Raw genomic sequence first — 115,343 nt, 5'->3', positions numbered from 1 at the left:
GGAACAATTAGTGATGTTTTAGACAATGTTCCATCAGTAACTATTGATCCGGAAGGAAATATTGCGTTGAGAGGTAATGAAAACGTAAAAATATTAATTGACGGAAAACCATCGGGACTTGCCGGAATTAATATTGCTGATGCTTTAAAATTATTGCCTGCTGATTCTGTTGATAAAATAGAAGTGATTACCAATCCATCAGCACGTTATGATGCAGAAGGTGGCGGAGGTATTATCAATATTGTATTGAAAAAAGGAAAAGCTAATGGTGTAAACGGATCAGTTGTATTAACAGCGGGTGACCCTAAAAATTATATGGCAAACGCTAGTATCAACAAAAAGACAGATACTTTTAATTTGTTTTCAAACTTTGGATACAATTACAGAAATTCACCAGGAAATTCATCAACAGATTCTCGTTATTTAAATGATGACAATTCCACCAAAAGCTATAGCGAAGAAAGAAGAAAAAACCACAGACTAAATGATGGTTATAATGCTAATTTTGGTTTAGATTGGTCATTATCAAAATCGTTAACCTGGACAAACTCAGTAACCTTTGCTGAAAGCACAGGAAAAAACCCTGATGATGTTTACATTACCTATTATGATGCTGATCATAATTTTGACTATACTAAAAATCGTTTCAATGACGGAATTAGTGATAATTTCAGAATTGAATATGCTACTAATTTCACTAAAGAGTTTAAAAAAGAAGGTCACAAATTAACGGTTGACATGGCTTTTTCTCAAAACCGTGAAGACGATAGCTCTACTATTACCGATCAAAATTTAGGTGACATTTCATCGCTTTATTACGAAAGAACGCTAAACAACAATAACCAAAACCGTAATTTATTCCAAACAGATTATGTATTGCCTATTGGCGAAAATGGACGTTTCGAAGCCGGATATAGAGGTTCATTCCAAAGAAATTTAACTGATTTTGTTATCGAATCGGAAGATAACGGAAGTTGGATTCGCAATGATTTATATTCTAACCTATTAGAATACAACGAAAATATCAATGCACTTTATATGCAATATGGTAATAAATACAAGAAATTTTCTTATTTCTTAGGCGTGCGTTTTGAAGATAGCGATATTGATGTTAACTCAATTACATCAAATAATTATAACAAGAAAAAATACAACAACTTCTTCCCTACTGGTACTTTAGGTTACGAGTTTAGCGAAACAAGTTCAATGACTTTAAGTTATAGTAAACGTATTAACAGACCTAGAGGACGTTTCTTAAATCCGTTTTCATCTTATTCAAGTAACATCAATATTTTTCAAGGAAATCCTGATTTAAACCCTTCTTATACTAATGTTTTTGATTTAGGATATTTAAAAAGATGGAATAAAGTAACATTAAACACTTCAGCTTATGTTAATCTTACAGATGATTCTTTTCAATTTGTAAGAAGAGAATCCGGAAATTTTGTAAATGGTGTTCCGGTTATTGTTAGTACTCCCATTAACTTAGCTAAAGAGTACCGCGGAGGTTTTGAATTTAATGTTAGCTACAATCCTTTTAAGTGGTGGAGATTGAATTCTAACTTCAATCTGTTTAGAAATGAAACTCAAGGAGAATACAGCTATGTGGATTATCAAAATAATGTAGTAGTTCAAAATTTAGATAATGTAGCTACAACTTGGTTTACACGTTTAAGCTCTAAAATAACGTTACCTTATAAAATTGACTGGCAAACCAATGCTACTTATAATGCTCCTGAGAAAACAGCTCAAGGAAAACGTTTATCAATGACATCAATCAACTTAGCTTTTAGTAAAGATATTTTAAAAGACAAAGGAACTTTATCTTTTAATGTAAGTGATTTATTGAATAGTCGTAAAAGAAGAATGAATACGTATTTACCGGGAAGTGTTGATTCCTATTCAGAATTTCAGTGGAGACAAAGACAAATTAACTTTTCATTTACTTACCGTTTCAATATGAAAAAAGAAAGAGATCAAAGAAGAGATGAAAATGGTGGTAGTGAAGGAGAGTTCATGGGATAATTTGATATAATAATAACTCATAAAAAAAGTCCTGATTTAAATCAGGACTTTTTTATTGTAAGTAAAGATAAAATCTATTATCCTTCACTGTTTTGTCTTTTCTCTTTTCTTTCTTTGATGAATTCTTTAATAGCTCCACCAATCCAGTAAGGAACAAATGATGCTAAAAAAATCATTAACCAAAAACCTATCGTTAAGATAGTTAAGAAAAGTAAAAAACCTAAATACTGTTGAAATTCAAACATGTTTTCCGGAATTTTATGAATTCAAGCTCAAAGATAGCATTTTTAGCATTATCCTAACAAACTTTATGCTATAAAAATTCTAACTTTATAGAAAAAAGAAAAAATGTACAGAATAGAAAAAGACACGTTGGGCGAAGTAAAAGTTCCTACCGATAAACTTTGGGGCGCACAAACCGAACGTTCTCGAAATAATTTTAAAATTGGAGCTCCGGCTTCTATGCCTCACGAGATCATTGACGCTTTTGCATATCTCAAAAAAGCAGCGGCTTATACGAATACAGAATTAGGTGTTCTCCCTGAAAATAAACGCAATTTAATTGCTCAGGTTGCCGACGAAATTTTAGAAGGAAAACTAAATGAACACTTTCCTTTGGTAATCTGGCAAACGGGTTCCGGTACACAATCTAATATGAATGTGAATGAAGTAATTGCGCATAGAGCTCAACAAATTTCCGGTAAAGATTTTACAGAAGAACCTGTTTTAAAAGCAAATGATGATGTCAATAAATCACAATCATCAAATGATACTTTTCCAACAGCCATGCACATTGCAGCAAGCATTCAGTTAATCCAACATACTATTCCGGCAATTGAAACACTGCAAAAAGCTTTGGACACAAAAGCAAACGAATTTAAAGACGTTATCAAAATCGGTCGTACCCATTTAATGGACGCTACTCCCCTAACCTTGGGACAAGAATTTTCGGGTTATGCCCAATTATTGGAAAACGGATTAAAATCGCTCAAACAATCATTAGACCCGCTTTCGGAATTAGCTTTAGGCGGAACGGCTGTCGGTACCGGTTTAAATACACCTGAAGGTTATGATGTTTTGGTAGCTCAATACATTTCAAAATTCACCGGAATTTCATTTCAAACTGCACCCAATAAGTTCGAAGCACTTTCGGCACATAATGCCATTGTACAAAGTCATGCCGCTTTAAAACAATTGGCCGTTTCCTTAAATAAAATTGCTAATGACATTCGTTTACTAGCTTCCGGACCACGTTCGGGGATTGGAGAGATCTTAATTCCGGAAAACGAACCGGGTTCGTCTATTATGCCGGGAAAAGTCAATCCCACACAAAGTGAAGCTCTAACTATGGTCGCGACTCAGGTTATGGGAAATGACGTTGCCATTACCATTGGCGCTACGCAAGGACATTATGAATTAAATGTTTTTAAACCATTACTTATTGCTAATTTCTTGCAATCGGCACGTTTGTTGGGCGACGCTTGTATTTCTTTTACCGAACATTGCGTAAATGAAATTGAACCGAATTATAAACGAATTGACGAGTTATTGAAAAATTCGTTAATGTTAGTTACTGCTTTAAATACAAAAATTGGCTATTATAAAGCTGCCGAAATAGCGCAAACGGCGCATCAAAACGGCACTACTTTAAAAGAAGAAGCCATTCGTTTAGGATATGTTTCTGCTGAAGATTTTGATGAATGGGTAGATCCTAAAAAAATGGTTTGATAATTTTTTTCATCTGTAAAAGAGAAGGAATTCCATTTGAGATTTCTTCTCTTTTTTATGATTTGGATTCGTTTGATTGTCCAATTTTAGCAATGATATCATTCATCATGTCTATCTGAACTTTTTGAATTTCTAACATCGATTGTTCTTGATGTAAAATTAAATGATCTATTTTTTCGTGTAACATTCTGATTTCCAATTCTGATTTTAGATTAATCATGTAATCATTCTTAGCCCTTTCCCGATCTTTTTCTTCCTGACGATTTTGACTCATCATAATTACCGGAGCTTGTAACGCTGCAATACATGACAAAATCAAATTCAACAAGATAAACGGATACGGATCAAAACCTTTGTTGACTAAAAAAAGAACATTTATAATTATCCAAAGTGATAAAAAAACGGCAAACGAAATAATAAACGTCCAACTTCCGCCAAACTCTGCGACTTTATCGGCAACACGTTGACCCAAAGTATACGCATTTTTTTCGTCAATCATTTTGGTAAGACTCTTTTTATGTTTCATAGAGTCCAATACTACTTTCTCTAAACCAGACAATTCTCCTTCCTCATTTAAAAGTAGAGAACTAATATATTTCTCTCGAAAATAGTTCAATTCAGAAACCGATAACACACTATTTTTAGCGAATTCAGGATTCTCTTTTAGAATTAAATCCAAAATTGGTTTACGAATTGATCTTCCATAAACTTTTTCGGTAATCGGAAATTCTTTGTGTGAAATAGAACTAATGAAATTTTCTTTTTTTGACATCTTTCTTTGAAATTAGAACCAACGTTTCTTTTTAAAATAAAAAATCATTCCCATAACTAAAGCTGCCATGATTGTTAATACTACATAATATCCATATCGTGTATCAAGTTCAGGCATGTTATGAAAATTCATCCCATATAAACCAACAATAAATGTCAAAGGTAAAAATATAGACGATATAACGGTCAACGTTTTCATTACTTCATTCATTTTGTGATTTTGAGTCGTGTAATAAAAATTACTGGCACTATCTAATGAACTCATATCGTATTCAATTTGGTCCAAAAGTTCGATTGTTTTTTGATGTAATCGGCTAAAGAATACAAAATTAGTTTCCTGAATACTACTGAATTCATCGTCTTCTCTAATGGTTTTTATCGTAAACAAAGCTTCTTTCAACGGAATTAAAGAACGTTTTAAGAAATGAAAAACTTCTCTTAACTGCTCAATTTCTTCTATTATAACCGGATCATCTGATGTCTTAGATTGCTGTTGCAGATCTTCAATTTTTTCTTCTTTTTTTTCAATAGTAATATAGAAATTCTCAATTACAGCATCAAGCAACAAAAATAGTAAATAATCGACTTTCTTTTTGCGTACCACACCAGTATTGGTTCTCAAGCGTTCTCGTATATGTGTAAAAAAATCACCTCTTTTTTCCTGAAAAGATACTACCAACCCATCTTGAATCAAAAAACTGATTTGCTCAATAGAAATACTCTCATTTTCAGCAGTTGGTAAAATAGATTTAATACTAAAAAATAAAGATTCGTCCAACTCATCTAAACGAGTTCCTCGCGTAATATTCAGAATATCAGAAACAATAATACTGTTGACTTGCAAGTAATCGGTTAGTTCTTTGATCCCTTCCAAGTTTGTTAAACCATGTAGATTTAGCCAATTGCATTGTTCAGGATTCTTAAACTTAATAAAATCATTTACCGAAATATTTTGATATTCTACAATTGCATCTTCATTATAAACAAACAATTGCATTTCTGTTTGTTTGTCGGTATAAATTCCGTTGTATTCCAATGGCTGAAAATTAACTTTTCGCCCCTTTTTGTACTTTATTTTTCTCAAAATCCTAATTTTTACCCATAAAGATAGGAGTTTTTAAAATTCGGGCTTACTTTTACCTAAAATATTTTCATATGCAAACTATCATCATAAACATACAAGAACTATTACAAGTAAGAGAAACTTCTGTTTCTTTTCTATCGGGAAATGAAATGAAAGAACTACCAAAAATTGATAACGCTTTTCTAGTTATTGAAAATGATGTTATTATCGATTTTGGTTCAATGGAAAGCTGTCCACCTTTAGAAAACAAAGAAGTTATTGATGCGAATGGTTGTGTGGTTTTGCCGACTTGGGTAGACAGTCACACGCATTTGGTTTATGCCGGAAACCGCATTTGGGAATTTGTAGATCGCATTAACGGATTGTCATACGAAGAAATAGCGAACAGAGGCGGTGGAATTTTAAATTCCGCTAAGCGATTAAATGAAACTTCGGAAGATGAAATTTATGAACAATCTAAAAAACGTTTAGAAGAAGTCATAAAATTAGGAACAGGAGCCATAGAAATTAAATCAGGCTATGGTTTAACTGTTGAAGGCGAATTAAAAATGCTTCGTGTGATTAAACGTTTAAAGGAAAATTATGATTTGCCTATAAAAGCAACTTTCCTAGGAGCTCATGCTTTTCCTGCCGAATACAAAACCGATCATAAAGGATATATTGAGGTCATCATCAACGAAATGTTGCCTAAAATAGCCGAAGAAGGTTTGGCAGACTACAACGATGCTTTTTTAGAAACCGGTTATTTTTCAGTGGAGGAAACTGTTCAAATTATGGAAGCCGGAAAGAAATATGGTTTAACACCTAAAATTCATGTGAACCAATTTACCGCTATTGAAGGCATAAAAGCGTGTGTTGAAAATGGTGCTTTGAGCGTGGATCATTTGGAAATTGTAACCGACGAAGATATTGCTGTTTTAAAAGAAAGTAAAACCATGCCGGTGGCTTTGCCAAGCTGTTCATACTTCATTAGTATTCCGTATACTCCAGCTCGCAAAATGATAGATGCCGGTTTACCACTTGCTCTAGCCTCTGATTATAATCCGGGAACAACACCATCGGGTAATATGAATTTTGTAGTGGCTACCGCTTGTATCAAAATGAAAATGACTCCTGAAGAAGCTATCAACGCGGCTACTATTAACGCTGCTTATGCAATGGGTATAGAAAATGAAGTAGGAAGCATTACCAAAGGAAAAAAAGCCAACCTAATTATTACCAAACCTATTGTTTCTTTTTATCAGATTCCTTACGAATTCGGTTCTGTTCTAATTGATAAAGTTTTAATTAGTGGAAAAGCAATATAAAAAGGAAAAGGGAGCTTATAAATAAGCTCCCTTTTCCTTTTTATATTATAAACAATTATCTTAAACTGAATGATGTTTTAGAAACATTAGTTCCTTTTTCATCAAATACATTTACAAAGTAAGTTCCTGCTTGAAAATCGTCTCCAGAAACTTCTTCATTTACCTGAACTGTTTTATTTTCAAATTTTACTTTAGTTACAAACGTATAGGTTAATGTTTTATCTCCCATTGGTATCGTTTGTTTTTCTCCTAAAATATTATTTTTACTATCAATGATTTGAACATAATATGTTCTGTCTCCTGACTTAGCAATTTGGTTTTCAGCAATTACAAAACTTACTTTTAATTTATTGGCTCTGCTTGCTTTATCTGTTTCTACTTGTTTTCCGGAACTTTTTTCTTTAACTGCTAATACATTTAAATTCAATACCGCAAGTTTTGATCCTTTTTCAACGGTTTGAGAAAGTCCTTCATTTTGCATTAACAAAGTATCACTATACTTTCTTGAGGCATCTAATTCTGTTTTAGTACTGTCTAAACTTGAAGTTAAAGCTACATTTTGTTCTTTTAACAATTTGTTTTCAGCTACTAAGTTGTCCATTTCCCTTTTTAAACGAAAATATTCATTCTTGTAACGAGAAACATCACCATTAGACTTTTCTATTTTAGCTAACAATTCCTCCATTTTAGCTTTTTGTTCTTTCGCATCTTCTTCCAACCCATTTTTTTCTTTAGACATTACTTCAAGCTCGGCAATTTTAGCTTTTAGATCATTTGTAATAGAATCTTTTTCCGTTAATACTTCTGTTTTTTCTTTTTTCAATCCTGAAATATCAGAACTTAACTTAAAAATGTATCCTACACTGGCTAATAATAACAGTAATAAAGTTAAAAAGACAGCTTTCAACTTTGAAGTATTAGGCTTGTTTTCCATAGAGATAAGGTTTTAAAATTGATTAGATAAAAACAAATCTACAATTTATTAAGTATTTTATCAATTTATTAGGTAACTAATTTTAAAGTATTAATTTTGATTATAGAATTACCCGTAAAAAGTAATGGAAAATATCAAATTATTATCCGCTAATCAGCTAGTCAAAATCACCAATCATAGAAGCGGTGAAATTAAATTTGGTGAGAAAGTAGAAATTGTCCCTGAAAGTACCGACATACTGAAATACATACAAAATTCACCGGCAAAATTTGTACTTCTGGGTTTACCGGAAGACATTGGGGTTAAAGCTAATTTTGGTCGTGCCGGCACTGCTTCGGCTTATGAAAATGCCTTAAAAAGTTTGGTTAACATTCAACACAATAAATTTTGTAAAGGAAATGAATTGCTGATTCTCGGTGCTCTTGATTTTGAAAATGAAATGCAGGAAGCAAAAGAACTATCGGTTCATAATAAGGACGATAAAAAGCGCCTATTTCAACTGGTTGAAAAAATTGACAAGGAAGTTTCGCATACCATTCATCAAATCATTGGAACAGGAAAAATTCCTATCATTATTGGTGGCGGACATAATAATGCATACGGTAACATAAAAGGATTAGCTTTAGCTAAAGGAAAACCGGTAAATGCCGTGAATTTTGATGCGCATACTGATTTTAGAATTTTAGAAGGACGTCATTCCGGAAATGGTTTTAGTTATGCTTTTGAAGATGGTTTTTTGAAGAACTATTTTGTTTTTGGATTACATGAAAACTTTGTTTCTAAAAGTGTTTTTAATACATTAAAAGAACTGAACGAGCGTGTTCGTTTTGTAACTTATGAAGAAGTTGAAGTGAAACGAATTAAAGATTTTGATCAGCAACTAGATGAAGCTTTGAACTTTATTAAAAACGACCCTTTTGGTATTGAATTGGATTTAGATGCGATTCCCGGAATTCCATCAAGTGCAATGACGTTAAGCGGTTTTAGCGTTCAGCAAGCTCGTGAATATGTGTATCATTTTGGTCAACATAAAAACGCCGCTTACTTACACATTTGTGAGGGAGCCCCTGATTTGGATCATAGTAACAATAGTCATTTAACCGGAAAATTAATAGCTTATTTGGTGACCGATTTTATGAAAAGTAAAATGTAAATTTTACTTCAAATACTGATGGAGTACTTTCATGAAATAATTGACTTCAAAAGGCTTAACTATTATTTCATTGATTTGAACTTCTTTTGCTTTTTCTATGATCTCATCTTTTTCAAAAGCCGTTACCGCTATAATTGGCAGTTGCATGCCTCTTTCTCGGATTAATTTTGACGTTTCAAATCCGTTAATTTGAGGCATGTTGATATCCATTAAAATAGCATCAAAATGTTCTCTTTCTAAAATATCCAATGCTGCATAACCGTCTGCTACAATGACACACTGGAATCCTTTGTTTTCCAGAAGATGTTTGGTCACTACCTGATTAATTTTATTATCTTCTACAACCAGAATATTGTATTGTTTTTTGTTTTTTGTCGTTACTTCAAGCTTTTCATCAGACCATTCTATTTCTACCACATCTTCTTTTTTTCCTTCCTGAAATGGAACTGTAAAAAGGATTTTGGTTCCTTTATTTACTTCACTTTTTAAGTTTATGGTTCCTTTGAAAAGTTCTACTAGTCGTTTTACAATGGTTAATCCTAAACCGGTTCCTTGATAATCTTCGTCTTTTCTTTCGATCTGGACGAATTTTTCAAAAACTTTTTCTTGATTTTCTTCTGAGATTCCTATTCCATTGTCTTTCACCATAAACTGAATCCACAAGTTTTGTTTTTCTTTTTCTTGCAATTCCGCTTTTATCAAAACTTTTCCGTTGTACGTAAATTTTAATGAATTACTCATTAAATTAAAGATGATTTGTGAAAGTCTTACACTATCGCCCAACAAATATTCGGGAATATTAGGATCAATTTCAATACTAATGTTGTTTTTATTTCTTCGGGCTATGGTTGCAAGTGAATTTTTGATGGTTACTAGAGTTTCTTCTAAATGGAAAACTTTATTCTCGAGTGTTACTTTGTTTTCTTCAATCTTATTTAAACTCAAAATATCATTTACTAGTGATAATAAATATTCTGCAGAGAATTTTAATGATTTTAAATGACTGCTGTTTTCCAGTTCTTTATATTCTTCTTTAATGATATCTGTAATCCCGATTACGCCATACAATGGAGTTCTAAGCTCATGTGTAATGGTAGAAATGAATTGTGATTTTACATTTGATGCTATCTCTGCTTTTTCTTTGGCTATTCTGAGTTCTTCGTTAATCTCTAGAAGCTTTTGATTTACTTTTTTGCGAAGTTTATTATTTCGAATGGTGATTAGAAGCAGAACAAAAACGAAGGTGAAGAAAAGAAATAATGCAACGATAAAAATTCGTGTATTTCGTAGTTTTTGATCTTGGATTGCCCTTTCCGATTCTATTTTGACTAGTCTTATTTGGGCTTCATTATTTTCTATTTCTTTTCCTACTACTCTAACTTGTTCAATTCGTGCTTCATTATATACTTTGTCTTCTAAAGAATCATGTTTGGATGCAAATAAATAAGCGTTTTTATAGTCTCCGATTTTATCATAAAAGTTGGCTATATTTTGATATGCTTCAACAACATTTCCTTGTAAATATTCTTCTGTATTTTGACTACAGAAATCATTAACTTTTGTAAAATATGCTTTTGCTTTAAAAAAATTATCATAGAAACTATAATATTCTCCATATAATGAATTTAAAGTAATATTGGCCTCTAAATTGCCTGAATGGTCTACAAAATCTTTTACTTCATTCAAAAAAGTGACGCCCTTATCATATTCTCCGTTGGAAAAATAGGCTGAAGTTAAATTCATTTTAGAAAATGCAATTTCCAACGGATCAGAAAATTTCTCTGATAGTTCTAACCCTTTCAGATAATGTTTGATTCCTTCTTTATTGTCTATTTTATAATAGCAATACACATTTCCTAAATTATTATATAGCCATGATTTTACAGTATCGTTTGAAGTTTTATTAGCATGAATCAACCCTTTTTTATAATATTTTATTGCTTTTTCAAGTTCTGCATATTCTGTATAGTTTAATCCGATAATATTGTATGCTTTGGCTGCATAAATATCATCATCATACTGAAGAGCCAGAACTAATACCTTATTGGCAGCATCCATAGACTTTTCTACTTTATTGTCCATGAAAGAGTCAGCAGCATCTATAAGCATCCTTTTCAATTCTTGTTTAGGAGAAATAGTTTCCTGTCCTAAAGACCAAAAAGAAATAAGTAAGTATAAAAAAACAAGAAGTTTTTTTGGAATCATTTCATCAAAAAATAGGGCTACTAAAGTAAAAAAAATCCTGATGAAATGATCAGGATTTTTGGGATAAATTATCGGATTAATTTTTTATACTTGATACGTGTTGGTGTAACCTCTTTTCCTAAGCGTTTCTTCTTATTTTCTTCATATTCAGAGAAACTACCTTCAAAGAAATACACTTGAGAATCGCCTTCAAAAGCTAAAATATGTGTACAAACACGGTCTAAGAACCAACGGTCGTGAGAAATAATAACAGCACAACCTGCAAAGTTTTCTAAACCTTCTTCTAAAGCACGAAGTGTATTGATATCTAAATCATTAGTTGGTTCATCCAAAAGCAACACGTTTCCTTCTTCTTTTAAGGTCATGGCTAAATGAAGACGGTTACGTTCTCCTCCTGATAATGTGGATACTTTTTTGTTCTGGTCACTTCCACCAAAATTAAAGCGAGACAAATAGGCTCTGGAGTTTACTTGACGTCCGCCCATCATGATTAATTCTTGTCCGTCACAGAAATTTTCATAGATTGATTTTTCTACATCAATATTAGCATGTGATTGATCTACATAAGCGATCTTAACGGTATCTCCAATAGTAAATTCTCCACCATCAGGTTTTTCCTCATTCATAATCATACGGAAGATTGTAGATTTACCGGCACCATTTGGACCAATGATTCCCACAATTCCTGCCTGAGGTAGTGTGAAGTTTAAATCTTCATATAATAGTTTGTCTCCAAAAGCTTTAGAAACATGTTTTGCTTCAATAACATTGGTTCCTAGACGAGGACCATTTGGAATATAGATCTCTAATTTTTCTTCTAATTGTTTTTGATCTTCGTTCAACAAACGGTCATAGTTTTGCAAACGCGCTTTTTGTTTGGTTTGACGACCTTTTGCTCCTTGGCGAACCCAATCCAACTCTCGTTCTAAAGTTTTTCTTCTTTTAGAAGCTGTTTTTTCTTCTTGTTCTAAACGTTTTGCTTTTTGGTCTAACCAAGATGAATAATTTCCTTTCCACGGAATGCCTTCTCCTCTGTCTAATTCTAAGATCCAACCGGCAACGTTATCTAAGAAATAACGGTCGTGCGTTACTGCGATAACAGTTCCTGAATATTGTTGCAAATGTTGCTCTAACCATAGAACCGATTCTGCATCCAAGTGGTTGGTTGGCTCGTCTAATAATAACACATCAGGTTGCTGCAACAATAAACGACATAAAGCTACACGGCGTTTTTCTCCTCCGGATAAAACATTGATTGGCGTATCAGCATCAGGAGTACGAAGCGCGTCCATAGCTACTTCTAATTTGTTATCAATTTCCCAAGCACCTGCTGCATCAATTTTATCTTGAAGTTCTGCCTGACGATCCATTAATTTTTGCATCTTATCAGCATCTTCATACACTTCAGGCAAACCAAAATCGTCATTTATTTTGTTGAATTCTTCTAAAAGAGCATAAATTTCAGCAGCACCTTCTCTAACAATTTCAATTACGGTTTTCGATTCGTCTAATTGCGGTTCCTGTTCCAAATAACCAACAGTAAAACCCGGAGCAAAAACAACGTCTCCTTGATAGTTTTTGTCTATTCCTGCAATAATTTTCAGCAAAGAAGACTTCCCGGAACCGTTAAGTCCTAAAATACCAATTTTGGCACCATAGAAGAAGCTCAAATATATATCTTTAAGCACTGTTTTATTTGTACTAGAGTAAGTTTTACTTACCCTTGACATGGAGAAAATTACTTTCTTATCGTCTGACATATGATTGATTTATTTTTTATTAATTTATTAATTTTCAGTTATTTAACTCGTTTTTAATTACTCGATTATTAGATTAAAAATTCCCACATTAATTCCCACTTATTTTTATATCTTTATCAAATAACTATTATCTATTATATTATGTCATTAAAAATAGTTTTGTCAAAAAAATCAAAAAATGATGATTTTGGTTTTCTTCAAATTCAACATATTGAAAACGGACGTAAAATTAAAAAAAGTTTGGGAATTAAAGTTGATGAATTTGATTTTAAAAAATATTGGTCGGTTGAATTTCAAAAATTCTCAACTAAATATAAAAAATCTGAAGAAATTAACGAACAAATTGACGACTTTTTATATAAGTATAAACATCATATAGATTTTAAAAGTAATGTAGACTTAAAAAAATTAAAAAATAAAAAAGAAACCGATATTTCATTTATAAAATACTTTGAAAGATTAATTGAACTTAAACTAACTGTAGGACATAAAAACTACTTAAACAATGTATTAAATAAAATGAAAAATTTTTTAAAATATACAAATAGAACAGATATTTTAATTAAAGATTTTGACAGAGAATTTTTACAATCGTTTATAGTTTATTGTATGACCGTTAAAGATCCAAAGTGCATAAATTACTCAACTATGACATCATATTTAAAAGGGATTAAGGTTGTTTATAATGATATTATAAATAATGATGTTTATTATTTTCAAGGAAATATTTTCAAGAAACTAAAATTTACCGATACTGAAAAACCCGAAAAGAAATCCTTAACTCAAGAACAATTAGATAATTTAAGTAAATTAATTAATTCTGAACATTTGAACAAAGAACAAAAATTAACTTTACAAATGTTCTTTTTTCAAATTATTTCAAACGGAATGCGTGTAAGTGATTTGCTATTTTTAAGGTGGAATAATGTAAAATCTCACTTAATAGAATACAAAATGATGAAGAATCAAAAGAGAACTATTTTCTCTATGACAAGACTACATTTTGTTATTTTAAGTGAATTATTTGACACAAAAAAGTATAACGAATTTATAAATGATGATAATTGTAAAACCCTTATAAGTAAGGAAAAAATTAAGTCTCTAAATAATTATAACTTTAAAGATTATGAAGATTTTGAGAATAGAAAATATTCATTAATTGAACTAAAAGAACTTTCAAAAAAGAATACTTTTTTGAAAAATCAATTAACTGAAACCATACAAGAAATTGAATTTAACATTAATCAAAAATTATATATGAATACGATGAAATCAATTTTAGAACATAAAATTGAAAACGGTAATCAATATATCTTTTTAGATAAATTTAGTAAAAAGTTTTCTGATTATTTTAAAAACTACGGACAAGGAAATAGGCTAAATGAAAACGAATACAATGAATACAAAATTTTAAGAAATCTATATAATTTGAGATTGAGACAAATCTATAAGATATACAACAAAGTATATAAAGTACAACAAGGCGAAAATGAGTTGTTTAATACAGATTGGAAAATCAAACTTTCTTCACACGTTTCTCGACACACCTTCACAACTTTAATGATAAAAAATAATATAAATATCTACGAAGTAAAGGATAGACTAAATCATTCAACTGTTACAACAACCGAAAACTATATAAAACAATTTGAAATTAAAGACGAACATTTTAAAGATGATATAACTCGTTTAATCGAGAACAAAATATCTTTTAATATATAAAAGAAAAAAGTAAAATGTTAAACAGAAAAATAAAAACGAAAATCAACGATTTTTTACAAAAAAAGAGAGTTGATATTCCAATAATAATAAACAACAATATTAATTACGAAACCGACTTCCATCCTATTGATATTGAAGAACTAAAAGATAAATTAAAAAAAATTAACCGAATTAAATAAACTTTTTTTGAACTTTAATATATAAGTAAAAACATCAACTAATGAACTTAAAAAAGTTTAGAAAAATAAAAGAACGATTAAAGAAATACGAAGAATTTAGACGAAATACAACCGATGTAAAAAAACGCCATATATACGATTTAAAGATTAAAATTGAGAAGATAAAAATACAAATAGAACAAAGTAATTAAGAGATGTTAAACTCTAGAATAAATTAGCATAACCTGAAATTAAATGAAAATAAAAAAACCATACTATTTAAAAATAAACGATTATTTCAATCGTAATGGTTGAATTATACAATAATGATATTAAGTAAGAATAATAATTATAAAGAAAAAAATGAGATTATATATGATATATTAAAACACTCAAATTTATTGATTAAACAATCTAAAAACCTGTATTTTATCACAATTACAAGTTTAGACAAAAAAGACCTTAAAAGTTTAAATTTTGACTTTAAAAACAAGATTTTCAACACATTAAGAAAATCTAACAAAAATAGTTATCAAAATTATATATACGTTCTTGAATTTACTGAAAAACTAAGTACTGGAAGTAGATTTTTTAAAAATCTTCACACTCATATTCATATTCTATATGATAGTGATATTGATATAAAAAAATTTAAAACTACTACGAAAAAAGTATTTAAAGATTGTAATATTGATTTAGAGAATATTACCAATAGAAATGACAAATTTTCTATTTCAAATTACCTAATAAAACAATTAAATTGTAATTATTCTATATTTACAAATGATAATTATAACTATAAGATTTCAAAAAAAAACAGTTCTTAAAAGAACTGTTTTTAAATATCTAAATAAATTCTAAAATCTGACCAATTCTTATACTTCTAAAATCATTAATTGTCAATCCATATTCAATAATTTCATCTATTGATTTATTTTTTTCAAGAAAAAATTTTAATAATTCTTTACCTGTAAAGTTTAAATTTATATTTAAATAAGTTACAGTGTAACTATCATTACCTGTTTTTAAAATTCGAATCATAAAAATTAAATTTGAGTACAATCATAAATTCCATTATCATCACTCGGGTCACTACAAGTATTAACATCACTATCAAATGTTGCGTTACTTGGGTCTATGTGAGTTACATCTAATTCATACACTCTTTTATTATCTACACTTGGATTACTTGGTAAATCAATAACTTTAGAAAAAACATTTCTATTAACAACACCATAAACTAATGATGAATTAAATGTTCCAGTAGATTGAACTTTGTAAGTTGTCCAACTATTCCATCCTGTACTACTATTAGTGGATAAAAAATAATTTCTATCTGAAACCATTTGAAAAATCATCGTATCATCAATTAAATATTGATACGGTACTCCATCTACAGATTTAGATTGTGGTGATGTGGGTTGTGTTCCGTCTACTTTCCATTCAATAAAAATTACATTATCACAAGTATAGGTATCTAAATTATAATAAACATCAAAAGTTAAATTTCCTGTTCTTGAAAATGATGTTCCTGTTTGAGTAATCGTATAATTAACCGATTTAGAACCAGTTGTAAAATTAACATTTGATTTTGTTTTTAATTGTCCGTTTATGACTTCAACAGAACCACTATCTGTTCCTGATAGAGTTACACTTAATTGACCACTTAATGAAGAATTAAATAAAGTTCCAAGTACAACATTATTACCTGTTCCTTCTTTAACATAATTATCTCCATTTGATGAAGGATTATAATCTATTTGATTAGGAACATTTGTTGTTAAATCTTGTGTTTGTGACATATCAGAACTTCCACTATCACTACTACAACTAAAGATAATTGATGAAATAACTAACATCAATGAAAGAGAAAAGATTTTTTTCATATTTAATAACGTTTTTAAAGTTTTTCAAATATAAATCTTTTTTTACAAAATAACATACAATCATATGTTATTAAAGTTTGATATAAATCCGAATTTTCCACTTTAAACAAAAATGGATAATAAAGATTTAAAAATACTTTCGGAAACTATACGAGATTTGAGAAAAGAGAAAAACTTATCTCAACGAAAATTAGGACTGAAAATTTTGAAAGACCAACAAAGTATCCATAAGTTAGAAAAGTCAAATTTCAACCCTACTTTTTTATATCTTCTTGAAATATGTCAAGGACTTGAAATTAATCTTAGTGATTTAATTTTAGAATTTGAAAGACGAAAAAACAACGATCCACAAGAACAATAAATCAACTTTTTTGTATCATTCTTATTTTGTATCATTTTAATCTTTAAAGATGAGGTTATTTGATACGTTATCCGTATCTTTATAATATAAAATATTAAATTGACACAAGATGAAAGTAGTTATATATTCCCGAGTTTCGACACAAACACAAGATAACAGAAGACAAATTGAAGAACTAAAAGAATATTCCTTAAAAAACAATTATGAATTAACTAGCATTTTTCAAGAAACAATTTCGGGTTCAAAAAATAATGAAGAAAGAAAAGAGTTAATGAATATGATAAACTTTATTAAAGAAAATAATATAAATAAAGTTCTTTGTTGGGAATTATCACGTTTAGGCAGAAACACTATAGAGGTTTTAAAGACAATTAAAATCTTAAATGACAATTGTATATCACTTTACATTAAAAATCATAATATAGAGACTTTAAATGATAATTGTGAAGTAAATCCGATGTCCCAATTCTTAATTCAGATACTAACTTCTGTTTCAGAAATGGAACGAACTCAAATTAGACAACGAATTAAATCCGGATATGATAGTTATAGAAAAAATGGTGGAATTGTTGGCAGAAAAAACGGATATAAAAAAGATAATACTACATTCTTAAATGAAAATAAAGATGTAATTAAATTACTTAACCAAGGTTTATCTATAAGAAAAGTGATGAAATTAACTGATAAAAGTTCAGGAACTGTACAGAAAGTGAAAAAGTTAATATAATTCCCACTATTAAATCAAAACTTCCCACCTCAACGAAAAAAGTAATGTTATTTAATTTAATATCAAATATTTACATTAAATAGTATTACTTTCTTATCGTCTGACATATTTATTTTTATAATTTTTAATCATTTAAAGTTACAAATATACCTTTTATTTCAACGTTTGTCAATAATAGGACTATTGTTTTAACAACGATGAAATGGTATTATTGATTGAAGTTTGTGAATCGTAACTGACGTTACTTTCTTTTGCAAATTTATTCCATTTTGAAACTGAATCTTTAACTTGTTCGATGAGGAGTTTAGGTTGTTTCATACTAAAGTTTTTTGCTAATTCTAATAAATGCTCTTCTCGCGGTGATTTACTTTCACCTGCGATCATTGTACTATGAAAACCATGTGATGAATTTGAGAAAGTTAAATCGTAAGCAGGTGCTAATTGCCAATTACCTGTACTATCCATCATAAACGAGAAATTTTTACTGTGATCATCTCTATTGTGAGCGTATAGATTAAATGCTGCAAGTTTTAAAATTTTTTCATATCCTAATACGCTTCGCTCTAATCGAAAAGTAGCGTCCATTAGATGCCCGTAATCTAAATTACTTAATCGGAAATTATCATGTAATAGACCACTTGCTGAATGTAAATGCAATTTTTTATTTTCCACTCTATCAAAACGTTTGGTGCCAAAATAATATTTACCTGATTTACTTTGAAATAATTTACAATCACTCATTTCTATTCCGGCATCTTTTGCCATTAAGTGATAAGCATATTCAATATTTGCAATATCTTTTCTGTCAAAAGAAGAAGGAAATTTAATTATCCAATGTTCATATCCTGATGGTAATTCATGGCTTCCGTAAATGATATGGTTTTTCTTTGGATTATAACCTACCATTACTTTTGGTCTAGCTCCACCCGACGAACCTCCTAATAGATACAATTCTTCAAGTATAGCAGTGGTTTCTCCTTCTAAAATCAAATTAGCTTCTGTAGCAATAGTGTCAATATCTAACTCTTGATTGATATTTTTTTCAGCTTCAAAAGTTGGTTTGTATAACAATGCTCCCATACCTGTTGTTCCTACATAAGCTAATCGGTCTAAAGGTGTTAATTGAATTAAATCGATACCTTTTGAAAGTAAGTTTCTATCTAACAACAATTTTCCCCAACCATCAGGCAAAGAATCATTAAAAACGCCAAAAAGACCTTCAAAAGGATAATTATCTGCAGATACAATAGCATCAGTTAAAGGTAATTTGAAAGGAGATATTTGTAAATCGGATGCTATAAATTCTGAAGAATATTTAAAAAATATCTTTTTATTGCTTATCACAAGTTCTCCGACGTCTTTTACTGTATCTCCAAAGTCTATAACCACCGAAAGCTTTTCTATTTTCATCTGTATTACTTATTTTGAGCTAAATAATTTTTTAACTGCGGTTAAGTCTTCGTCTCTTTTAAAAATAGTTTCAAAATCTTGTAAAGCATTTAAAAGGTAAGCAAGTTTTAACAATGATTCTAATGCTATTTGCCCCGTTCTCTCAAATCGTTTTATAGTTCCCAATGAAACTCCTGAACGCGTGGCTAATTCTGCCTGCGATAATTTCAAAGACTTTCGTAATTTTTTATGATTTTCGGCTATTTCTTTTAATATATCCGACGGTAATTTTGCTACACTATATTTGTTCATTTTTTAGCTAAAATAATAACCAAATATAGTGATTAAAAACAAAAATAGCTAATATATTAGCTATTTTTGTTTAAGATTATACTAATCTTTTAGCAAAATGTATAATGACATCATCTTATTTTTCTTTTCATATAACTAACCATGTTTGTCATTGTCTAATGCATAACATTCATTCCTCAATAAACTGTTATTAAAAGAACGATATCTTTTCATTGTCAGTAATATGTTGAACTTCTTTTATTACTTCTACTAAACTCTTCCTTTTAAAGCATTGAATACCCAAGCAATTGCAAAAAAACCTATTCCAACAGCACCAAATCCCCAACCTGCAACATCATCATATCTATAGATTGCTAAACCGATAATCAAAAGTCCCATTAATATCATGATAAAAGTTGCCCAAGCTAAAACAGTGTTTTTATTCATTCTCATTTTTTAAAACATTTTTAAATAAGTATGCAAAGATACAAAACTTTATATCTCTGTCTATCTTGGAATTGAATAGAACTCATTTTTAATGCCTTTTGAAGATATAAAAAACGCTGTTTTTTGCTTAATCTTTTGAATTATAGTTTTCCTATTTAAATTAAAATCTACTCAATTAATTTAAGAAAAAGATTATAAATTAAAACTAATAAGTTTTGAATTTATCGGAATTCTTCTAATAATTCTTTTATATATTTTACACCGAATAACGTTCTAATTAAACGTAATACAACTTGATTAGCTACTATTATAACTATCTATCACTTCTAGATCCTACTTCATCAATCTGTCTCCTAAAATCCGAAAGTATTCGTATATTTGAGTTAGCCAGTGTTAAAAAAGAGTACTCTTTAATTAACACGTTATGTCCATTCTACGTTACTTTAAAACTAAGCTTCAAAAAATGAAGAAATTAAAATTACTTAAGTTTATTACATTAACATTATTACTTCTAACAACTTTAAATTCTTGTAAAATCACAAGGTTTGTAGTTTACAATTTTGCAGATATTAACGATTATAAAAAATTCCCTGTAAGAGATATTGAAAACGGAACTACTCAATTCACATTTCCCGTTGCTGCAAAAGGTAAATTTCCAAAAGAATTAAACATAAAGGGAGAAAGTTATCCTTTTGAAGAATATTTAGAAGACAACAAAACTGTTGCATTTCTGGTCATTCAAAATGATTCCATCCAATATGAAAAATACTGGGATAACTATGATGAAACATCAATAGTTCCTTCTTTTTCAATGGCTAAGTCAATTACTTCTATTTTAATCGGGTGTGCTATTGATGATAAACTGATTCAATCCGTAAGTGAACCCGTAACAAACTATATTCCTGAACTAAAAGAAAATAGCTTTGAAAAAGTAACTATCGAACATTTGCTACAAATGACCTCGGGACTTGATTTTAATGAAAGTTATTCAAATCCTTTTGGAGATGCGGCCACTTTTTATTATGGAACAAACTTGCGAAAAGCAATTGAAAAATTGAAACTGAAAGCCGAACCTGGAAAACAATTTGAATATGTTAGTGGCAATTCACAAATTTTAGGATTAGTCTTAGAAAGAGCATTGAAAAACAAGAGTATCACATCGTATCTCGAAGAAAAAATTTGGAAACCTTTAGAAATGGAATTTGATGCAAGTTGGAGTTTAGACAGAAATAAAGACGGATTAGAAAAGACATTTTGCTGTATTAACGCAAGAGCACGAGATTATGCTAAAATCGGAAAACTTTATCTGAACAAAGGAAAATGGAACGGAAAACAAATTATTTCTGAGGATTGGGTAAAAAAATCGACTCAAAACGATGCAACAAATGGAAGCGTTTGGTATTATCAGTACCAATGGTGGCTCCCCACTCAAACGGGAGATTTTATGGCGCAAGGAATTTTAGGACAATACATTTATGTTCATCCTGAAAAGAATCTGATTATTGTAAGACTCGGAAAAAAAACAGGAAAAGCAGATTGGTGGGAAATATTAACAACTTTAGGGCAAGCATATTAAAACAAGAATAAAATGACAACATATATATCAATTCTTCGAGGAATTAATGTTAGCGGAAAAAACATTATAAAAATGGATGCCTTAAAAACATTATACCAATCATTAGAATTCGATAATATTACAACATATATACAAAGTGGAAATGTTATTTTTACAAGTTCACTTTCCGATACAACTCTTTTAGAACAAAAAATATCGGAACAAATTAAAAGCAATTATGGGTATGAAATACCTGTTATTGTTATGAAATTTGAACAACTGAAACAAATAATAGAGAATAATCCGTTTTTAGAAGATAACAGCAATAATCCCGAATGGATGCACATTACGTTTTTATCTGCTACCCCAATAATGACAACTAGTAGTGCTATAGAGGAAAAAATACAAAACGAAGAAAAATTGTCTATTGCTAAAAATGCTGTTTATTTATACTGTCCAAAAGGTTATGGACAAACCAAACTGACAAATACTTTTCTGGAATCCAAATTAAAAGTAAAAACCACAACTCGAAATTGGAAAACAACAAATGAGCTCTTAAGGCTAGTCAAAGAACTAGACAATTCAATATAAAAACAGCTCCGAAAGTACTTGCTGGAGCTGTTTTTTTAAAGTTTTATTATCTCTTTTAGAACTTCAATAATTCTAATAATACTTCTTCAAAACGCTGTTTCGGTAAATATTGGTCTTCCAATACTTTCATAAACGGAATAGCCGATTCTAAACTGCCTACTCTTTGAACCGGAGCATCTAAATACTGAAAACAATTTTCCATAACCATTGCAGAAATATCGCTGGCAATACCGCCAAATAATGTATCTTCCTGTAAAATGATACAACGGCTTGTTTTTTTAACCGAATTAAAAATAGTTTCAGTATCCAAAGGTTGCAGCGTTCTTAAATCAATTAAATCAGCTGAAATTTCAGGATGTTTAGCCAATGTTTCCAAAGCCCAGTGCACTCCTGCTCCAAAAGAAACTATCGTCACCTGATTTCCTTCTTTCAACAAACTCGCCTGACCAAAAGGCAATGTATAATAATCTTTCGGCACATCTTGGTAAACACTTCGGTATAATTGTTTATGCTCAAAAAACATAACCGGATTCGGATCATTGATCGCCGTATTCAACAAACCTTTAGCATCAAACGGAAAAGCAGGATATACCACTTTTAAACCCGGAGTTTTGGTAAACCAAGCTTCATTAGTTTGTGAATGAAAAGGTCCGGCCTGAGTTCCGCCACCGCATGGCATTCGAACCACAACATCCGATTTTTCATTCCAACGGTAATGTTGTTTGGCTAATAAATTGACAATTGGGTTAAATCCGGTAGAAACAAAATCGGCAAATTGCATTTCCACTACTGCTTTATATCCGTTGACGGACAAACCATTAGCCGCAGACACAATGACACTTTCACAAATAGGCGTATTGCGAACGCGCTCTTTACCAAAAGCATCTACAAAACCATCCGTTACTTTAAAAGCACCGCCATATTCTGCAATGTCTTGTCCCATGATAACCAGATTATCGTGAACTTCCATCGATTGGCGCAAAGCCTGAGAAACAGCATCAATTAAACGAATATTTCCTGTTTCCGGATTATACGGAATATCTTTATAATCATACGATTGGTACACATCTCCCAATTCTTCTGTTAAAGAAGCTTCTAATTCGGGTTCTGCTTGCGTAATAGCCCAATTTTCGTCTATTTCCCTTTTAATTTCAGCTGCAATTTGTTCGTCTTGCTCATCATTTAAAACTGAAGTTCTCAAAAGAAATTCTTTAAAATTTTGCACCGGATCTTTCACCGCCCACATTTCCATTAATTCCTTCGGAACATATTTAGTACCACTCGCCTCTTCGTGTCCACGCATTCTAAACGTTTTAAATTCCAATAAAACCGGACGCGGATTCTCCTGAAGTGATTGTTTTAATTCCGTAATCTTATGAAATACTTCTAAAAGATTATTTCCGTCAAGAATATGACTTTCCATACCATAACCTACTCCTCTATCGGCTAAATTCTCACAGGCATATTGTTCGTTGGTTGGCGTTGACAGACCATATCCATTATTTTCAATCACAAACAAAACCGGTAATTTCCATACAGAAGCCACATTCAATGCTTCGTGAAAATCCCCCTCAGAAGTAGCTCCTTCACCTGTAAAAACTGCGGTTACTTTGCCATTTTGATGTAATTTATTGGCCAAAGCAATTCCATCAGCCACCCCCATTTGCGGTCCCAAATGCGAAATCATTCCGATAATCTTGTATTCTTGTGTACCAAAGTGAAAACTGCGGTCACGTCCTTTAGTAAAACCATTCTTTTTGCCTTGCCATTGCGAAAACAAACGATGTAACGGGATTTCTCGAGTCGTAAAAACACCTAAGTTACGGTGCATCGGCAAAATATATTCGTCTTTATCTAAAGCGGCTGTGATTCCTACAGCTATGGCTTCCTGACCGATTCCGGAAAACCATTTAGAAACTTTTCCCTGACGAAGTAGAATCAGCATTTTTTCTTCAATCAGTCTTGGTTTTAAAACCTTTTTATATAAATCAATTAGTTGTGAATTACTTAGATCTTTTCTATCAAAGTTCATTTGTTTTGGTTTTAGTTTACCCAAAAGTATAAAAAATAACATTTTAAGCACCTTTTGTTATAATAAATATTTCAAAACACTATCTACTGCAAAAAGCATTGTTAATAACTTTGGCATTTTGATATTAAAACATTTCTATATATTTGTAAAATAAAGCTTTTAAGCCGATTTAAGTTATTAACAAAAAACAAGTAATGCAAAAAATTCCAAGTGTTGACTTGCGTGATTTCCTATCGGATGACCCGGTACGCAAACAAAAATTTGTAAATGAAATCGGAAAAGCCTACGAAGAGATCGGTTTCGTAGCATTAAAAGGTCATTTCCTAGATGACCAATTGGTTGAAGATTTATATGCTGAGGTAAAACATTTTTTTGAATTACCTGTAGACGTTAAATCACAGTATGAAATCCCTGGAATTGGTGGACAACGCGGTTATGTTTCTTTTGGAAAAGAAGCTGCTAAAGGTCGTACAACAGGTGATTTAAAAGAATTTTGGCACTTTGGCCAATACCTGCCGGAAGGTTCTAAATACTTAGCGGAGTATCCGGAAAATGTTGAGGTTATAGAATTGCCTCATTTTAATGAAGTAGGTGAAAAAGCCTATAAAATGTTGGAAAAAACAGGAATTTATGTTCTAAGAGCTTTAGCTTTGTACGTAGGTTTAGACGAATTTTATTTCGACAAATTTGTAGCGGAAGGAAACAGTATTTTAAGACCTATTCACTACCCTCCTATTACGGAAGAACCGAAAGACGCCGTTCGTGCTGCTGCTCATGGTGACATTAATTTGATCACTTTATTAATGGGGGCTCACGGTAAAGGTTTACAAGTTCAAAACCATGCCGGAGACTGGATTGATGCTATTGCACAACCGGACGAACTAATGATTAACGTGGGCGACATGTTATCGCGTCATACGAACAATAAGTTGAAATCTACCATTCACCAAGTAGTAAATCCGCCTAGAGAATTATGGGTAACTTCTCGTTACTCCATTCCGTTCTTTATGCACCCGGTAAGTGAAATGCCTTTAAATTGTTTAGAGCATTGCATTGATGACAATCATCCTAAATTATATGATGATATTACAGCCGGAGAATTTTTACACGAAAGATTAGTAGAATTAGGCCTAATCAAAAAATAATTTTTTAGTTTTAATCATAAGAAAAAAGGCATTGAGTTTTTCTTAATGCCTTTTTTCGTTTGTATCACTTCGTTTTTTAAACGAAACTGCTAACTTTGTTATAAAGCTTTTGGCTATAAAATAGTAAAAATGGATTTACAAGATCAATTAAAAAAGTTATTTCCGGAGCATCAACCTTCTGAAGAACCGGAAATTGAAGATAATACACCTCACGAATTATTCGTTCAAAAAGAACCGATGATTTGTAAATATGAAAAACGAAAAGGAAAGCCTACAACCATTATTGAAGGCTACGAAGGTGAAGAAGAAGATTTCAAGATTTTAGCTAAAGAAATCAAAACCAAACTAAGCGTTGGCGGAAGTTTTAAAGATGGAGCGATTATCATTCAAGGTGATTATCGTGATAAAATTATGAAAATTTTACAAGAAAAGGGATTTAAAACCAAACGAGTTGGCGGATAAATCAGAACAAATCAAAAACAAACTAAATAAAATAACGAACATGATTGCAGCTTCAGAATTAATTTTAAACCCTGATGGCAGTGTTTATCACATTAACTTAAAACCTGAAAATATAGCACACGATATCATTTTTGTGGGCGACCAAAACAGAGTTGAAAAAATAACCAAACATTTTGATTCTATTGAATTTACCACTCAAAAACGTGAATTTAAAACACAAACCGGAATCTATAAAGGAAAACGTTTAACGGTTATGTCAACAGGTATCGGTCCTGATAATATTGATATTGTGATGAACGAATTGGATGCTTTGGTCAACATCGATTTAGCAACCAGAACCATCAAAAAGGAACTAACTTCGTTAAATATTGTACGCGTGGGAACTTCGGGGTCTTTGCAAGCAGATATTCCTTGCGATAGCAAAGTAATGAGTTTATATGGTTTAGGTTTAGATAATATGATTCATTCCTATATTATTGACGGTATCAACGAACCTGAAATGGAAAATGCTTTTATAACGCAAACCAATTGGGATTTAAGAAAAGGACGTCCGTATGTAATTAAAGGAAGCGAAACCTTGGCAAAAAAATTTGCAAGTGACCAAATATTTCAAGGATTTACAGGAACAGCCGGTGGATTTTACGGACCGCAAGGTCGTGTGTTGCGTTTACCGATACAAGATCCCGAATTGAATCATAAAATGGATAATTTTAATTTCAACGGAATTAAAATGACCAATCTTGAAATGGAAACCGGCGCTATTTATGGTTTAGGAAAATTATTGGGTCACCAATGTTTGTCTCTGAATGCTATTATTGCCAATCGCGCTGACGGAACATTTAGCGAAGATCCATACAAAGCCGTTGATAGCTTAATTGAATATACTTTAAATAAATTGGCTGAATAAGCTAGCTATAATTGTCAAAACAGAGCGAGAAATCTCATCACAATGCGACTTCTCGTTCTTTTTTTATAAATTTCAACTCTTTTACTAGATAAGAAGGCACAATTAAAAAATTAGCAATAATTATAACTTTCGCAATACTTCTACTCCGTTAATATATTCGGAAGGACGTTGTCCTAACAACTTATAAAAAGTATTACTAAAAGTAGGCACACTATTATAACCCACAGCAATGGCAACTTCATTTATCGTCATTTTCTTTTCGATCATCAATTCAATAGCTTTCAGCATTCTTTTAATGGTAAAAAACTGAATAAACGACATACCTAAATCTTTATGAAACAAACGATGTAAGGTTCGTTCGGTAAATCCATATTTTTTGGCCAAATCAGAAAACAATATTGGATCCTGATAATTTTTTTCCAAATGCTGAATGATTTTGATCAATCGGTTATCTTTCGGAAAAGGCAAAGCCAATGGTAAATTATTCACACAAATTTCAGGTAAAATCGCTTTAATTGCTTTAGCAATGGTATAATTTCGCGTTCCTTTTTTTAAATTTCCGTTCCATCTATTGGTAAACATCATCATTTGCAACAGTAAATCCGTCAAAGGATAAATCCCTTCCGTTTTATAAAACTCTACATCACTTTTCTCCATCGGAAAATACAGATTACGCATCATTACATCTTCCGAACTGGGATGAATACTGTGTTTTACTCCATTGGGAATCCACATAAAATGGCGCGCCGGCAAAAAATAAGTCTTAGTTTCGGTCGTCACATAAACAATTCCACCTTCTGTATATAATAATTGTGCCTTTTCATGTTTATGCGTCGGAATTAAGAGCTCTCCCATTAAATCATGATGACAATATATGCTATTTTCATCTACATCTACACTCTTTGTGTAATACTTTTCTACCATACTGTCCTACCTGTCTTAAATGAATATTAATTTGTCTTATAACAATAAAGCGACGTTAATAATTCTTTATAAAATTGTAATGTATTTATTAAAACAACCAAAACCCGATTAACTATTAATAAAATATCGATTTGTTTTTTAATAAATCGACAAAAAATTAATTAAAATGACATCTCAAAGAATATTATTTAAAGAGTACGAAGATAAGATAATTTCAGCTAAAGAAGCCGCTTTTTTAATAAAAGATAAAATGACTGTTGGATCAAGCGGATTTACCAAAGCCGGAGACAGTAAAGCGGTTCTTCCTGCATTTGCCAAAAGAGCTGAAAATGAAAACGTTGCGATTACTCTAATTACAGGAGCTTCATTAGGACACACTACTGATTCTGATTTGGCTAAAAACAATGCTTTACTTAAAAGAATGCCTTTCCAAGTTGATGCCACTCTTAGAGGTAAAATCAACAACGGTGATGTATATTTCATTGACCAACATTTAAGTGAAACTTCTGAATTATTAGTAAACGGTCATTTATCTAAATTAGATCTAGCCATTATTGAAGCTACTTATGTAGACGAAAACGGAAATATTATTCCAACAACTTCAGTGGGAAATTCGGCAACATTTGCACAAATGGCTGATAAAATCATCATTGAAATCAATACTGAAATTCCAATGGCTGTTAAAGGAATTCACGATGTTCACTTACCGGAAGCTTATCCCAACAGAAAGCCTTACGAAATTACTGCAGTAGATAGTAGAATCGGTAATGAGTACATCACGATTGATCCTAAAAAAGTAATTGGTGTAGTTTTCACCGACATTACTGACAGCCCTGCCCAGATTGCCCCACCAGACGAAAAAACGATTGCAATTGCTAATCACTTGGTAAAATTCTTTGAAGACGAAGTAAAATCGGGAAGAATGACCGAGTCTTTAATGCCACTTCAAGCCGGAATCGGTAAAGTAGCTAATGCTGTTTTAACAGGATTTACTAAAGGTGATTTCAAAAATTTAATCATGTATTCTGAAGTATTACAAGACAGTACTTTTGAATTAATTGATGCCGGTAAAATGGATTTTGCTTCGGCTTCTTCTATTACCGTATCTGAAGAATGTTATAAAAACTTAATGCAAAACTTTGACAAATACAAGGACAAAATTGTGTTAAGACCTCAAAATATCAGTAATGCCGCAGAAGTCATCAGAAGATTAGGCGTTATTGCCATCAATACAGCAATTGAGTTTGACATTTACGGAAACGTAAATTCAACTCACATCGGAGGAACTAAAATGATGAATGGTATTGGTGGTTCGGGAGATTTTGCTCGTAATTCCTATTTGAGCATCTTCGTAACCCAATCGGCTTCTAAAGAAAACAATGCTATTTCTCATGTGTTACCAATGGTTTCACACACAGATCACACAGAGCACGATGTTGACATTTTAGTTACAGAACAAGGTCTAGCCGATTTACGCGGTTTAGCGCCTAGAGAACGAGCTAAAGTTATTATCGAAAATTGTGTACACCCTGATTACAAAGAAGCAATTCAGGATTATTTTACAAGAGCATGTCAAAGAGGTGGTCACACACCGCACATTTTGGAAGAAGCTTTTGATTTCCACGTTCGCTTTAGAGAAACAGGTTCTATGAAAGAAAATAGTATGGTGTCAGTTTAATCATATTTTTGATTTGTTTTTTATTTATTTTTGTAACACAGACCCTAGCATTTTATGTTAGGGTTTGTTACTTTTATCCAAATTTGAACTAAAAATGAGCAAAACAATAAAAATAGCCGGAGTTCCGGAACACTTCAACTTACCTTGGCATCTTTGTATTGAAAACGGAGAATTTGAAGATTACGGTATTGATTTACAATGGACTGATGTGCCGGAAGGTACGGGAAAAATGTACCAAATGCTTCGCGACGGAGAAACCGATATTGCCGTAATTTTAACCGAAGGTATCGTGAAAGATATTGCAGCAGGAAATCCGTCAAAAATTGTACAAGTGTATGTCAAAAGTCCACTGATTTGGGGAATTCACGTTGCAGCAACATCGCACTATCAAAAATTGGACGATTTAAAAGGAACCAAAGCCGCTATTTCTCGCTTCGGTTCGGGTTCGCATTTGATGAGTTTTGTCAATGCGGAAAACCAAGGTTGGAACACAAACGAACTTCAATTTGAAATTGTCAATACCATTGACGGTGCTGTGGAAGCCTTAACTTCCGGCAAAGCCGATTATTTTATGTGGGAACGTTTTATGACGAAACCTTTGGTTGACAATGGAACTTTCCGCAGAGTGGCCGACTGCCCTACTCCGTGGCCGTGTTTTGTAATTGCTGTTCGCAACGAAGTTTTGGAAAATGATCCGGAAATTATCGAGCAAATCTTAGACATCATCAATACGACTACCGAAGAATTTAAAATGATTCCGAGTATCGATAGAACTTTGGCTTCCAAATACAATCAAAAGTTAGAAGACATTCGGGAATGGTTGGCTCTAACCAAATGGTCTCAACAAAAATTAGATGCAAAAACATTGGAAAAAATCCAAAACCGATTGTTAACGTTAAATATTATTGAAAAAAAATTACCTTTTGAAGCGATAGCTAAATAATTACTTAATTTTATCGTTTTAAAAGCAGATGATAACCCAAAAACCCAACATTCTTACTAAAATCAAAGAAAAGCTTTCGTTACCAAAGCCATGGGATACGGTTATCATTTTTATGCTTAATATTTTAATTGCAGTTCCGGTATTTTTAATAGCGCATCAAAACCTAATTGAACTCAACTGGCCTTATAATCTGGATCGGATTTTATTATTCATCCTCATTTTAGCCACTATTCAGCTTATTCTGCAAAGCTTAAAAACGATTATCATTTTATGCATCTTTTTATATTTAATTATTTTACTTTACGGAACTGCATTTGGTGATTACGGCTTTGATCGCGTTTTTGAAGATTATCGCTATATGATTTATTCCATGAAAGAAAGTCCGAAACCGCAAGATTTGATTATTTCGAAACTACTGCCTTTCCCTAATAAGTCTAAAATCATTGACGCTGTAGATTTCACCAATCCTAAAGTGCGAAATTTTGCATTAATGGCAACCACCAAACATTTTGAACAAGACGTAAAACAATATCCTTCCGATCGTAAACTCATTCAATGTTTTGCTGTTTTTGCTGAAATTAAAAAGCGTTGGAACTACGTGAATGATCCACAAGGGCGCGAATATATTGCGTATGCTTCCGAAAGTGTACTGCATTTTTCGGGCGATTGTGACGATCATGCCATATTAATGTCGGCTTGTATTAAAGCTGTTGGCGGAACACCAAGAATTATTCACACCGGCGGACATTTGTATCCTGAAATGCTCATTGGTAACAAAAGCGACTTAGAAACCGCTATTTACCTGATTAAAAAAGTACTTTTTGTACAGGAAAGTAAAAACCAACAAATTCATTACCACATTGACGAACGAGGTCAAATTTGGATGAATTTAGATTACACGGCAACCTATCCCGGCGGTCCTTTTATGAAAGAAGAGATTTTAGGGGAATTAACTTTTTATTGATAAAAGATTGCTAATGATTCGTTTTTGGTGTAAATTCACATCAAAACATCCCATTATGGCTAGACAAAGTATTTCTTTTACAGAACCTAATGACGAATGGTTGAAAGAACAAGTTGAAAATAATGAATATGCCAGTAAAAGTGAATTGGTTAACGATTTAATTAGACAAGCTCGAAAACAACAAGCAGAGATGGATTGGATTCGTCTTAAGTTAGATAAATCCGCAAAAAAGTGGATTTACAAACGATTCTAAAACTGATATTTTAAAATTATCAAAATCTCGTTTAAATGGCTAATTACTGATTAAGTAATATTGGTCGACAGGATTTTTAAATAATGCACGTTTTTATAAAAAAAGAAATTTCAGCAGAATTGATACTATATACTCTACTTTAAAATTTATAATTCTATAGTTATTCTTTTTTTAATATCATGTAATTAGTTTCGTATATTTGAGACTCAGCATTAAGCTTGAAAAATATATATGAAAACACTTTTAGAATATATTTTTATTTGTTTTACAATATCAATCGTAGCTGGTTATTTTGCTTCGGTTGGATATTATTCACAATATAATTTTAGCATTACTTCATTTTTATCAATAGAAGATTTGACAATTGTTTTTGCAAGATGGATTTGGATAGGTTTTTTATTTGCTTTCATGATATATATGATTATTGAAGATATAGATTTAAATAAAAAATCTTGGTGGACAAAATCTTATAAAAAATTTGGTTTAACCAATTTTGGAATCATAATTATTATTTCTATTATATTCTTGATTACATTTTCTTTTTTATACAAAAAAATTAGAGAATTTTCCTTTTTACTTTTTTTATCCAGTATTTTATTTTTTGTTGCTTTTGGTATGTTACAAAGTATGAAAGAAATAATAATTAGTAATAAAGAAATTGCTAATTATTCATTTAATGATTGGATAAAAATTGTTTTCTTTACATTTCTTTTTATAATTATATTCCCATTTGGAGTTGGTATTTTTAATGCAACTTTTATATTAAAAGAAAATATTGAATTTATTATTGATGATAATAAAAAAATAAGCACAAAAGATTCGAGCAATTTAGAATATTTAGGGCAAACATCAAAATTTGTATACATATATGACTCAGAATTAAAAACAACAACAGCCTATAACTTAGATAAAATTAAAACCTTAACTTTATCTGAGCCAAATCCTGAAATATTCGAATAAGCTTAATGCTCTAGTTAATAAATTATTGTCTAGCTCGGGTAACTTTCCAAATTATGATACAAGAAATAACAACTGAAGATAAAGATAAAATAAAGAATTGGTGTGAAGAGTTTTTATGTCTAATTCCTTCTCATAAAAGTCTTCAAGGATTTTGTTTTACAATTTGTTACCCATTATCACTATATACAAATTATAAAGGTTTTAAGAATTCACTCTCTGCTGGTCAATATGATGGTAAACCCCACTATTGGATAAATCTTGATAATTATAATAATGTAATTATTGACCCTACAGTTACACAATTTGAACAATATTTAGGAAATGATAAAATTTATATTGGAAAAAAAGATTGCAATTATTATCAGGTATACGATTATTTAGATATTAGAATTAATCAAGCGAGAGATGCTTGGAAAGAAAAACTTTATGATAATAAAAATATTGAATTACTTCAAATAAATTTTAAAATAGCTCTAAAAATATTCACTGAAATAGAAGAAAAAGATTTTTCAAAAACAGGCGAATATGTAACATATATAAATGATATTAAAGAAATTACAGAAACATTAAATATTCCAAAAGATATAGTTTCCTTGAAAACAAAATTATCAAATTGGTTATTCAATAATTGTAAATATGATGAGAAAAGTATGTAAACATTCTGCGTAAAATTAAAAAATTTACCACTCAATCGGTTTCTTCCCTATTCTTTCCAAAATTTCATTTGTTTTACTAAAATGCTTATTTCCAAACCACAAACCTCTGTTAGCACTTAATGGCGAAGGATGCCCGGTTTCCAGAACAAAATGTTTGCTTCGGTCTATTTTAGCACCTTTCTTTTTGGCATAACCGCCCCAAAGCAAAAACACCACTTTTTCATTTTGCTTAGAAATAGCATCAATTACAGCATCTGTAAATGTTTCCCAACCTTTATTCTGGTGGCTTCCGGCAGAAGCTTCCCGCACTGTTAAAGTCGCATTTAAAAGTAAAACTCCTTGCGCAGCCCAACGTTCTAAATTTCCTGTTTTAGGAATCGGTTTCCCCAAATCCTGTTCAATTTCTTTAAAAATATTGATGAGTGACGGCGGAAAAGAAATACCGTCATTAACCGAAAAACACAATCCGTTAGCTTGACCTGCGCCATGATATGGATCCTGACCAATGATAACGACTTTTACATCTTGAAAAGAACAAGCGTCAAAAGCAGCAAAAATTTGATTTCCTTTGGGATAACACGTATTTTTAGTATACTCTTCTTTAACAAATTGTACTAAATTTTGAAAATAAGGCTTTTCAAATTCATTTTGTAAATACGGTTGCCAAGAGGAATTGATTTTTACTTGCATTTTTTAAATTTTTCTCAAAAATACTATTTTTAAAAATAAAACTTTCCAAACTTTGTAACTTTGCTATTTTACAACTTAGAAAATGATTTCAGTTACCGATAAAACGTTACAAGACTTAGAATTTAATACCATTTTACAGACCATTTCAGATCATTGTCATACTGAAATCGGGATGCAAAAGGCCGAAAATATAGTTCCTTTTAAAAACAAAGCGGAATTACTTGATAATTTAACGCAAACCTCTGAATATTTAGCTTCGTTTACCAATAATAACGCCATTCCGAATCACGGATTTGAAACCATTACTAACGAATTAAAATTCTTGGGAATTGAAGATAGTTTTTTAGAAGCATCCAGTTTCAAAAAAATTATTCATTTGGCCGAAACGACTATTGCTCTTATTCAGTATTTCAAAAAATTTGAAGATTATTATCCAAAATTACAAACCAAAGCGATTGAAATTGCCATTGAAAAATCTATTGTAACCGCCATTGAAAATGTTTTTGACAAATATGGCGAAATCAAAGATAATGCATCGCCCGATTTAGTTCATATCAGACGAAATATTCAAGTGGTTCGTGGCAAAATCAATCAAAGTTTCGGGTTGGCATTGTCCCAATACAATTCCGCCGGATATTTAGATGACATCAAAGAAACCGTTGTGGACAACCGACGTGTTTTGGCAGTTTTGGCTATGCATCGCAAAAAAGTAAAAGGTTCGGTAATGGGAAGTTCCAAAACCGGAAGTTTGGTTTATATTGAACCCGATGCAACGCTGCGTTTTTCGCGCGAATTGAATAGTTTATTGCAAGACGAACGCGAAGAAATTATTCGTATTTTAAAGCAATTAACGAACCAAATCAGACCTTTTAAAGAACTTTTGAGTGATTATCAGGAGTTTTTAAGTGATATTGATGTTATTGCTGCTAAAGCAAAATATGCGCACAAAATCAATGCTTTGTTGCCCAAAATAACCGATGAAAAAAGGTTGTATTTCAGAGATGCCTTCCATCCTATTTTGTGGTTGACCAATAAAGCAAAAAAGAAACCGATACATCCGCAAACTATTGAATTGCATGATGAAAGCCGAATTATTGTGATTTCGGGTCCGAATGCCGGTGGTAAAAGTATTACACTGAAAACCATTGGTTTACTGCAATTAATGTTGCAAAGTGGTATCTTGATTCCGGTTCATGAACGAAGCGAAACGTTTCTTTTCGACAGAATTTTAACAGATATTGGCGACAATCAATCTATTGAAAATCATTTAAGTACGTACAGCTATCGCTTAAAAAACATGAATTATTTCTTGAAAAAGTGTAATGCTAAAACCTTGTTCTTAATTGACGAATTTGGTACGGGTTCTGATCCTGAATTGGGTGGTGCTTTGGCAGAAACTTTTCTGGAGGAATTCTACGCTCGCGAAGCTTTTGGTATCATCACCACGCATTATACCAATTTAAAAATTTTGGCTAACGAATTGCCTTTTGCGACCAATGCGAATATGATGTTTGACGAAAAAACATTGGAACCTTTGTACAAATTGCATTTAGGTCAACCCGGAAGTTCGTTTACGTTTGAAGTAGCACAGAAAAACGGAATTCCTTTCGGATTAATTAATCGCGCTAAAAAGAAAATTGAACGCAGTAAAGTTCGTTTCGACAAAACCATTGCCACGCTGCAAAAAGAGCGTTCTAAATTGGAAAAAACTTCTCAAAATCTGAAAGAAGAAGAATCAAAAGCAAGAGAAGAAAGTCAAAAAATGGAGCAAATTAATGCGCGAATTCAAGACAAATTGGAACGCTACCAGGAATTGTACGATGCCAACCAACGCTTGATTTATTTAGGGCAACGCTTGGATGATATTTCTGAGAAATACTTTAATAATAAAGACAAAAAAACGTTGATTGGCGAGTTTTTGAAAATGGTGGAAATTGAGAATTCAAAACGTAAAAAAATTACGAAGAAAGAAAAAATCGACAAAGAAAAAATAGAAAAACAAGTCATTGCCGAAGTTCAGGTAAAAGTGGAAGAAATCCGCGAAAAGAAGAAAGAAGAAAAGCAAAAGAAAAAAGAGGAAGAACTGAACAAACCAAAAGTTACGTTGAAAGTTGGCGACAGAGTTCGCATGATCGACGGAAGATCAATAGGAACGATTGATAAAATTGAAAAGAATAAAGCCGTTGTGAATTATGGCATTTTCACGTCTAAAGTGAGTTTGGACCAATTGGAATACATTCAACCGCTTTAATTTGCGGATCTGCTCTTATGATTATTTGTTAATTTGAAACTATGGAATCATTACCAAAAGATAAAAAAATAATACTGTTTGATGGCGTTTGCAATTTATGTGATGCTTCGGTGCAATTTATCATAAAGCATGATGCTAAAGATATTTTTCGATTTGTAGCCATTCAATCAGAATTGGGACAAGAAATCATAAAATACTTAGGAATTGACACTTCTAAAACCGATTCTATTATTCTATATGAACCGGGAATCGCTTATTATTACAAAGCGGAAGCTGCTTTACGAATTGCTAAAGAACTCAAAAGTTGGCATTCTATTCTTTATGGTTTTATGTTTATTCCTGATGGAATTAAAAATTCGGTTTATGACTATATCGCTAAAAATCGCTATAAATGGTATGGTAAAAAAGAAGCTTGCATGATTCCTACTCCGGAACTCAAAGCTAAATTCTTATAGTTGAACTGATATTTGTCATTTTTTAAGTATGATTAAAGCTATACTTTTGATAAATTTCTAACCTTATCGATTTATGAAAAGTCTATTCTTACCTTTATTCAATTTTAATAACGGAGCGTTTATTATGATTGTGGTTTTTGCGCTGGTTATCTTAGGATTAGTCGGTGCTGTAATGATGATGATGAACTCTGATAAAAAGAAAAACGACCAATAAAGATTGGTCGTTTTTTATTATTTTCAGTTTAAAAAAATTATCTTTTAATTAATTTAAAGCTTTTGAAGCCATTATTTGCGTCAAAAACATTTACTATATAAACCCCGTCTGTTACATGGCTCATATCAATTTCTTTCGTTTGGGTGTTCATATTGGTTTCACCAAATACTTTTTGTCCTACAATAGTATAAATTTCAACTCCGCTAATATTAGCATCTGAAGAGAAAATAGTTAGTGCTTTATAATTTCTGTCATAAGAATATGTAAAATCACCTAAGTTAAATTGTTTAGAGGAAAGAGTTGTAGTCACAGTAACGTCATCAATGTTTAATTGATACTGATCTGTAACATCATAATGTCTAAATGCAAAATAAACGGTTTGACCTGCATATTGAGAAATGTCTAAACTTCTTGAAACGAAAACTTCTCCGGCACCACCGGTTTGTCCTATAATTTCTGTAAAAGAAGCAGGAGAACTTAAGAAATCTGTTTGTGTATTTCCTGCAGCTACATATACGGAATAATTTTCATCAGGATAATTTTCATCAATTCCTCTGGCTAACCACTCTAACGCTATATCATAAGAACTATCAAAAGAGGTCAAATCTACCGGTAAAGAAATAATCCAGTTATCTGGTGTTAACGCTGAAAAAGTATCATTATCATAAGATGCAGATGCTAAACAAGGATTCCCATCCGGATTTCCATCTAAATCTAAATCATAATCAGAAACGAACCATCCATAACCGTCTCCGTCATCATCTATAAGATCCCAACAAACATATATTTGTGCATCGTCAGAAAAATCTTCGGTATAAGGAGGTGTTATTGTGCTCGGACAAGTTACAGCTGTTGCTGTTAATTCAAACTGAAATCCTGTATCATCCCATTCGTCAGCCCATTCTATATAATATGATACTCCAGGTTCTACAGTAAAAGTAAGTGTTGAAAGATAATTATCAGCTGTATCATCATTATAGCCAATACAGGTTAAAGCTCCGCAACTTCCACTATAGACATTGAGATAGGTATCATCACTATAAACAGAACCATCATTTTGCGATAAATCAGAAGTAACAGTAACTATTCCTGAAATAGTTGAGTTGTATACAAACCAATTTGCATAAGTTGAAAACCATGTGTTTCCACATCCATCTAACAAGGTTCCGTTAACTGTTCCTACTGTATTCAATCCTACTATAGCAGTAGCAGCTGTAGAACAACTTCCTTGAGCCTCAGCCGATAAAATACTTACAATAATTAATAAGAGTGATAGTAAATTTTTTTTCATGAAAATAAAATTTAATGTTAGACTTACTAAAGTATAACATTTTTTACAATTAATTATTACTTTTTATAAAAAAAGAACAAATAATTAAAACATATCTTGATATATGTGTTTTTTTTATCACTTTTTCATGAAATAAACCTAATTCCTTCATTTTCAACTCAAATCATTTATAACTAATAATTATAAGTCTGTTTTTCTTCATTCTATCTTAAATGAAAGATTATCGAATGAAAGCATAAAAAATTAACTAAGATTATTCATTCATTTTTCTAAATAAAAACGAATCCACCAGAACCATTGCCGCCATAGCTTCCACAATAGGAACAGCTCTAGGAACTACACAAGGATCGTGTCTTCCTTTACCTTGTTGTTCAATTATTTCTCCCGTATTTGTTAGAACTTCTTGTTTTTGCAATAAAGTTGCCACAGGTTTAAAAGCGACTCTAAAGTAAATATCCATTCCGTTACTTATGCCTCCTTGTATTCCTCCCGAAAGATTTGTTTTTGTAGTTCCGTCTGGGTTGAAGGAATCATTATGGTCACTACCTTTCATTTTGGCTCCGCAAAATCCGCTTCCATATTCAAACCCTTTTACTGCATTAATTGAAAGCATCGCTTTTCCCAAATCAGCATGAAGTTTGTCAAAAACCGGCTCGCCCAAACCAATAGGTACATTCTGAATCACACAGGTAATGGTTCCTCCAACCGTATCGCCTTGTTTTTTAATTTCTTTGATGTATGCTTCCATTTTCGATGCAGCATTCTCATCAGGGCAACGTACCGGATTACTCTCTATTTTGGAAAAATCTAAATCTTGATAGGGTTTATCAATAAAAATTTCACCCACAGAAGATACAAAAGCTGTAATCTTGATGTCTGGAATAATTTGTTTAGCAATAGCACCGGCAACTACTCTGCTCACCGTTTCACGTGCAGAACTTCGTCCGCCACCTCTATAATCGCGAATTCCATATTTTTTTTCATACACATAATCGGCATGACTAGGTCTATACGTATCTTTTATATGAGAATAATCATGTGACTTCTGATTCGTATTCTGAACAATAAAGCCTATTGATGTTCCAGTAGTTTTTCCTTCAAAAATACCCGAAAGAAATTGAACTTCATCTTCTTCTTTTCTTTGAGTAACAATGGCAGACTGACCTGGCTTTCTTCTTTGCATTTCTGTTCGTATAGCCTCAAAATCCAATACTAATCCTGCCGGACAACCGTCAATAATTCCTCCTAAAGCTTCTCCGTGTGATTCCCCAAAAGTGGTAACTCTGAATAGTCTTCCAAATGTATTTCCTGCCATAAAATTTCCAAAATTGAATTTCTTCAAAGGTAAGGAATAATGGCTTCTTACCATAAATATTATCTTAACAAAAAGATTTCATAGCTAACTGTTTGATAACTTATACTTTAATTTAAGTTTAAATACGATTCTTTTCTTTGTTTAAACTGATAATTTTGAAAAAGAGAAGTGTAGAATTAGTCGTTATCTCAGATGTTCATTTAGGAACATTTGGCTGCCATGCTACAGAATTACTAGAATATTTGAATTCTATTAAACCTAAGATTCTGATCTTAAACGGAGACATTATCGATATCTGGCAATTTAGAAAATCTTATTTTCCTAAAAGTCATTTAAAAGTTGTAAAAAAGTTAATTAGTTTTTCCGGCAAAGGAACTCAAGTGTATTATATTACAGGAAATCACGATGAAATGCTGCGAAAATTTTGCGATACTCATTTAGGCAATTTTTCATTAGTTAACAAAGTAGTATTAGAACTTCACGGTAAAAAAGCTTGGTTTTTTCATGGTGATGTTTTTGATAGTTCTGTTCATACCGCTAAATGGATAGCTAAATTAGGAGGATTAGGTTACGATTACCTCATTTTAGTGAATCGTTTCATTAATTGGTGTTTACATAAAATAGGTAAAGAACCTTATTCATTATCTAAAAAAATTAAAGGAAGTGTAAAAAAAGCAGTGAAATTTATATCTGATTTCGAAACAACTGCTACAGAAATAGCTATTGACAATCAATATGATTATGTAGTTTGTGGTCATATTCACGAGCCTAAGATTATTCGAAAATCAAATAACAAAGGATCTACTTTATACTTAAATTCCGGAGATTGGATTGAGAATTTAACAGCCTTAGAATACCATCGTAAGAAGTGGAAATTGTATACCCATAAATCAACGGATAGTCAAGAAGAGGAAGACAATGACCTCTCAGAAAGTGACATTGAACTCAATCAACAATTGATTGCGAATATTATTTTTCATAAAAATAAATAAGTATATTAGCCATAAAAATATCTTATGAGGCTAAAACATTATTTATTTGCTTTACTGACTATTGGTTTTATATCATGTTCTGATGACAATGACGACTCCAACGAAAATCCAAGTACTGTTAGTGTTACATTTCCTTTAACTGATGGAAACTATTGGAATTATGACATTGATACAGATGGAACAACTAGTCGTGATTCTATTTATATCGATCACGATACTATCATCAATTCTATTACTTATAAAAAGTTAGAAACAGAAATTGTTCCTACAGGTTTTTATTCATCAAGCTTAAAAAATAACGGATTACGCTTTTCCGATAATAAATTATTATTGAGTGGTAGTTTAAGCTTTTTAGCGGGTCAAAGTTTACCTATTGGAGTGGACTTATCTGTTACTGATTTTACTATTTTAAATAATAATGTTTCAGCAGAAACAGAATTGTCTAGTAAAACAGGAACAATTACACAAGATTATAATGGATTTCCAGTTACCATGGATTATACTTTAAAAACCTTAGCTGGAAATGACTATACTTCATTAACTTTAAATGGAATAACCTATCAAAACCTTAAAAGTACCAAAGTGGTTTTAACTGCTTCTGTCTCTGTATCTATTTTAGGAACTCCAATACCTATTTTAAATCCTAGTAGCCAAAATGTTATGGTTGCTGAAATTATTTTTGCCGATGGTATAGGAGCTGTTAGTATAACAACAGATATTAATGCTACTATAGATTCTACAGCTGCTACTTCTTTGGGGTTACCTCAATCTATTACTCAACATCAAGAGGAAGCTCTAGACACCTATCATGTTAATTAGAATTCTATAAACTTTTAGAGAAATTTTATAATTCTTAATTCAAGCGATTACTATAAATTTGTACAGAATTAAAAATAGAGAAATATGAAAAAACTATTATTAAGCGCATTTATGCTAGTAGGTTTAGCTTTTAGCGCACAAGCTCAGGAGATTTCTAAGAATGCTTTAGGTTTACGTTTAGGTGACAATGACGGTTTTGGTGGAGAAATATCTTATCAAAGAGGATTAAGCTCTGAAAACCGTTTAGAATTTGACTTAGGTTGGAGAAATAGTAACCACGTTAATGCTTTCAAATTAGTAGGTTTGTACCAATGGGTTTGGAATATTGAAGGAGGTTTTAATTGGTATGCCGGAGCCGGAGCCGGAATAGGTTCTTGGAGTTGGAAATACAATAACAATAAAGACAGTGGAGCATTTTTACTCGTTGCAGGTGATATTGGTATCGAATACAATTTTGATGTTCCTTTACAATTGGCATTAGATTTCAGACCTGAATTTTATTTAGGAGGAGATTATGCCGACTACAATGATAATTTCGGTCCAGATATCGCGTTGAGTATTCGTTATAAATGGAATTAATATTTAGCAGATAAAAAAAAGAAAGCTCAATTTAATAAATTGAGCTTTCTTTTTAGAAATATATTCTACTTCTTATTTAACTTTCTCTGCTTTTTCTTTTTGACCTGTTACTTCGTAAGCCATTTTCAAAAGAGCCTTTGTATTTGCATCAGCAGCATTTAAACCGTATGCTTTTTCAAACAATGGAACCGTTTTAGCAAAAACTGCTTTGCGTTTTTCCATTAATTCATCATATTTTGCTTTATTAGCTCTATTGTTATTGATTTCGTCTACTAAAGTTTGATCATCTTTTAACAATTCATAAGCTTCATTAAAATAAACTCGAGCTGCCGAAGTTTTTAACTCAGCATCAGTAGGATTTAACTCTATTGCTTTAGTATAATATTCTTTTACTTTAGCAGTATTTTTATTATGATCAGCCAAAGAAGCTAACATTTTATAAGTATCAGGTAATTTATTTGAAACTTTTTCATCTCTCGGCTTTTCATGCGTACCCATAGCTATCATTTTAACTCTTGTATCTCTATTAGGCATTGTTTCTTCTTGTCCTGAAGCTTTATTTGTTGCATAGTATACAATTCCATTTTTTAAATAATCACTATTTAAAAACTCTTCATACAATTTCTCTGCTTTTGCATAATCTTCCCCTTGAACAGCAGTAATAGCTGCATTTTCTAAAGAATTACCTTCATTTTTTGGATCAAAAAGATATAATCCATAAAAAAAAGAAGAGGCCTCTTTATATTTTTTGTTATTATAAGCTGTATTAGCTATAGTACTCAATTGATTTTTAAATGATTGTTTTTCCTCAACTAGATCATCTGTATACACTTTTTTACCCGTTTTTGCCTCATAAGCTATTGTTTCATCAATAACTTTTCCATATTCCGTAATAAACTGCGGATTATATAATTTAGTTTGATCTTGAAGTGTTGCCTTCTCTCCTTTAGAATAAAGTTCTAAAGTAGGATACATAGTCTTGTAAAACTTAGCATAAACTAAATCATTTTCCTCTTTAGCTAATGATTCTAACGAAGTTAAAGCAGTTTTATAAGCATCTAAATCTTTATCTGAAATAATTTCTTTTCCGTAGATCTTTTTTAACGTTTTTAATTCTTCCTTTTGTGCAAAAGTAGCTACCGAGCAAAAAAAAGTCGTAGCTAAAATTAATCTTTTCATAATTAGTTTACAGTATTTAAAATTTTATTGGTTTAAAAAAGGAAGCCCAATTTTAAATTGGGCTTATCATTATTATTCTTGAGTTTCATTTGTAGTATCAGTATCTACTTCACCTTCCGGTAAGTCTTCTGATTCTTCTTCACGTAAAACTTTGGTTACTGCTGCAATTGAATCGCTTCCTTTAATATTAATTAAACGAACTCCTTGTGTTGCTCTACCCATAACACGTAAATCATCAATACGCATTCTAATCGTTAAACCTGATTTGTTGATAATCATTAAATCATCTTCATCCGTAACAGCATTAATAGAAATCAGACTACCTGTTTTATCAGTGATGTTCAAGGTTTTAACTCCTTTACCACCTCTGTTGGTAATACGGTAAACATCTTCTCCGTCATCATCTACTAATTTAGTACGTTTTCCGTATCCGTTTTCAGTAACAACAAGAAGTTGCGTTTCGTTTACATTGTCTTTATCAATAGAAACCATTCCGATTACTTCATCAGTAGCTTCGTCTGCCAAGGTAATACCTCTAACACCCGATGCTGTACGACCCATTGGACGTGTTTTTTCTTCTTCGAATCGAACTAATTTACCTGATTTAACAGCTATCAATACTTGACTGTTTCCGGTAGTTAATTTTGCTTCTAATAATTCATCATCCTCACGAACCGTAATAGCATTGATACCATTTTGACGCGGTCTTGAGTATTGCTCTAAAGGAGTCTTTTTCACAATACCTTTTTTGGTTGCCATAATTACGAAGTGATTGTTAATATATTCTTCGTCTTTCAAGTCCTGAGTACAGATGTAAGCTTTCACCTTATCATCACTTTCAATGTTGATTAAGTTTTGAATCGCCCTACCTTTACTAGCTTTAGTTCCTTCCGGAATTTCAAACACACGCATCCAGAAACATTTTCCTTTTTGCGTAAAGAACAATAAATATTGGTGATTGGTTGCCACAAATAAATGTTCTAAGAAATCTTGATCTCTTGTTGCAGAACCTTTTTGTCCAACCCCTCCTCTATTTTGTGTTTTGTATTCCGATAAAGATGTACGTTTAATGTAACCCGCGTGAGAAATTGTTATTACAACTTGTTCGTCAGCAATTAAATCTTCAATACTTACATCGCCACCAGCGTATTCAATTACCGAACGTCTTTCGTCACCATATTTATCTTTAATTTCAATAAGCTCATCTTTAATCACTTGCATACGCATTTCTTTATTGGCAAGTAATTCTTTTAAGTAAGCAATTAATTTCATCACTTCTTCATATTCCGCACGAAGTTTATCTTGCTCTAGTCCTGTTAATTGACGTAGACGCATTTCGACAATAGCTCTCGCTTGAATTTCAGATAATTTGAAGCGCTCGATTAATTTGTTACGTGCTTCTTCTCCATCTTTTGAAGAACGAATTAAAGCAATTACTTCGTCAATATTGTCAGAAGCAATGATTAAACCTTCTAAAATGTGAGCTCTTTCTTCTGCTTTACGCAAATCAAATTGTGCTCTACGAACTACAACATCATGACGGTGTTCCACAAAATAATGAATCAAATCTTTTAGATTCAGTAATTGCGGTCTTCCGTTTACCAATGCAATGTTGTTTACACTAAATGAAGACTGTAATTGTGTATACTTAAACAAAGTATTCATGACAACATTAGGAACAGCATCACGTTTTAATTCGTAAACGATACGCATACCTGTTCTATCCGATTCGTCACGAATAGTCGAAATTCCTTCAATTTTCTTATCGTTAACTAAATCAGCCGTTTTTTTGATCATTTCAGCCTTGTTAACTTGGTACGGAATTTCAGTAACAACAATTGCTTCTCTACCGTTAGATTCTTCAAAATTAGCTTTGGCACGCATTACTACACGGCCTCTACCTGTTTTGAAAGCTTCTCTAACGCCTTCGTAACCATAAATAATACCACCCGTTGGAAAATCAGGTGCTTTAATATGGTGCATCAATTCATCTATTTCAATGTCGTTGTTATCTATATAAGCTAATGTTCCGTCGATAACCTCAGACAAGTTGTGAGGAGGCATATTAGTTGCCATACCAACTGCAATACCTGAAGCACCATTAATCAATAAGTTAGGTACTCTTGTAGGCAATACTTTTGGTTCTTCTAAGGAATCATCAAAATTCAATTGAAAATCAACCGTTTCTTTTTCGATATCAGCCAACATTTCTTCCGATATCTTTTTCATTCTGGCCTCAGTATAACGCATAGCCGCCGGACTATCACCATCTACCGAACCAAAGTTACCTTGTCCGTCAACCATTAAATAACGTAAACTCCACTCTTGTGCCATACGCACCATAGCGTCATAAACCGAAGAATCTCCGTGTGGGTGATATTTACCCAAAACCTCTCCTACAATTCTGGCTGATTTTTTATAAGCACTATTAGAACGAATTCCTAATTCGTGCATTCCAAATAATACTCTACGGTGTACAGGTTTTAATCCATCTCTAACATCAGGAAGCGCTCTCGAAACAATTACAGACATTGAATAATCAATGTATGCAGACTTCATTTCGTCTTCTATGTTAATAGGTATTAACTTTTCTCCTTCAGACATACGTATTTATATAAAATTTATCATTAATTCTTAAACGTGCCAATATACGCTTTTTTCTCATTTTAGAAGCCTTTTTAACATATTAATTTACACGATTTATTAACAATCATAACATAAAATTGATAATAACTAAATACCATTTGTTTTTAATATCTCAATATTTTTTTGTCATTTAGTCATACAATAGCATTAAAGGCACATTTTTTGTTATTTTCCCTATATCTTAGTATATTTACCAATAGATTTATAATGTTATGGACGATAATTTTTCACCAAGAGTAAAAGATGTAATCTCATTCAGTAAAGAGGAAGCTTTGCGCCTAGGGCACGATTTCATTGGCACAGAACATCTTATGCTGGGATTACTACGAGAAGGTCAAGGAAAAGCTATGACCATCTTAAATAGTCTTGCGGTAGATTTTGATCATTTGAGACGAAAAGTTGAAATATTGAGTCCTGCCAATTCTTCAGGTCTCCCCAATAATGACAAAAAAAATCTGCATTTGACAAGACAAGCAGAAAGAGCTTTAAAAACAACTTTCTTAGAAGCTAAACTATACAACAGTTCTATGATTAGTACTGCCCATTTGTTGCTTTGTATTCTACGTAATGAAAATGACCCAACAACCAAGCTTCTAAACAAGTTAAAAATTGATTACGAAACTGTTAAAGAACAATATACGGCTATGTTAACAAACGAAAACGATTTTATAGAAAATCTTCCTAAAGCCGAGTCTTTTAATGACGATGCCGAAAACGATGATTTATCTGCAAGAGGCGAAAGCTTCAACTCGCCTTCATCCGGAAGTAAAACCAATAAGAAATCTAAAACTCCGGTTTTAGATAACTTTGGTCGCGACCTAACAGAACTTGCCGAAGAAGGAAAATTAGATCCTGTAGTAGGTAGAGAGAAAGAAATTGAGCGCGTATCTCAAATTTTAAGTAGAAGAAAGAAAAACAATCCTCTACTTATAGGTGAACCCGGCGTTGGTAAATCAGCTATTGCTGAAGGCTTGGCATTGCGAATTGTAAAGAAAAAAGTTTCTCGTATTCTATTCAACAAACGCGTGGTAACTTTGGATTTAGCTAGCTTAGTTGCCGGAACCAAATACAGAGGTCAGTTTGAAGAACGTATGAAAGCTGTCATGAATGAATTGGAGAAAAATGACGATATTATCCTTTTCATTGATGAAATCCACACTATTGTAGGTGCTGGTGGTGCTACCGGTTCTTTAGATGCTTCTAATATGTTTAAACCAGCTTTAGCAAGAGGTGAAATCCAATGTGTCGGTGCTACAACTTTAGATGAATACCGTCAATATATTGAGAAAGATGGTGCTTTAGAAAGACGTTTTCAAAAAGTAATTATCGAACCTACAACTGTAGATGAAACAATTACCATTTTGAACAATATCAAAGCAAAATATGAAGACCATCACAATGTTATTTACACACCGGAAGCTATTGAAGCTTGTGTTAAGTTGACTAATAGATACATGACGGATCGTTTCCTTCCGGACAAAGCTATTGATGCTTTAGATGAAGCGGGCTCTCGTGTTCATATTACTAATATTGACGTTCCTAAACAAATTTTAGAATTGGAACGCCAATTAGAAGAAGTACGCGAAAACAAAAACAGCGTTGTTAAAAAACAAAAATACGAGGAAGCCGCTAAGTTGCGCGACGACGAGAAAAAAATTGAAAAAGAATTGGCTATTGCCCAAGAAAAATGGGAAGAAGATTCTAAAAACAATAAAGTAATTGTAACAGAAGATAATGTTGCCGATGTGGTTTCAATGATGACTGGAATTCCGGTTAATAGAATTGCACAAACGGAAAGCAATAAATTGGCTAAACTTCCCGAATTAATCAAAGGAAAAGTTATTGGTCAAGACAATGCAGTTGAAAAAATTGCCAAAGCCATTCAACGTAATCGTGCTGGTTTGAAAGATCCTAGTAAACCGATCGGCTCTTTTATTTTTCTTGGTTCTACCGGGGTTGGTAAAACTCAATTAGCCAAAGTATTAGCCAAAGAACTTTTTGATTCGGAAGATGCTTTGATTCGAATTGACATGAGCGAATACATGGAAAAATTTGCAATTTCCAGATTAGTTGGAGCACCTCCGGGATATGTTGGCTACGAAGAAGGAGGGCAATTGACCGAAAAAGTTCGTAGAAAACCCTATTCTGTTGTTCTTTTAGACGAAATTGAAAAAGCACATCCGGATGTTTTCAACATGATGCTTCAAGTATTAGACGATGGTCATTTAACCGATAGTTTAGGACGAAAAATTGACTTTAGAAACACGATTATCATCATGACTTCTAACGTTGGTGCCAGACAATTGAAAGATTTCGGACAAGGTGTTGGTTTCGGAACTTCTGCCAAAACGTCACAAGCTGATGAACATTCGAAAGGAATTATTGAAAATGCACTTAAAAAAGCATTTGCTCCTGAGTTTTTAAACCGTATTGATGATGTTATTGTATTTAATTCTCTTGAAAAAGAAGACATTGATAAAATCATCGATATCGAAATGGCAAAATTATACGCTAGAATTAAAGATTTGGGTTACGACTTAAAACTTTCTGAAAAAGCGAAAGATTTTATTGCTGATAAAGGTTTCGATAAGCAATTTGGTGCACGACCTTTAAAAAGAGCCATTCAAAAATATGTAGAAGACACACTGGCTGAAGAAATTATAACTTCAAAAATTCACGAGGGCGACGAGATTTTTATGGATCTGGACGAAACCACGAATGAATTAAATATTTCAATACAGAAAAAAGAAAAACCTGCTGAATAAGCAGGTTTCTTTTTTTATACAAACTCTTTTAAAATCAAAAAAAAGTAGTATTTTAGAATCTATTTTAATCCTTTTACATGTTAGATAAAGTTATTGTAGGTAGCGAAGAATGGTGCTCTTTCCCTACTTTAGGAATTCCCACAATTAAAGCTCGTGTTGACTCGGGAGCTAAAACATCTGCTCTGCACGCTATTAACATCCGAACTTTTCAAAAAGACAATGAAGAATGGGTGAAATTTGATATTAATCCTATTCAAAACAACGCTAAAACTGTTATTCATTGTGAAGCTCCTTTGGTAGACCAAAGAGTCGTAAAAAGCTCAAGCGGATTTAGAGAAAAGCGTTATGTAATCAGCACTCCATTAGAAATTGGCGGAAAACGTTGGGAAATAGAAGTTACTTTAACCAATAGAGATTCTATGGGTTATCGAATGCTTTTAGGTCGCGAAGCCATGTCCGGAAGGATTTTAGTTGATCCTGAACAAAAATACCTTTTAGGACAACCTACCAATGAAAAATTAAAAGAATATTACTATACCGATATGGTAACTAAAAAAGGACTTAAAATTGGAGTTCTTGCCAGTAATCCTGAGTTGTATAGTAACAAACGAATCATAGAAGCAGGCGAATTAAGAGGTCACGAAATGCACTTCTTAAACATCAAATATTGTTACATGAAATTAGATGCTGAAACTCCCGAAATTCATTACCGAGGAGGAAAAGTTCTCAACGATTTTGACGCTATTATCCCTAGAATTCGACCTAGCATGACCTATTATGGCTGTGCACTAACACGCCAATTTGAAGCTTTGAAAGTTTTTGTTCTCAATAGTGCCTCTGCAATCACACAATCAAGAGATAAATTATTTTCGCTTCAGTTGCTTTTAAACAACGGAGTTGACATTCCGACAACCGGATTTGCAAATTCTCCTTTAGATACTGATGATTTGATAAAAATGGTTGGCGGATCACCTTTAATTGTAAAATTATTAGAAGGAACACAAGGAAAAGGAGTCGTTTTAGCAGAAACCAAAAAAGCTGCCGAATCAGTAATCAATGCATTTAAAAGCCTAAATGCCAATATATTAGTTCAAGAATTCATAAAAGAAGCTAACGGAAAAGATTTGCGTTTATTTGTCGTTGACGGAAAAGTAGTCGCTGCTATGCAACGTGAAGCTGCTCCGGGCGAGTTTAGAGCAAATATTCACATGGGCGGAACGGCTTCTGTAGTAAAAGTAACTCCTGAAGAAAAGAAAATAGCTGTTAGAGCTGCAAAAGCGATGAATTTAAAAGTGGCCGGTGTCGATATTATTCGTTCAACCAAAGGACCTTTATTGTTAGAAGTAAATTCATCTCCGGGATTAGAAGGAATTGAAGGTGCTACACAAAAAGATATTGCAGGCGAAATGATAAAAGCTATTGAGAAAAACTTTAAATGGAAATAAAATGAAGAAAGAATATGGAATTCCATTGGTTTTACTTCTTATTGGTATGGTAATCACCATTATTGGCGCCTTATTTAAAATCATGCATTGGCCCGGTGCCAGTATAATGCTTACAGCCGGAATGCTAACCGAAGCTGCGGCTTTAGTTGTTCTTATCATTAGTATTATCAAAAATTTAAAATAAATATTATGGAAATCTTCACAAAAATTTTAATCGGATGCATTGCCCTGCTCCACATCTACATTTTAGTTTTAGAAATGTTTTTGTGGACAACACGAGGACCAAAAGTTTTTAGAAGTTTTCCAAAGGAATTATTTCCACCAACCAAAGCTATGGCTGCTAATCAAGGATTATACAATGGTTTTTTAGCAGCTGGTTTATTTTGGTCACTGATTATCTCTCATCCTGTTTGGAGTAAAAATGTTGCCTTGTTTTTTCTAGGCTGTATTGCTGTTGCAGGGATTTACGGAGCTTATTCGGCTTCCAAAAAGATATTCTTTATTCAAACAGTACCTGCATTACTTGCTATATTCGCTCTATTTGCATTTTAAAATAATACGTTTTTAATGAAAAACCATCTTTTAAGATACAGTGACTTTACTGAAGATGAAATTAATCAGATTCTGAATCAAACGGAAAAGAAAATTTTTAAAAAGAAAGAACATATCTTAAAAGCCGGAGATAAAGAATTATACCAATATTTTATTCTTAACGGATGCATCAGAGGTTATATCGTCGACTTTAACGGAAAAGAGCATAATATTGAATTTGGTTTTCAGAACTACTGGTTTGGTGACATGGAAAGTTTCGTTCATGGAACTAATGCTACTTATAACTATCAAGCCTTAGAAGATTTAACCATTTTAGCCATTTCTAAACACAATTGGGATAAATTATCGGAAGAAATTCCTTCTTTTATTAAGTACACCAGTAATTTGTATCGCAATGCCATGATCTCTCAACAAAAAAGAATCGCTGAGCATTTCACATTAACTGCCGAACAACGCTATTTTAATCTTATTCGAAATCATCCTGATATTCTACAACGCGTTTCTTTAAAAAACATAGCTAGTTACTTAGGCATTACAGCGGAATTCATTAGCATTTTAAGAAGAAAATCAATTCAAAAATAATTTCTTAAACTACTTCAATTTTTTTAATTGTTATAAGTCAGAACTTTGTCATGTATTTAAAAATAAAGTAACATAACAATTAAATAAAATGAAAACGTTAAAATCAATTAAATTACAGTTTGTAGCAATACTTGTTACAGCTGTCAGCATGGTAAGTTGTTCAGACAACAAACAAATCGAAGAAAAATATCAAGCGGAAATTCAAAATTTGAATTCGCAGTTGGAAAAATTCACAAAAGAAAATGAAGAAATTGCCAAAAATTTAAAAACTTTTGACACTCTTGATTTTGTGGTGTATTCTACACAAGAATGGAAAAGGTTACACGAAAGTCATTCGGAAGACATTTTAGTTCATTATCCTGATGGTCATACAACTGTAGGTATTGAAGATCACGTTAAAGAATTAGACCCCATGTTTGTCTTTGCTCCTGATACTCGCATCGAACAACACCCTATAAAATTAGGCTCAGGTAACATGACAGCTGTTGTGGGTGAACTTTTAGGAACATTTACAGAACCCATGCCAATTGGAAACGGTAAATTTATTCAACCTACCGGAAAAGCATTCAAATTACCGATGTGTACTGTTGGGCTTTGGAATGATAAAGGAGTAATGTATGAAGAATATCTTTTTTGGGATAATCAAGCATTCATGAAACAAATTGGCTTAGCCGAATAATAATACCAATACCCCAAAACAAACTTTCTTTTTTTAAAAAAAGCTCCAAATATTTGGAGCTTTTTAAATTTATAAATTTTCATCGAGTTGTAAACTTTGTAAAAAAGCAACCGATTTTTCAATGTCGTAATGTAAAATTCGATCTTCGTCTACAAAAGACACTTCTTTTCTATAAGACTTCAAAAACGATTCTATAAACTCACTAGATTGCAACGGTCGTCTGAATTCAATTGCTTGAGAAGCATTCAACAATTCAATAGCTAAAATTCGTTCTACATTTTCAACAATACGCAACGCTTTAGTCGCTGCATTGGCTCCCATACTCACGTGATCTTCCTGACCATTACTCGACACAATACTATCAATACTTGCCGGTGTTGCCAATTGTTTGTTTTGACTCACAATACTAGCCGCAGTATATTGCGGAATCATGAATCCTGAATTTAATCCCGGATCGTTTACCAAAAATGCAGGCAAATCGCGTAAACCAGAAATTAGTTGATAGGTTCTTCTTTCCGAAATATTTCCTAATTCTGCCAAAGCAATTCCAAGAAAGTCCAAAGCTAAAGCCAAAGGTTGTCCATGAAAGTTTCCTCCTGAGATAATAAGATCTTCTGCCGCAAAAATATTGGGATTATCGGTTACCGAATTAATTTCAGTTCGAAACGTTTTTTTAGCATATTCAATAGCGTCTTTACTTGCTCCGTGAACCTGCGGAATACAACGGAATGAATACGGATCTTGTACGTGTTTTTTAGGCTGATCAATAATTTCGCTATCTTCTAACAATTCGCGCATTCTTTCAGCAGTTTGAACTTGTCCTTTATGTGGCCGAACCAAATGAATCAACTCATTAAAAGGTTCAATTCTTCCGTCAAACGCCTCTAAAGAAATAGCACCGATAACATCAGCCAAATAACTAATTTTATTCGCTTTAATCAAGCAATAAACACCATAAGCACTCATAAACTGCGTTCCGTTTAACAAAGCCAAGCCTTCTTTAGATTCCAAATGAATGGATTCCCAACCCATTTTTGCTAAAACTTTTTTAGTTGGCTGTCTGAATCCGTCGAAATAAACTTCTCCTTCTCCGATTAAAGGTAACGATAAATGCGCTAAAGGTGCTAAATCACCCGATGCACCAAGCGAACCTTGTTCATAAACTACAGGTAAAACATTGTTATTAAAAAATTCTATTAAACGCTGAACAGTAGCTAATTGTACACCTGAATGTCCATAACTCAACGACTGTATTTTCAACAGCAACATGATTTTCACAATCTCTTGAGAAACTTCTGCTCCAGTTCCGCAAGCATGCGATTTAACTAAGTTATTTTGTAGCTGAGATAAATTTTCTCCGGATATCTTCACATTACATAACGAGCCAAACCCGGTATTGATACCATAAATCGGTATCGCATTATCTTTCATTTTCTGATCTAAGTAAGCTCTGCACTTTTCAATGTTTACTATAGCTTCTTCAGAAAGTTCCAACTTCAAATCATAAGAAATAATCTCATTGATCTTATCAATCGACAATAAATCTGAACTTATATAATGAATTGTTTCCATTCTAAAATTTTAAAGTTCAAAATTCTACAAACAAGCGGTAAAAAGCAAATATTCCATCGACATTTATTAGAACATCAACAAAAATTAACACTTAAATAATTCAATTTGAAATTTTACTTATTTTTTTTCATTCATTTATTAAAATATCCATAAAAATAACATCAGAAGTTTCATTTTAATAAATTTTATTAAATTTGCTATATGATTCAAAACCAGTCGAAATATAACTTTATTTCCATTCCGCAGATTATTTCTTCTTGCGGCATTTCGACTATTGTAACGATTACAGTTACAACTACTACCCCATTAGGGGTTTAATTTTTACATATCATCCACAGCCTGTATTGCTATTTTTTAGCAAGAAAAATTCCTGTAATTTATTTATTCCATTATGTTAGTACTAAAATTTGGTGGCACATCTGTAGCCAATGCTCAAAATATAAAACTCGTTGCCGAAATCGTTCAGCAAAAAAAAGATTTACAGAAAACAGTCGTAGTTGTTTCGGCTTGTAGTGGTGTAACCGACCAATTGGTTCTGTTAACACACTTAGTTTCTGATAAAAATAAAGAATACAAAATCAAGTTCTCTAATTTAAAAGAACAACATGATACTGTTATTCAAGAACTTGACTTGGTACATGACGAAAAACTTCAAAAAGTAATTCATAAGCATTTCAAACATCTAGAAACATTGTTAGAAGGTTGCTTTCTTTTAGGTGATGTACAACCTAAAATTTACGATGTCATCATTGGTTTTGGAGAATTATTGTCTTCTACTATCATTTCCAGCTTTTTTGCTCAAAAATTTGATATTGAAAATCCATTTGTAGATAGTCGTTCTTTAATTGTAACCGATGAAAATTTTGGTAATGCCAATGTTTTTTATCCGGAAACCTATCAACATATTGAAGATTATTTTCAAAATTCTGAGAAATCGCTATTTGTCTTACCGGGATTTATTGCTAGTTCTCGAAATGGCAGCACTACTACTTTAGGGCGCGGAGGTTCTGATTATACAGCCGCTATCGTAGCTAATGGCGTTTCAGCCGATTCTCTTGAAATTTGGACTGATGTCAGCGGAATGTACGCTGCTAACCCAAAAATTGTGAAACAAGCGCAACCTATCGCTTCTATTTCGTACCAAGAAGCTATGGAATTATCGCATTTTGGTGCCAAAGTATTATATCCGCCAACAATTCAACCGGCCCTTAAAAAACAAATCCCTATTTGGATAAAAAACACCTTTACTCCTAAAGAACATGGGACTTTGATTTCCAATCAAAATACAACGCCACAACAATCGGTAAAAGGAATTAGTAATATTGATAAAATCGCTTTACTAACGCTTGAAGGCGGTGGAATGGTTGGTGTTTCCGGCATAGCTAAAAAGCTTTTTGAAACCTTATCGTTGCACAACATCAATGTTGTTTTCATCACTCAGGCGTCATCCGAACATTCGATTTGTATCGGAATTTTAGAAAATCAGTCAGAAAAAGCCAAAAAATATATTGACGAAGTATTTCACAAAGAAATTACTCAAGGACAATTGAATGCGTGCCAATTAGAAAAAGACTTAAGTATTATTGCGCTTGTGGGTGATCAAATGAAAAACCACCAAGGATTAAGTGGAAAAATGTTCAGCACTTTAGGTAGAAATAACGTTAATGTTCGCGCCATTGCACAAGGAGCTTCCGAACGTAATATTTCGGCTGTAATCAATTCAAAAGATGTGGTAAAAGCATTAAACGCGTTGCATGAAGTTTTCTTTGAAACCGTAACCAAACAATTGAATTTATTTGTGGTGGGAACAGGAAACGTAGGAAGTAAATTCATTGAGCAAATTGCAAACCAACAAGAATTTTTGAAACAAAATCTGAATATTTCGGTTCGTATTTTAGGATTATCCAACAGCCGAAAAATGCATTTCGACAAAGAAGGAATCGATTTAAAAAACTGGAAAGAAACTTTAGAAAACGGTAAAAAAGCATCGTTAGCCGAATTCACTTCCAAGATCAAAGAAATCAACGTACGTAACAGCATTTTCGTTGACAATACAGCGGATGCTGATGTTTCTACTTGGTACAATACTTGCCTAAAAAATAGTATTGCAGTAGTCACTTGTAATAAAATTGCTTGTTCGTCTCCGCTAGAAAATTACAGAGAACTGAAAGATTTGGTACGACAATACAAAGTTCCTTTTTTATACGAGACGAATGTTGGAGCTGGTTTACCAATTATTGATACGCTAAAAAATTGCATTGCTAGCGGTGATAGAATTCATAAAATTCAAGCGGTTTTATCTGGAAGTTTGAACTTTATTTTCAATAATTTCAATACAAGTGATACTTTTATTGATGTGGTAAAACAAGCTCAAATTGAAGGTTATACAGAACCCGATCCTAAGATTGATTTAAGCGGTGTTGATGTTATGCGTAAGCTTTTAATTCTTATTAGAGAAAGTGGCTATGCTTATGAAATGAGTGATATTGCTAACGAAAGTTTTTTACCCAAAGAATGTTTGGATACGACTTCTGTACCCGACTTTTTAACGAGTTTAGAAACTCATAAAGCACATTTTAACACATTGCTGAAAGAAGCACAAACTAAAGAATGTCGCTTAAAATATGTAGCCCAATTTGACAACGGAAAGGCATCTGTTGGTTTACAATTCATCGCTAAAGACCATCCGTTTTATCATTTAGACGGAAAAGACAATATTGTATTATTCTACACCGATCGCTACAAAGAACAACCCTTGCTCATTAAAGGTGCCGGTGCCGGTGCCGATGTCACTGCTTCGGGAATTTTTGCAGATGTAATACGTGTAGGGAACTTTTAAAAAATTGATTATGAACGAAGTAAAAATATTTTGTCCCGCAACAGTTGCTAATCTTTCTTGTGGTTTCGATATCATCGGACTGTGTTTAGAAGGCATTGGCGACGAAATGATTTTCCGTAAAAAAGAATCGCCCGGAATTACCATTACTCAAATTACCGGAGCCGATTTACCTTATGAAACTTCAAAAAATGTGGCTGGCGTAGCCGCTCAAGCTTTAGTCGATCATCTACAACTCGATTATGGTTTTGAAATTGAAATTCACAAGAAAATAAAGGTCGGAAGTGGTATTGGAAGTAGCGCCGCAAGTGCTGCCGGAGCGGTTTACGGTATTAACGTTTTAGCCGATAATCCATTGACTAAAAAAGAATTGGTTCCTTTTAGTATGATTGGCGAAGCCATTGCCAGTGGTTCCTTACATGCCGATAACGTGGCTCCTGCTCTTTTAGGCGGATTCTCGTTAATCAGAGGATACGAACCTTTAGATTTAATCAATATCGAAAGTCCGAGCGAATTGTATGTTGTGGTTATTCATCCGCATATTGAAGTCAAAACTTCGGAAGCCAGAGCGGTTTTACCGAAAGAAGTTCCGTTGAAAAGTGCCATTACGCAATGGGGAAATGTCGCCGGATTAGTGGCAGGATTGTACACCGAAGATTATGAATTAATCGGTCGTTCTGTGGTTGATGTCATTGTAGAACCGGCTCGTAAAAATTTGATTCCTCACTTTGAAGAATTGAAACAAAGTGCTTTAAAAAACGGTGCTTTGAATTCCGGAATTTCAGGATCAGGCCCTTCAATTTTCGCTTTATGCAAAGGAAATCAAGTAGCAGAAAAAGTAAAAAGTACATTTAATGAACTAGGAAAAGAATTTTATACTTCTTATGATGTTCATTGTTCTAAAGTAAATAACACTGGTGTAGTAATTATATAATTTGTAAATTTAAAAATGAAATATTTCAGTACCAATAATCACAATATAAAAGTTCGTTTTAAAGACGCAGTAATACATGGATTAGCGCCTGATAAAGGTTTGTATTTTCCGGAAGAAATTCCGCAATTACCACAAAGCTTTTTCAACAATATCGAGAATCTTTCGGATACCGAAATTGCTTATGCCGTTTTACAACCTTTCATTGGCAACGAAATTCCGGAATACGCTTTAAAAGAAATCATCAACGAAACCTTGACTTTCGATTTTCCGGTAGTCAAAATAACGGAAGATTTGTATTCGCTAGAACTTTTCCACGGACCAACATTAGCTTTTAAAGATGTTGGCGCCCGATTCATGTCGCGTTGCTTGGGTTATTTCAATCGAAATTCTAACGAAAATGTAACCGTTTTAGTCGCTACTTCCGGTGATACCGGTGGTGCAGTTGCCAATGGTTTTTTAAATGTAAAAGGCGTAAAAGTGGTAATCCTCTACCCTTCTAAACGCGTAAGTGATATTCAGGAAAAACAATTGACAACTTTGGGCGGCAATATTTTTGCTTTGGAAGTAACCGATACTTTCGACACTTGTCAAGCTATGGTTAAAAAAGCATTTTTGGATAGTTCATTACAAAAATACAATCTAACTTCTGCTAATTCTATTAATGTGGCGCGCTGGTTACCTCAAATGATTTACTATTTTGTAGCTTATAAAAAACTGAAAAAGCTACAGCAAAAAGTAGTTATTTCATGTCCGAGTGGAAATTTTGGAAACATTTGCGCCGGTTTATTGGCTTACAAAATGGGATTGCCAATTAGTCAATTTATAGCGGCAACCAATGCCAATAATACGGTTCCACGCTTTTTAGAAACCGAAGAATATTTACCGTCGCAAACGATTGCCACATTATCAAATGCTATGGATGTGAGTAATCCGAGTAATTTTGTTCGTATTTTGGAATTATTTCATCAAAACGTTCCGGAATTAAAATCGGTGTTCTCGTCTTATTCGTATAACGATTTACAAACCAAAAAAGCACTACAAGAACTGTATTCTAAATATGAATATGTAGCCGATCCGCACGGTGCTGTTGGTTATTTAGGAACGCAAAAAGCAACGATTCCAAATAGCGTAAAAGTTTTTTTGGAAACGGCACACCCTATCAAATTCAAAGATGCTGTAGAGCAAGTTATTGGAAAAAAATTACCATTACCCGATGATATTTCAGCTATTATTGAAAAAGAGAAAAAATCAATCGTTATTAAGAATTACGAAGAACTAAAGGAAAGTCTGGCTTTAATTTACAAATAACGCAATAGAAAACACTAAAAACTTTGTATTTCATAAACTTGTACACCTTGGATAAAAAGAATACTTTAGCGACTTAAAATTAAACGAACTACTAAATGAAAAGTACAGCTTTAACTCATGTTCATGAAAAATTAGGCGCTAAAATGGTTCCTTTCGCAGGTTTTAATATGCCGGTACAATACGAAGGTGTCAATGCTGAACACGAAATCGTTCGAAATGGCGTAGGTGTTTTTGATGTTTCGCACATGGGAGAATTCTTTTTAAAAGGAGAAAATGCTTTGGCATTAATTCAAAAAGTAACGTCAAACGACGCCTCTAAATTGGTTGACGGAAAAGCACAATATTCATGTTTACCCAATGCTGAAGGCGGAATTGTTGACGATTTAATCGTGTACAAAATTGCAGACAATCACTATATGTTGGTGGTAAATGCATCCAACATTGAAAAAGACTGGAATTGGATTTCTAAACACAATGATTTAGGTGTTGACATGACAAATGCTTCTGACGACTATTCATTATTAGCTATTCAAGGACCAAAAGCGGCTGAAGCCATGCAAAGTCTAACTTCAATCGATTTAGCTAATATGGGCTATTATACGTTCCAAATAGGCGAATTTGCGGGAAAAAGTGATGTAATTGTTTCGGCTACAGGATATACGGGTTCAGGCGGATTCGAAATTTATTTCAAAAACGAAGATGCTGAAGAAATTTGGAACAAAGTTTTTGAAGCTGGCGCAGCTTTTGGAATTAAACCAATTGGTTTAGCTGCGCGTGATACGTTACGTTTGGAAATGGGATTCTGTTTATACGGAAATGACATTGATGACACAACTTCTCCACTAGAAGCAGGTTTAGGATGGATCACTAAATTTGATAAAGAATTTACAAATTCTGAAAACTTGAAAAAACAAAAAGAAGAAGGAGTTGCTAAAAAATTAGTCGGATTTGAATTGGTAGAAAGAGGAATTCCTCGCCACGATTACGAAATTGTTGACGCTAATGGTACAGTTATTGGTAAAGTAACTTCAGGTACACAATCGCCGTCTTTAGGAAAAGCTATTGGTCTTGGTTATGTTCCGACAGCTTTATCAACTGTAGATTCAGAAATTTTTATTCGAATCAGAAATAAGGATATTAAAGCAAAAGTGGTTAAATTACCGTTTTATAAAAAATAAATGAGAAGAATTTTAATAGCTAGTCTTTTTTTACAGTCTCTTTTGGGTTTTACACAGGAAAATTTCTGCAAAAAAGTTACGGCTATTCAAAATTTGATTCAAACGCAACATTATCAGCCTAAACCGATAGACGACAGTTTATCGGTTTATGTTTTTAATACCTTAATTGAAAAATTTGACGCTCCGAGGTTTATTTTGACTGAAAGCGAATTCAATAGTTTAAGTCAGCACAAATTTAAAATTGATGATTATATCTTAGAAGGAAATTGTCGTTTCATCCAAGATTTTGAACGTGTTTTACAAAAAGGTATTACACGAAAAATCAAAATGATCAAATCTATTGAAAAAGAACTTTCCAGTATTAACACTACACAAACTATTGAGTTTTCAAATAAAAAAATGGAGTATTTGAAAACAGAAACTGAAATAAAAAATCTTTTAAAAAAGAAAATCATTTTTGATATTCTTTATGAAATTGCAAAAACTACTAAAAATAAAGATTCCATTGTTTTAAACTTTAATTCTCTTCAAAAACAGTATAAAAAACAAACTTTTGACGAATATTATTGTTTAAGCGAATACAAAAAAGCGACACCTAAGACTTTTGCTACCGAATTAGAAGATCTGTTTTTAAAAGCTTTTACTCAATATTTTGATCCGCATACGGTTTATTTATCGCAAAATGACAAAACCACGTTCTTAAACGGAGTAAGTGAGAACAATGCTACTTTTGGTTTGCACTTTGCCATCAATAACAGTAACGAATTTTATGTTACTGAAATTATTCCGGGGAGTTCTGCTTTTGAAAATAGTTCCATTGAAAAACTTGATAAATTGGTAAAAGTAAAATCAGGTCAAGAGAATGAAGTTTTTGCTAACTGTTCTACTTATGACAAAATTCAAAATTACCTTCAATCTAATGAATACCAAAAATTGAATTTTACTTTTGAAAAGAAAAGTGGCAATACTTATGAAGTAGAATTGGTCAAAAAAAATGTAAAATCAATAGAAAACAAATGTTATAGCTACGTTTTAGATTTCGGAGGGAAGAAAATCGGTTACCTTAATATTCCCAGCTTTTATACTGATGAAAACGGGAATAATTCGATGACTAATGATGTTGCTATTGAATTAATTAATTTAAAAAAAGATCGAATTGACGGTTTGATTCTTGATTTAAAAAATAATGGCGGTGGCGATATTAACGAAGCTATAAAACTTAGCGGAATGTTTATTGACATTGGTCCGGTTGCCGTTATGACGCAAAAAAATGCAAAAAATGTTATTTTACGAGATGTAAACAGAGGTACCTTTTACGCAGGATCAATGGTCATTTTAGTCAACGGGAGTTCAGCTTCCGGAAGCGAATTTTTTGCCAATGCCATGCAAGATTACAACAGAGCTATTATTGTTGGCAGCAATACTTTTGGCAAAGCCACCATGCAACAAATTTTTCCTATTGACGAAAATTCGCCCACAACCGATTTTGTTAAAATTACAACTGAAAAATTTTATAGAGTTACCGGAAAAAGTAATCAAAATTCAGGTTTACAGCCTGATGTTACAATTCCTGATATTTTTGACACCTTTAATACCAGAGAAGAAAAACTTGACAACGCATTTCCAAATGACGAGATTACCAGCAATTTACGTTATCAGACTTTGATTACCAATTTTAAATCAGCTGTAAACAACAGTCAAAACCGAGTTAACAACAGTGAGTATTTCAGAACTGTAAATAACTACAAAAAATATTTTAACACCTTATTTGAGGTAAAAAAAACAGAAAAAATAACACTAACTATCGATGGTGTTTTTAAATATGTTCATCAACATGATGCTGCTTTTGATTCCCTACAAAGCGTTACTCAAAAAATCTATATTTCTACTATTACCCCTACAACAAACGATCAGGAAAAATTAAAGTTTGATGCTGTTTTAAATGAGGTTTCAAACAAAAGAATGGAAAAATTAAAGCATGATTACGACCTTATGGAATCTGCAAAAATAGTAACAGAACTTAACCCTTAATAACATGAAAGCAAATTTATGGTTTGTCTCTGCAATTTGTATTGTTCAATTTGCTACTGCACAAGAATTTAAAAATGCCGGAGAATATCTAGATTATGTGGGCAAAATTGAAAAGCCTATTTCTAAAGATATGTGGAAATACACTAAAACTGTAGCTCACTCAAAAAGTGCAAAACGTATTGACAATGTAAGAAAAAATTTGGTTAAAACCATTCAAACCGCTAAGGCTAACTTAGAAAAAAACAGCAATGGTTTTAATGGTGATATGGAATTCAGAGATGATGTTATCCAATATTTAGCATTTTCTGAACTAATGATTAATGAAGAATATGCAAAAATTGTAGATTTACAAGAAGTAGCAGAACAATCTTATGATTTCATGGAGGCCTACATTACTACTCGTGAGTTGGTCAATGATAAAATTGATGCCGAACGTGAAAAATTAGATGAATCTCAAAAAAGATTTGCAACAAAATACAAAATTAACCTAATTGAATCAGCTGAAAATTCAGAGATTGAAAAGAAGATGAAAATCTCTAGTGAAGTTTTTAAATATCAGAGTAATATGTACCTGATCTTTTTCAAATGTAACTACACCACTATTCTTTTAGATAATGCTATTAAAACTAAAGATTTGGCCGCTATTCAGCAAAATGCGAATGCCCTACAACAATATTCAGAAGAAGGTTTAGTTAAAATAGATACTTTTGAACCTGTAAAAAGTGATAGATCTTTAGCAAATGAGACCAAAAAATCAATGGAAACATTTCAACAGATCGCAACGGACTATGCTTCTAAAATGATTGACTTTTATACTTTCAACTCTAAATTTGAAGATATTAAAACTTCTCTTGAACGAAAATCGGCAAAAGACCGAACCAATGAAGAAATCGACAATTACAATAAAATGGTAAAAGAGATTAATATTAAAATCAACGATTTCAATAAAGAGAATGAAAATTACGTTAAAACCATAAATTCAGTAACAAACAGTTGGAACAAAGCTTCAGATGCTTATATTTCAAAACACGTTCCAACAGAATAGAACAAAATAAAAAAGTGTTTTAGAAATTCTAAAACACTTTTTTATTCGCTCTAGTAAAAATTACAATTTGATTACAGCTCCAACATTGAAGGCGCTATAACTATTCTTCAAGGTATAAGAAGCATCTTTAGGTAAATCTGTTAAACCTGTCATTCCTTGATAGTCAATTAAAATACTAAAGTTTTCATTTACTTCAATTTTATATCCTATTCCATAATTCAAACCTAACTGAAATGAATTAACTTCATCTTTCATGTCATAACCATTAATTTCTGCAGCAGATAAGAAACCAAAACTAGGCCCAAAATTTAAATTCCATTTTCTAGTACTTCCAAAATGCCAATTTGCATTTACCGGAACAGTAAGATAATGTAACTTTTCTTTAATAGTTCCTATATAACTTCCTATATAACCCGGATATTTACTTCCCATAGTTTGATAAAACAATCCCGAACGCAAACTCCAACGATTATTAAAATAATAATCGAAATCTCCTCCAATATTTACACTAGAAAGTGATGAATTGCTAATGTCCTCATCACTATAATAATTAGAGGTTGCATATCCGATTTTTGGAGTTAGCTCAATTGTTCCTTTTTCTCTCTTTTGACCAAAGAAAGAAACACTGAAAAGACAAATCAATGTCACAAGTAAATTCTTCATATAGATTATTTTTTGAAGCGCAAATTTATTACAAAAAATATAGCTTCAAAAAAAAGGTAAACATTTTTAATTTTTTTATGGAATTACTAAATTTGCCTGTCAAAAAAACATTTAGAAATGGGAAGAGCCTTTGAATTTAGAAAAGCCCGAAAAATGAAACGTTGGTCAGCAATGGCCAAAACGTTTACAAGAATTGGTAAAGATATTGTAATGGCAGTTAAAGAAGGAGGTCCAAATCCTGAAACTAACTCAAGATTAAGAGCTGTTATTCAGAATGCGAAAGCAGCAAACATGCCTAAAGATAATGTTGAAAGAGCTATTAAAAAAGCTTCGGATAAAGATACTGCAAACTTTAAAGAGGTTTTATTTGAAGGATATGCTCCTCACGGAATCGCAATCTTAATTGAAACCGCTACAGATAACAACAATAGAACCGTTGCCAACATTAGAAGTTATTTTAATAAATGTAATGGTACTTTAGGAACTCAAGGTTCAGTAGAATTTATGTTTGACCATACCTGTAACTTCAGAATTCCATCGGAAGGACAAGATGTAGAAGAACTAGAGCTTGAAATGATTGACTTTGGTGTGGAAGAAATTTTTGCTGATGAAGACGGGATCATGATGTATGCTCCTTTTGAAAGCTTTGGTGCTATTCAAAAAGAACTGGAACACAGAAACATTGAAATCTTATCTTCAGGATTTGATAGAATTCCTCAAGTAACTAAAGAACTTACTGCTGACCAAGTAGCTGATGTAGAAAAGCTTTTAGAAAAAATTGAAGAAGATGATGATGTGATGAATGTATACCATACTATGCAAGAATCATAAGAAGAATACTTTTCTTTTAAAAATACAAAATGAAAATACCGGCTTGAATAAGACCGGTATTTTATTGAAATTTTAGATTGATATTGCATTTTTTAATCTCTTCATGAAAAGCTCTTTTTTCTAAAGGGCCAATAAGACTGTCATTTTTTTTAAGAATAATATAATATTCTATTATCCCGGTATTCATATCTCTGCTTTTTAACGGATCTCGCTTTGCAATAATGAATTTAGAATTAGATTTTACTTCCACTACATCTCCATTAATTTTTATGTTATTAAATTGATTTTCTTCTTTGGATTGGTAAATTATTGCTTCTTCATTAGGATAGCCAATATCAACTGATTCATATTTAGGAAGAAAATAATATCCCTCTCCTAAATCTCGTTCACTACAGGAGCAACAAAGTAGCGAAAGCATTAAAATTATATTTCTCATCGTTGTTATTTTTGAATAGAATCATGAACTAGTACAACAAAATACTAAAAAAGGTTTATCTTATAACTAATATTGTAAGATATCTTAATCTTTAAAATACCAACCAATTGAATTCAATTCATCCCAACTTATTACAGTAATTGATTTTGCCTCTTCTTTAATATTCTCAAAACCTATTTTGTCAATAAGTTTTTCAACATTATCAAATAAGTCTATAAAATCTGGTATATATTGATAATCTGAATCTAATTCACATTGAATTCCAATTACAGGATATTTATCACCTAAGAAATTACCATATCTTATCAGTCCAAATCTTGTCCCACTCGGGAAATTTTTAAAATTAGAGGGTAATTTTCTTCTCAATACTTCCAAACATTTCATAGTGAAATCATCACAAGGATTCAATTTATCATAAAACGCTGGTTCAATAACAAGAAACTTTCTAACTTGACTATTTTCTTCTATTATCCACATTTTACATTAATGATTTGTAATATTCTTCTAACTTCATTAAGATGAAAATTTTTATTTTGAACATTTACAAATATAATGAGTTAACAGACTTTTTTAATCTTTAAAGGTTTCAAAATGGTATCTTTCTCTGTTTTTGCATTAAACCAATCTTCATAATCAATATAAAACCAATTATTATTTCTATATTCCAAAAAACCTTTTATTTGTTTAAATTCAGGAATATTCTTTTCTTTATAATCAAATGCATTTTCATGGATTTTAAACGATTTTAACTGTATCCATTTAGTATTGCAAAGTGTATAAATATTGCATAAACTAATGTTTGTAAAGCTATAATAATCTACTACTAATGCTATTTCATCTTTCTTATCATTATTGTTGTCTCCAAGATTAATTAAACAATATAGTCCACCGCCAGAACTAAAACGAAGAGTATCACATTTGTGATTTTTTACAGTAAGTATTACTTCAGCTTCAATTTTATCAAAATAATTTTCTATTGAATCCCATTGACTACTTGGAAAATAATCAATTTGAAGTTTACTTTTTTTATTAATTAGGTTCTGAGAAATAGTATCTGTTCTTCCATCTCCATCAAAATCTCCGATCAGAGATAATCTTTTAAGATAAACTAACGAATCTTGGGTCTTAATTCTATTAAATAAGTTTTCTGAATTTGTTTGCTTTTCTTGTTTTTCGATAAATGAACAACCAAAACACAAAAGCATTGCTAAATAAATAATTCGTTGTCTCATTATACTATTTTTTGATTGATACGGAACTAAAGTTGTCAACGATTTTTCGTATAAAGTTCCGGTTTTATTCAATGATTATTGTATTTATTTCAAATGCTTTTCCTTTTTCAGTCAATTTATAAACTAAAGGTTCATCTGAGATTATTTTAATAAAATCTTCATCAATTAGATAAATTAAATGTTCAAGAACATCTCTTGATTTCGATTTTGTCATTTTCGATACTTCAAAAGATATAAAACCAATGCTATTGATATTCTGTTCTCCATTATTCGAATGAAATTTTAATTCTCTTATTAAGGTTTTCAGAATTTTAAGGTTGATTGATTTCTCAAGAAGTTCTTTAACCTCTACAATTTCATTTTCTAAAGGCTTATTTTTATGAAATATTGGTTCAATAAGATATTGATAAACATTATCCTTTATCCTCTCTTTTGCTTTCTCTTCAGCTTTAAGTTTATTTTCAATATTAGAAAATTGTAAAAGAGAGTTTATGACCGTTTCTTTTTCAAACTGAATTTCAATTGTAGGGAATTCAATTATTCTACTTTTAACAATCCATAATCTATTTGATTCTAAGGATTTTAAGAGTGTTCCTTTTTTTAATCCATCATTTTCATTTTTAATAAAAATGATTATTCCTAAATTAGAAAGTTGAAAGGAGTTAACTATTTTCCCTCTATGTTTATCTTTCATAAAATACTGTCTACTATGATCCTCGTTTATAAAATTGTATCACAAACCAAACGATTCCTAATATAGAATTTAATTTCGAATTTTCGTAGACCCGAGCACAAAGTGCGAACTGGCTCAGCAAAATTAGAAAAAATTGCCAATGTTCTATGTAGTATTATTTTTTCTGTACGTTGAAGTTTTTTTATCTCCACTTTTTTCAATTAAAGATTTTTCAACAGCATTTTTCAAATCACGGCTTGCGGTTGCAGATGAAATAGTCTTAAAATACGTAATATAATCTTTCCGTGTAAATTCGCTTTTACAATTCTCTAAAAATATCTGAATTCTGTCATTTTCAGAAAGTTTTTTACTCGAATTTTGAAGTAAATCATCCAAAGAATAATCGATAATTTTTAACATATATTCAATAAATTTTGTTGATTTTCCTTCTTTATCAGAAAAAGATAATGCTTTGTAATACTCTTCTTGATTTTTAGAAATAAGAGTTTCAAAAGGAAGAAATTCAAAAACCGGATAATCTTCCATAAGTATTAAAGTTTGCCATAATCTTCCCATTCTGCCATTTCCATCTAAAAATGGATGAATAAATTCCATTTCATAGTGGAAAACACAACTTTTTATCAAAGTGATTTCTGATTTATCTTTTAAATATTCAAATAAATCTTTCATTAAAAAAGGAACGTTTTCATGAGGAGGAGCAATGTGTTCAACTTTTGAACCTTTAACAATTCCAACACTTTGATTTCTATATTTTCCTGATTGTTTTATTAAGTTTTGTAACAATAATTTATGAGCATTTAAAAAATCTTTTTCTTTATAAGGTTTTAATTTATTTATGTTTTTGTAAACTTCTAAAGCATTCAAAACCTCGATAATATCTTTTTCAGGTCCAATAACTCTTTTATTTTCTAAAATTGCAGTTATTTGTTCTTCAGTCAGTGTATTTCCTTCAATTCTTAAAGAAGAATGAATGGTTTTAATTTGATTTTGTTTTCTTAAAGTAGGGTTAGACTTAATCAAGTATTTCGCATTAACTTCTCCTATTTTTTCAGAAATTGAAGCGATAAACTTTAGAATTTCAGAGGTTATTTCATAAGGTGGGTTCATAATTTTTGATACTATCATTTGATACTATCACAAAAATAATATTTAATTTGATTGAATTCCTAAAGTTGATAAAATATTGCAGACAACATCACTCTATAACCACTTCTTTTTTAGGAATCAAAACAATAGTAAAAGGGTTGGTCAAAGCCATGGTTGCCATAGCTCCCTTTGTCGGTTTAATCTCTTTGATTTTTATAAAAACTGTGTTTTTCTTTTCATACATTTTATCAATCTCAATACCATAACCTCCTGTATTTCGTTGCCCTAAATGCATCAATAATACATTGTTTTGTTCCAGATCAATATTCAATAATGCTTCATTAATTTCGTCAGAAACTTTAAGTTTGTCTACTTCGTTAATCAAATCGTTGTAATTATCAATAACCGCAACCGAAGCTTTTTCATACCCTCCCGGATGATTCTTAATTATATATGTATAATCTTCACCTTCTTCAAATTGTTTGGTACTATTACAGGAAACCAATCCTATTAAAGTTAGAATAAGTACAATTTTTTTCATAACACTATTATTTAAACCAAATACGTTTTGTTTAAAGCTTCCATGTATACCTTTTCATATAAAGGCAATATATTTTTGATGTCAAATTTCTTAGCTGTTTCCAATGCATTATGCTTAAACTGCTCTAAAACAACATCGTCTTTTAAGATCTTAATGGCATTTTGACTCATTTCGTCAATATTTCCAACATCACTTAAATAGCCTGAATAGCCTTCTTCGTTTACTTCCGGTAATCCGCCGGAATTACTAGAAATAACAGGAACTCTGCAAGACATGGCTTCCAAAGCAGCTAAACCAAAACTTTCTGTTTCTGAAGGCAATAAAAACAGATCAGAATAGCTTAAAATTTTCTCAATTTCGTGACTGTTTCCAAAGAAAATTACTTTTTTGTGAATTCCTAAATCTTCGCACAATCGCTCGGCTTTTTCTTTTTCAGGTCCATCGCCCACCATCATTAATCTGGCTGGAATCTCTTTTTGAATTTTATAGAAAATACGAACGATGTCTTCAATTCGTTTTACTTTTCTAAAGTTAGAGATATGAGTTATAATTCGCTCATTCTTACTGGCTAAAATCGAACGATAACAAGACGCCGATTCGATGATGGGTTCTTTTTCTAATTCAATAAAATTAGGAATAACTTCTATTTCTTTTTTAATATTAAATAATCGATAGGTATCGTCTCGCAAACTTTTGGAAACACTCGTTACCACATCTGATTGATTGATACTAAAGGTTACCGCCGATTTGTAAAAAGGATGTTTTCCAACCAACGTAATATCTGTTCCGTGCAAAGTAGTAATCATCGGAATTTTAATTCCTTCTTCTGCCAACATTTGTTTCGCCATATATCCTGCATAAGCATGTGGAATAGCATAATGAACATGAAGTAATTCGATTTCATACAACTTAATCATATCCACCAATTTGCTGGACAATGCCAATTCATAAGGTTGATAATGAAACAAAGGATATTCCGGAACGTGCACTTCGTGATAGAACACATTTTGGTTTAACAAAGCCAATCGAACGGGTTGACTATAAGTAATAAAATGTATTTCGTGTCCTCTTCTGGCTAATTCCAAACCTAATTCGGTTGCCACAACTCCACTTCCGCCAAAAGTAGGATAACAAACAATAGCAATTTTCATTTTTTCAATTAGTTTTTCCTATAAAAATAATTCAATATTTGGTGCTAACGATTAAAAATACGTTAAATTATTTCGTAAAGCTAGCCTTGTAGGTTGCAATCCATTGGTCAGCAGAAACTTTACTCACTAATTTACCTATGACTTCAAATGGAATGTCTTCTGCTTTTTTGAAACGCATGCAACTTTTTCCCATATCTAATTTCTTAGTCGAAAATTGAGCATATTCGTTTAAAAACCAATCCAATAATTCCTTATCGGCATAGATTCCCATGTGATAAAAATTGATGCTGTTTTTTTGGGAAGCGAAACTCATAAATGGCAAAGGTAATTTGGGATTACAATGATAACCTTCCGGAAAAACTTCGTGTGGTACCACATAACCTATCATTCCATAAGACATCTCTTCTTTAAAGTCTTTCGGCAGATTATCCAAAATGACTTGGCGTAATTTTTCTAAAGTCTCTCTTCTTTCGGCAGGAGCTTGTTCTAAATATTCTTCAATAGTTGCAGCTGGAATTGTCATCGTTATTCTTCTATTGATTCGTAAATTACTTGTTGAATTTTCTCTCTGATATTTTCACGCGAAAGCACATTTACTTTAGCTTCCGGATACGTCCGATTGGATAAAAATACATATACAATTTCTTGTTCCGGATCGGCCCAAGCCATCGTTCCTGTAAATCCGGTATGGCCAAAACTCGTCATGGAAACACAACCACATGTTGGACCAGCTTCGCCTAATTGCGGTTTGTCAAAACCAACTCCTCTCCTATTTTCATCTTTACAATAATAGCACGTATTAAATTTATTGAAGGTCGCTTCTGTAAAAAACTGATTGCCTCCGTAACTTCCTTTTTGTAAAAACATTTGCATCATAATGGCTACATCCATACTATTGGCAAAAATTCCGGCATGACCGCCAACACCGCCTTGCATTGCCGCTCCCATATCATGAACGTAACCTTGTAATGTTGTATAACGGTAATAATTATCAATTTCCGTAGGAACAATTTCGCTGACGTCAAATTTTCGCAATGGATTATAGGTCATGCGATAAGCTCCTAATTTTGCATAAAAATTATCAGTTGCTAATTTATCCAAACTTTTATCAGTTATACGTTCCAAATATTCTTTCATCAAAATAAATGAAAAATCGCTGTATTTGTATTGTACTTTTGGCAACAACTCGCTATCAGCAATAATTTTGACAATACTATCTTGATAATCGTTTCGCATGAATAAATTTTCACTGACTTGAACTGAAAAATCTTTAGAATATGATTTTCGATAATATTTTTCACTAGGTTGTCCCGATGAATCTAAAGTCGCTTTATAAAACGGAATCCAAGGTTGAAAACGAGCTTGGTGTGTTAACATGTCAACCAATTTTACATTGGCTTTATTAGAATGTTTGAACGAAGGTAACATGGTGCTCAATTTGGTATCCATTTTTAGTTTTCCTTTATCAAACTGAATCATTACATTAGGTAAAGTAGCTAAAATTTTGGTCAATGAAGCTACATCATATAAATCCGAATTTTTAACCGGAACTTGATCATTATATGTATGGTAACCGTATGATTTTTGCAGTACTACTTTTCCTTTTCTGGCCACTAGAACCTGAATTCCCGGTGTCATTTTTTGAGCAATCGCATAATCAGCTATCGAATCAATTTTTTGTAAAACATTGGAATTCATTCCCACATTTTCGGGATTAGCAAAAGCCAAACGATTCATTTTTTCGGTTAGAACACCATCATTCGTATAAAAATCATCATTAATCGTAACCGGAATTTTTCCTTTACAAGCAATACCACCAAAAATGGCTTCGGCTGCAACAGTTTGTCCGAAATAATTATTTTGGTAGGCCAATATAACTGCTTCAATTTGATCAAAATTACTAATTTTCAACAGTGAATACGGCTTGGTAAAAAAGGTTAAAATAGTAGTATTTTGCTTCGAAATTTTATTAATCCACATTTGTTCTTTAAAGTTCAAATTGTGGTTTTTCCAAGCGCCATCGGCTTTGTGAAAGCCTATAATTACTTTGGTATATTGTTTTAAATCGACTAAAACAGAATCCAAATTAGTTCCTTTAATTTCAGTTACTTCAGCATAATCATTTAGTTTATCAAAGAAATCGGAAGATTCGGCATCGCCCAATTTTACATAAGCGATTTTTTCTTTTTCTAAATGTTTAATCGGGACTACTTTATCTTTATTCTTCAATAAAGTCAAGGCGTTTTCATATAACAAATAATTTAACGCATCATTTTCAGGCGCATTTAAATCGTTATATAGATTCTTCGTTTCAATAGGTTTAAATTTGTTCAATCCCGCTTTGAATTTGTAAGCCAAAATCTTTTTCACGGATTCGGCTAATCTTGCTTCCGTAAGACTTCCATCGGCTTGAGCCTGCTTGAATTTTTCAATGGCAACCGGAACATTTTCGGCAAAAAGCAACACATCATTCCCAGCTAAAAATGCTTCTAAATCAATAGCGCCAGGTTCTTTAAAATTACTAGCGCCTTTCATATTCAATGCATCCGTAAATATTAAACCGTTGAATTTCAACTCTTCTTTCAATAATTTGGTCACTACATCATAGGAAATCGACGTGGGATAGCCTTCCCTAGGTTCTAAACTTGGGACGTTCAAGTGCGCCACCATAATACTCACCAATCCGTTTTTAATCAATTCTTTATATGGATACAACTCAACATTATCCAATCTTTCTCTGTCGAAATTGACTATGGGTAAGGTTTGATGCGAATCGGTTTCAGTATCACCGTGTCCCGGGAAATGTTTAGCAGTTGCAAAAACACCTTCACTTTGTAAACCTAACATCAAAGCTTCAGCAGCATTGGTTACATTTATTTTGTCTTCACCAAAAGAGCGATTTCCTATAATCGGATTTTTAGGATTGGTATTGATATCTACAACGGGAGCAAAATTAAAATGCACGCCCAATCGTTTGGATTGACGTCCCATTTGTTTTCCCATTTCTTTGATTAAATCAAAATTCTGAATGGCTCCTAATGTCATGTTCCAAGGATAACGATACGTAGAATCCAAACGCATGCTTAAACCCCATTCGGCATCAATACCGATTAACAAAGGGACTTGTGATTTTTTTTGGTAACGGTTGGTCAATTGTGCTTGACGAACCGGTCCACCTTGAAAGAAGATTAAACCGCCAATTTTATAGTTTTCGACTAAGTTGTCGATTTCTTTATAACTGTTTTCATTTTTATTAGAATAAGCGGCAACCATAAACAATTGCCCTACTTTTTCTTCAAAGGACATTTTGTTATAAATACTATCGACCCATTTCTTTTGCAAATCCGTTTTTGGAGTTGTTACTGGTTTTGGTTTATTTTGAGAATACGATATATGTATGGAAGCTACTAATAAAAGTAGTACTGAAAATTGACGCATAAATAAAAATTTGGTTTCCTTTAGTAAGAACACTAAATCTATGCCAAATTACTATTTATCTTTATTAAAATAAAACGTTTTAAGTTTATTTTATAAAGAAAGTTGTCAACGATTCTACATTTTGGTAGTCTAAAGTTTAGTGAATCAAATCGATATGACGATCGTGATATCCTAATAAATACAAAACACCATCTAAGCCAATACTGGAAATAGAACTTTGCGCATTATCTTTCACCTTTGGTTTGGCATGAAATGCAATTCCTAATCCGGCTAAGTTTATCATTGGCAAATCGTTAGCACCGTCCCCAACAGCAATTGTCTGATTGATATCGATACCTTCTAATCGAGCTAATTCTTTAAGATATTCAGCTTTTTTATTACCATCGACAATTTCACCGATATAACCACCTGTTAAGACTCCGTCTTTGATTTCCAATTGGTTTGCAAAAACATAATCGATACCTAATTCTTTTTGCAAATAATGACCGAAATATGTAAAACCACCTGAAAGAATTGCTGTTTTAAATCCGTTAGCTTTTAACGTACTGATTAATCGTCTTGCACCTTTGGTAATTGGCAAATTAACCGCAACTTCCTGTAAAACATCTTCGCTTAAACCTTTTAGCAATTTCATACGTTGTTCGAAGCTTTGCTTAAAATCGATTTCACCTTGCATTGCCGATTCTGTGATCGCTTTTACTTGTTCGCCAACACCTGCGAGTTCCGCTAATTCATCAATAACTTCAGCTTGAATTAAAGTAGAATCCATGTCAAAACACACCAAACGGCGGTTTCTGCGGAAAATATTATCTTCTTGAAAAGCTATGTCTACATCCAAATCCCTAGAAATTTGCATGAATCTTTCGGTAAATTCAGCCTTATTGTGAATCGCTCCACGAATGGATAATTGAATGGAAGCTCTTGGATAATCGTTTTCTTTGATTAGAGAAGATCTTCCGGTTAAACGCTTGATGGCATCAATATTCAAATTCTTCTCAGAAATAACTTTGGTCACTTCTGATATTTGTTGCGCCGTTAATTTTTCGCCTAAAAGGGTTACAATATAGCGGTCTTTTCCTTGTAAGCTTACCCAATTTTCATAATCTTCAAGAGCAATAGGACGAAATTTAGCCTTAATACCCAATTCGTAAGACTTGAATAATAAATCTTTTAAAACTGCTGCTGATTTTTTTCCGGATTTGATTTGGAAAAGAATTCCTAAGGATAGCGTATCGTGAATATTTGCTTGTCCGATATCTAAAATTTTAGCGTCATATTCTGCTAAAACACCTGTTAAAGATGAAGTTAATCCCGGTTTATCCTGACCAGAAATATTTAACAAAAAGATTTCACTATCCATAGTGTTAAGTAGCAATTAAAATAAAAGTAGAGAATTAAAAAAATCGACTATGCCAACTTTCGCTAGCGGGAACTTCCCAGAAATCCTGCCATTCTTCAATTGTATTTACTAAGTTATTAAACACAATGGTATTAGCAGAAACGGCTTTTTCTTTAGCCATTTTTTTGAATTCAATTAAAGGCTTGTGCGCAATATGTTCTCCTAGCTTAAAGGTAACATTCATTTTATCCAATAAGTCAATTTGGTACTTTTGTTCCAAACCTTGAATAAACGCAACCGAAGCATCTATTGAACATCCTGTTGCTGATTGCACATCTTGATTTACCGCAATAATGATAAATCGGTTGTATTTGATAAGAAAAGAAGATTCCAGCCCTTTTCCGTGAGCTGCCCAATTTTCAATAAATTCTTGAGTCGCTGTTTCAATTTCAGCAACTTCTTCATCCGTTAGTTTTCTGTTAGATTGATAAATCCAAACTTTAGAATGTAATGGTAACGATTCGAAAGGAACAAACATAAATTATAAATCTTGGGCATTAGCAATAATTTCAGCAATATCTAAAACTTTAATTTCAGCTTCTTTTTCGCTAAATTTTACACCGTCAGTCATCATCGTGTTGCAATAAGGGCAACCTGTTGCAATAATATTCGGATTAGTTTCAAGTGCATCTTGAGTTCTTAACACGTTAATATCCATATTCCCTTTTTCAGGTTCTTTGAACATTTGTGCTCCTCCTGCTCCACAACATAAAGCCGTACTTTTGCTACGCTTCATTTCGACAACTTCGGCATTGGTTTGAGACAATATTTCTCTCGGAGCTTCGTATTCTTTATTTGCTCTTCCTAAATAACAAGGATCATGGAAAGTAATACGGCTTCCTTTGTAAGTTTCTTTGTTGAAGTTTATGCGACCTTCACTCAACAATTGTTGAATAAATTGCGTGTGGTGTAATACTTCATATTTTCCACCTAAACCTGGATATTCATTTTTTAAACAGTTGAATGAATGTGGATCACAGGTTACGATTTTCTTTACTTCGTAAGCATTCAGCAATTCGATATTCATCAAAGCTTGCATCTGAAATAAAAACTCGTTTCCGGCTCTTTTCGCCACATCACCTGTACAGCTTTCTTCGGTTCCTAAAACAGCAAAATTTACGTTTGCTTTATTTAATATTTTTACGAAAGCTCTTGTGATCTTTTTTGCTCTGTCATCATAACTACCAGCTGAACCTACCCAAAATAAAATTTCAGGTTGTTTTCCTTCAGCCATCATTTCGGCCATTGTAGGCACTATTAAATTTTGTGACATACTCTTATATTTTGAATCGATTTGCTGTTGAAGCGTCTCTTTTTATTCTTAAATTATTCGTTTTTCCAGTTTAAACGGTCCATTTGACTATAAGGCCAAGGCGCTCCGTTATTTTCGATGTTGGTCATCATATTATTTAATTCCATCGGAGCAGCACTTTGTTCCATTACTAAATAACGACGCATTTCCACAATAATTGACAACGGACTGATGTTTACCGGACATTCTTCCACGCAAGCGTTACAAGTAGTACAAGCCCAAAGTTCTTCCGGAGTGATGTAATCATTTAATAAAGATTTACCGTCATCTACAAACGTTCCGCCGTTAGCATCTATATTTTTACCTACTTCTTCTAATCGGTCTCTGGTATCCATCATAATTTTACGCGGAGATAATTTTTTACCGGTTAAATTAGCCGGACAAGAAGACGTACAACGACCACACTCTGTACAAGTATAGGCATTTAACAACTGTACCCAATTCAAGTCTTGAACATCAGACGCACCAAACTTTGCCGGAACTGCATCCGGATTAGCCGGAGCTGCAAAAGGATCAGCATTTGGATCCATCATCATTTTTACCTCATTGGTTACACTGTCTAAATTGTTAAACTGTCCGTAAGGGTTTAAATTAGCAAAATAGGTATTTGGGAAAGCCAATAAAATATGTAAATGTTTAGAATAATATAAGTAATTTAAAAACACTAAAATTCCGCAGATGTGCAACCACCAAGCGCCTCTTTCTAACATGAAAACCAAGCTGTTATTCATTCCGTTGAAAATAGGTGCAATGAATTGAGAAACCGGAAAACTTCCGGCTGCATGATAATGTCCGAATCCGCCTTCTACATGTTGCAAGTGAAAATCAGCTGCATTCATGAATAAAAATAACGACATTAAAACGACTTCAAAGTACAGAATATAATTAGCATCATTTTTAGGCCAACCTTTCATTTCGTCTTTCCAAAAACGTTGGATTTTAATTACATTTCTTCTGATCCAAAAAGTTACAACGGCAACAATTACTAAAAGTGCTAAAATTTCAAATGAACCAATTAAAACGTTGTAGAAACTACCTAAAAATGCGAAAACGCGGTGTGTTCCGAATAAACCATCAATAATAATTTCTAACACTTCAATATTGATGATGATAAAGCCCACATAAACCAAAATATGTAAAAAACCTGCTATTGGTCGTTTTACCATTTTAGATTGTCCCAAGGCAATCATTGCCATATTTTTCCAACGTTCAGCGCTATTATCAAATCGGTCTACATCTTGACCTAATTTAATATTACGAATTAGCTTTTTGACATTTTTCACAAAAAAACCTATTCCCAAAAAGAGAACAATTGCAAAAAGAATGTTAGGTAAAAAACTCATAGGTGATTACTTATTATTGATTTGTTCATTATTTTCGTTTAGTTCCGGTGCTTCATAAGGTTTGTTCTTTTTTCCAAAAACAGACACATTGATATAGCGTGTAGGGTGTAATCTTAAATCTTGTAACAACAATTCTAATTCTTTAGAAGTCTTAGTGAAATTGTTATACAAAGTTTCGTCTTTCATTAGTTTTCCCATTGTACCTTTCCCCTGCTCCATGTCGTTCATCAACTTATCTACATTTGCTAAGGTTTTTTCAAGGTTTTTCACAGTTTGACCTAAATTAGCTTTCGATAACGAATCAGAAAGTACTGCAAAATTAGCCGTTGTTTTATCGATATTAGAAACCGTATTACTTAATTTTGTTTTATTTTCAGCTAACAACTGATTTAAGCTTTTAGATGCTGCACTAAATTCAGTCATAGTTTTGTTCAACTCAGCAATACTGTTTTGCAAATTGCTTTTCGTTTTTTCGTTTAAAACATCATTGAAATTAGTAAAAAGTACATTAGAATTATCTAATAATTTCTCAATCTTGTCTTTTAACGGCTCTATTTGTTTTGCCAAGGCATCTGTTAAACCTAATTTTGAAGACGCTTTTAAATAATCTCCTGATTCTGCCAATTGTTGATCTTCATCATTAGCTATTATCACAATTTCTTTTCCTCCAAGAGGCGAACTTCCTGTAAGTTCAGCAACACTCGTTTTTGAAATAGGGTAATTAGATGTAATTGACATTTCAACCACTACTTTTCTATTGTCAAGAAATTTATACGAATTTACTTTTCCAACGGTTACTCCTTTTAATTTAATAAGCGAAGAAGGCTCCAAACCTTCTACTGAATCATAAACTACATATAGTTTTTTGCTCGTATCGAAAAGGTTTTTTCCTTTTAAGAAATTATATCCCCATATAAATAATAAAATAGCAGAAATAACTAAAATAGCGGTCTTAATTTCTCTTGATAGTTTCAATTTCATTCAATTTAATTTTCAATTTCCGAAAATGAATATTCATTTTCAGTTGTAGCTATAAAAAACATTTAAATACTATTTTTTCTATCACTACTATTATAAAGCGTTTGATTTTTTAACAAAAATAAAACTTTATTTTATTTAATTGCATCCGACACACTAATTTTTACTCCGTCTTTATAAGCAACTATAAATGCTGAATTATAGCCTTTTGCTTTTGCTTCTTTAAGTCGTTGTTGAGCATCGTCATAAGAAGATTCATTTCCGTAGAAATATTTATACAAAGAACCTTCTTGATCTCTGGAAATAGTTCGTAATCCTTTAAAATTTGAAGCCTTAGTTTCTAATTTTCTTCCGCTTGCTGCAATTTGTACTTTAAATACTATTCCTTTTTCGGATATTTTTGTTGAACTAGTAGAATTTGTAGTATCTTTTTTATCATTAGTATATTCAATCTCTTTAGAACCGGAAGAGGATACTTCGCCATTAAAGTATTCCTTTTTATATTCCAGAATAGCATCAACAATAGCTTGTGCCATTTCGTCTTTTCCTTTGTCTGAATTCAGATAAGAACCTTCTGCTTTGTTCGATAAAAAACCTAATTCAATTAAAACACTTGGCATGTAAGAAGCATCTAAAACCCAAAGTGGTGATTGTTTTACTCCTCTACTATTTCTTTTTAAATTTTTAGTAAACTTTGTTTCTAAAATAGATGCTAAAGCAATACTTTGATCTAAATATTCTTCCTGAAGAATTTTTAAACCGATTAATGTCTCCGGTTTGTTAGGATCAAATCCATTATACTTTTCTTTATAATCTTTCTCCAAAAGGATTACAGAGTTCTCTTGTTTAGCTACTTCTAAATTAGTTGAGCTTCTATTCAAGCCCATCACAAAAGTTTCAGTTCCAAAAGGAGCCAAATTTTTAACTGAATTACAGTGAATCGAAACAAATAAATCAGCATTGTTTTCATTTGCTACTTTAGGTCTGTCACTTAGTTCTATAAAAATGTCTGTTTTTCTTGTATATAATATTTCGATATCAGAATATTTGTCTAAATACTTCCCGACAAGGAGTGTTGTTGCCAGAGCAATATTTTTTTCTACATAACCATGATATGAATTTCCGGGATCTTTTCCTCCATGCCCTGCATCTAATACTATCTTAAATTTATTTTTATGTTGCGCATTTGCATTTTGAAACAGGCTGATAACCAACACTAAAATCAACACTCTTACGCCAATATTTCTTTTCATATCCCTAAAGGTTTTTACTTACTTCGTTATAATTTTATTAAAAGCTTATTTTTGCAAAAAAATATATGTAAGTTTGACACGCAAAAAGCACGCCAAATTTTTACAAAAATACTATTTATAGGATTGCATAACAAGTTATTTAATATCGTTTTATTAGCATATTTTCTAACAATTGGAAACTATTCTCTTTTTTCGCAAGAAATAAAAGCTGCTGACTCTATTCATGTCTCTAAAGATTTATTTGAGAAAAGTAAAGATTCTGTAAAAACAACAGTTCAAGACAGCACTAAAACAATTCAAGACTCTGTAAAAAAAGATAGCATTACCCAAAAAAAGGCTTCTTTAGAAGGGACTGTAAAACGAATTGCCAAAGACTACGAAAAACTAGATCAAAAAAAGAAACAGCTTACCTTATATAATGAAGCCGAAATTTATTATACGGATATTGAACTAAAATCGGGTATCATTGTTTTGGATTATGAAAAAAGTGAGGTATATGCCGGAAGAATTAAAGACAGTGCTGGTAATTACACTCAATATCCTGTATTTAAACAAGGGAGTAACGTTATTGAGCCCGATTCTATTCGTTTTAATTTTAAAACAAAGAAAGCTTTGGTCTGGAACTCAAGAACCAGTCAAGGCGAAATGAATATTAAAGCTGAGATTTCTAAACGAGAAAATGATTCTGTTTATTTCATGAAAAATGCCAGAGTAACTACCTCTAAAAATATTGATGATCCAGAATATTATTTCCTTATCAGAAAGGTAAAATTTGTACCGAAAAAGAAAGTTGTTGCAGGGTTAACTAATATGGTAATTGCGGATGTTCCAACACCTATCGGGCTTCCATTTGCTTATTTCCCTATGACAGAGGAAAGTGTTTCCGGTTTTATTATGCCTACTCCGGGACAATCTAATCAACAAGGGTATTTTTTACAAAACGGGGGATATTATTTTGCTTTGAGTGATTATTACGACTTGGCAGTCTTAGGAGATTACTATACCAATGGTAGTTATGGTCTTCGATTTGAAAGTAGCTATGCAAAACGATATAAATTTAATGGACGAGTTAACTTTAGATTTGAAAATAATATTCAAAGCGAAAGAGGTCTTCCTGATTATGCCGTTTCAAAACAATATAATATTCAATGGAGTCATAGTCAAGATGCGAAAGCAGCAGCCAATTCACGCTTCTCTGCTTCGGTTAATATGGGTAGTAGTAAATATTATAGACAGTCTGTAAATATGTACAACGTTGGTTCAAGTTTAAACAACAACTTGAGTTCTTCTGTTTCTTATTCTAAAACTTTTCAAACTGTTCCGCAGGTTAATTTATCCGTTTCTGCAACTCACAATCAAAACACGAATACAGAGCAGATTAATATGACTTTGCCTACTTTACAATTAAGTGTAGATCGTATTTATCCGTTTGCTCCAAAAGAAGGTACTAAAAAAGGATTTATAAAAAATATTAATCTTCAATATAATTTAAACGCACAAAACAGAATCACTACTTATGATTCTTTATTCTTTAAACCTCAAATGTTTAGAGATGCTAAAACAGGCTTTCAGCACACCATTCCTCTAGCGACAAATTTTAAAATTTTTAAATATTTCAGTGTTTCAACATCTGCAAACTATAATGAAGTTTGGACATTAAATACTATTAAAAAGTATTTTGATCCGCTCCAAAATGAAGTAATTACTGAAGATATTAACGGATTTGATGCCTACCGAACTTATAATTTCAGCACGGGAATAGGAACCTCAATTTATGGTACTTACACCTTTGGCGAAGAGAAAAAGATTCAAGCTATACGTCACGTAATGCGTCCCAATGTATCTTGGGGATACACACCAAGTTTTTCCAAATATTATGATACCTACTCTATTGATGCCACAGGAAACAATTATTTAGAATATACCAAATTTGCCGAAAGTATCTATGGTTCACCAAGTAAAACTTACGCAAGTAGTGTTGGAATATCCTTAAACAATACTTTAGAAGCAAAAGTAAGGGATGATGAAAGTAAGGATGGTACTCCTAAAAAAGTAATGCTTTTAAATAATTTGAATTTTTCTACCAGTTACAACTTAGCTGCTGACTCATTAGCCTGGTCTCCTGTAAGGGTTTCCGGAGGTACTCAGTTCTTCAAACAAAAAATGAATGTAAATTTTGCAGCAACTTTGGATCCTTATGCAATTGATAATTCCGGAACAAGAATTAATACATTCAATATAGATAATGGCGGTAGCTTGTTTCGAATGACTAGCGCTAATATGACCTTAAATTATGCTTTCTCTAGTAAAGATTTAGAAGGAGGAAATGATAAAGACAAGGAGAGCATTGATAATCAAACAGCTAGAAATGGTGGTAGAACTGATGATTTATTCGGTACAGGTAATGACCTAAGTGATAATCGCCAGAGCATGTTCAATAAAGACAAAGACAGTAAAGACGGGAATTCTGATTATGAGTGGTATAATACTAAACTTCCATGGGATTTACGAATAGCTTATTCTGTAACTTATAATAATAGTAATCGTCAGAGTGAAATTTCATCTAATTCATTGATGGCCTCCGGAAATATAGAAATGGCTCCCAGATGGAAAGTAGGATTCTCTTCCGGTTATGATTTTAAACAAAAAGGAGTAACTTTTACACAATTGCGTTTTGAACGTGATTTAGAAAGCTGGAGAATGAGTTTTAACTGGGTTCCTTTTGGCACTAATACATATTGGGGATTCTTTATCGGAATCAGTTCTTCTATGCTGAGTGATATTAAATGGGAAAAACGTCAATTACCAGATCGTGTTTTTAGATAATCAATAATTTATAATATGAAAAAAATTGTCTTCACCGAAAAAGCTCCGGCTCCTATTGGACCTTACAATCAAGCAATATTAGTTGAGAACACTTTATATACTTCAGGGCAAATAGCTATTAATCCAGTAAACGGAGAACTTGTTTTGGATTCTATTGAGATAGAAACAGCGCAAGTAATGCAAAATCTAAAAGCCATTTTAGAAGAAGTCGGAATGACTTTTGAAAATGTTATCAAGTCAACTATTTTCATCAGTGATATGGGAAATTTTGCCAAAATAAATGAAGTATATGGCAAATATTTTGACGAAAAAACAGCTCCGGCAAGAGAGACCGTTCAGGTAGCGTATTTACCTAAAAATGTGAATATAGAAATTTCAGTAATTGCAATACGATAAAAAAGGAAGCTTTTGCTTCCTTTTTTATTTACTTATTCAAGGGTTAAGGCATTCAATAATAACTGAGCCGTTGCTTCATTCGTTGCCAAAGGCACATTGTGTACATCACAAATTCGGATTAACATACTAATATCAGGTTCATGTGGATGACTCGAATTAGGATCTTTAAAAAAAAGTACCATTTTAGTTTTACCTTCTGCTACTCTCGCAGCAATTTGAGCATCACCTCCTAATGGTCCTGAAAGCATTTTTTTTACTTTAATACCTATAGTTTCTACTTTTCCACCAGTAGTTCCTGTTGCTATGATCTTCACATTCTCTTTAATCAAAAGATTTTTGTTTTTATTGATAAACTGAACCATTTCAGCTTTTTTGGCATCATGGGCAATTATTGCAATCTCATAAGGTGTATTCATATATTTTACTTTTTTGTAAATATAAAAAAACCACGTTAAAACGTGGCTTTACTTATTTATTTAAAACGTGATATTCTATTAATCCATCAATAGGTCTTCTTAAAACATTTCCTAATATTATACCGTGTTTATCTAAAATCTCTTTTAATTCGTCTTTCAAATAAAAACCAATTGAACCAACGAAATGAACAGGGATTTCTTGATAATTCTCAAATTGCTTGATATAGTTTTCAACAAAAGCTTCCATTTCTTTAAAAATAAAAGCACGACAAAAATCGGTATCTTTATGTTTAATCAAAAATTTAGCAAATGTTGCCAAATAGGCATTTGGATTGGGCTCTTTATATAGTTTGTTTTTTACAAAGTCAGCGTCAACATTGAATTCGGTTTCAAATTCTTTTGCTAAAGATTCCGGCATTTTGTTGAAGAAATAAGCACGTAACAAATGACGTCCAAAACGATTTCCACTACAATCGTCCATAGCAATATAGCCTAAAGATTGTACTTTTTGGTGTAATTCTTCGCCATCAAAATAACTACAATTTGAACCGGTTCCTAAAATACTGATAATAGCTTTCTGTCCTTTTGGTGCTGTCGCATAAGCAGCTGCATAAGTGTCTTCATGAACATTTACATCTGCATTTACAAAATAACCCTTAAAAACATCTGCCAAAAAGTTTTTCATTCTGTCAGTTCCACAACCTGCTCCGTAAAAAAACAAATGTGTTGCTTTTTGTTTATTGTGCGAAATATCGAACTTATCACTCAGTCGTTTTTCAACTTCTTCTTTTGACAAAACTTCCGGATTTAAACCAAGTGTTTGAGTGGTAAACAAAATTTTACCATCATTATCTATAGCAATCCAGTCGGCTTTCGTTGATCCGCTATCTACTATTAATTTCATTTTGTTAGGGCGTTAAGGTAAATTTAAAAAAAATCCTTTGCCTTGATAACAAGGACAAAGGATCAAACTACTACTCTTCTTATAAAGAAGCAATGTGTACAGATAAATCTAACAACTTACTCGAATATCCATACTCATTATCATACCAAGAAACTAGTTTAAAGAACGTTGAGTTCAAACCAATTCCTGCTTTAGCGTCTACGATTGAAGTACGAGAATCTGAAACGAAGTCTTGAGAAACTACATCATCTTCTGTAAATCCTAAGATTCCTTTCATTGAAGTTTCAGAAGCTTCTTTTAAAACTTTCATAATTTCTTCGTACGAAGTTTCTTTTGCCACTTTTACGGTTAAATCTACTACTGAAACGTCAGCTGTAGGAACGCGCATTGACATACCTGTTAATTTTCCGTTCAATTCAGGAATTACTTTACCTACTGCTTTTGCAGCACCTGTTGAAGCCGGAATAATATTTAATAAAGCCGCTCTACCTCCGCGAAAATCTTTTCTTGACGGTCCGTCTACTGTTAATTGAGTTGCTGTAGTAGCGTGAATTGTAGTCATTAACCCTTCAACAATTCCAAAATTATCATTGATAACTTTAGCTAAAGGAGCCAAACAGTTTGTTGTACATGAAGCATTTGATACAATTACATCAGCAGCTGTTGCTTTTTCATGATTTACTCCCATTACAAACATTGGAGCATCTGCAGAAGGAGCCGAAATTACAACTTTTTTAGCACCTCCTTTAATATGAGCTTCAGCAGTTGCCAAAGTCGTAAAAATACCTGTACATTCTGCTACTACATCTACATCTACTTTTTCATCGTCCCATTTAATTAAAGTTGGGTCTTTTTCGGCAGTAACTCTGATGAATTTATCATTTACATAAAGCTGACCCTCTTTCACTTCAACTTTACCATTGAATCTTCCGTGAACTGAATCATATTTTAGCAAATAAGCCAAATGATCTACATCTAATAAATCATTGATTGCTACTACTTCTATATTATCTCTGTTCATTGATTCTCTGAAAACAATTCGACCGATTCTTCCGAATCCGTTAATACCTAATTTTACTTTTGACATTTTTATTGTTTTTAATTATTATCCTTTTCTTCTCTAATGTTAAATAGACATAATATCTGAAACGCGTAATAACTCGCGATCAATTTCATAATGTCCTTTAATAGCTTGCTCCAGTGGCGTTAATTCTACTTTATCATTGATTAAACCAACCATAAAATTGGATTTTCCTTCTAAAATAGATTCAACAGCTTTAACGCCTAATCTTGATGCCAAAACACGGTCAAAACAAGAAGGAGAACCACCACGTTGCATGTGCCCTAATACCGATACACGAACATCGTATTCCGGTAAATTCTCGTCTACATAATCTTTTAGTTCGAATACGTTTTTACCAATTTTATCCCCTTCTGCTACAACAACAATACTAGACGATTTACCTGCTACTTTACTTCTTTCTAAAGATTCTAATAAACGTTCTAATCCTAAATCTTCTTCGGGTATTAAAATTTCTTCAGCACCTGCACCAATTCCTGCATTTAAAGCAATGTGTCCGGCATCTCGTCCCATTACTTCTACAAAGAATAAACGGTTATGTGAACTGGCAGTATCTCTAATTTTGTCAATAGCTTCTACAACTGTATTCAAAGCAGTATCGTATCCTAAAGTATGACTGGTTCCGTAAATATCATTATCAATAGTACCCGGAATTCCCATTACCGGAAAACCATATTCTTTATTGAAAATCTCTGCTCCGGTAAAAGAACCATCACCTCCAATAACTACTAATGCATCTACTCCTATTGACTTTAAATTTTCATAGGCTTTTTTTCTTCCTTCGGGAGTCATGAACTCCTTTGAACGAGCCGATTTTAAAACAGTCCCCCCTTTATTGACAATGTCTTTTACAGAACGAGGTCCCATTTCTTTAAAATCGCCTTCTATCATACCTTGATAACCTCTGTAAACACCAACACATTCCACTTCATGAAAAGCACAAGTCCTTACTACTGAACGAATAGCAGCATTCATTCCAGGAGCATCACCGCCAGATGTTAAAACAGCAATTTTCTTAATATCAGATGACATATTTTTCATTTTGTTATGTAAATTTAGAAAAGGAAATTAATAAAAAATAATTATAGTGGGTATTTTTTATTGTTTTATTAAAATTCAAACGTTTTCGTTGATAACTTTTCAATAAACAGTAAATTTTTACTCTATTTCTGGAACTTTTTGAACTCCATCTTGTTCGTTAGTATCTGACTTACGTTGTTTTCTATCGTTAATGAAATTCATGAAATCAGGAGGCAAATCGGAATCAGGTATATCACTAGAAGAATCACTAGAAGAATCTTCTTCTTTTTTAGCTTTAAATACTTTTTTAATCAATTCTCTAAAGGTATCAAAATCGACACTATAAGTCAAACCAATTCCTTGTGTATAACCAATTCCTTCTCCTATATAGTTAATATCATTTTCTTTATTAAATACTCGTGCTTTAAACGATCCGTCTTTACTCAACTGCATTTGTGCCTCAACATTACCCACTAAAGCTGATTGCGTAACTCCGCCTACAGGTACTCCTAATTTACCGTTAATCGTAATTTTATCATTGATTTGGGTATTTAAAGTTACCCCTACCCGATCAGAAACCTGATTAATTCTATCTCCCTGACTATAATCGAATCCCCAGCGCATTTTACTGTCTTCATCTGTAAAAATATCATTAAATAAAGAGCTAGCTCGTTCAAATAAAGGGCCATAAGCGGCATTTCCTGCTGTTTCCGCTGTCACAAAGGATCCTGTAGAAAGTAAAGCAAAAGCTTGTGTTTGACGTGTATCTTTATCTTGTAAGCGGTAATCTATTTCACTTTTTAGTACTGAACTAACCGTTGGAAGATTAATATTAAAATCGGGTTGCGGATTACTTAAATTTCCATTGATCAAAATAGAAACGTCAGTATCTACTTTTCGGTTAAAAGAAGCACTTTCCAAAAGAACTCCAGGATTTGCTTGCGTATGGTAAACCGCTTCAAGATTTAATACTGCATTCATAGGCTCTCCGTCCCAACGGATAGTTCCTCCACTTTTAACTGAGAATTTTTTATCAATTAATCCGGCATATTTGAAACGATATTCTCCTTCTTCCACAATAAAGTCACCATACATTAAAAATTTACCTAAGGTATTAATCTCCATTCTCATGGAACCATATCCTCGTCCTTTCATGGAGTGACCGGATTCTCTATCTAAAATTACTTCAATTTCGGCATCGGTATCAATATCAAAATCAAAATTAAGTTCAATACCTTGATACTCGCTTTTTACCAGGGCATATCCGAATTTAGCATTCATTTTCTCTTCCTCAGTAATAAAATTCAGGAAAGAATTATCTCCTATTTCCTCAGAATCATTTACCGGAATTTTGATGGAGGTTCCTTTTTCCGATTCTCCTACTACATTAATAAACAAGGCATCTGTTGGTCCTTTAATGGACGCTGTTCCGTTCATAAATGCTGTTCCATAATAATAGACATCATCACCATCTTTTGTATCTAACGCTAAAATATTATTAGAACGAAGTTGGAGATCTATTTCCCAATTGTCAAAGGCTTCATGCTTTACGTTTCCGTTTAAAACACCGGAAGTGTTATATTTTGTATCGGTTATTCTAATATTTCTAAATAAGAACTGATGTTCTGTTACATCTACTATTGCGTTCTTTTCTAACGAATAATCAACATTTAAATAAGGTATTCGTAAACCCGAATCATTTAAATAAAGTCTTCCGTCAATTTCCGGTTTGTTAAAAGTTCCTGCAATAGTTGCTTTACCGGTTGCATTACCTCTGACATCAGAAACAATTGAACTTAATAATGGTCCGAATGGTGTTAAAGCAAATTTATCGAAAGAGGCTTCCAAATTAAGACTGGATTCACTTCCTTCATTATTAATATTTCCATCAAGTTCAAAAGTTCGTTCCCCATTTTGCCTTATGGAAGATTTCACATCAAATTGGTTGAAAGCATCATTTCCTTGTACATTAAAGACTAAATCACCAACCGGATAATTATTAATACTCAAACTATCAATTTTGATATGAGATGAAGGTTTATAAATTTTCTTATTCTGTTTTAAAGTCGTAAAACCATTTAATTTTCCTTTAAAAGTTAAACTATCTATCGACGGTGTTAGTTTTTCTAAATCAACATCATGAAAAACCAGATTCAAATTTTTCTCTGTTGAATCTCTCATAGTTCCAAAGAAACTCATGTATTGGTTATTATGAGAGAGACTCAATTTTTCAAAATCAAATTCTGTCAATTTCTTGTCGAAAACAATTTTGTTATCATTGGTTTGTTTTTCGTTGATAAACCACAAATAATCTTTAATCTGTATTTCTGATTTTTTAAATCCGACTACCGATTTTTTATCTTCATTGATGGTGTGATACAAATTCAATGAAAACTGATCTTGATTACTATTTCCTCCGTTGAACTCTGTTCTGACAAACAACGTATCATTCATGGTGATATTGATCAAATTGAAATCTGACACTTTATATTTTCCAACTCGCATACTATCCATTACTACATATGTATTATACAATGGATTTTTATTATCAATATCTACTTTTATATTGTTAAAAGAGTTTTTAAACGCTAAAACTTCCGGCGAAGTAAAATCGAGTTCAAACTTACCATCATCTCCATTGATCCTACCTTTTAATCTGGTGTTTTTAGAAATAGACACATCGGGTACAAAAACTTCAATAATTTTATTATAAATGGTAAAATCAAAGTTTAAAAACTGTTCTTTTTCTAGCTTATTCGGAACATAGTTAGCATAAAGACTTCCTATGGCATTCTCAAACATCTTCTGTACTTGATTTATTTTGTACTTTCCTACTACTCTTCCTTGTACAATGTCTGTCGAATTAACCGTAATAGTTCTCACTTTATCTTCGTCAAAACTCGAAGTAACTTGAAAATCATTAAAGAAGAACGATTTTTGAACATTTTGATACGATATATTTTCTAGAACCAGTTTTCCATCTAAATTATCCAATGAACTCCCTTTGGCATCCATGCTGATTTTTCCTTTTAAAATAGAAATAGTATCTTTTTTATTGAAATGCAAAGCATATAAATCGGCATAATCTACATTAGAGACAAAATTATAATTATTAATTTTTGAACTCATATCGATTATTCCATCGAAATCCATTCGCAAATTAGGGTCATTACTATTGAAATATCCTTTAAAATAAGGCATTTTCATAGTACCATCTACTGTAATATTGTGATAATTGTATTGGTTATAATAAAAGGATTCTATTTTCCCTTTTACCGACGTATTTAAATATTTTTGTGTAAAGCCTTGTCCGTCAACATTCGCTGATCCGGTCACAGCACCAATAGTTCTATCATTCAACAAAACTCCAATATCAAACTTATTCAGTGTTACATTTCCTTGATAAGTTGCATTGTCTATATTATCAATATCTTGAATAGCTAAATCAGCATCCACTACACCAATCGAAGAAACCATAAAAATATCAGAATCAATATATTTATCAGTCAATTCTACATCTCCTGAGATATTTACTGTTCCTAATTTAGACAACGACGTTGGTAAATTTTCTCCTAAAATACGAGGCAAAATACTTCCTAAATCAGTATAATTTGAAGCTATTCTGGTGAACTTTCCTTTTATTTTAAATGAATTTTCTTTAGCAAATAAATTTTGAAAAGTAACATTCCCAATGATTTCAGATTGTTTATTATCTAATAATTTCAGATTATGAGTCGTAAAATTATTTAACGTTCCTACAAGATGAGTATCTAAATAAAAAACATTGTCTTTCCCAAACTCATTATAAAAATAGTTCAAGTCATTTGATGCTATAGCTGCTTTTTCAAACTCAGCATCAAAAATCACTTTATTGTTAAAATCTACAAAATCTTCCCTTTTATACTTTAATTCTACTCTACCAATTATATGCGATTCTTTAGAATTCATATCTAAATCATCTAATAATATATTCTTTTTAGTATAAGTAAAATTTGATGTTAATTTTTCAATTTTTAAATCTCTATAATCCTTTAAGCTTAGTTTCTCAATAAACGCATTAACATCAGGACCTTTGATTGAGAAATTTTTTAATTTCCCTTCCAATTCTGTAAAATCCAGAAGTATTGGGTTCTGTAAATTTTGATTGATGTAACGAAAACGGCTTTCATAAACATCAAAAGAAGTTACCTTCATTCTAAATTTTCCCGAAGAAGGCGAACCATCATCAAAAGCAGCTACAAATTTGTCTAAACTTGTTTCTCCTTCCCCTTTATACTCTATAATTTTAGTATTTAAACCATGAATCGTTACATCTCCCAAATACGGATGTCCGTTTTCATATAAAGCCTTAACATTTAAAATCGACGTTTTTAGTTTTTGAATATAAAACAAAGTATCCTTATGATGATCACGAACCAAAACATCACCTAACTTTACGTTTCCAAACGGAGAAATGGCAATTCGTTCTATAGTAATATCAGTACCGAAGTCTTTATTGAGTGCATCTGTTACATATCGTCCTAAAAAAGTTTGAACGAAAGGCAACGATAATACAATTCCTAAAAACAAAAGGAATAACAAAAGGTAAATTACCGTGCGTACTATTATTTTTTTTACTTTTCTGATAGCTTTTTTTATTCGTAAATTTGCCAAGATTTTCAGCAAAAATCACAATTTAACAAAAGTAATGAATTTTGTAAGACATTTACAAACTCCATAACATCAATTTTTATGCCTTTTTATGAGTATTAACAACATTTATACCCTAGCTATTGAAAGTTCCTGTGATGATACTTCGGCAGCCGTTTTATTGAACGATAAAGTATTGTCGAATATTGTAGCGCGACAAGCCGTTCATGAAGAATATGGCGGTGTGGTTCCTGAACTAGCTTCAAGAGCACATCAACAAAATATTGTTCCGGTAGTAGATGTAGCGCTAAAAAAGGCCGGAATTACCAAAAACGATTTATCGTGTATCGCTTTTACACAAGGTCCCGGATTGATGGGGTCACTTTTAGTAGGCGGTTCTTTTGCAAAATCGATGAGTTTAGCGTTAGATATTCCGTTGATTGCTGTAAATCACATGAAAGCGCATATTTTAGCTCATTTTATTGCCGAAGAAGGTTTTGAAAAACCTACTTTTCCTTTTCTGGCATTAACAATATCCGGTGGACACACCCAAATTGTGAAAGTCAACGGCTTTTTTGACTTAGAAATCATTGGCGAGACAACTGATGATGCTGTGGGCGAAGCTTTTGACAAATCGGCTAAAATTCTCGGTTTGCCTTATCCCGGCGGACCTTTAATCGATAAATTTGCGCAAGAAGGTAACCCAAAAGCGTTTCCGTTTACCAAACCAAAAGTAGATGGATTGGACTTCAGCTTTAGTGGTTTAAAAACTCAAATTCTGTACTTCATTCAAAAGCAAGTTGCCGAAAATCCTAATTTTATTGAAGAAAACAAAGCTGATATTTGTGCTTCTATTCAACATACCATTATCACTATTTTGATGGACAAACTTAAATCAGCGGTAAAAGAAACCGGAATCAATCAAATTGCAATTGGCGGCGGTGTTTCTGCTAATTCCGGTATTCGTCAAACGTTAAAGGATGCCGAAAAGAAATACGGTTGGAAAACTTTTATTCCTAAATTTGAATACACAACCGACAACGCAGCAATGATTGGCATTGTGGGATATTACAATTTTTTAGAACATAACTTCAGTACTTCCGATGTTGTTTCTAAAGCGCGAATTGAGTTCTAACAAATCAAAAAACAACAAATGCAACTTTTCTATAACGCTGATATTCAAACTACAGATTCTTTCTTCACTTTTGACAAAGAAGAAAGCAAACATATTGTGAAAGTACTTCGCAAAACCGAAGGAGATGTCATTCATATTACTAATGGATTAGGTAATTTATTTGTTTCTGAAATTAGTATTGCTTCTGACAAAAAGTGTGAAATCAAAATCAATGAAGTTCAATCTTTTGAAAAACCAAAACACTCTTTACATATTGCGGTTGCACCCACAAAAATGAACGATCGCTTGGAATGGTTTTTAGAAAAAGCTACTGAAATTGGTATACAAGAAATCACACCTATTATTTGTGATCATTCTGAACGAAAAGTGTATAAAATAGATCGCGCTGAAAAAATCATTCAGTCGGCTATGAAACAGTCAAACCAATTCTTTTTACCAAAAATCAATGAACCCGTTTCTTTTAAAGAATTTGTTCAAAAAACTGAAGCTCAACATAAATTTATTGCGCATTGTGTAGAAACCGAACGCAAATCTTTAAAAAATTGTGTGGTTCCTGAACAAGATTACGTAATTTTGATAGGCCCGGAAGGAGATTTTTCGGAGAACGAAATTGCATTGGCATTATCAAACGGTTATCAGGCGGTTTTATTAGGAAATACCAGATTACGCACCGAAACTGCTGCTTTAGTTGCTTGTCATACGGTCGCTTTAATAAACGAATAAAATGCTTTGTAACATCGATCAGAGTCGAAGATGTCATATAAATTGGTACCGACTTCGCTCGACCTGACAAAAAAGATACAACATGAAATACAGCTACTTCATCCTATTATTATTTTCCTATTTCGGATTCGCACAAGATATTGCTTTACTGAAATATTCCGGTGGCGGCGACTGGTATGCTAATCCTACGTCGTTACCTAATTTAGTAGCCTTTTGTAACCAAAATATTCACACCAAAATAGATCCTAAAATCAGTACGGTAACTCCCGAAAGTTCCGAATTGTTTTCGTTTCCTTTTGTTCACATGACAGGACATGGAAATATTATTTTCTCCCCTTCGGAGGTTGAAAACTTAAGAAATTATATGCTTTCCGGCGGATTTCTTCATATTGATGATAATTATGGAATGGACGAATACATTAGACGAGAGATCAAAAAAATATTTCCGAACAATGATTTAGTTGAAGTTCCGGTAAATCACGCTATTTTTCAAGCACCGTACAAATTTCCAAACGGTTTACCAAAAATTCACGAACACGACAATAAACGTCCGCAAGCTTTTGGTATTTTTGTTGAAAATCGCTTGGTTTTGCTATATACTTATGAATGCGATTTAGGCGACGGTTGGGAAGATACCGAAGTACACAATGACCCGGAAAATGTTCGTTTAAAAGCATTACAAATGGGCGCCAATTTGATGTACTACATTTTCAATAATTAAGTTTTACTTTTCAAACATTGGAACAACTCAATCACTACAATACTGCTTTTCAAGAACGTAAATTTCCAATTACTGTTGTTTGTGATGCGGTTTATTTTCAACAAAATTTAGGAAGTATTTTTCGAATTTGCGAAGCAATGGGTGTTTCTAAAATTATTTTCAGCGGAGAGCAATTTGTTTTTTCCGAACGAAAAATTAATAAAACTTCACGGAATACACATAAAATTGTTCCTTATGAGATTATTCCCGACAAAAAACAGCTTATTGAACTTTTACAGGAAAACTATCATACTATAGCTGTTGAAATTACTAAAAACAGTATTCCTATCAAAAATCTTACTATAAATCAGCCTTTAAAAAAGCCCATTGCATTAATCATTGGCAATGAAATATCAGGTGTCTCAGAGGAATTATTAACAACTGTAAATCAATCTGTTCACATCAACATGTATGGTAAAAATAGTAGTATGAATGTTGTTCAAGCTTTAACAATTGCTTTATTCGCTATTACTCAAAAATTAGATTAATCTTACATTTTATGTTATTTTTTATTTTATAATTAAAAAAAATGTTATAAAATTGTAATGCTATTAGCCAGAACCAATTTTAATTAACAATTTAATTTTTTAAATTATGAAAAAGTTATTTTTATCTGTGGCATTAGCAATGATGTTATTTTCTTGTAGCAACGAGGATAGCAGTAGTAATGCAGAATTAAGTAACAACTTGGTTACTGGTAGAAATTGTGCTTCTAATGAAGTCTTAGAAACACAATTAAAAGAAAATCCTCAATTGGCTCTTAAAATGGCCGAAATTGAAAACTTTACCGAACATTTTTTAAGTAGTCATTCTACTAGTGAAATGCGTTTAGTAAATGGCAAAATTGAAATTCCGGTTGTTGTCAATGTTTTATACAAGACCGCTGCTGAAAATATTTCTTTGGCTCAAATTCAGTCACAAATTGATGTCTTAAATCAAGATTTCAATGCTACAAACTCTGAATTTAATTCGGTTCCTTCTTTATTTAGCGGAGTTAAAGCAAATGTTGGTATTTCTTTTGTCTTAGACGTTGTAAATCGAAAATCAACAAACAAAACTTCTTGGGGAACACGTGATGCTATGAAAAGCAGTCAAAGAGGAGGTCTTAATGCAACAAGTCCGGACACAAAATTAAATATTTGGGTTTGTACCATCGGAAGTGGTATTTTAGGTTACGCTCAATTCCCAGGTGGTTCTTCATCTACTGATGGTGTTGTAATTGATTCCAGATATTTTGGAACAACCGGAACTGCTACTTCACCTTTTGACAAAGGAAGAACGGCAACACACGAAATTGGTCACTGGATGAACTTGAGACACATTTGGGGAGATACAACTTGTGGAACTGATTATGTGAGCGATACACCGACTCACAATACAGCAAATTATGGCTGTCCTTCTTATCCGCACTATTCTACTTGTAGCGGAACTCCGGTAGAAATGACTATGAATTACATGGATTATACAGATGATGCTTGTATGTATATGTTTACTGAAGGACAAAAAAGCAGAATGTTAGCTGTTTTTGCAAGTGGCGGACCAAGAAACACTTTTGCTCAACCTTAAAAAAACTAAAATATTATTAAAACTCGCTTTTGCAAAGCGAGTTTTTTTATTTTTGTATATGACTTCAAAAGAACTATCAAACGGAATTCTGAGAACTATTGGCATTTTATGCCTTATTGTGTTAAGTGGATATATATTTTATCAACTTTCGACTATTGCTATTTACATCATTATTTCCTTAGTTTTAACTTTATTGACTAATCCTATTGTTCAGTTTTTAAAGACCAAACTAAAATTCAAAAATACATTAGCTGTTATAACTACATTAGTTTTGGTCTTGATTCTTTTTTCAGGAATCATTCTTTTGTTTGTCCCGTTACTAATCTCTCAAGGAGAAAACCTTTCCTTGTTAGATATTAAAACTTTGGAACAAAATTATAACGAATTGATCTCTAATTTAAGTGATTTTTTTGTTTCTCATGGATTTCATGCAGAAGACATAGCTGCAACAGATATTTTTTCTTCTTTGAACCTTAATTTTTTATCTACTTTTTTTAATAGTTTTATTTCAGTACTAAGTAATATAGGAATTGGTTTAGCCTCTGTTTTATTTATAACCTTTTTTTTGCTAAAAGAAAAGGATTCGTTTTTTAAAGCATTTAAATCTGTTTTACCTAGCGAACAAAAGGATAGAATTCTGACCTCACTTGATCAAATCAATAACCTATTAACACGCTATTTTGGAGGTTTACTTTTACAATTGACCATTATTTTAATTTTAAACTTAATTGTATTCTTAATTTTTGGTGTCGAAAACGCATTTATTATTGCCTTGTTATGTGCCATCCTAAACATTATTCCTTATTTAGGCCCTTTATTAGCAATGATAATGGCAAGTTCTTTAGTCATGTTAAGTGGCATTGGCAGCGATTTTATTAATGATGTGCTACCAACAACACTTTATGTTATTATTGGAATGTTTATTGTTCAATTAATTGATAATAACATCAACCAACCTATTATTTTTTCGAAAAGTACAAAATCGCATCCTTTAGAAATATTTCTGGTTATTTTAGCCGCCGGAACTTTATTCGGTGTTTTTGGAATGGTTATAGCGGTTCCTACTTACACAGCCTTAAAAGTAATTGCTAAAGAGTTTGTGCCTAATAATAAACTGATAAAAGCCTTAACAAAAAATATTTAATATTTTGAATATAGAAGCCTTACTGCAAAAAGAAATTCAGGATTTTATTCAGGAAAATCTTCAAAAAGACGTTACCAAAATCGCTTTACAAAAGAAAGAATTTCCTAATATTGCTTTTAATGACGTTATTCAACAACTAGCTGCCAAACAAAAAGCCGAAAAAAAATTACCCACTTGGTTTGCTGCAGCTAACATTATTTATCCTTCAAAAGTTTCTGTTGAGCAAACTTCATCCGAAAAAACAGCCGCTTACAAGGCTTCTTTAATCAATGGAAACATACTTTTAGATGCAACAGGCGGATTGGGTGTTGATGACTATTACTTTGCACAACATTTTGAAAAAGTAATACATTGTGAATGGAACGAAGAACTCTCTGATATTGTAAAACACAACGCTAAACAACTAAATGTTGAGAATTTAGAATGTTTTTCCGGAAATAGCTCTAATATTTTAGCTGAACTCAATCCGAAATTAGATTGGTTATACATTGATCCTTCACGAAGAAATGATATCAAAGGAAAAGTTTTCATGTTGAAAGATTGTGAGCCCAATGTTCCCGATTTAACCGATTTTTATTTTAAATTTACTAATAGCATTCTCGTCAAAACCGCTCCTCTACTCGACTTAAAAGCGGGTTTAAGTGAATTGAAATTTGTTCAAAAGATCCACATCATTGCTTTAGAAAATGAAGTAAAAGAATTGCTTTGGGAAATGCACAAAGATTATGACGGACCAATCACTATACATGCTGTAAACATTGAAAAAGAACATATTTCAAAAACAGAATTGAATTGGGACACAAGCTATCAAGCGAGTTATAGTAAACCTAAAAAATATTTGTTTGAACCCCATTCAGCATTATTAAAATCAGGTATGTTTGACGCTATTTCTTCTATTTTTGGCATTGAAAAACTTCATCAACACTCACATTTGTATACTACTGACGAAAATTTGGAGTTGCCCGGACGCAATTTTGAAATTAAAGAAGTCGTTCCTTTTGATAAAATACATGCTAAAACGCATCTAATCAATCAAAAGTTAAATGTTTCCACTCGAAATTTTCCTTTAAAACCGGAAGATTTAAAAAAGAAATATAAAATAAAAGACGGAGGAAATATTTATGCCTTCTTTACAACTGATATACAAAACCAAAAAATTATAGTATTTTGCACAAAAAAATAAAAATGAGATATTTTATAATACTTCTGCTTACATCATTCAGCTTATCGGGACAAACTAAAAATTGTGTTTATGATGTAGAAGAAAAAACGGATTCTACTTCTATAAAAATAATGAAAGAGCAATTATTTACTGAAAAAGTTTTTGGTTCTAAAAAAGAATTTATTCAAGCAACGCTATTGAACAGTAATGGAGTCCCGACGCTAGGTTTACAAATTATTGAAAAAAATACCATTTTTATCCCCACAAAGTGCATTGACAAAAATTCAAAGGTAATTCTACAATTAGAAAATGGAAAAATTATAACACTTTTAAGTGTAAACGAAGAAATTTGTTCTACATTAAACTATATCAGTGAAGAAAAAGCCAATGTACGTATTTTAAATGCCTATTTCGTTTTTACAAAGCATAATTATGAAGATCTTAAAAAATCGCCGGTATCATTAATGCGTATTCAATTCTCTGGTGATAAACAAGACTACATCATTCAAAAAGAAATACAATCAGAATTATTAAAGGATACTTTTCATCCTTCACATCTTTTCATTGATTATTTAAAATGTATAGAATAACAGCTCTTCTTTGAAGTTGTTATTCTTCACCTTGAATTTCTTGCGTATCAATGTCTTTTTGTTTGGCGTAATTGTAGCCTTTAATCCACCAATCTTTCATTTCATCTTTCTTAAAAATTAATGAGTTGGTAGTCAATAATGTTGGTGTATAATAAAAGTTAATGGTTGCATCTTTAACTTTTGCTTCGTATTTGCCTATCTTAATGTTTTGATATTCTATTCTGTCCATCATATAAGAAAACAAATTGGTCAATGCAGTAAACGGACTTCTGGACGGCATGCGGTTAAACAAAGGCGTTTCGGTATGTAGAATAATAGCATCAACATGGGTTGCTCCTCTTTTTATAGCTTCTTCAATGGGAACTTGTACAGCAAAACCGCCATCGGCATATTCACAGCCGTTTTTACGAACTAACGACATAAACGGAATGTAATTACAGGAAATCCAAACCCAATCGCAAAAATCTTCATAATCAAAGTCATTCACCGATTTATATTCTACTGAGTTTAATGATAAATTAGATACCGTTACTATAACTTCTTTAGTGCTTTTTTGCAGTTTTAAAAACTCTTCTTCTGTGAAAACTGTACGAATCAGTTTTCTTAAGTTTTTGCTTTCACCAAAGGTTTTAGATCCTTTTAGAAAATTACGGATTACATTAAAGTGATTGATTTCTATAGTATCTTCTCCAAAACGCTTTTTAATTTGGAACGGACAATTGCTGAAAATGCTATTTTGTGTAACTGAAGTATAAATTTCTTTTATTTTTTCTACTTCTTGCAGAGCCAAATGAGAAACCAGCAAACTCCCGGTTGATGTTCCTAAATACAGATCGTAATCTTTGTGTAAATCTTCTATCAAATATTGTGCTACTCCACCGGCAAATGCTCCTTTACTTCCTCCTCCCGAAATGACCAATGCTTTCATTATTCTGTTTCTTTTAAAAATTGAGACAATCGTTCACGTTGTTTTGCTGAAAGTTTGGGCATCAAATTCAAATAATCCTTTCTACCGTTTTCATCGGAAAGCAACCTTCTGATCTTATCTTTTCCAAATTTAACAAATTGCCACTTATGATGCATCGTTGCATCCAAAATACTAATTAATGCTTGCTCAGAAGGAATCTTTAGTGTCAAAAGTGTTTCTATAGCCGATTCTCTTACTACCATTTCATAGGGTTCCTGAGTTAACTTTTCTAGTTCAGTTATAGCTAATACCTTTTCATCATCAGCAACGTTCTCTGTAATTAATTTTAAGGTGAGATTAGCAATCTTTAAATTATAGTTTAACCCTTCCCAATCGTTGCTTAATTGTATGTAATCCAACTGGTTTTCCTTAAATCTTTTCCAAAGTTTAAACAAAACAATTTCTCTTGTTATATAAGACTGGTCATTTAAAAGACCGGTATATTGATCTTTGAATTCAAGTGGAATAAAATTAATAGTTTCAGCAACTGCCTGACGCACGCTTGTGTTATTTGTTGCTAAAGCCAATGCTATTAAATGCTTTTTCTCTTCAAAAGGAACTGACTCACACTGATATAAAATGGCCGTTTTTACAGGCGAATACACATTGGATTGCATTAGCGCTTCATAATTGTCTTTCTTATCTTGATAGGACACTTCATTTTGACTCAATATTTCATTGAATTGATTTAAAAACTGATTTCCGATTAAATACTTTTGAACTCCGTTAAAATCAAATCCTGCTGTTTCCAACCAACTTTTCTTAAAACTCGCAATATCATAATCCGGTGATATTTTTTTGATTTCTGCCAGAAACTCATCGGTATTCACATTTTTATACGCATATTTTTCCAAATAGGTTTTAACTGCTTTTCTAAAATTTTCCGCACCAATATCGCTTCTCAAAGCATGTAAAGCCCAAGCTCCCTTTTTGTAATAGGTCAACGAACTTGCCTTTTCACTTAAAACAGGTTCTTTATCCGAAGATTGCGCCTGATCTAATTGGCGTGCCATTTCCCAAAGTTGATAGTAAAAATAATCGTCTCCAAAAACCGATTGTTCCGCCAATAAAGCATAATACGTAGCAAAACCTTCCTGTAACCAATGATGTTTGCTTTCTTTTGCTGTAACCAAATCACCAAACCACTGATGTGCCAATTCGTGTGCATTGACGTTCAAATAACGTTTGTCATTATATCCGATAGAATCCACTACAAAATCCTGAGCAAATATCGTTGAAGTCGTATTTTCCATTCCCGCATATAAGAAATCACGAACCGGAACTTGTCGATAGATTTCCCACGGATATTTTATATCGATTTCTTGTTCTAAAAATTCAAAAATCTGTTTAGAATGACGATAGGTAGGTTCAAACTTTAAACTGTCTTTTCGGTCTAAGTAATATTCTAAAGTAGTTCCGGATAAAGTAGTTTCTGTTTGTTTTACAAAATTGCCGATTGCCAACATAACTAAATAAGACGCCATTGGTTTTTTCATGGAATAATTCCAATCAAAATTATGAGGTGGATAAAACTTTACTTCACCTAATTTCCCATTTGAAATATTAACATTATCCGATTTTGAATTAATTTTTAAATTAAAAATTACCTTTTCATTTACATCATCAAAACTGGGTAACCAATGACTGGTATATTTTCCTTGTCCTTGTGTCCAAATTTGATAATCTTCCGGAGTTCCTACGAAATAAAGCGTTTGCTTTGGTTTAGCACTGTAGTAAAACGTTAACTTGTTCTTCCCTTTTTTATAGCCTTTGAATACTTTTAATGCTTTCCCTGAATTCACAAATTTGACATTCTTTCCGTTGATCTTTACCTCATCAAAGTCCATTGCTACAGCATCAATACTAATGGTATCGATTTTTTTATGCACTACAAACTCATATTCTACGGTTCCTGAGATACTCTTTTCATTAAAATCAGGTTTCACAAAAGCATTACATTTTATGAAATCTATAGTTGGAAATTGTTGAGCATATAATGATGCAACCGAAAAGAATAAAAAGGCAAAATAACGTTTCATTAAATTTTTATGTTTTTTCAAATTTACAAAGCTTTGAGAAACTTTCTCCATAAATGTGTAAGTTTACGTTTCAGAAGTTCAAAATTTATCAACTTGAAGAAAAGAGCCCTTTTTAACTGGAGCAGCGGGAAAGATTCCACTTTAGCATTATATAAGATCCTACAACAAAATGAATATGAGATCGTTTCTTTTTTAACTAGTATCAGTGAAGAATATCAGCGCGTTTCTATGCACGGCATTCGAGTGGATTTATTACAAGAACAAGTCAAGAATTTAGGTTTTCCACTTACATTAATGAGTGTTCCCAATATGCCTACTATGGAAACCTATGAAAAGAAAATGGAACAAACGCTTCATCACTTCCGTCAAAATGGAGTGGAATACTCTATTTTCGGAGATATTTTTCTGGAAGATTTACGTCAATATCGAGAAGAAAAATTAAAAAATGTTGATTTTAAAGCTATTTTTCCACTTTGGAAGCAAAATACTACAGAACTTATTCAAGAATTTCTTACTTTAGGGTTTAAAACCATTGTGACTTGTGTAAATGAACAATATCTTGATAAAAGTTTTGTCGGACGAATTATAGACGAACAATTTATAGCAGATTTACCTGAAAATGTTGACCCGTGCGGAGAAAATGGAGAATTTCATACCTTTACTTTTGATGGTTCGCTTTTTAGTAAACCTGTTTCTTTTGAAAAAGGTGAGATCGTACGAAAAACATATCCGAAGCCACAAACAGAAAACACTGATGATGATTCAGATTATGGATTTTGGTATTGCGACCTGATTCCAAATTAATAGAAACAACTATGGAAAAAGAGCTACTTATCGAAAAAATTACAACATTTTTAAATGAGATTGGGATTACTACGCCCAAAGAAGTCCTTTCGGAAGCTACTTTTTTACCGGGTTTAAAGATTTTAGGGAATAGTATTATCATTGATTCAGAAAAACTTCTGTATCCCGGAGATATTTTACATGAAGCCGGACATATAGCCGTGACTCCGTCACAAGAAAGAATTCACATCGGAACGGAAAAAATGGATAAAGATTGGCCTTCGCAAGGTGATGAAATCGGAGCTATGTTATGGTCGTATGCTGCTTCTCTTCATTTAGAACTTCCTAATGATGTTGTATTTCATCCGAACGGTTACAAAGGAAGTTCGCAATGGCTTATTGAAAGCTATACGCAACAAAATTATATCGGTTTACCCTTTTTAGAATGGTGCGGATTAACAGCAAGTAATAAAAATGATCAAAACGGCATTGTATTTCCGCAAATGAAACAATGGTTAAGAGACTAGTGTATGGATAATCTTGTACGTTACCTAAAATTTCCTTTTCAATTTGATCCGGAAAGATTGCAAAAGGATCTTCAAAAAATAACGGATCATCAATGGAAACCGCATTATAACACGAATGATTATGACGGCGACTGGTCTTCCATTGCATTGGTTTCGCAAGGCGGAAAATCCGACAACATCAATGCTTTTCCTATCGGAACAGAAAAAGCGACGTATACGGAAATCATGGATCCTTGCTTGTATTTAAAAGAAGTCATTGATCGTTTTTCGTTTGAAAAAACTACCGTTCGTTTATTGCGTTTAGCAACCGGAGCATCCATAAAACCGCATACCGATAATTGTTTGGGATATGAAGACGGTTATTTCAGAATCCATATTCCGATTATCACAAATGAGCATGTAGAATTTATTTTAGACGGCCAAAGACTCCAGATGAATGAAGGCGAATGTTGGTATATCGATGCTAATTTTACCCACTCAGTAGCCAATAACGGCGCACAGGATAGAATACACCTCGTCATTGACGGTATTCGTAACGAGTGGACAGATGAGCTATTCTTTAAACAAGCTTCGGAAGAACAATTCATACGATCAATGCCTGAACTAAAGGATAATGAAAAGCAATTGATGATCGAAGAATTAAAAAAAATGAATACACCTGCAGCGAATCAAATCATAGCAGAATTGCTCAAAAAGTGATTGCTGAAGATTATTCTATTTTTTCTCCAAAACTATATTTTCCATTACTAAAACATCCAGTGCGGTTTCATGAAATAACTGAAGAGCTTCTCTTGGCGTTTCAACCATAGGCATTCCTCTGCGGTTTAAACTTGTATTCAGTAAAACTGCGATTCCACTTACTTTGTAAAATGTTTTTATCAACCTGTAAAATAAACCATTCCAACTTTCATCTACTGTTTGCACACGAGCAGAACCGTCTTTATGAGTTACATTCTTAAGCTGTTCCGAATACTCCGGACAGGTTTTATCGACCAAAATCATATAAGGACTTATTCTACCGTTTTCAAAATATTCCGAAACCTTTTCTTTAAGCACAGCCGGCGCAAACGGACGAAAATCTTCTCTGAATTTTATATTTCTATTGATATGATCTTTTAAATTATCGATTCCCGGATGGGCTAAAATACTCCTTCTTCCCAAAGCACGCGGACCAAACTCCGATCCGGATTGAAACCAAGCCAATGTTTTCCCTTGATTTAGTTTTTCGGAGCAATAATGAAGTAACTCTTCTTCATTCTCAAACTTTGTTTTTGTATAAATTGACGATTCATCTTCTTTCAATACATCTTCAATTTCCTGAATATTATATTGCTTCCCGAAACAAGTACTGCCATTGTGTTCAACTTTTGGTTTATTAAGATAATCTAACCAACCGTAAAAAGCACAACCTAGTGCCAATCCATTATCACTAGCTGCCGGTTCAAAATAAGTATTCTCTACAATTTTGATGTTCTGTAATTTCGCATTAGCTACAGCATTTAAAGCTACGCCTCCGGTATAACATAAATTTGTAGTAGGAAATTCTTCCAACCGATAACTAATACATTGCAATACAGCTTTTTCAACTTGTTCTTGTGCCCATTTTGCAATGTTAGCATAATATTCAAAATGCTCTTTAAAATAGTCATATCCAGTGGAAGGATTGGTAAAATTTTCTTTCCAACTTTCTGAAAGATACAAACGTTCTGATCGGAATTCAAAAGCTTCAAAATCGTAAATTCCTGTTGTCCCAAATGGCGCTAATCCCATTAACTTCCCAACATCATCCATATCTCCGAACACATATTTACTGATAGCGGCATAAAAACCTCCTATCGAATGTTGGGTAGTAGGCAACGATAATGAATTAGCATCATGTGGTGCCATTTTACTAAAATCTTTAACTAGCGGAGTTATTTTTTGTCCGTCAAAATAATAGAAACTATCTTTTTCACATAGCATTTCTGTTTCTTCCAAAAAAGATTTAGCTACTATTTCTTTTTCTTGCGGATGAAGAGCAAGAAATTGATCTAACGGACTGCCGCAACCATCTATAACCATCACGGCACATTCTGTAAAAGGGGAAGTTCCTACAGCACTATAAGCATGAGCCAAATGATGAGAAATGGTAACCATTTTTGGAGATGCTGTATCAGCAAAAATTCTTTTTCCAGCAAAACGTTCCCTATCAGGGATATCAAAATTAGCACATTGAACAACCAATGTCAGATCTTCTATCCCAATTCCTTCGGCATCTAAACAATATTGAATAGCTAAAGTATCATTTCCTCCGTCGTGTTTTTTTCGGCTCAGCCGTTCCTTTTCTATCCCAACACAAATATGACCGTCTTTTAACAATACTGCCGAACCATTATGAGAAAGCCCGGTACCTAAAATATATATGGGTTTAGCCATTGAATCGCTTCTTTTGAGTTTATTCTTATAAAAATGTACTTCTCAAATATAGCGATTCCCTGCTTTTTCAGATTATACTTTTTAAATTTTCTCACAAAAAAGCTATCTTCGCAAGATGCAAAACAATCTCTTAGAAACTCCTATAGAATACTTAAAAGGCGTTGGTCCGCAACGTGGCGATTTGCTTCGCAAGGAGCTAAACATTCACAGGTATGGAGATTTGTTAAACTTATATCCGAATCGATACATCGACAGAACGCATTATTATAAAATCAATCAGTTGGTTAACAGTAATTCGGAAGTTCAAATTGTCGGAAAGATTGTCCACATTAAAACTGTTGAACAAAAAAGAGGCAAACGCTTAGTCGCTACCTTTATTGATGATACCAGCGAAATGGAATTGGTTTGGTTTCAAGGTCACAAGTGGATTAAAGACAGTTTAAAAATTAATGTTCCGTATGTGATCTTTGGAAAAGTAACTTCATTCAATGGTGTGTTCAATATGGCGCATCCGGAAATGGAATTTTTGGACGAACACAAAGCGAGTTTACGCAGTGCTATGCAACCGGTGTATCCAAGTACCGAAAAATTAGCCAATAAAAACATCACAAATAAAGCCATCAATAAGATGATGCAACAATTGTTTGTGGAAACACAAGCATTGTTTACTGAAACTTTGCCGGATAGTATTGTACAAGAATTGCAATTGATCCCGAAAAATGCGGCATTGTTTAATATTCACTTTCCAAAAAATCAAGAGTTATTAGCCAAAGCTCAATTTCGATTAAAATTTGAAGAACTGTTTTACATTCAATTGCAGTTAATTACCAAAAATTTAATCAGAAAACATAAAATAAAAGGGCATCCGTTTGAAACTATAGGCGAAAGTTTTAACGATTTTTATCAAAACCATTTGCCTTTTGAGTTGACCAATGCTCAAAAACGCGTGATTAAAGAAATCAGAAATGATCTCGGAAGCAACGCTCAAATGAATCGACTTTTACAAGGAGATGTAGGTTCCGGAAAAACAATTGTCGCTTTACTTTCGATGCTGATTGCTAAAGACAACGGATTCCAAAGTTGTTTGATGGCTCCAACAGAAATTTTGGCTACGCAACATTATAACGGACTTTCTGATTTGGCTAAAAACTTAAATATTAACATCAAATTACTAACAGGTTCGACTAAAACTGCTGAAAGAAGAATTATTCACGAAGAACTAGAAAATGGCAATTTAGATATTTTAATTGGCACGCACGCCATTTTAGAAGACAAAGTTCAGTTTCATAATTTAGGTTTAGCCATCATAGACGAACAACATCGTTTTGGTGTCGAACAAAGAAGTAAGTTGTGGAAAAAAGGAAGCCAGAATGAAAATAGTGGAGCTATACCTCCTCATGTGCTTGTAATGACCGCTACTCCTATTCCACGAACTTTAGCCATGAGCATGTATGGTGATTTGGATATTTCAATTATTGACGAATTACCGCCGGGAAGAAAACCGATACAAACCGTACATCGCTACGACAGTAACCGATTAAAAGTCTGGAAATTCCTGAAAGACGAAATTGCCAAAGGGCGCCAAATTTATATTGTTTATCCTTTAATTCAAGAATCGGAAAAGATGGATTATAAAGATTTGATGGATGGTTACGAAAGTATTTCACGCGATTTTCCGTTGCCTCAATATTCCATTTCTATTGTTCACGGAAAGATGAAACCTGCTGATAAAGACGAAGAAATGCGACGTTTTTCTGAAGGAAAAACCAATATTATGGTCGCAACTACCGTTATTGAAGTTGGAGTAAACGTTCCCAATGCTTCTGTAATGGTTATTGAAAGTGCCGAACGTTTTGGTTTATCGCAATTGCATCAATTACGTGGTCGTGTAGGTCGTGGCGCTGAGCAGAGTTATTGTATTTTAATGACGGGACACAAATTGAGTAACGATAGCAAAACACGTATGGAAACCATGTGTGCTACCAATGATGGTTTTGAAATTGCTGAGGTCGATTTAAAATTGCGTGGTCCAGGTGATATTATGGGAACCCAACAAAGTGGTGTGCTCAACTTACAAATTGCCGATTTAGTTAAAGACAGAGACATTTTACAATTGGCACGTCATATTGCGATAAAGATTTTGAAAGAAGATCCGAATATGACAAAACCCGAACATCAAAAAATGAAGCAAATCTTCTTAGAATTGAGTAAAAAGAAGAATATTTGGAATTACATTAGTTAATTTGGTAAATGGTAATAGGTAAATGGTTAAAGTCCCATTCACCTATTACCTTTAACCCAAAACCCAAAAATATGGTTCAATACAACCCAAAAGACTGGATTACTTTTATTTTCCGTTTTCATAAATCGGATACCTTTAGACAATTAATTCCTATGATGATTACCATTGGCTTGTATTCCTATGCTGTGGCCTATTTGGAAATCGAATATTGGAAATTAAGTGACGATAGTCACGTGAAGAATATTACCATCATGCACGGAATGGTCGGTTTTGTGATTTCACTTTTGTTAGTGTTTAGAACTAATACCGCTTATGATCGTTGGTGGGAAGGAAGAAAACATTGGGGAGCCTTAGTGAACAACAGTCGAAATTTGGCATTAAAACTTTCCGCTTATTTGCAAGATGAAAGCGACCGTAATTACTTTCGCAAATTAATTCCTAGTTATGCTTCTATTTTACAAAAGCATCTATCGGATGAAGAAACGGCACTAATGCTAATTGATGGATTGGATTTAGAAATAGACCATCAAAAACACAAACCCAATCAAATTGCCAAAATGTTATTCCAAAAAGTGAATGATTTATATGTTTCCGGAAAGATTTCGGGCGATCAATTAATTATTATTAATTCTGAATTACAGTCGTTTACTGAGATCTGCGGAGCTTGCGAGCGGATTAAAAACACGCCTATTCCTTATTCTTACAGTTCGTTCATCAAAAAGTTCATTTTCATTTATGTCATGACTTTGCCTTTTGGCTATGTATTCAGTTTAGGATATTATGTTATTCCTGTTGTTATTTTTATTTTCTATGTTTTGGCTAGTTTAGAATTGATTGCAGAAGAAATTGAAGATCCTTTTGGTGATGATGCCAATGATTTACCCACCAAAAAAATGGCAGCCAATATTAAAAAACATGTAGAAGAAATTTTATAATTTGAACTTACATAGTGCTATAATCGCTAATTAGATATAGTTCTCTTTTATTTTCATTTAATTTTTCTTAAATTAGATGTATCAATTCTATGAAATTTACAATGCCATCTAAAAGTTTGCTCACTACTCCTGCTTTAACACATGAAAAATCGTTAAAGACTCTTGTTGAAAATCGCACGGTTTTTTCATTAAATAATTGTGAGCTCAATTTATTTGAGACCTATAAAGAGTCGGCTTTAGTACCGCTAAAATTCAACGATTTAGTAGTAACCAGCATGCTTAGAGGTAAAAAAGTAATGCATTTATTTGATGATCCCGAATTTGAATATTTACCGGGTGAAACGGTTGTGGTTCCTTCTAATGTGGAAATGAAAATTGATTTTCCGGAAGCTTCACAAAAAAATCCAACCCAATGTTTAGCTTTAGCTATCGATCATTTTAAGATTAAAGACACTTTAACTATTTTAAACGAACGCTATCCGAAAGAAGGGAAAAGTAATTTTTGGAAGTTGGATTATGAAAACTATTTATTTTATAACAATATCGAACTGGCTTCAACATTAAACAAATTGATTAAAGAATGTATGAGTACTTCGGTAACCAAAGATATCATTACCGATTTAACTTTGCAGGAATTAATCATCAGAATTATCCAGACCCAAACCTTACGTTCCTATGAAAATGAGCAATTGCTTTTAGATAATTCTAATCCTATGAGCCAAGTTGTAGAATATATTCGTAAAAATATTACTGAAAATATCAACGTTAAAGATTTAAGCGAAAAAGCCTGTATGAGCTCTACTTCCTTCTATCGTTACTTTAAACGAGAATTGGGCATGACTCCGGTTGAATTTATTTTGAACGAAAAGATAAAATTTGCCAAAAAACTATTGAAAAATCCCGGAATTCAGGTTAATGAAGTAAGTTTTGCCTCCGGATTCGAAGATAGTAATTACTTCATCCGTATTTTCAAAAAATATGAAGGCATTACTCCTAAACAATATCAATTAATGAATTATTAGATTGAATTTCGCTTCACCGGTTCTAAATTTTCTTCTTCTTCCGGTGTAAAAATGCGATAATTCACTTTGAATGTCTTTCCATAAGGTGTTTCTAATGAAAATCCGCCAACACCGATTCCATCCATGATATCCAAAGTAAAATGAGCATGTTTCCAATATTCAAATAAATCTTTATCCAACCAAAATTCAGTTTCTTCTATTTCACCAATACAAACATCATCAGCTCGTAAATAAAAACCTCCTTTTTCAAAGCATTGCGGTTGCGTTCCTTCACAACAACCACCTGCCTGATAAAACATTAAATCGCCAAATTTCTCTTTTAGTTTAAGAATCATTGCTTTGGCATTATCGGTAACTTCAAGTCTTTTTATCATAACATTTTATATTTAAAAAACTGCCAACTTTACATTGGCAGTCTTTTTCCAACCAAATAATAAATATACAAAAATTAACGTAATTTATTCTAATTAAGCAGTATAGTTTCCGGCAATATCTAACACTATACGTCCGTCAATTTGTCCTTGCTTCATTTTATCAAATACGTCATTGATGTCTTCTAATTTTGCAGCTGTAACAGTAGCTTTTACCAAACCTTCGTTAGCAAAATCTAAAGCTTCTTGCAAATCTTTTCTGGTACCTACAATAGAACCACGCACGGTTATTCTTTTTAACACGGTTTCAAAAATGGGCAATTCAAAAGATCCCGGTGGTAATCCGTTTAAGGCAATTGTTCCTTTTCTACGTAAAACATCAATTCCTTGTTTAAAAGCAATTGGTGAAACCGCAGTAATTAATGCACCGTGCATTCCTCCTACTTCTTTATGTAAAAATTGTCCCGGATCAGTAGTTTTAGCATTTACGGTGATGTCAGCTCCTAATTTTTTAGCTAACTCTAATTTATCATCAGCTACATCAATAGCGGCTACATGCATTCCCATAGCTTTCGCATATTGAACAGCTACGTGACCTAATCCTCCGATTCCTGAAATAGCAACCCATTCACCCGGTTTTGTTTCTGTTTCTTTTAAACCTTTATAAACCGTTACTCCGGCACAAAGAATTGGTGCAATCTCTAAAAAGTTTACGTTTGATTTTAAATGACCTACATAACGAGAATCTGCAATTACATATTCTGCAAAACCTCCATCCACGCTATATCCTCCGTTTTTTTGAGCTTCGCAAAGTGTTTCCCAACCTGTAATACAATAATCACAACATCCGCAAGCACTGTATAACCAAGGCACTCCTACTGCATCTCCTTCCTTCACCATTGCCTCCGGCCCGCAAGCTACAACAATCCCTACTCCTTCGTGACCCGGAATTAAAGGCATTTTAGGTTTAGCCGGCCAGTCTCCGTCTACTGCATGTAAATCAGTATGACAAACACCACAAGCAATAACCTTTACCAATACTTCGTATCTTCCGGGAGCTCTAACAGGTACTTCTTCAATTTTGAGTGGTTGTCCGTACCCTTGTACAACCGCTGCTTTCATGGTTTTTGGAATCATAATTCTTATTTTTTGAGTTAATATTCTAGCTAAGCACTATTTTGTTACTAAAACAGTATTTTCTCAACGGAATAGCAGTATCCGTAATCAAAAAAATCAAGAAAAAAACCCTATCAGGAACTACTGATAGGGTTTTCGTTAGTTTAACCAGATTATGGAAAAGCCCTATAGCAGGCATTTATTAAAAGAATCCTAATTTGTTTTTGTTGTAAGACACTAACATGTTTTTAGTTTGTCTGTAGTGATCCAACATCATTTTGTGGTTTTCACGACCAACTCCTGATTGTTTGTATCCTCCAAACGGAGCTCCAGCCGGATAAGCATGGTATTGGTTTACCCAAACTCTACCTGCTTGAATAGCTCTTGGAACTTGATATAATTCGTGTGCATCACGAGTCCAAACTCCTGCTCCTAGCCCATAAATAGTATCGTTAGCAATCTCGATAGCTTCTTCAGTAGTTTTGAAAGTTGTAACAGCTAAAACCGGCCCGAAGATTTCTTCTTGGAAAATACGCATTTTGTTGTTTCCTTTGAAGATAGTTGGCTTAATGTAATATCCGTTTTCGATATCTCCACCTAAATTATTTTCGTCTCCACCAATTAATAATTCGGCACCTTCTTCTTTACCCAATTTGATATAAGACATAATTTTTTCTTTCTGAACTTTTGATGCTTGAGCACCAATCATTACCGTTGGATCTAAAGGGTTACCAGCTTTGATAGCTGCAACACGTTCTAATAATCTTTCCATGAATTTTTCATAGATATCCTCATGAATCAATAAACGTGATGGGCAAGTACAAATTTCACCTTGGTTTAAACAATATAAAGCCGCACCTTCCAATGCTTTATCAAAGAATTCATCATCTGCATCCATTACAGAAGGGAAGAAAACATTAGGTGATTTACCTCCTAATTCTAACGTAACAGGAATGATGTTTTCAGTAGCATATTGCATTACTAAACGTCCTGTAGCTGTAGAACCGGTGAAAGCTGCTTTTGCTACTTTCGGATTCGTTACCAATGCTCTACCTAACTCAGCACCAAAACCGTTTACTACGTTTATTACACCTGCAGGAATTAAATTTCCTATTAGTTCCATTAATACCATAATAGAAATAGGTGTGTTTTCAGCTGGTTTCAACACTACACAGTTACCTGCAGCTAAAGCCGGTGCTAATTTCCAAACTGCCATTAAGATTGGGAAATTCCAAGGAATAATTTGAGCAATAACTCCAATTGGTTCATGAACAATTAAAGAAACTGTATGCTCATCTAATTCATTTACAGAACCTTCTTCTGCTCTTATAACACTAGCAAAGTATCTAAAGTGGTCAATTGCTAACGGAATATCAGCAGCCATAGTTTCACGGATTGGTTTTCCGTTATCAACCGTTTCAGCAGCAGCAATTAAATTTAAGTTATCTTCCATAACTTGTGCAATTTTGAACAACAAGTTACTTCTGTCTGTTGGTGAAGTCTTACTCCATGTTTTAAAAGCTTCTGCAGCAGCATTTACAGCAGTTTCTACATCTTGTTTATTAGAATGCGCTGCTTTAGTAAAAACTTTACCATCAATAGGCGAAACAACATCAAAATATTCACCGCTTGCAGGTGCTACAAATTTACCACTAATATAGTTATCGTACTTCTCTTTGAAATTTGGTCTTTGAACTAAATTACTCATAAATGTTTGTTTTTTTTGGTTTTATTCAAAGGTACTACCACAACTTAGAAAAAAATAGCACTATTTTTTCATTTTATAGCACACAATTATATTTAATTAAATTTTAACAGTATATTTTTTTATTAACATAATTTTAAAGTATAAAATTTTGATAATTTATCAAAATAAATAGCAAATTACTTAAAAAGATTATAATTAAAATAATGTTTTATACTCTTATTGGCATTATGTATATTTGCAGACTAAAATTGAATAGAAAATGCGTATTTCATATAATTGGTTAAAACAATTTATAAAATTAGATTGGAATTCTGAAGAAACAGCAGCTTTACTAACTGATTTAGGATTAGAAGTGGAAGGTGTTGATGTTTTTGAAAGTTTAAAAGGAGGTTTAAAAGGTGTAGTTGTTGGACACGTATTAACATGTGTACAACATCCAAATGCTGATAAATTGAAAATAACTACCGTTGATTTAGGCGATGGAAATCCACCAGTACAAATTGTTTGCGGAGCACCTAATGTTGCAGCAGGGCAAAAAGTTCCGGTAGCAACCATTGGCACAAAGCTTTACGACAAAGAAGGAAATGCATTTGAAATCAAAAAAGGAAAAATTCGTGGTGAAGAAAGTCACGGAATGATTTGTGCTGAAGACGAATTAGGTTTAGGCGAAAGTCATGCAGGCATTATGGTTTTAGACGAATCTATTAAACCTGGAACTCCGGCAGCTAAAATTTTCAATATTGAAACTGATGAAGTATTTGAAATTGGCTTGACACCTAATCGTGCGGATGCAATGAGTCATTTTGGTGTGGCACGTGATCTAAAAGCCGGTCTTTACAATAACGAAAAAAACGTTGAACTAATTACGCCTTCAGTTAGTAATTTTAGAGTAGATAAACGTACGTTAAAAATTGACGTTTCTGTTGAAAACGAGAAATTAGCACCAAGATATTGCGGTGTTACTATTTCCGGATTGAATGTTAAACCTTCTCCTGCTTGGTTACAAAATCGCTTGAAAGCTATTGGTTTAACCCCAAAAAATAATGTTGTTGATGTAACCAATTATGTTTTACACGAATTAGGTCAACCTCTTCATGCTTTTGATGCTAGTAAAATTAAAGGCAATAAGATTATTGTAAAAACAGTTGAAGCCGGAACTAAATTCAAAACATTAGACGATGTAGAACGTACTTTAGACGCTGACGATCTAATGATTTGCAATGCTGATGAACCGATGTGTATTGCCGGGGTTTTCGGAGGAAAAGATTCAGGTGTTAGTGAAAGTACGCAAGCTATTTTCTTAGAAAGTGCTTATTTCAACCCGGTTTCTATTCGTAAAACAGCCAAAAGACACGGACTAAATACTGATGCTTCTTTCCGTTTTGAAAGAGGAATTGATCCTAATATTACAGGTTATGCTTTAAAACGTGCTGCTTTATTGATTCAGGAAGTTGCAGGTGGCGAAATTACTTCTGAAATTACAGATATTTATCCAAGAAAAGTAGAAGATTTTCAAGTGTTTGTAAGCTTCGAAAAAGTGAGGAAAGTGATTGGCGAGGAAATTCCAAAAGAAGTTATTAAGAAAATATTAGTTGCTTTAGATATTAAAATCAATAATGTAACTGAATCCGGTTTAGGATTAATTATTCCGTCGTATCGTGTGGATGTTCAACGCGAAATTGATGTGATTGAAGAAATCCTTCGTGTGTATGGATACAACAACATTCAGTTTTCACAAAAATTGAATGCTACCGTTTCAAATTCATCAAGAACCGAAGAATTTAAAGTACAAAATATCATTTCTGACCAATTATGTGCTTTAGGTTTTAACGAAATGATGGCGAATTCATTAACAACTCCTGATTATGTGAAGCTTTCTGAAAAAATTAAGGAAGACTTCAATGTAGTAATGTTAAACCCGTTGAGCAACGATTTATCAGCTATGCGCCAATCGATGTTATTCTCTGGTTTAGAAGCTGTTTCATTCAACATCAACCGAAAAAGAAGCGATCTAAAATTCTTCGAATTTGGTAAAACGTACCATAAATTACCTTCCGGTTACGATGAAATTAAGCATTTAACACTATTGGTTACCGGAAATAAAACAGAAGAAAACTGGAAAGTGAAAGCTGAGAAAACAGATTTCTTCCTTTTCAAAGGGTATATTATGAGTATTTTATCTCGAATCGGGTTAGATACTAAAGTTACTTCTATGCCTTTTGAAAATGATGTTTTCCAAGAAGGAATGGCTCTCGCGATCGGAAAAGAAGTGATTGTTGAATTTGGGACTATCAGAAAACCAATTTTAAAACACTTCGATATCAAACAAGAAGTTTTATACGCTGATTTTGCTTGGACAAAGGTTCAAAAATACATTTCAAACAAAATTAAGTTTACCGATATTCCTAAATTCCCTGCTGTTCGTCGTGATTTGGCTTTACTTTTAGACCAAAACACCACTTTTGAACAAATCTTCAAAGTAGCGAAACAAACGGAAAAAGGGTTATTGAAAGATGTCAACTTATTTGACGTTTACGAAGGTAAAAATCTTCCGGAAGGTAAGAAATCGTATGCTGTTAGTTTCATTTTACAAGATGATAACAAAACGCTTACCGATAAAGATATCGAGAAGATCATGAACAAGCTTCAAGCTAATTTTGAGAAAGAATTTGGAGCTACGCTTCGATAGCTAACTAACTGGATACAGATAAAAACAAAAAACTCCCAAATTTTTCATTTGGGAGTTTTTTTATAATTTCATTTCAATCTATTTCTTAATAACCTTGGTATTGGCACTACCCCTTTCAGTATTTACTTTTACAAAATATGTTCCGCTTTCTAAACCGGAAACATCTATTTTATCCATTGGATTAGGAACAGCGATTACTAATTGTCCAATAACATTATAAATTTCAAGAGATTTAATCTCCATATCATTTTTAGATTGAACATTCAACGTCTCTCCGACCGGATTTGAAAATAATGTAAACTCATTTTCAAACTCAAAATTTGGATTACTTAAAGTCTGAATCGTTGTTACATAATTATTGGTTGTAATTGGGAAATTATAATCAAAATAGATATTGGCTTCATTACTGAATGTATCACCAATGTTTAAAGTTGGTAACGTTTTAATTTTAAAAATGACATAACCATCATTAGTTGCATCGTTAAAATCTAAATTGATGTTTTCAAAGATGAACTCCACTTTATTATCATTGATTTTTGTGTAAAAATTATGACTGCTTTCTAAAGGAATTAACGTCGATATATCAAACTTAGTTATGTCGATCATATCTTTTACCACAACATTTTGCGCAGGGTAGGTTCCGGTATTCTCAAATCGAATCATATAATGAACATATTTCCCAATCATACTTGGTTCAATAATCTCTCCTTCCAAACAGGTTTTATCATTAGGATCATAAGAACCCACTACAGTTTGAATCAAAGTGAATGAATTGTCTTCAACACTTTCATCTGTGTTTAAAGTTGCAATTGAAGTGGTATAAGTCAACAGATCTTCAATATTAACCGCTGGTGTTTCTGTTGGTCCGTTAACATTAAATACAATATCCATTACTCTGATTTCAAAAGGCAAAAGATTTGTAAAATTCCACACATAAGTATTTGTATTTAAACTGTTATAAACTGGACTAGAAGAAACATAATCTAAAACTGTGTCATCAAAGATTAAAGAAACAGTTCCGTTCTCTACTTGAGTTCCTTTATTTCTATAAATAATTTTATAATGAACATCAAAACCAGGACGAGCCGCACTAATAGGCACTAAAATAACTTCTACATCTGAATGTAATCCATCTGCAGCCACACAGAAATTTTGCGTAAAAGGACTGGCTTGACTTGGAAAATCAACAGTAAAGTTTTCCGGTGAAATAGTAAAATACGTTGGGTTTTCAAGATTCGACGTAATTGTATATGAACCTGACGGAACAGGAATTTTATAATTTCCAAAAGAGTTTGCTATTACTGACCCTGATGTTGTTCCATCGGTAATACCCAAAACAAAATAAGGTAAATTTATATCTAAAGCATCACAACCATTTCCGTTTATATCTAATTTAACTTGACCTTCAATTTCATAGAATTCACCTCCCGGGTTAAATGAACAG

The 115,343-nt window shown here is 32.5% G+C and carries 104 protein-coding genes (2 of these 104 running past the window's edge); 57 read left to right on the top strand and 47 right to left on the bottom strand.

What is annotated here, in order from left to right:
* Nucleotides 1–2,025, top strand: the 3' portion of a protein-coding gene (locus tag ACUSJC_RS01370; protein WP_449267757.1) for a TonB-dependent receptor domain-containing protein. 432 nt of this gene lie to the left of the window's left edge; the window shows 2,025 of its 2,457 coding nt (coding positions 433–2,457); its start codon lies off the left edge, out of view; it ends in the stop codon at nucleotides 2,023–2,025.
* 77 nt (nucleotides 2,026–2,102) lie between these two features.
* Here ACUSJC_RS01370 and ACUSJC_RS01365 read toward each other — a convergent pair whose 3' ends face one another.
* Nucleotides 2,103–2,270 (bottom strand): hypothetical protein, encoded by a 168-nt coding sequence (locus ACUSJC_RS01365; protein ID WP_449267756.1) that lies wholly within the window; start codon nucleotides 2,268–2,270, stop codon nucleotides 2,103–2,105.
* Nucleotides 2,271–2,373: 103 nt separating this feature from the next.
* Between ACUSJC_RS01365 and fumC the strand changes: the two genes are divergently transcribed.
* Complete coding sequence (gene fumC / locus ACUSJC_RS01360; RefSeq protein ID WP_449267755.1) at nucleotides 2,374–3,753, top strand: class II fumarate hydratase; 1,380 nt, start codon at nucleotides 2,374–2,376, stop codon at nucleotides 3,751–3,753.
* A gap of 55 nt (nucleotides 3,754–3,808) precedes the next feature.
* Here fumC and ACUSJC_RS01355 read toward each other — a convergent pair whose 3' ends face one another.
* Together ACUSJC_RS01355 and corA are read right to left on the bottom strand one after the other, a co-directional pair.
* Complete coding sequence (locus tag ACUSJC_RS01355; RefSeq protein WP_449267754.1) at nucleotides 3,809–4,525, bottom strand: DUF1003 domain-containing protein; 717 nt, start codon at nucleotides 4,523–4,525, stop codon at nucleotides 3,809–3,811.
* Nucleotides 4,526–4,537: 12 nt separating this feature from the next.
* Nucleotides 4,538–5,608, bottom strand: a complete 1,071-nt coding sequence (corA, locus tag ACUSJC_RS01350; RefSeq protein WP_449267753.1) for a magnesium/cobalt transporter CorA — start codon at nucleotides 5,606–5,608, stop codon at nucleotides 4,538–4,540.
* A 71-nt stretch (nucleotides 5,609–5,679) separates the two neighbouring features.
* Between corA and hutI the strand changes: the two genes are divergently transcribed.
* On the top strand, nucleotides 5,680–6,915 hold the full coding sequence (gene hutI, locus ACUSJC_RS01345; RefSeq protein ID WP_449267752.1) for an imidazolonepropionase: 1,236 nt from the start codon (nucleotides 5,680–5,682) through the stop codon (nucleotides 6,913–6,915).
* Nucleotides 6,916–6,970: 55 nt separating this feature from the next.
* Here hutI and ACUSJC_RS01340 read toward each other — a convergent pair whose 3' ends face one another.
* Nucleotides 6,971–7,849: a hypothetical protein gene (locus tag ACUSJC_RS01340; protein ID WP_449267751.1), complete on the bottom strand. Its 879-nt coding sequence runs from the start codon at nucleotides 7,847–7,849 to the stop codon at nucleotides 6,971–6,973.
* A 124-nt stretch (nucleotides 7,850–7,973) separates the two neighbouring features.
* On the opposite strand from ACUSJC_RS01340, the gene ACUSJC_RS01335 reads away from it, so the two are divergent.
* On the top strand, nucleotides 7,974–9,002 hold the full coding sequence (locus tag ACUSJC_RS01335; protein WP_449267750.1) for a formimidoylglutamase: 1,029 nt from the start codon (nucleotides 7,974–7,976) through the stop codon (nucleotides 9,000–9,002).
* 3 nt (nucleotides 9,003–9,005) lie between these two features.
* Here the strand turns inward: ACUSJC_RS01335 and ACUSJC_RS01330 are convergent, their stop codons facing one another.
* Both ACUSJC_RS01330 and ettA read right to left on the bottom strand, forming a co-directional pair.
* Nucleotides 9,006–11,207, bottom strand: coding sequence for an ATP-binding protein (locus ACUSJC_RS01330; RefSeq protein ID WP_449267749.1), 2,202 nt, complete (start codon nucleotides 11,205–11,207; stop codon nucleotides 9,006–9,008).
* A 68-nt stretch (nucleotides 11,208–11,275) separates the two neighbouring features.
* Nucleotides 11,276–12,967, bottom strand: a complete 1,692-nt coding sequence (gene ettA, locus ACUSJC_RS01325) for an energy-dependent translational throttle protein EttA (RefSeq protein WP_449267748.1) — start codon at nucleotides 12,965–12,967, stop codon at nucleotides 11,276–11,278.
* 141 nt (nucleotides 12,968–13,108) lie between these two features.
* On the opposite strand from ettA, the gene ACUSJC_RS01320 reads away from it, so the two are divergent.
* The 4 genes from ACUSJC_RS01320 (at nucleotide 13,109) to ACUSJC_RS01305 (ending at nucleotide 15,674) form a co-directional block, all read left to right on the top strand.
* Nucleotides 13,109–14,689, top strand: a complete 1,581-nt coding sequence (locus ACUSJC_RS01320) for a tyrosine-type recombinase/integrase (protein WP_449267747.1) — start codon at nucleotides 13,109–13,111, stop codon at nucleotides 14,687–14,689.
* A 14-nt stretch (nucleotides 14,690–14,703) separates the two neighbouring features.
* Entirely contained in the window at nucleotides 14,704–14,868 is a 165-nt protein-coding gene (locus tag ACUSJC_RS01315) for a hypothetical protein (protein ID WP_449267746.1), read from the top strand.
* A 41-nt stretch (nucleotides 14,869–14,909) separates the two neighbouring features.
* The gene (locus ACUSJC_RS01310; RefSeq protein WP_449267745.1) at nucleotides 14,910–15,059 is read left to right on the top strand and encodes a hypothetical protein; all 150 of its coding nucleotides are present in this window, start codon (nucleotides 14,910–14,912) and stop codon (nucleotides 15,057–15,059) included.
* Between the two features lie 114 nt (nucleotides 15,060–15,173).
* Complete coding sequence (locus ACUSJC_RS01305; RefSeq protein WP_449267744.1) at nucleotides 15,174–15,674, top strand: hypothetical protein; 501 nt, start codon at nucleotides 15,174–15,176, stop codon at nucleotides 15,672–15,674.
* A 19-nt stretch (nucleotides 15,675–15,693) separates the two neighbouring features.
* Here ACUSJC_RS01305 and ACUSJC_RS01300 read toward each other — a convergent pair whose 3' ends face one another.
* On the bottom strand, nucleotides 15,694–15,888 hold the full coding sequence (locus tag ACUSJC_RS01300; RefSeq protein WP_449267743.1) for a hypothetical protein: 195 nt from the start codon (nucleotides 15,886–15,888) through the stop codon (nucleotides 15,694–15,696).
* A 5-nt stretch (nucleotides 15,889–15,893) separates the two neighbouring features.
* On the bottom strand, nucleotides 15,894–16,733 hold the full coding sequence (locus ACUSJC_RS01295) for a hypothetical protein (RefSeq protein ID WP_449267742.1): 840 nt from the start codon (nucleotides 16,731–16,733) through the stop codon (nucleotides 15,894–15,896).
* Between the two features lie 112 nt (nucleotides 16,734–16,845).
* Here ACUSJC_RS01295 and ACUSJC_RS01290 point away from each other — a divergent pair, with 112 nt between their 5' ends.
* Nucleotides 16,846–17,094 carry a helix-turn-helix transcriptional regulator gene (locus tag ACUSJC_RS01290; protein ID WP_449267741.1) on the top strand — a complete coding sequence of 83 codons (249 nt, stop codon included), beginning with the start codon at nucleotides 16,846–16,848 and terminating at the stop codon, nucleotides 17,092–17,094.
* 109 nt (nucleotides 17,095–17,203) lie between these two features.
* A complete protein-coding gene (locus tag ACUSJC_RS01285; protein ID WP_449267740.1) occupies nucleotides 17,204–17,821 on the top strand; it encodes a recombinase family protein in 618 nt (205 codons plus the stop codon).
* 180 nt (nucleotides 17,822–18,001) lie between these two features.
* On the opposite strand, the gene ACUSJC_RS01280 is transcribed toward ACUSJC_RS01285, so the two are convergent.
* From ACUSJC_RS01280 to ACUSJC_RS01270, 3 genes are all read right to left on the bottom strand, one after another.
* A complete protein-coding gene (locus ACUSJC_RS01280; RefSeq protein WP_449267739.1) occupies nucleotides 18,002–19,231 on the bottom strand; it encodes a type II toxin-antitoxin system HipA family toxin in 1,230 nt (409 codons plus the stop codon).
* A 9-nt stretch (nucleotides 19,232–19,240) separates the two neighbouring features.
* The gene (locus ACUSJC_RS01275) at nucleotides 19,241–19,522 is read right to left on the bottom strand and encodes a helix-turn-helix domain-containing protein (RefSeq protein ID WP_449267738.1); all 282 of its coding nucleotides are present in this window, start codon (nucleotides 19,520–19,522) and stop codon (nucleotides 19,241–19,243) included.
* 249 nt (nucleotides 19,523–19,771) lie between these two features.
* Complete coding sequence (locus ACUSJC_RS01270) at nucleotides 19,772–19,948, bottom strand: CAL67264 family membrane protein (RefSeq protein ID WP_170108217.1); 177 nt, start codon at nucleotides 19,946–19,948, stop codon at nucleotides 19,772–19,774.
* Nucleotides 19,949–20,411: 463 nt separating this feature from the next.
* Between ACUSJC_RS01270 and ACUSJC_RS01265 the strand changes: the two genes are divergently transcribed.
* Nucleotides 20,412–21,524 carry a serine hydrolase domain-containing protein gene (locus ACUSJC_RS01265; RefSeq protein ID WP_449267737.1) on the top strand — a complete coding sequence of 371 codons (1,113 nt, stop codon included), beginning with the start codon at nucleotides 20,412–20,414 and terminating at the stop codon, nucleotides 21,522–21,524.
* A 12-nt stretch (nucleotides 21,525–21,536) separates the two neighbouring features.
* Entirely contained in the window at nucleotides 21,537–22,094 is a 558-nt protein-coding gene (locus ACUSJC_RS01260) for a DUF1697 domain-containing protein (RefSeq protein WP_449267736.1), read from the top strand.
* A gap of 55 nt (nucleotides 22,095–22,149) precedes the next feature.
* Here the strand turns inward: ACUSJC_RS01260 and ACUSJC_RS01255 are convergent, their stop codons facing one another.
* Nucleotides 22,150–24,126: an alpha-ketoacid dehydrogenase subunit alpha/beta gene (locus tag ACUSJC_RS01255; RefSeq protein WP_449267735.1), complete on the bottom strand. Its 1,977-nt coding sequence runs from the start codon at nucleotides 24,124–24,126 to the stop codon at nucleotides 22,150–22,152.
* A 194-nt stretch (nucleotides 24,127–24,320) separates the two neighbouring features.
* Between ACUSJC_RS01255 and ACUSJC_RS01250 the strand changes: the two genes are divergently transcribed.
* The 3 genes from ACUSJC_RS01250 to ACUSJC_RS01240 all read left to right on the top strand — a co-directional run bounded on the left by ACUSJC_RS01250 (nucleotide 24,321) and on the right by ACUSJC_RS01240 (nucleotide 26,640).
* Nucleotides 24,321–25,271 carry an isopenicillin N synthase family dioxygenase gene (locus tag ACUSJC_RS01250; RefSeq protein WP_449267734.1) on the top strand — a complete coding sequence of 317 codons (951 nt, stop codon included), beginning with the start codon at nucleotides 24,321–24,323 and terminating at the stop codon, nucleotides 25,269–25,271.
* Between the two features lie 129 nt (nucleotides 25,272–25,400).
* Entirely contained in the window at nucleotides 25,401–25,733 is a 333-nt protein-coding gene (locus tag ACUSJC_RS01245; protein WP_449267733.1) for a translation initiation factor, read from the top strand.
* Nucleotides 25,734–25,773: 40 nt separating this feature from the next.
* Nucleotides 25,774–26,640: a nucleoside phosphorylase gene (locus tag ACUSJC_RS01240; RefSeq protein ID WP_449267732.1), complete on the top strand. Its 867-nt coding sequence runs from the start codon at nucleotides 25,774–25,776 to the stop codon at nucleotides 26,638–26,640.
* A gap of 120 nt (nucleotides 26,641–26,760) precedes the next feature.
* On the opposite strand, the gene ACUSJC_RS01235 is transcribed toward ACUSJC_RS01240, so the two are convergent.
* Nucleotides 26,761–27,564, bottom strand: coding sequence for an AraC family transcriptional regulator (locus tag ACUSJC_RS01235; protein ID WP_449267731.1), 804 nt, complete (start codon nucleotides 27,562–27,564; stop codon nucleotides 26,761–26,763).
* A gap of 166 nt (nucleotides 27,565–27,730) precedes the next feature.
* Here ACUSJC_RS01235 and ACUSJC_RS01230 point away from each other — a divergent pair, with 166 nt between their 5' ends.
* The 6 genes from ACUSJC_RS01230 to ACUSJC_RS01205 all read left to right on the top strand — a co-directional run bounded on the left by ACUSJC_RS01230 (nucleotide 27,731) and on the right by ACUSJC_RS01205 (nucleotide 33,018).
* On the top strand, nucleotides 27,731–29,242 hold the full coding sequence (locus ACUSJC_RS01230) for a succinate CoA transferase (protein ID WP_449267730.1): 1,512 nt from the start codon (nucleotides 27,731–27,733) through the stop codon (nucleotides 29,240–29,242).
* Between the two features lie 94 nt (nucleotides 29,243–29,336).
* A complete protein-coding gene (locus ACUSJC_RS01225) occupies nucleotides 29,337–30,185 on the top strand; it encodes a substrate-binding domain-containing protein (protein ID WP_449267729.1) in 849 nt (282 codons plus the stop codon).
* A gap of 28 nt (nucleotides 30,186–30,213) precedes the next feature.
* Nucleotides 30,214–31,149 carry a transglutaminase gene (locus ACUSJC_RS01220; protein WP_449267728.1) on the top strand — a complete coding sequence of 312 codons (936 nt, stop codon included), beginning with the start codon at nucleotides 30,214–30,216 and terminating at the stop codon, nucleotides 31,147–31,149.
* A gap of 55 nt (nucleotides 31,150–31,204) precedes the next feature.
* Nucleotides 31,205–31,402, top strand: a complete 198-nt coding sequence (locus ACUSJC_RS01215) for a ribbon-helix-helix domain-containing protein (protein ID WP_449267727.1) — start codon at nucleotides 31,205–31,207, stop codon at nucleotides 31,400–31,402.
* 231 nt (nucleotides 31,403–31,633) lie between these two features.
* The gene (locus ACUSJC_RS01210) at nucleotides 31,634–32,362 is read left to right on the top strand and encodes a hypothetical protein (RefSeq protein ID WP_449267726.1); all 729 of its coding nucleotides are present in this window, start codon (nucleotides 31,634–31,636) and stop codon (nucleotides 32,360–32,362) included.
* A 53-nt stretch (nucleotides 32,363–32,415) separates the two neighbouring features.
* Nucleotides 32,416–33,018, top strand: coding sequence for a hypothetical protein (locus ACUSJC_RS01205; RefSeq protein ID WP_449267725.1), 603 nt, complete (start codon nucleotides 32,416–32,418; stop codon nucleotides 33,016–33,018).
* Between the two features lie 24 nt (nucleotides 33,019–33,042).
* Here ACUSJC_RS01205 and ACUSJC_RS01200 read toward each other — a convergent pair whose 3' ends face one another.
* On the bottom strand, nucleotides 33,043–33,708 hold the full coding sequence (locus tag ACUSJC_RS01200; RefSeq protein WP_449267724.1) for a uracil-DNA glycosylase: 666 nt from the start codon (nucleotides 33,706–33,708) through the stop codon (nucleotides 33,043–33,045).
* 82 nt (nucleotides 33,709–33,790) lie between these two features.
* On the opposite strand from ACUSJC_RS01200, the gene ACUSJC_RS01195 reads away from it, so the two are divergent.
* The 3 genes from ACUSJC_RS01195 (at nucleotide 33,791) to ACUSJC_RS01185 (ending at nucleotide 36,628) form a co-directional block, all read left to right on the top strand.
* Entirely contained in the window at nucleotides 33,791–35,959 is a 2,169-nt protein-coding gene (locus ACUSJC_RS01195) for an endonuclease MutS2 (RefSeq protein WP_449267723.1), read from the top strand.
* A gap of 41 nt (nucleotides 35,960–36,000) precedes the next feature.
* A complete protein-coding gene (locus ACUSJC_RS01190) occupies nucleotides 36,001–36,414 on the top strand; it encodes a thiol-disulfide oxidoreductase DCC family protein (protein WP_449267722.1) in 414 nt (137 codons plus the stop codon).
* Nucleotides 36,415–36,487: 73 nt separating this feature from the next.
* On the top strand, nucleotides 36,488–36,628 hold the full coding sequence (locus ACUSJC_RS01185) for a hypothetical protein (RefSeq protein WP_449267721.1): 141 nt from the start codon (nucleotides 36,488–36,490) through the stop codon (nucleotides 36,626–36,628).
* Nucleotides 36,629–36,665: 37 nt separating this feature from the next.
* Here ACUSJC_RS01185 and ACUSJC_RS01180 read toward each other — a convergent pair whose 3' ends face one another.
* On the bottom strand, nucleotides 36,666–37,919 hold the full coding sequence (locus ACUSJC_RS01180; RefSeq protein WP_449267720.1) for a choice-of-anchor J domain-containing protein: 1,254 nt from the start codon (nucleotides 37,917–37,919) through the stop codon (nucleotides 36,666–36,668).
* Nucleotides 37,920–38,172: 253 nt separating this feature from the next.
* Complete coding sequence (gene aroC / locus ACUSJC_RS01175; protein WP_449267815.1) at nucleotides 38,173–39,234, bottom strand: chorismate synthase; 1,062 nt, start codon at nucleotides 39,232–39,234, stop codon at nucleotides 38,173–38,175.
* Between the two features lie 155 nt (nucleotides 39,235–39,389).
* Here aroC and ACUSJC_RS01170 point away from each other — a divergent pair, with 155 nt between their 5' ends.
* The 3 genes from ACUSJC_RS01170 (at nucleotide 39,390) to ACUSJC_RS01160 (ending at nucleotide 41,624) form a co-directional block, all read left to right on the top strand.
* A complete protein-coding gene (locus tag ACUSJC_RS01170; RefSeq protein WP_449267719.1) occupies nucleotides 39,390–40,226 on the top strand; it encodes a UDP-2,3-diacylglucosamine diphosphatase in 837 nt (278 codons plus the stop codon).
* Nucleotides 40,227–40,250: 24 nt separating this feature from the next.
* Entirely contained in the window at nucleotides 40,251–41,045 is a 795-nt protein-coding gene (locus ACUSJC_RS01165; protein ID WP_449267718.1) for a hypothetical protein, read from the top strand.
* A gap of 84 nt (nucleotides 41,046–41,129) precedes the next feature.
* The gene (locus ACUSJC_RS01160; protein WP_449267717.1) at nucleotides 41,130–41,624 is read left to right on the top strand and encodes a hypothetical protein; all 495 of its coding nucleotides are present in this window, start codon (nucleotides 41,130–41,132) and stop codon (nucleotides 41,622–41,624) included.
* Nucleotides 41,625–41,696: 72 nt separating this feature from the next.
* Here the strand turns inward: ACUSJC_RS01160 and ACUSJC_RS01155 are convergent, their stop codons facing one another.
* Together ACUSJC_RS01155 and gyrA are read right to left on the bottom strand one after the other, a co-directional pair.
* Nucleotides 41,697–42,803: a hypothetical protein gene (locus tag ACUSJC_RS01155; protein ID WP_449267716.1), complete on the bottom strand. Its 1,107-nt coding sequence runs from the start codon at nucleotides 42,801–42,803 to the stop codon at nucleotides 41,697–41,699.
* A 72-nt stretch (nucleotides 42,804–42,875) separates the two neighbouring features.
* A complete protein-coding gene (gene gyrA / locus ACUSJC_RS01150) occupies nucleotides 42,876–45,407 on the bottom strand; it encodes a DNA gyrase subunit A (RefSeq protein WP_449267715.1) in 2,532 nt (843 codons plus the stop codon).
* A gap of 254 nt (nucleotides 45,408–45,661) precedes the next feature.
* Between gyrA and ACUSJC_RS01145 the strand changes: the two genes are divergently transcribed.
* From ACUSJC_RS01145 to ACUSJC_RS01120, 6 genes are all read left to right on the top strand, one after another.
* Complete coding sequence (locus tag ACUSJC_RS01145) at nucleotides 45,662–48,214, top strand: ATP-dependent Clp protease ATP-binding subunit (protein WP_449267714.1); 2,553 nt, start codon at nucleotides 45,662–45,664, stop codon at nucleotides 48,212–48,214.
* A gap of 77 nt (nucleotides 48,215–48,291) precedes the next feature.
* The gene (rimK, locus tag ACUSJC_RS01140; RefSeq protein ID WP_449267713.1) at nucleotides 48,292–49,659 is read left to right on the top strand and encodes a 30S ribosomal protein S6--L-glutamate ligase; all 1,368 of its coding nucleotides are present in this window, start codon (nucleotides 48,292–48,294) and stop codon (nucleotides 49,657–49,659) included.
* 1 nt (nucleotide 49,660) lies between these two features.
* Complete coding sequence (locus ACUSJC_RS01135; protein WP_449267712.1) at nucleotides 49,661–49,843, top strand: GldL-related protein; 183 nt, start codon at nucleotides 49,661–49,663, stop codon at nucleotides 49,841–49,843.
* Nucleotides 49,844–49,848: 5 nt separating this feature from the next.
* Nucleotides 49,849–50,211 carry a DUF1304 domain-containing protein gene (locus tag ACUSJC_RS01130; RefSeq protein ID WP_449267711.1) on the top strand — a complete coding sequence of 121 codons (363 nt, stop codon included), beginning with the start codon at nucleotides 49,849–49,851 and terminating at the stop codon, nucleotides 50,209–50,211.
* A 15-nt stretch (nucleotides 50,212–50,226) separates the two neighbouring features.
* A complete protein-coding gene (locus tag ACUSJC_RS01125; protein ID WP_449267710.1) occupies nucleotides 50,227–50,793 on the top strand; it encodes a Crp/Fnr family transcriptional regulator in 567 nt (188 codons plus the stop codon).
* Between the two features lie 88 nt (nucleotides 50,794–50,881).
* Nucleotides 50,882–51,472, top strand: coding sequence for an ester cyclase (locus tag ACUSJC_RS01120; RefSeq protein WP_449267709.1), 591 nt, complete (start codon nucleotides 50,882–50,884; stop codon nucleotides 51,470–51,472).
* Nucleotides 51,473–51,541: 69 nt separating this feature from the next.
* On the opposite strand, the gene hutH is transcribed toward ACUSJC_RS01120, so the two are convergent.
* A complete protein-coding gene (gene hutH, locus ACUSJC_RS01115) occupies nucleotides 51,542–53,044 on the bottom strand; it encodes a histidine ammonia-lyase (protein WP_449267708.1) in 1,503 nt (500 codons plus the stop codon).
* Between the two features lie 391 nt (nucleotides 53,045–53,435).
* Here hutH and thrA point away from each other — a divergent pair, with 391 nt between their 5' ends.
* From thrA to ACUSJC_RS01085, 6 genes are all read left to right on the top strand, one after another.
* Nucleotides 53,436–55,883 carry a bifunctional aspartate kinase/homoserine dehydrogenase I gene (gene thrA, locus ACUSJC_RS01110; RefSeq protein WP_449267707.1) on the top strand — a complete coding sequence of 816 codons (2,448 nt, stop codon included), beginning with the start codon at nucleotides 53,436–53,438 and terminating at the stop codon, nucleotides 55,881–55,883.
* Nucleotides 55,884–55,893: 10 nt separating this feature from the next.
* Nucleotides 55,894–56,814: a homoserine kinase gene (locus tag ACUSJC_RS01105; protein WP_449267706.1), complete on the top strand. Its 921-nt coding sequence runs from the start codon at nucleotides 55,894–55,896 to the stop codon at nucleotides 56,812–56,814.
* Between the two features lie 15 nt (nucleotides 56,815–56,829).
* Nucleotides 56,830–58,122: a threonine synthase gene (gene thrC, locus ACUSJC_RS01100; RefSeq protein WP_449267705.1), complete on the top strand. Its 1,293-nt coding sequence runs from the start codon at nucleotides 56,830–56,832 to the stop codon at nucleotides 58,120–58,122.
* Nucleotides 58,123–58,217: 95 nt separating this feature from the next.
* Nucleotides 58,218–59,300 carry a glycine cleavage system aminomethyltransferase GcvT gene (gene gcvT / locus ACUSJC_RS01095; RefSeq protein ID WP_449267704.1) on the top strand — a complete coding sequence of 361 codons (1,083 nt, stop codon included), beginning with the start codon at nucleotides 58,218–58,220 and terminating at the stop codon, nucleotides 59,298–59,300.
* Nucleotides 59,301–61,331, top strand: a complete 2,031-nt coding sequence (locus ACUSJC_RS01090; protein ID WP_449267703.1) for a S41 family peptidase — start codon at nucleotides 59,301–59,303, stop codon at nucleotides 61,329–61,331. It begins immediately after the preceding gene.
* Between the two features lie 4 nt (nucleotides 61,332–61,335).
* Nucleotides 61,336–62,376 carry an LIC11966 family surface protein gene (locus tag ACUSJC_RS01085; RefSeq protein WP_449267702.1) on the top strand — a complete coding sequence of 347 codons (1,041 nt, stop codon included), beginning with the start codon at nucleotides 61,336–61,338 and terminating at the stop codon, nucleotides 62,374–62,376.
* Nucleotides 62,377–62,436: 60 nt separating this feature from the next.
* On the opposite strand, the gene ACUSJC_RS01080 is transcribed toward ACUSJC_RS01085, so the two are convergent.
* A complete protein-coding gene (locus ACUSJC_RS01080) occupies nucleotides 62,437–63,039 on the bottom strand; it encodes a porin family protein (RefSeq protein WP_449267701.1) in 603 nt (200 codons plus the stop codon).
* A 117-nt stretch (nucleotides 63,040–63,156) separates the two neighbouring features.
* Here ACUSJC_RS01080 and ACUSJC_RS01075 point away from each other — a divergent pair, with 117 nt between their 5' ends.
* Entirely contained in the window at nucleotides 63,157–63,870 is a 714-nt protein-coding gene (locus tag ACUSJC_RS01075) for a YebC/PmpR family DNA-binding transcriptional regulator (protein ID WP_449267700.1), read from the top strand.
* Nucleotides 63,871–63,931: 61 nt separating this feature from the next.
* Here ACUSJC_RS01075 and ACUSJC_RS01070 read toward each other — a convergent pair whose 3' ends face one another.
* From ACUSJC_RS01070 to ACUSJC_RS01000, 15 genes are all read right to left on the bottom strand, one after another.
* Nucleotides 63,932–64,306, bottom strand: a complete 375-nt coding sequence (locus ACUSJC_RS01070) for a hypothetical protein (RefSeq protein WP_449267699.1) — start codon at nucleotides 64,304–64,306, stop codon at nucleotides 63,932–63,934.
* Nucleotides 64,307–64,390: 84 nt separating this feature from the next.
* On the bottom strand, nucleotides 64,391–64,783 hold the full coding sequence (locus ACUSJC_RS01065; RefSeq protein WP_449267698.1) for a hypothetical protein: 393 nt from the start codon (nucleotides 64,781–64,783) through the stop codon (nucleotides 64,391–64,393).
* A gap of 80 nt (nucleotides 64,784–64,863) precedes the next feature.
* Nucleotides 64,864–65,538 carry a hypothetical protein gene (locus ACUSJC_RS01060; RefSeq protein WP_449267697.1) on the bottom strand — a complete coding sequence of 225 codons (675 nt, stop codon included), beginning with the start codon at nucleotides 65,536–65,538 and terminating at the stop codon, nucleotides 64,864–64,866.
* Between the two features lie 64 nt (nucleotides 65,539–65,602).
* Nucleotides 65,603–66,232, bottom strand: coding sequence for a hypothetical protein (locus ACUSJC_RS01055; RefSeq protein WP_449267696.1), 630 nt, complete (start codon nucleotides 66,230–66,232; stop codon nucleotides 65,603–65,605).
* A gap of 144 nt (nucleotides 66,233–66,376) precedes the next feature.
* Complete coding sequence (locus tag ACUSJC_RS01050; protein WP_449267695.1) at nucleotides 66,377–67,339, bottom strand: Fic family protein; 963 nt, start codon at nucleotides 67,337–67,339, stop codon at nucleotides 66,377–66,379.
* An 88-nt stretch (nucleotides 67,340–67,427) separates the two neighbouring features.
* The gene (locus ACUSJC_RS01045; protein ID WP_449267694.1) at nucleotides 67,428–67,859 is read right to left on the bottom strand and encodes a protease complex subunit PrcB family protein; all 432 of its coding nucleotides are present in this window, start codon (nucleotides 67,857–67,859) and stop codon (nucleotides 67,428–67,430) included.
* Nucleotides 67,860–67,870: 11 nt separating this feature from the next.
* On the bottom strand, nucleotides 67,871–69,010 hold the full coding sequence (gene bshA / locus ACUSJC_RS01040) for an N-acetyl-alpha-D-glucosaminyl L-malate synthase BshA (protein WP_449267693.1): 1,140 nt from the start codon (nucleotides 69,008–69,010) through the stop codon (nucleotides 67,871–67,873).
* Between the two features lie 67 nt (nucleotides 69,011–69,077).
* Nucleotides 69,078–69,533, bottom strand: coding sequence for a DUF1801 domain-containing protein (locus ACUSJC_RS01035; RefSeq protein WP_449267692.1), 456 nt, complete (start codon nucleotides 69,531–69,533; stop codon nucleotides 69,078–69,080).
* Between the two features lie 2 nt (nucleotides 69,534–69,535).
* Complete coding sequence (locus tag ACUSJC_RS01030) at nucleotides 69,536–72,448, bottom strand: glycoside hydrolase family 3 N-terminal domain-containing protein (protein ID WP_449267691.1); 2,913 nt, start codon at nucleotides 72,446–72,448, stop codon at nucleotides 69,536–69,538.
* 136 nt (nucleotides 72,449–72,584) lie between these two features.
* Nucleotides 72,585–73,808, bottom strand: coding sequence for a phosphoserine phosphatase SerB (serB, locus tag ACUSJC_RS01025; RefSeq protein WP_449267690.1), 1,224 nt, complete (start codon nucleotides 73,806–73,808; stop codon nucleotides 72,585–72,587).
* A gap of 34 nt (nucleotides 73,809–73,842) precedes the next feature.
* Nucleotides 73,843–74,325 carry an ABC transporter ATPase gene (locus tag ACUSJC_RS01020; protein WP_449267689.1) on the bottom strand — a complete coding sequence of 161 codons (483 nt, stop codon included), beginning with the start codon at nucleotides 74,323–74,325 and terminating at the stop codon, nucleotides 73,843–73,845.
* Nucleotides 74,326–74,328: 3 nt separating this feature from the next.
* On the bottom strand, nucleotides 74,329–75,120 hold the full coding sequence (locus tag ACUSJC_RS01015; protein ID WP_449267688.1) for a (Fe-S)-binding protein: 792 nt from the start codon (nucleotides 75,118–75,120) through the stop codon (nucleotides 74,329–74,331).
* Nucleotides 75,121–75,173: 53 nt separating this feature from the next.
* Nucleotides 75,174–76,502 carry a 4Fe-4S dicluster domain-containing protein gene (locus ACUSJC_RS01010; protein WP_449267687.1) on the bottom strand — a complete coding sequence of 443 codons (1,329 nt, stop codon included), beginning with the start codon at nucleotides 76,500–76,502 and terminating at the stop codon, nucleotides 75,174–75,176.
* A gap of 6 nt (nucleotides 76,503–76,508) precedes the next feature.
* The gene (locus ACUSJC_RS01005; protein WP_449267686.1) at nucleotides 76,509–77,483 is read right to left on the bottom strand and encodes an MlaD family protein; all 975 of its coding nucleotides are present in this window, start codon (nucleotides 77,481–77,483) and stop codon (nucleotides 76,509–76,511) included.
* A gap of 131 nt (nucleotides 77,484–77,614) precedes the next feature.
* On the bottom strand, nucleotides 77,615–78,733 hold the full coding sequence (locus ACUSJC_RS01000) for an N-acetylmuramoyl-L-alanine amidase (protein ID WP_449267685.1): 1,119 nt from the start codon (nucleotides 78,731–78,733) through the stop codon (nucleotides 77,615–77,617).
* A gap of 123 nt (nucleotides 78,734–78,856) precedes the next feature.
* On the opposite strand from ACUSJC_RS01000, the gene ACUSJC_RS00995 reads away from it, so the two are divergent.
* Together ACUSJC_RS00995 and ACUSJC_RS00990 are read left to right on the top strand one after the other, a co-directional pair.
* On the top strand, nucleotides 78,857–81,559 hold the full coding sequence (locus ACUSJC_RS00995) for a putative LPS assembly protein LptD (protein ID WP_449267814.1): 2,703 nt from the start codon (nucleotides 78,857–78,859) through the stop codon (nucleotides 81,557–81,559).
* A 15-nt stretch (nucleotides 81,560–81,574) separates the two neighbouring features.
* Complete coding sequence (locus ACUSJC_RS00990; protein WP_449267684.1) at nucleotides 81,575–81,955, top strand: RidA family protein; 381 nt, start codon at nucleotides 81,575–81,577, stop codon at nucleotides 81,953–81,955.
* Nucleotides 81,956–81,987: 32 nt separating this feature from the next.
* Here ACUSJC_RS00990 and ACUSJC_RS00985 read toward each other — a convergent pair whose 3' ends face one another.
* From ACUSJC_RS00985 to ACUSJC_RS00965, 5 genes are all read right to left on the bottom strand, one after another.
* The gene (locus tag ACUSJC_RS00985; protein ID WP_449267683.1) at nucleotides 81,988–82,371 is read right to left on the bottom strand and encodes a methylglyoxal synthase; all 384 of its coding nucleotides are present in this window, start codon (nucleotides 82,369–82,371) and stop codon (nucleotides 81,988–81,990) included.
* A gap of 52 nt (nucleotides 82,372–82,423) precedes the next feature.
* Nucleotides 82,424–83,275, bottom strand: a complete 852-nt coding sequence (locus tag ACUSJC_RS00980; RefSeq protein WP_449267682.1) for a BadF/BadG/BcrA/BcrD ATPase family protein — start codon at nucleotides 83,273–83,275, stop codon at nucleotides 82,424–82,426.
* Between the two features lie 79 nt (nucleotides 83,276–83,354).
* Nucleotides 83,355–84,362 carry a type I glyceraldehyde-3-phosphate dehydrogenase gene (gene gap / locus ACUSJC_RS00975; RefSeq protein ID WP_449267681.1) on the bottom strand — a complete coding sequence of 336 codons (1,008 nt, stop codon included), beginning with the start codon at nucleotides 84,360–84,362 and terminating at the stop codon, nucleotides 83,355–83,357.
* A 39-nt stretch (nucleotides 84,363–84,401) separates the two neighbouring features.
* Entirely contained in the window at nucleotides 84,402–85,388 is a 987-nt protein-coding gene (pfkA, locus tag ACUSJC_RS00970; RefSeq protein ID WP_449267813.1) for a 6-phosphofructokinase, read from the bottom strand.
* A gap of 126 nt (nucleotides 85,389–85,514) precedes the next feature.
* Nucleotides 85,515–90,029 (bottom strand): translocation/assembly module TamB domain-containing protein, encoded by a 4,515-nt coding sequence (locus tag ACUSJC_RS00965; RefSeq protein WP_449267680.1) that lies wholly within the window; start codon nucleotides 90,027–90,029, stop codon nucleotides 85,515–85,517.
* Between the two features lie 88 nt (nucleotides 90,030–90,117).
* On the opposite strand from ACUSJC_RS00965, the gene tsaD reads away from it, so the two are divergent.
* The 8 genes from tsaD to ACUSJC_RS00925 all read left to right on the top strand — a co-directional run bounded on the left by tsaD (nucleotide 90,118) and on the right by ACUSJC_RS00925 (nucleotide 97,085).
* Complete coding sequence (tsaD, locus tag ACUSJC_RS00960) at nucleotides 90,118–91,140, top strand: tRNA (adenosine(37)-N6)-threonylcarbamoyltransferase complex transferase subunit TsaD (protein ID WP_449267679.1); 1,023 nt, start codon at nucleotides 90,118–90,120, stop codon at nucleotides 91,138–91,140.
* 18 nt (nucleotides 91,141–91,158) lie between these two features.
* Nucleotides 91,159–91,863 (top strand): 16S rRNA (uracil(1498)-N(3))-methyltransferase, encoded by a 705-nt coding sequence (locus ACUSJC_RS00955; protein WP_449267678.1) that lies wholly within the window; start codon nucleotides 91,159–91,161, stop codon nucleotides 91,861–91,863.
* Between the two features lie 82 nt (nucleotides 91,864–91,945).
* Nucleotides 91,946–92,584 carry a DUF4159 domain-containing protein gene (locus ACUSJC_RS00950; RefSeq protein ID WP_449267677.1) on the top strand — a complete coding sequence of 213 codons (639 nt, stop codon included), beginning with the start codon at nucleotides 91,946–91,948 and terminating at the stop codon, nucleotides 92,582–92,584.
* A 17-nt stretch (nucleotides 92,585–92,601) separates the two neighbouring features.
* The gene (locus ACUSJC_RS00945) at nucleotides 92,602–93,111 is read left to right on the top strand and encodes a TrmH family RNA methyltransferase (protein ID WP_449267676.1); all 510 of its coding nucleotides are present in this window, start codon (nucleotides 92,602–92,604) and stop codon (nucleotides 93,109–93,111) included.
* 106 nt (nucleotides 93,112–93,217) lie between these two features.
* Nucleotides 93,218–94,189 (top strand): zinc metalloprotease, encoded by a 972-nt coding sequence (locus tag ACUSJC_RS00940; protein WP_449267675.1) that lies wholly within the window; start codon nucleotides 93,218–93,220, stop codon nucleotides 94,187–94,189.
* 58 nt (nucleotides 94,190–94,247) lie between these two features.
* A complete protein-coding gene (locus ACUSJC_RS00935) occupies nucleotides 94,248–95,333 on the top strand; it encodes an AI-2E family transporter (protein ID WP_449267674.1) in 1,086 nt (361 codons plus the stop codon).
* 4 nt (nucleotides 95,334–95,337) lie between these two features.
* Complete coding sequence (locus tag ACUSJC_RS00930; RefSeq protein WP_449267673.1) at nucleotides 95,338–96,516, top strand: THUMP-like domain-containing protein; 1,179 nt, start codon at nucleotides 95,338–95,340, stop codon at nucleotides 96,514–96,516.
* A gap of 2 nt (nucleotides 96,517–96,518) precedes the next feature.
* Entirely contained in the window at nucleotides 96,519–97,085 is a 567-nt protein-coding gene (locus ACUSJC_RS00925; protein WP_449267672.1) for a hypothetical protein, read from the top strand.
* Nucleotides 97,086–97,104: 19 nt separating this feature from the next.
* On the opposite strand, the gene ACUSJC_RS00920 is transcribed toward ACUSJC_RS00925, so the two are convergent.
* Together ACUSJC_RS00920 and ACUSJC_RS00915 are read right to left on the bottom strand one after the other, a co-directional pair.
* The gene (locus ACUSJC_RS00920; protein ID WP_449267671.1) at nucleotides 97,105–98,013 is read right to left on the bottom strand and encodes a patatin-like phospholipase family protein; all 909 of its coding nucleotides are present in this window, start codon (nucleotides 98,011–98,013) and stop codon (nucleotides 97,105–97,107) included.
* Nucleotides 98,013–100,091, bottom strand: coding sequence for a M1 family metallopeptidase (locus ACUSJC_RS00915; protein WP_449267670.1), 2,079 nt, complete (start codon nucleotides 100,089–100,091; stop codon nucleotides 98,013–98,015). The genes ACUSJC_RS00920 and ACUSJC_RS00915 overlap by 1 nt, the downstream gene beginning before the upstream one ends.
* Nucleotides 100,092–100,184: 93 nt before the next feature.
* Between ACUSJC_RS00915 and ACUSJC_RS00910 the strand changes: the two genes are divergently transcribed.
* The 3 genes from ACUSJC_RS00910 to ACUSJC_RS00900 are packed head-to-tail and all read left to right on the top strand — an operon-like array spanning nucleotide 100,185 to nucleotide 102,100.
* The gene (locus ACUSJC_RS00910; protein WP_449267669.1) at nucleotides 100,185–100,895 is read left to right on the top strand and encodes a Dph6-related ATP pyrophosphatase; all 711 of its coding nucleotides are present in this window, start codon (nucleotides 100,185–100,187) and stop codon (nucleotides 100,893–100,895) included.
* A gap of 11 nt (nucleotides 100,896–100,906) precedes the next feature.
* Nucleotides 100,907–101,401, top strand: coding sequence for a hypothetical protein (locus tag ACUSJC_RS00905; RefSeq protein WP_449267668.1), 495 nt, complete (start codon nucleotides 100,907–100,909; stop codon nucleotides 101,399–101,401).
* A gap of 3 nt (nucleotides 101,402–101,404) precedes the next feature.
* Nucleotides 101,405–102,100 (top strand): aspartyl/asparaginyl beta-hydroxylase domain-containing protein, encoded by a 696-nt coding sequence (locus ACUSJC_RS00900; RefSeq protein WP_449267667.1) that lies wholly within the window; start codon nucleotides 101,405–101,407, stop codon nucleotides 102,098–102,100.
* A gap of 15 nt (nucleotides 102,101–102,115) precedes the next feature.
* On the opposite strand, the gene ACUSJC_RS00895 is transcribed toward ACUSJC_RS00900, so the two are convergent.
* Nucleotides 102,116–103,816 carry a carbamoyltransferase family protein gene (locus ACUSJC_RS00895; protein WP_449267666.1) on the bottom strand — a complete coding sequence of 567 codons (1,701 nt, stop codon included), beginning with the start codon at nucleotides 103,814–103,816 and terminating at the stop codon, nucleotides 102,116–102,118.
* Nucleotides 103,817–103,931: 115 nt separating this feature from the next.
* Here ACUSJC_RS00895 and recG point away from each other — a divergent pair, with 115 nt between their 5' ends.
* The 3 genes from recG to ACUSJC_RS00880 all read left to right on the top strand — a co-directional run bounded on the left by recG (nucleotide 103,932) and on the right by ACUSJC_RS00880 (nucleotide 108,015).
* Nucleotides 103,932–106,058: an ATP-dependent DNA helicase RecG gene (recG, locus tag ACUSJC_RS00890; RefSeq protein ID WP_449267665.1), complete on the top strand. Its 2,127-nt coding sequence runs from the start codon at nucleotides 103,932–103,934 to the stop codon at nucleotides 106,056–106,058.
* 71 nt (nucleotides 106,059–106,129) lie between these two features.
* Entirely contained in the window at nucleotides 106,130–106,993 is an 864-nt protein-coding gene (locus ACUSJC_RS00885) for a bestrophin family protein (RefSeq protein WP_449267664.1), read from the top strand.
* An 89-nt stretch (nucleotides 106,994–107,082) separates the two neighbouring features.
* Complete coding sequence (locus ACUSJC_RS00880) at nucleotides 107,083–108,015, top strand: AraC family transcriptional regulator (protein ID WP_449267663.1); 933 nt, start codon at nucleotides 107,083–107,085, stop codon at nucleotides 108,013–108,015.
* Here ACUSJC_RS00880 and ACUSJC_RS00875 read toward each other — a convergent pair.
* The 3 genes from ACUSJC_RS00875 to ACUSJC_RS00865 all read right to left on the bottom strand — a co-directional run bounded on the left by ACUSJC_RS00875 (nucleotide 108,012) and on the right by ACUSJC_RS00865 (nucleotide 111,210).
* Nucleotides 108,012–108,389 carry a DUF779 domain-containing protein gene (locus tag ACUSJC_RS00875; protein WP_449267662.1) on the bottom strand — a complete coding sequence of 126 codons (378 nt, stop codon included), beginning with the start codon at nucleotides 108,387–108,389 and terminating at the stop codon, nucleotides 108,012–108,014. The two genes, ACUSJC_RS00880 and ACUSJC_RS00875, sit on opposite strands and share 4 nt — an antisense overlap.
* A 93-nt stretch (nucleotides 108,390–108,482) precedes the next feature.
* Complete coding sequence (gene adhP, locus ACUSJC_RS00870) at nucleotides 108,483–109,523, bottom strand: alcohol dehydrogenase AdhP (protein WP_449267661.1); 1,041 nt, start codon at nucleotides 109,521–109,523, stop codon at nucleotides 108,483–108,485.
* Between the two features lie 181 nt (nucleotides 109,524–109,704).
* Nucleotides 109,705–111,210, bottom strand: coding sequence for an aldehyde dehydrogenase family protein (locus ACUSJC_RS00865; protein ID WP_449267660.1), 1,506 nt, complete (start codon nucleotides 111,208–111,210; stop codon nucleotides 109,705–109,707).
* Between the two features lie 259 nt (nucleotides 111,211–111,469).
* Here ACUSJC_RS00865 and pheT point away from each other — a divergent pair, with 259 nt between their 5' ends.
* Nucleotides 111,470–113,899 (top strand): phenylalanine--tRNA ligase subunit beta, encoded by a 2,430-nt coding sequence (gene pheT / locus ACUSJC_RS00860; RefSeq protein ID WP_449267659.1) that lies wholly within the window; start codon nucleotides 111,470–111,472, stop codon nucleotides 113,897–113,899.
* A gap of 78 nt (nucleotides 113,900–113,977) precedes the next feature.
* Here pheT and ACUSJC_RS00855 read toward each other — a convergent pair whose 3' ends face one another.
* Nucleotides 113,978–115,343: the 3' portion of a DUF7619 domain-containing protein gene (locus ACUSJC_RS00855; protein ID WP_449267658.1), read on the bottom strand. 1,001 nt of this gene lie beyond the right edge of the window; the window shows 1,366 of its 2,367 coding nt (coding positions 1,002–2,367); its start codon lies beyond the right edge, outside the window — the gene reads right to left on this strand; its stop codon occupies nucleotides 113,978–113,980.

The sequence above is a fragment of the Flavobacterium sp. U410 genome (assembly GCF_053570605.1).
This window is presented reverse-complemented; position numbering and strand designations above follow the sequence as displayed.

Bases quoted from the DNA above. Each gene is read 5' to 3' on its own strand.
- ACUSJC_RS01355 (WP_449267754.1), bottom strand. From the start codon at position 4,525: ATGTCAAAAAAAGAAAATTTCATTAGTTCTATTTCACACAAAGAATTT.
- ACUSJC_RS01060 (WP_449267697.1), bottom strand. From the start codon at position 65,538: ATGAGACAACGAATTATTTATTTAGCAATGCTTTTGTGTTTTGGTTGT.
- ACUSJC_RS01215 (WP_449267727.1), top strand. From the start codon at position 31,205: ATGGCTAGACAAAGTATTTCTTTTACAGAACCTAATGACGAATGGTTG.
- ACUSJC_RS01020 (WP_449267689.1), bottom strand. From the start codon at position 74,325: ATGTTTGTTCCTTTCGAATCGTTACCATTACATTCTAAAGTTTGGATT.
- ACUSJC_RS01255 (WP_449267735.1), bottom strand. From the start codon at position 24,126: ATGAACTTTGATAGAAAAGATCTAAGTAATTCACAACTAATTGATTTA.
- ACUSJC_RS01335 (WP_449267750.1), top strand. From the start codon at position 7,974: ATGGAAAATATCAAATTATTATCCGCTAATCAGCTAGTCAAAATCACC.
- ACUSJC_RS00865 (WP_449267660.1), bottom strand. From the start codon at position 111,210: ATGAGTAATTTAGTTCAAAGACCAAATTTCAAAGAGAAGTACGATAAC.
- ACUSJC_RS01155 (WP_449267716.1), bottom strand. From the start codon at position 42,803: ATGAAAAGATTAATTTTAGCTACGACTTTTTTTTGCTCGGTAGCTACT.
- ACUSJC_RS01010 (WP_449267687.1), bottom strand. From the start codon at position 76,502: ATGAGTTTTTTACCTAACATTCTTTTTGCAATTGTTCTCTTTTTGGGA.
- ACUSJC_RS00880 (WP_449267663.1), top strand. From the start codon at position 107,083: ATGAAATTTACAATGCCATCTAAAAGTTTGCTCACTACTCCTGCTTTA.
- ACUSJC_RS00925 (WP_449267672.1), top strand. From the start codon at position 96,519: ATGAGATATTTTATAATACTTCTGCTTACATCATTCAGCTTATCGGGA.
- ACUSJC_RS01035 (WP_449267692.1), bottom strand. From the start codon at position 69,533: ATGACAATTCCAGCTGCAACTATTGAAGAATATTTAGAACAAGCTCCT.
- ACUSJC_RS01320 (WP_449267747.1), top strand. From the start codon at position 13,109: ATGTCATTAAAAATAGTTTTGTCAAAAAAATCAAAAAATGATGATTTT.
- ACUSJC_RS01005 (WP_449267686.1), bottom strand. From the start codon at position 77,483: ATGAAATTGAAACTATCAAGAGAAATTAAGACCGCTATTTTAGTTATT.
- ACUSJC_RS01015 (WP_449267688.1), bottom strand. From the start codon at position 75,120: ATGTCACAAAATTTAATAGTGCCTACAATGGCCGAAATGATGGCTGAA.
- ACUSJC_RS01065 (WP_449267698.1), bottom strand. From the start codon at position 64,783: ATGTGGATAATAGAAGAAAATAGTCAAGTTAGAAAGTTTCTTGTTATT.
- bshA (WP_449267693.1), bottom strand. From the start codon at position 69,010: ATGAAAATTGCTATTGTTTGTTATCCTACTTTTGGCGGAAGTGGAGTT.
- ACUSJC_RS00955 (WP_449267678.1), top strand. From the start codon at position 91,159: ATGCAACTTTTCTATAACGCTGATATTCAAACTACAGATTCTTTCTTC.
- ACUSJC_RS00915 (WP_449267670.1), bottom strand. From the start codon at position 100,091: ATGAAACGTTATTTTGCCTTTTTATTCTTTTCGGTTGCATCATTATAT.
- ACUSJC_RS01270 (WP_170108217.1), bottom strand. From the start codon at position 19,948: ATGAATAAAAACACTGTTTTAGCTTGGGCAACTTTTATCATGATATTA.
- ACUSJC_RS00895 (WP_449267666.1), bottom strand. From the start codon at position 103,816: ATGGCTAAACCCATATATATTTTAGGTACCGGGCTTTCTCATAATGGT.
- ACUSJC_RS01260 (WP_449267736.1), top strand. From the start codon at position 21,537: ATGACAACATATATATCAATTCTTCGAGGAATTAATGTTAGCGGAAAA.
- ACUSJC_RS01160 (WP_449267717.1), top strand. From the start codon at position 41,130: ATGAAAAAACTATTATTAAGCGCATTTATGCTAGTAGGTTTAGCTTTT.
- tsaD (WP_449267679.1), top strand. From the start codon at position 90,118: ATGAGTATTAACAACATTTATACCCTAGCTATTGAAAGTTCCTGTGAT.
- ACUSJC_RS00950 (WP_449267677.1), top strand. From the start codon at position 91,946: ATGAAATACAGCTACTTCATCCTATTATTATTTTCCTATTTCGGATTC.
- gcvT (WP_449267704.1), top strand. From the start codon at position 58,218: ATGAAAAGTACAGCTTTAACTCATGTTCATGAAAAATTAGGCGCTAAA.
- ACUSJC_RS01165 (WP_449267718.1), top strand. From the start codon at position 40,251: ATGAGGCTAAAACATTATTTATTTGCTTTACTGACTATTGGTTTTATA.
- ACUSJC_RS01305 (WP_449267744.1), top strand. From the start codon at position 15,174: ATGATATTAAGTAAGAATAATAATTATAAAGAAAAAAATGAGATTATA.
- ACUSJC_RS01000 (WP_449267685.1), bottom strand. From the start codon at position 78,733: ATGAAAAGAAATATTGGCGTAAGAGTGTTGATTTTAGTGTTGGTTATC.
- ACUSJC_RS01200 (WP_449267724.1), bottom strand. From the start codon at position 33,708: ATGCAAGTAAAAATCAATTCCTCTTGGCAACCGTATTTACAAAATGAA.
- ACUSJC_RS01285 (WP_449267740.1), top strand. From the start codon at position 17,204: ATGAAAGTAGTTATATATTCCCGAGTTTCGACACAAACACAAGATAAC.
- recG (WP_449267665.1), top strand. From the start codon at position 103,932: ATGCAAAACAATCTCTTAGAAACTCCTATAGAATACTTAAAAGGCGTT.
- ACUSJC_RS01290 (WP_449267741.1), top strand. From the start codon at position 16,846: ATGGATAATAAAGATTTAAAAATACTTTCGGAAACTATACGAGATTTG.
- ACUSJC_RS01300 (WP_449267743.1), bottom strand. From the start codon at position 15,888: ATGATTCGAATTTTAAAAACAGGTAATGATAGTTACACTGTAACTTAT.
- ACUSJC_RS01235 (WP_449267731.1), bottom strand. From the start codon at position 27,564: ATGGTAGAAAAGTATTACACAAAGAGTGTAGATGTAGATGAAAATAGC.
- ACUSJC_RS01130 (WP_449267711.1), top strand. From the start codon at position 49,849: ATGGAAATCTTCACAAAAATTTTAATCGGATGCATTGCCCTGCTCCAC.
- adhP (WP_449267661.1), bottom strand. From the start codon at position 109,523: ATGATTCCAAAAACCATGAAAGCAGCGGTTGTACAAGGGTACGGACAA.
- thrA (WP_449267707.1), top strand. From the start codon at position 53,436: ATGTTAGTACTAAAATTTGGTGGCACATCTGTAGCCAATGCTCAAAAT.
- ACUSJC_RS00875 (WP_449267662.1), bottom strand. From the start codon at position 108,389: ATGATAAAAAGACTTGAAGTTACCGATAATGCCAAAGCAATGATTCTT.
- ACUSJC_RS01185 (WP_449267721.1), top strand. From the start codon at position 36,488: ATGAAAAGTCTATTCTTACCTTTATTCAATTTTAATAACGGAGCGTTT.
- ACUSJC_RS00985 (WP_449267683.1), bottom strand. From the start codon at position 82,371: ATGAATACACCTTATGAGATTGCAATAATTGCCCATGATGCCAAAAAA.
- ACUSJC_RS01210 (WP_449267726.1), top strand. From the start codon at position 31,634: ATGAAAACACTTTTAGAATATATTTTTATTTGTTTTACAATATCAATC.
- pheT (WP_449267659.1), top strand. From the start codon at position 111,470: ATGCGTATTTCATATAATTGGTTAAAACAATTTATAAAATTAGATTGG.
- ACUSJC_RS01090 (WP_449267703.1), top strand. From the start codon at position 59,301: ATGAGAAGAATTTTAATAGCTAGTCTTTTTTTACAGTCTCTTTTGGGT.
- ACUSJC_RS01220 (WP_449267728.1), top strand. From the start codon at position 30,214: ATGATAACCCAAAAACCCAACATTCTTACTAAAATCAAAGAAAAGCTT.
- ACUSJC_RS01265 (WP_449267737.1), top strand. From the start codon at position 20,412: ATGAAGAAATTAAAATTACTTAAGTTTATTACATTAACATTATTACTT.
- ACUSJC_RS01280 (WP_449267739.1), bottom strand. From the start codon at position 19,231: ATGAAAATAGAAAAGCTTTCGGTGGTTATAGACTTTGGAGATACAGTA.
- ACUSJC_RS00935 (WP_449267674.1), top strand. From the start codon at position 94,248: ATGACTTCAAAAGAACTATCAAACGGAATTCTGAGAACTATTGGCATT.
- ACUSJC_RS01225 (WP_449267729.1), top strand. From the start codon at position 29,337: ATGAGCAAAACAATAAAAATAGCCGGAGTTCCGGAACACTTCAACTTA.
- ACUSJC_RS00940 (WP_449267675.1), top strand. From the start codon at position 93,218: ATGAAAAAGTTATTTTTATCTGTGGCATTAGCAATGATGTTATTTTCT.
- aroC (WP_449267815.1), bottom strand. From the start codon at position 39,234: ATGGCAGGAAATACATTTGGAAGACTATTCAGAGTTACCACTTTTGGG.
- ACUSJC_RS00920 (WP_449267671.1), bottom strand. From the start codon at position 98,013: ATGAAAGCATTGGTCATTTCGGGAGGAGGAAGTAAAGGAGCATTTGCC.
- ACUSJC_RS01045 (WP_449267694.1), bottom strand. From the start codon at position 67,859: ATGAAAAAAATTGTACTTATTCTAACTTTAATAGGATTGGTTTCCTGT.
- ACUSJC_RS00980 (WP_449267682.1), bottom strand. From the start codon at position 83,275: ATGAAATTAATAGTAGATAGCGGATCAACGAAAGCCGACTGGATTGCT.
- ACUSJC_RS01080 (WP_449267701.1), bottom strand. From the start codon at position 63,039: ATGAAGAATTTACTTGTGACATTGATTTGTCTTTTCAGTGTTTCTTTC.
- ACUSJC_RS01295 (WP_449267742.1), bottom strand. From the start codon at position 16,733: ATGAAAAAAATCTTTTCTCTTTCATTGATGTTAGTTATTTCATCAATT.
- ACUSJC_RS01075 (WP_449267700.1), top strand. From the start codon at position 63,157: ATGGGAAGAGCCTTTGAATTTAGAAAAGCCCGAAAAATGAAACGTTGG.
- ACUSJC_RS01135 (WP_449267712.1), top strand. From the start codon at position 49,661: ATGAAGAAAGAATATGGAATTCCATTGGTTTTACTTCTTATTGGTATG.
- ACUSJC_RS01055 (WP_449267696.1), bottom strand. From the start codon at position 66,232: ATGAAAGATAAACATAGAGGGAAAATAGTTAACTCCTTTCAACTTTCT.
- ACUSJC_RS01085 (WP_449267702.1), top strand. From the start codon at position 61,336: ATGAAAGCAAATTTATGGTTTGTCTCTGCAATTTGTATTGTTCAATTT.
- ACUSJC_RS01240 (WP_449267732.1), top strand. From the start codon at position 25,774: ATGATTGCAGCTTCAGAATTAATTTTAAACCCTGATGGCAGTGTTTAT.
- hutI (WP_449267752.1), top strand. From the start codon at position 5,680: ATGCAAACTATCATCATAAACATACAAGAACTATTACAAGTAAGAGAA.
- ettA (WP_449267748.1), bottom strand. From the start codon at position 12,967: ATGTCAGACGATAAGAAAGTAATTTTCTCCATGTCAAGGGTAAGTAAA.
- ACUSJC_RS01030 (WP_449267691.1), bottom strand. From the start codon at position 72,448: ATGCGTCAATTTTCAGTACTACTTTTATTAGTAGCTTCCATACATATA.
- ACUSJC_RS01230 (WP_449267730.1), top strand. From the start codon at position 27,731: ATGACATCTCAAAGAATATTATTTAAAGAGTACGAAGATAAGATAATT.
- ACUSJC_RS01145 (WP_449267714.1), top strand. From the start codon at position 45,662: ATGGACGATAATTTTTCACCAAGAGTAAAAGATGTAATCTCATTCAGT.
- ACUSJC_RS01050 (WP_449267695.1), bottom strand. From the start codon at position 67,339: ATGAACCCACCTTATGAAATAACCTCTGAAATTCTAAAGTTTATCGCT.
- ACUSJC_RS01120 (WP_449267709.1), top strand. From the start codon at position 50,882: ATGAAAACGTTAAAATCAATTAAATTACAGTTTGTAGCAATACTTGTT.
- ACUSJC_RS00900 (WP_449267667.1), top strand. From the start codon at position 101,405: ATGGATAATCTTGTACGTTACCTAAAATTTCCTTTTCAATTTGATCCG.
- pfkA (WP_449267813.1), bottom strand. From the start codon at position 85,388: ATGTCATCTGATATTAAGAAAATTGCTGTTTTAACATCTGGCGGTGAT.
- ACUSJC_RS01310 (WP_449267745.1), top strand. From the start codon at position 14,910: ATGAACTTAAAAAAGTTTAGAAAAATAAAAGAACGATTAAAGAAATAC.
- gyrA (WP_449267715.1), bottom strand. From the start codon at position 45,407: ATGTCTGAAGGAGAAAAGTTAATACCTATTAACATAGAAGACGAAATG.
- ACUSJC_RS00905 (WP_449267668.1), top strand. From the start codon at position 100,907: ATGGAAAAAGAGCTACTTATCGAAAAAATTACAACATTTTTAAATGAG.
- hutH (WP_449267708.1), bottom strand. From the start codon at position 53,044: ATGGAAACAATTCATTATATAAGTTCAGATTTATTGTCGATTGATAAG.
- gap (WP_449267681.1), bottom strand. From the start codon at position 84,362: ATGTCAAAAGTAAAATTAGGTATTAACGGATTCGGAAGAATCGGTCGA.
- rimK (WP_449267713.1), top strand. From the start codon at position 48,292: ATGTTAGATAAAGTTATTGTAGGTAGCGAAGAATGGTGCTCTTTCCCT.
- ACUSJC_RS01315 (WP_449267746.1), top strand. From the start codon at position 14,704: ATGTTAAACAGAAAAATAAAAACGAAAATCAACGATTTTTTACAAAAA.
- ACUSJC_RS01275 (WP_449267738.1), bottom strand. From the start codon at position 19,522: ATGAACAAATATAGTGTAGCAAAATTACCGTCGGATATATTAAAAGAA.
- ACUSJC_RS01205 (WP_449267725.1), top strand. From the start codon at position 32,416: ATGATACAAGAAATAACAACTGAAGATAAAGATAAAATAAAGAATTGG.
- ACUSJC_RS00990 (WP_449267684.1), top strand. From the start codon at position 81,575: ATGAAAAAAATTGTCTTCACCGAAAAAGCTCCGGCTCCTATTGGACCT.
- fumC (WP_449267755.1), top strand. From the start codon at position 2,374: ATGTACAGAATAGAAAAAGACACGTTGGGCGAAGTAAAAGTTCCTACC.
- ACUSJC_RS01180 (WP_449267720.1), bottom strand. From the start codon at position 37,919: ATGAAAAAAAATTTACTATCACTCTTATTAATTATTGTAAGTATTTTA.
- ACUSJC_RS01330 (WP_449267749.1), bottom strand. From the start codon at position 11,207: ATGATTCCAAAAAAACTTCTTGTTTTTTTATACTTACTTATTTCTTTT.
- ACUSJC_RS01245 (WP_449267733.1), top strand. From the start codon at position 25,401: ATGGATTTACAAGATCAATTAAAAAAGTTATTTCCGGAGCATCAACCT.
- ACUSJC_RS01195 (WP_449267723.1), top strand. From the start codon at position 33,791: ATGATTTCAGTTACCGATAAAACGTTACAAGACTTAGAATTTAATACC.
- ACUSJC_RS01105 (WP_449267706.1), top strand. From the start codon at position 55,894: ATGAACGAAGTAAAAATATTTTGTCCCGCAACAGTTGCTAATCTTTCT.
- ACUSJC_RS01070 (WP_449267699.1), bottom strand. From the start codon at position 64,306: ATGAGAAATATAATTTTAATGCTTTCGCTACTTTGTTGCTCCTGTAGT.
- thrC (WP_449267705.1), top strand. From the start codon at position 56,830: ATGAAATATTTCAGTACCAATAATCACAATATAAAAGTTCGTTTTAAA.
- ACUSJC_RS00885 (WP_449267664.1), top strand. From the start codon at position 106,130: ATGGTTCAATACAACCCAAAAGACTGGATTACTTTTATTTTCCGTTTT.
- ACUSJC_RS01340 (WP_449267751.1), bottom strand. From the start codon at position 7,849: ATGGAAAACAAGCCTAATACTTCAAAGTTGAAAGCTGTCTTTTTAACT.
- serB (WP_449267690.1), bottom strand. From the start codon at position 73,808: ATGGATAGTGAAATCTTTTTGTTAAATATTTCTGGTCAGGATAAACCG.
- ACUSJC_RS01250 (WP_449267734.1), top strand. From the start codon at position 24,321: ATGCAAAAAATTCCAAGTGTTGACTTGCGTGATTTCCTATCGGATGAC.
- ACUSJC_RS01365 (WP_449267756.1), bottom strand. From the start codon at position 2,270: ATGTTTGAATTTCAACAGTATTTAGGTTTTTTACTTTTCTTAACTATC.
- ACUSJC_RS01125 (WP_449267710.1), top strand. From the start codon at position 50,227: ATGAAAAACCATCTTTTAAGATACAGTGACTTTACTGAAGATGAAATT.
- ACUSJC_RS01190 (WP_449267722.1), top strand. From the start codon at position 36,001: ATGGAATCATTACCAAAAGATAAAAAAATAATACTGTTTGATGGCGTT.